Genomic DNA, 115,343 nt, shown 5'->3' with positions numbered 1-115,343 from the left:
TTGCCCAAAAATGGTCTCGTCCTCTTCCTGAATGATTAAATTAATAACAGAAAGCGGCGTTTTCACTTGGTGCACCCACTGGTTCATATAGGTCACTCTGGCTTCCAGCTTCGCTTCTGTTTCATGAAGCTTTTGATTGTGGAGGCGGTTCAGTTCCATTTGTTTTTCATAAAGCTCAGAACAAAACAAAGAAGAACCCAAATCAGGCACTTCCGCATCCTCCTGATGGGAGCTGAGCCACTGATAAACGCCGCGGTGTTGATACCAGCGATAGATCAAATACGCAGCTAACAACAGCAGCTGCACGCCGAGTATATAGAATAAATGGGCAAGGGAACGCTGTCCCGCAAACCAATAGTACGTAAAAACAAAAATGCCTTGAATCAGAAAAAGCAATATCAAGAGAACATGAGTCCGTAAAAACAGTTTCATGACAGCGGCCTCAACTGATATCCTTCACCGCGGACAGATTCGATTGAAAAAGGCACCTCTAAATCACGAAGCTTTTTGCGCAAACGGGTGATATATACATTCAGCGTATTGTCATCAACAAAAAGATCAGTATCCCACGTTTTTTCCATTAACCGGTCTCTTCCCGTTACCTTTTCTCCGCGTTCCAGCAACACCTCAAGAAGCTTGCTTTCTTTCTTTGAGAGCTCGCACTTTTGTTCTTGATAACGCAGTTCAAATCGCTCTACATACAGCTGCACACTCTCGAATTCCACGATTCTTTCTCCCTGCTTTACCGCATACTCTCCATACGCCCTGCGAATTTGGCTTTTGATTTTCGCGAGTACAATATCATAAGAAAAGGGCTTTTCAATATAATCATCGCCGCCGTTTTCAATCGCCATCACCTGATCCATTTCGCCGCTTCTGGCAGAAATAAAGATGATCGGGCTGGTCGAATGCTGGCGGATTTGCCGGCACCAATAATATCCGTCATAGGCCGGCAAGTTGATATCAAGCAGCACCACATCGGGCTTTTCCCGCAAGAACTTATCCAATACAGCTGTGAAATCATTGGTAACCACGGTATTATATCCGTACTTTTCTAAATAATTTTTTAATAATGACCGAATGTCTTCGCTATCTTCCACAATCATGATTTTATTCATGCAATCCATCCTCCAAAAGGATAAGGCCGTTTCAGAGCCATCATTTTTTGATGCCCCCATCATAATGCTTTCATCGGTTCTGCGCAACAAGAGAAAGCGGGCCTTCATAAAAGACCCGCTTCTTACCGTTCTTTGCGAATATGTATATCTTGAATCGATTGTTTCGGTGCATGAAATCTGCTTTCGGCTTCACTTCTTGCCTCAGCAAAGGTCCGTGCCTCCACATTGTCTTTGTAGACATCCAGCTGAATCAGATACAGCGGACGTACTTTAAAACCATGAATAATCGTCACAGCCCACAGCGGGAGCACAATAAAAATTCCTGGTAAATCGGGCAGCACAAAACCAAACGCAAATACGAAAAAATAAATAATTCCATACATGATCCATTTTTTATTTCTAACCTTGATGCCAATCAATAAAAAGGCAAAAAAACTGGTGATGGCAAAAGGCATGAAAATAAACAGCATCCACCAGCTATGCCGCCATTCCCAAGCGGCACCTCTTTTTGTAATTTCCATATTTTTCTCCTCCTATTTACCTATAATAATAGATTAAGCATACCGCGTCACCTGTTAACGAGAAATTTTTCCCCTTTAAAATAGTGATAGACGAAGCACAGGTTTCCTGCTATATTATTAATTGATAATAATAATCATTACCGATTAATTAAAATACATATTGGGGGATTCTTGATGAAAAAGAACACATTGCTCGTGGGCATGCTGGTGCTGCTTCTTATGTTTGTCAGCGCTTGCAGCGGCACGGCTTCTAAAGGAAGCTCAGGTGATTCAGCTTCCGATAAGACAGAAATGAGAACATACAAATCAACAAAAGGAGACGTCAAAATCCCTGCACATCCCAAACGCATCGTCACTGATTTTTATGCTGGAGAATTGCTGTCTGTCGGGGCGAATGTGGTTGGCTCGGGTTCATGGTCATTTGATAATCCGTTTTTAAAATCAAAGCTGAAAGATGTGGAGGATGTCGGTGATCCGATCAGCGTCGAAAAAGTGACGGAGCTTCAGCCTGACTTAATTGTTGTCATGAATGAAGAAAATGTCGATCAATTAAAAAAAATCGCGCCAACTGTTGTCGTTCCTTATAACACAGCGAAAAACATAGAAGACACAGTCAGCATGTTCGGGGATATCGCCGGAGCGAAAGACGAAGCAACATCCTTTATGGCTGACTTTAACAAAAAAGCGGAAGCAGCCAAAAAGAAAATGGCCGGCATCATCGACAAAGATGCGACTTTCGGTATTTATGAAAACACGGACAAGGGCGAATTCTGGGTGTTCAATGACAATGGCGGACGCGGCGGCCAAGCTGTATACAACGCGCTTGGGTTAAAAGCGCCTGAAAAAATTGAACAAGATGTCATCAAAAAAGGAGAGATGAAACAGCTCTCTCAAGAGGTCATTCCTGAGTATGCCGCAGATTATATGTTCATTACGGACTACAATCCGAAAGGCGAAAGCAAAACACTCGACAAGCTGAAGGAATCCGCTATCTGGAAAAACCTCGACGCCGTCAAACATAACCGCGTGTTTATCAATGACTTTGACACATTCTACCCATACGATCCGATTTCCGTCAGCAAACAGGTTGATTTGATTGCTGATATGCTGGTGAAGCGCGTGAAAGAAAATCAAAAATAAATGGCATGACAAAAGCACTCACGATGACGTGAGTGCTATTTCTTCAGCTGACTTGCTGTCTAGCGGCTTTTCCCGCTGAGCCGAATTCTTTCATTTTGCTTTTCACTGTTTCTTTTACCGCGTCAATTCCCGGCGTCATATAGGCGCGGGGTTCGTATAAGTCCCGATTTTCTTCAAACATGACGCGCGTTTTTTCTGCCCATGCCACCATACATTCCGTATTGATGTTGATCTTCGCGTGGCCAAGCTGAATGGTTCTTGCGATTTGATCAGCCGGAATTCCCGATGCGCCGTGAAGAACAAGCGGAATATTCGTGACCTTAGCGATTTCCTCCATCTCTTTGAATCCGAGCTTAGGTTCACCTTGATACTTTCCATGGACTGATCCAAGCGCAGCCGCCAGGGCATCAATATTGGTTTCTTCCGCGAGACGCTGGCACTCATGAAGATCAGCGTATTTGACACCTCCCACAAGGCCGTCCTCCATGCCGCCTACCGTGCCGACTTCAGCCTCCACTGACACACCGTGAAGCTTGGCATAATCCGCTACCTCTTTCGTCATGGCGATATTCTGATCAATCGGCGAATGTGATCCGTCAATCATGACCGAGCTAAACCCTGCGTCAATGGCTTGTTTGCAGCGCTCCGCACTGCTGCCGTGATCAAGGTGAAGGACAACGGGAACGGTGATTGACAATTCTTCCATTAATGCATTGACCATCACGGCTACGGTTTTGAATCCGCCCAAGTAGTCGATCAGCCGATCTGATGCCGCCGCGATGACAGGAGACTGTTCTTCCTCCGCAGCCCGCAAAATCGCTTTTGTCCACTGCAGGCCATTAATATTAAACTGGCCGATTGCGTAATGCTCCCGTTTTGCATCTTCAAGAAGCTCTTTCATCGATACAAAAGCCATGTTCACCCCTCCTTTATCCATTACATGTTGAAGTATTTTGATACAACATCAACCGTTGTTTTTTTCGCTGTTTGAATAGCTTCCTCGGCACTCAGCTTATAGTATTCAGGCCGGAAAAGCTCAACCGATACAACATCAGAGAAACCGATTTCTTTGAGGGCTGATAAATGGGCATCTAAGTCAATCGCCCCTTGGCCAGGCCACACACGATCCTCATCCGTTAAAAAGCCGATTGGGAAATCTTCGGTATCGTCGATGTGGTAGATGAAAATTTTCTTTCCGTCCGCCTGCTTTAAGCTCTCAATATTTGAACCCATCGCATGGAAGTGGAAACTGTCAAGGACAAGCCCGACATTGTCACGGTTGACTGTGTTTACGATGTCGTACGCCTGTTCAAACGTGTTGACCGTACATTGCGGATGCCCGACAAATTCAAGCGCGATTTTTACGCCGTACGGCTCCGCGATATCTGAAAGCTCAGTCAGCATCTCTACACTGCTCTTTTTGATCTCTTTTTTTACAATCTTCTGCTCAGTCACAAGCGGAACGGCCACGACATATTTTACGCCGAGGGTTTTGCACGTTTCCATCATGTCTTTAAATTCAGCGATGATCTCATTTGTGCCCTTTTCATCTCGGTTGTTGAAAAAAACGAGTGCGTTTAAGGCAAGCGGTTTAATGTGATGGGTTTGAAAATACTCCGCAAGATCGTCCAAAGAATGGTCTTTTAAGTACTCCGGCAGCTTATCCAATGTGCGGATTTCAATATAATCATAGCCGTGCTTTTCGCATAGTTCTAAATCCTGTTTAAGATTTGAGTTTTCCAATGTTGTGGCTTCATTAAAACAAAGTTTCATGTCAGACTCCCCCATCTGCGTTTTAGATATGAAGGGAGTTCGGCAGGGAGGCTGTTCGCCATATCCCGCCGAACTCCATGCTCAGCTTATGCCAGACCTAATTCTTCTTTCATTTTTTGAAGCATAAAACGGCTTGATTCATCCGCTCTTTTGTCAACCCAAGCAAATACGGCGTTGGTCGCAATTCCATCGAACTTCATTTCTCTCATCTTTCTGAAAATCGTCTCAAAATCAACCTCGCCTTGGCCAATGTCCAAATGCTGGTGAACCGTTACTTTCGCGTCAGGCGGATTGACGATATAGCGCAGGCCATGAGCCGCTTTATGATTATAGGTATCCGCAAATAAAACATGTGTGAGGCGGTCGCCGGCTTCGTCAAACATTGTCTCGATGTCGCCTTTGCCGTCATCATAGAAGAAGGTATGCGCAGTTGAATAGACAAGATTGATCCAATCCTTGTCAAGCGCGCGGATCATATCCATCGCACCTTTGTGCGTTTCGATAAAATCGTATGGATGGGCTTGAAGATTCAGTTTAACGCCTTCTTTTTCAAAGACTGGCAGAAGCTCATCCATGGATTTGATAAATTTTTCTTCACTTGTTAAAGGATCATATTTTGAACCGCTGAATTCACTGTTCATCAAATCCACTTCAAGTTCAACCGCAATTTCGATCGCCCTTTTCCAATTGCGCACCGCAGCCTGGCGGCGGTCTTCATCAGGACCCGCCCAGTGGTAAAGAGGGAGGAGTGATGAAAGCTTAACACCTGTATCCTTTAAAAGCCGCTTTAATTGTTTAATCTTTGCTGAATCGACCTTCGGATATTTATAGAATGGACAAAAATCCTCGCGCGGCGATAGCTCAATATATTCATAGCCAAGCTCCGCCGTTTTATAAACCATTTCCTCCAACGTTAAATCATCACGATACATCGATGGATCCAATGCTAATTTCATATTTTCACTCCTCTATTTTTTAGTTTTCAACTGTTGTATAAGATTGATAGAATTCAGGTTTTTCCTTCAAATCAACTTTTTCTTTTTGTCCGGATTCCTGGGCTTTTACACACGCGTCAGTCGTAACAGCAGCAATATAGCCGTCCCACGCCGTCGGTCCGCTGACCTCGCCTTTCTTTTGAATCGAATCAATGAAGTCTTGGATTTCTACGTCGTACGCAGCCACAAAGCGTCTCTGCCAATCCATCAGAATATCAGTGCTGAATTTGCCTTCTTTTCTCATGCTGATGCTTGATGGTTCAGGAAGCTTGATGACACCGTCTTCTCCGACGATTTCACATTGAATGTCATAGCCGTATTTACAGTTCACATAGATTTCAGCATTGATGACGATGCCGCCTTTTGTTTCAATGACTACGATTTGCGGATCTTTTAAATGCGGAAGCGCATTTTTCGATTTTTTCGGATAGATGACTTGAACGGACTCGTAGTCATCATTGACGAGCCAGTGCAGCACATCAATTTCATGAACAAGCGTATCAACAACGGCCATATCCGTTGTGTAGTTTTCGGCAACACTTGGGTTGCGGTGCGCGCAGTGAATCATAAGCGGCTCACCAATGACATGGTTATCAAGCGCTTCCTTCAGCTGTACGTAACCGCTGTCATAACGGCGCATGAAGCCGACTTGAACAAGGCGTTTGCCCACTTTGATTTCCTCTTCGACGATGCGCATGCATCCTTCAGCCGTTGTCGCGAGCGGTTTTTCACAGAACACATATTTCTGGGCTTTAATCGCTTTCAGTACGCTCGATTCATGCGCAGGCCCCCAGCTTGTCACTAAGACAGCGTCTACATTTTCGTCGGCAAGAAGACTGTCATCATTCGGATAAACCGCCGCGTTTAATTGGTATTGCTCAACGACCTTTTGTGCGGCTTCTTGATTCACATCCGTTACAGCCACGATTTCTGCGCCGGACAGCTTGTTCGTGATGCGGTTAATATGTTCTTTTCCGATTGCTCCAGTTCCAATTACGCCAATACGTAAACTCATTGACAGCCACTCCTTCTGTTGGTTACATGATTTTGCTTTCTGTTCCTTGCTTTACTTGGCTCCGAGGAGAGCCGTAGAGTTCCTCTTGAATTTCTTCAAGCGACTTGCCAGATGTATTCGGCGCGAAGAGAAGCCCGATGATCATACTGGCCGTCACACATCCGAGAAGAATTGCAGCCATTGTTCCAATGCCGAAATTGGTCATAACCATTGGGACAAACAGACTCCAAACCCCTATTGAAATACGGACAAGGAAAAACATCAGTCCTTGTGCAGAAGCACGATATTGCGTAGGAAAGATTTCACTGGCCCATAACTGATAGTTTGCTTGCTGCCCGGCTCCGTTATTGATGCCGATGACAACAATAAACAGGAGCAGAACCGGCAGGCCTTCAACCGGCAGCAGAAACAGCGTCCATCCGATCACTGCCATAAAGGCAGCGATTCCAAACACGGTTTTTCTATATTTGTCGGCATAGGGCATGAAGATCAAAGCGACCCCCAATCCTGTGAAGATAAACAAACCCATTTGCAAAAGGTTTGCCGTTGTGGCCGATACACCGCCGACCTGCTGATAAATGTATGGCATAAAGAAGCCCATTACGCCGGCTGCTAAATTCCAAACCAGGAACACACCCATTAAAAACAGTATGTTTTTTAGATACATAGGTTTGAGCAAATCAAAATACGATGTTTTGTTCAATACGGCCGGCTTCCCTGCCTGCGAATCTCCCGGCTGTTTTTTTGGCTGCCAGGCGTCTGACTCCGGAAGCCTGATTCTCAGGATGTACGTAATCAGCGCAATGACAAGCAGATGGGCAAAGACGATTTTATTACCCAGGAGGCCTAAATCACCGACCAGTACGGAGAGAAGCAGCACAACCACAGCCCCCGCGGCCCAGGCGACTTGTGCGACACCGCAATGCCGGGCCCGATTTTTCTTTGGCGCATTTTCTGCGATAATTGTCCATGATGCGGTAATGTCGGCTCCTACTGATAAACCGATAATCATGTAACCGCTTAACAACATGGGGAAATTAGCCCCGAACAGAACCAAACAAATCCCTAGCGCATAAACAAGCATGCTATTGGTATAAACAGCCTTCCGTCCGATTTTATCTGCCAGAAACCCGCCTAACAAAGCGCCGACAGCGGCTGAAATTGCATTTGCGCTTAGCGCGCCGAGGAGCCCGATCTGTGTATCAGATAACTTGAGGTAACTGACCCATAACGATAAACCGGCAGATCCAGCTACTATGGAACCCGCGTCAATATAGTTGGCCAATGCCGCTGCGATTGTCCGTTTATTGAAGGCTGAATCCGCTTTGGTATGTCCCATATATTCAGTCCCCATTAAGCCAGATCCAACAACTGCTTATCAATATAGTTTCTTGCGATTAATGCATACTCAAGCGGGTTTGCGACATCGGGGTCCTGTTCAGCTTCAACGACAATCCATCCGGAATAATTGTTCTTTAACAGCAGCTGATATACTTCTCTAAAATCAATGCATCCATCACCGGGAACCGTAAACATGCCTTTTAAAAACGATTGCCGAAACGACTTCCCTTCAAGCCTGCACTGTTCCATGACATTCAGTCTGGCATCTTTAAAATGCACATGCTTAATGCGGGCGAAATGCTTCTCAAGCATTCCCATGTAGTCTCCGTCAGAAATATAAGCATGGCCTGTATCATAGAGGAGGTGTACATGCGCAGGGTCTGTACCCGCCATCAGACGATCCACTTCTTCCGCCGTTTGAACGCCGGTGCCGAGATGATGATGATAGACGAGCTTTAAGCCATGCTGATCGGCAATTTTGCCAAGGTGATCGAGCCCTTCACAAAGCCGTTCCCATTCTTCATCATTAAAGTACGGTTTATCTGTGAACACGTTTTTTTCCAGGCCTTGCACACTGTAGGTTTGTTCAGAGACAACAGCGACATCCGCTTTTACTTGCTGTAAGTACTCACAATACGCTTTAAACGCCTTTGCCGCTTCACCGAGTCCGTCACGCAAGATAAAACTGCTGAACCATTTTCCTGCGATTCTTAAGTTTCGAAGTTTCAGCTCTTTGTTCAGGATGGCAGGTTCGGGGAAAAAGCCCCCGACTTCCGTGCCTTGAAAACGTGCGACAACAATATCACTCAGCAAATGCTGAAGTGTGTTTCCCGCTCCGATTTCAGGAATATCATCATTCCGCCACCCTATTGGAGCAATGCCCCACAGGATCTTATCTTTGCCCATCGATGAGCCTCCCCCCTAATACTGCTTCGCAGAATTCAGCATTTTCTCTTTTGCTTCGTATGCCTTCTGAACACTTTCTTGTTCAGACACTTCTGCCACGCCGACATGCCACCAGCTGTCATAGCCGTCCGTCATTGTTTTTGGCAGAACCTTCATTTCAATTAACGTTGATACGTCCTGTTTCTTCGCATCCTCTAACGCCGCTTTTAACTCCTCTACTGTGTTTGCACGGTAGGTTTTCGCGCCGTATCCCTCCGCAACTTTTGCGTAATCAACATTCAAAATTTGGTTGTCATCTGTGCGGAACTCGCAATAGTAGCTGCCGCTGCCATGATCCATTTGCAAGTTGTTGATACATCCAAAACCAGAGTTATCAAAGAGCAGCACATTGATTTTCTTGTTGTACTGAATCGCCGTGATCAGCTCGGAGTGAAGCATTAGAAAGCTGCCGTCTCCGACAATGGAATACACCTCTCTGTCAGGGTGGGCCAGTTTCAAGCCCAGTGTCCCGGACACTTCATAGCCCATGCAGGAATACCCGTATTCCAGATGATACGTATTCGGAACATTAGAATGCCACAGGCGCTGCAAATCTCCTGGAAGGGAGCCTGCTGAACAGATGATCACGCTGTCCTCTGGAATCGTCTCGTTGATGGTCAGCAATGCCGTTGTTTGCGGAAGCTCTGTATTCAGCGCGTCAGCGTATTCATTTAGAACCTCTTGAGAAAAATGATGTTTGATTTCCGGATCAAACGCATCCCGTTTAAACGTCACTTTGCTGAGGCGTTCGCGTTCAGCGAGCCATTCGTCCTTCAGCTCCTTGATCGTTGAGCCGAATTCACTCTTATAGCCTTCAAGCAGACCGTGCAGTTTGCCAAGCGTCACTTTCGCATCCGCTACCACTTGGAACGCATCGAGTTTATACGCCTGCATTCGGCTGACATTGATGTTCAGGAACTTCGCTTTATCAAAATCAAAAGCGGTCTTAGAGGATGTTGCAAAATCCGTGTATCTTGTGCCGATACCGATAATCAAATCAGATTGGCGGGCCGCTTTATTTGCCGCAAGTGTACCTGTGATGCCCATTCCGCCGAGGTTGTTCGCAAAATCAGCTTCAACGGTCGACTTTCCTGCCTGCGTTTCAACTAACGGAATGTGATACGCTTCAGAAATGGCGACCAATTCATCGCGCGCACCGGAGTATTTTGCGCCTCCGCCGACGAGGATCACAGGATGCTTGCTGGCTTTGATCAGCTCCGCCGCACCTTGAAGCTCGCGCTCGCTCGGCTGCATGCGGTCAATATAGTGAACCCGTTTGACGAAGAAACTTTCATCAAAGTCGTATGCTTCCCCTTCAACATCCTGAGAAATACAAATCGTTGCCGGACCTGCTTTTGCCGGATCAGTCATGACTTCAAACGCGCGCAGCAAACTGCTCATCAGCTGCTCAGGGCGCGTAATGCGGTCCCAGTATCTCGATACAGGTTTCAATGCATCGTTTGTTGTAATCGCCGCACTGTATTCTTGCTCCATTTGCTGCAGTACAGGGTCTGGCTGTCTTGTCGCAAATGTATCTGCCGGAATTAAGAGAACCGGGATATTGTTTGCCAATGCAGTGCCGGCCGCCGCCACTAAGTTGGCCGCTCCCGGTCCGACGGATGTAGAGACCGCATATATTTTTCTTCTCAGCATTTGCTTGCTGTACGCCATTGCGGCATGCGCCATTCCTTGTTCATTTTTCCCTTGATAAACTTTCAAATGGCCTGCATCCTGCTCAAGCGCCTGCCCGATCCCCAGTACGTTTCCATGACCGAAAATCGTGAAAATCCCTTCAACGAAAGGCTCTTCCCTTCCATCTACATGGATGTACTGCTGGTTTAAGAATTTAATCAGCGCTTGTGCTGTTGTTAAGCGAATTTTCTGACCCACAAACGATCCCACCTTTACTCGATCTTTTTCAATTATGACTGTGCTTCAATAAGCTGTACGATTTCTTCCGCAGTCGGCATCGCTTCTGACGAACTGTGCTTGCTCACCACAATGGAGGCTGAAGCGCTGCCGTATTTCAATGCCGTTTCGATATCTTTTCCGCTGACAAGGCCATAGATGAAGGCTGATGCATAAGAATCACCGGCTCCAAAGGTTTTCAGCACGTTTGTCTTGTACGCTTGCGCGCGGAATACCTCGCCGGATTTGCTGTATGCGTAAGAGCCTTCGACGCCGTGTTTGATGACAACGAGGTCGGCTGAATGCTCAAATAAATGGTTGACGGATTCCTCATTGCTTCCGCCTGTGCGGTTTTCCATTACATCAAATTCATCGCGTGTGCCGATGACGACATCAGACTGCTCGGCGACCAAAGAATAGTAAACGGCTGTTTCATCAGCTGACTGCCACGTATACGGGCGGTAATCCAGCTCGAACACCACTTTGACCTGATGCTTTTTCGCGTATTGAACAGCTTTTAACACCGCTTCCCGTGACGGGCTTTTGGCGAGCGCTGTACCGGAAACAAGCAGCATTTTTGCATTTGCGATATAGTTCTCGCTTACCTCTGAAGGCTCAAGATAAAGATCCGCCACATCATCGCGATACATTAAGATGCTGCATTCTTCTGGGCTGAGGATTTCTGTAAATGCAAGGCCCGCTTTATGGCCATCCTGATCCACAATCATTTGTGTTGTATCAACACCGGTATTTCTCATATAGGACTCTATGAATCTTCCATGCTGGTCATCTGGGATTTTGCCGATGAAGCCCGCTTTTAAGCCAAGCTTCGCGCTGCCGATCGCGATATTCGCAGGTGAACCGCCGACGTATTTCGAAAACGTCATCGTTTCTTCCATTGGGCGGTTGTATTCCACTGCGTTCAAATCAATACATGCCCGGCCGATGGCAACAATATCAAAAGCCTTCTCTTCATTGAATATATACTTCATCGTAAACAGCCACTCCTCACTTGTTAGCGTTCTAAAATCCACTCATGCGCCGGGTCGTTATGAAACTTCCATTTCCGCGTCGGCCCTGCCATGACATTTAAATAGTAGGATGTATATCCGTCCGGAACGCCTACCGGGTGGTATCCCGCAGGAACAATGACAACGTTTTCATTTTCCACGGTCATTGTCTCGTCAATGGAGCGGTCATCTGTGTATACACGCTGAAACACAAAGCCCTGTCCCGGATCTAACTCATGGTAGTACGTTTCTTCTAAGAAAGATTCTTCCGGCAAGTTGTCTTGATCATGTTTATGAGGCGGGTAGCTGGACCAGTTGCCGCTTTCTGTATAGACTTCAACTACTAATAGGCTGTTAGCTGAAGGGTTTGAGTCCGGAAGAATGTTGTGAACAGTCCGTTTGTTTGAAAACTTCCCGCGATGCTCAATTCCGGTGTCTTCCGCTTTGATTAGCTTTGTCGGAAGCTGTTTTTCTGATGGAGAATAGCAAAGCGCCACTCTTGCGTCGCTGACCGCTGTAATCTCAAATGCACGGTCATTTGAAATATAGACGCTGTCTGTCGGTTTTCGTTCGAATACGCTTTCACGTGTGCCGATATTCTCAAAAGTCGACTCATGATCGGTCACTGTGATTTTTCCCGTTACTGCCACAATACAGATTTCTTGTTTTTTTAACTCTTCTGCATAGCTGGAACCGGAAGCGAGATCTAACACTTTAAATTCTACATAGGTGAGATCAGAGTTGGATTTCGTTACTTCGTGCACCAGTTTGACCCCATTCGATCCTTCATTCGACTGCGGCTTACGCAACAAATAACTCATAGTGAAGCCCTCCTCTTTCTATTGTAAGAATGAGTCCGAACAGCGCACATGGACGCCGTTCGGCTGTTCGTCGTTTAGTTGAAATCAGGTGCCGGATATCTTGCCGTAACCACTTTTTTACGTGTATAGAAGTCGACGCTGTCTTTTCCGTTCGCGTGCAGCGTTCCAAAGAATGAAGACTTCCAGCCTGAGAATGGGAAGAACGCCATTGGAGCCGGCACACCCAGGTTGATGCCGAGCATTCCCGCATCGATGTTTTCACGGAAGTAGCGGATTGCATTTGAGTTGGATGTGAACAGGCAGGCACCGTTCGCAAACTCAGACTTATTGGCAATTTCAATCGCTTCTTTCAGGTTTTTCACGCGGATAACAGATAAGACCGGCGCGAAAATTTCATCTTTCCAGATCGTCATCTCTGTCGTGACATTGTCAAAGATCGTCGGGCCGACAAAGTAGCCTTCGTCAGACCCATTTTCACGTCCGTCACATACGAGTCTCGCGCCTTCTTCCAAACCTTTTTCGATATAGCTGAGTGTGCGTTTCTTGTTGTCTTCGCGAATAACCGGTCCTAAGAACACGCCGTCATCAAGGCCGTTACCGATTTTAATGTCAGCCACTTTTTCCTGCAGCTTCGCCATAAACTCATCAGCGATTCCTTCTTCAACCGTCACAACTGCACAAGCCATGCAGCGTTCACCGGCAGAACCGAAGGCTGCTCCGATGATGTTTGTGATTGTGTCTTCGAGATTCGCATCGTTCAGGACAATCGTATGGTTCTTCGCTCCTGTCAAAGATTGAACGCGTTTTAAGTTTTCGCTTCCTTTTTTGTAAACGTATTCGCCGACCGGCTTGGAGCCTACGAATGAAATCGCTTTAATTTCTGGATGCTCGAGGATGCCGTTCACAACGTCATGCGCACCGTATACGACGTTGAATACCCCTTTCGGAAGACCCGCTTTTTCAAAAAGCTCAACCAATTTCTCTGTTAACAGTGGCGTCCGCTCAGATGGCTTTAAAATAAATGTGTTTCCGAGTGCGATTGCCATCGGGAACATCCAGCAAGGAACCATCATCGGGAAGTTGAATGGCGCGATTCCGCCGACAACTCCGATTGGGTAGCGGTAGTTGGCCGCTTCAACGTCCGTTGCGATGGAAGCAAGTGAGTCACCCATCATCAGGGAAGGTGCTCCAGCTGCGAATTCCACGTTTTCAATTCCGCGTCCCACTTCTCCAAGCGCTTCTTTTGTGTTTTTTCCATTTTCAATGGTAATCAGATGAGCAAGTTCTTCTTTATGCTGAGAAAGCAGCTGCTGGAAGTTAAATAGAATTCTGGCACGGCGCGGAACCGCCACTTTTGACCAGGTTTGAAATGCCTCAGCCGCTTTTTGCGCAGCGTACTCAATATCCTCTTTTGTAGAGATCGGCACTTGGCACAGCACTTCTTTCGTCGCCGGATTAACAACTTCTTCGTATTGATCTGTTTTGCTTTCAACCCATTCACCGTTGATGTAGTTTTTTAATTTTCTGATTTCTGCCATTCTTATTGCCTCCTTCATTAGTAAACACATACACTTGTATGGATGGTTCAAGATAGATTCATATCAATATCCACTTTTCAGCAAGCCAAGAATTAAACGCTTTCAAAAAAACCAAAAAAATAAATGGCGATGCAATTTGAGATAAGCAACCATTTCATGCACATCAGGTTACTTTTTGGTCATTTCTTGGTTATATTCTAATCGCACAATACCCATAAGTCAATCATAAACACTACATTTTTTCATTATTTTTATTATATTAATCTTTTAACTAATTAAGAGATAAACAAGAAGCCCGTCGATTCTTGCAAAAGATATACACCGGTGTTATCATTTTTTTAGCAACTATTGATCAACTCTTGGTTTTCATTATATATTTATGTTACGTAAAGATTCAAGAAGGAGTTTTTAATATGAAACTGATGCGGATTCAGGAAATGGAGGAGTACATTTTATCGCATGGCACTGTTTCCTTAGATGAGCTGTGCCAGGTGTTCAATGTCTCTAAAAACACAGTCAGACGAGATATCAACAAGCTAACAGAAAAGGGTGCGATTGAAAAAGTATACGGCGGCGTAACATCTATTGAAAAAAACGCATTAGTTCCTTTTGAGAATCGCACCATTCAGCACCAAGATGAAAAAACAAAAATCGCCCATTATGCTTCCCGTTTTATTGAAGATCACGATTTGATCTTTATTGATTCAGGAACGACAACAAAGTCTATTCTCGATACGCTTGACCCGGCCAAAAATGTCACCATTTTAACCAACAGCTTAGACATTATCAATGCGGCGTCAGCTTTGAAGAATATCAACTTAATCATTATCGGAAACAACTATAAGAGAAAAACCCGCTCCTTTGTCGGCATGGACGACCCGGCTATGCTTGATAAGTACAACATCAACAAAGCCTTTATGTCCGCTACCGGAACGACGCTGACACACGGATTGACAAATTCCGATCTGCTGGAGTACGACATTAAAAAAAGGATTTCTGAAAAAGCAAAAGAAGTGTATTTATTGGCTGACCATTCTAAATTCGGAAAATCAACACTTTTGACGTATGCGCCGTTTGACAGGCTGCATTGCATTGTGACATCCCAGCCATTAGATGACGAATACACACAGTACTGCAATGAGCACCAAATCAGCATTCATCTGGCCTAACGGTTACAATAGTGTTGAGAGTCTTTCATCCATTTTATTCTAGGAGGCAGATCATGAAAAAAGCTACACTTGGAAAATCAGACTTGCAGGTCTTCCCTATCGGGTTAGGAACAAATGCTGTCGGAGGACATAACCTCTATCCTAATCTGAATGAAGAAACCGGAAAAGAATTGGTTCGCGAGGCGATCCGTAATGGTGTGACCATGTTAGACACCGCTTATATTTACGGGATCGGCCGTTCCGAAGAGCTAATTGGTGAAGTGCTGAGCGAGTTCAATCGCGAAGATGTCGTCATCGCGACGAAAGCGGCGCACAGAAAAGAAGGAAATGACTTTGTTTTTGATAATTCACCTGAGTTTCTGAAAAAATCAGTAGATGAAAGCCTGAAACGTTTGAATACCGACTATATCGATCTGTTCTACATTCACTTCCCGGACGAACATACGCCGAAGGATGAAGCGGTTAACGCGCTGAATGAGATGAAGCAAGCCGGAAAAATCCGTTCCATCGGTGTATCCAACTTCTCTTTAGAGCAGCTGAAGGAAGCAAACAAAGACGGCTTGGTAGATGTATTGCAAGGCGAATACAACCTGTTAAACCGTGAAGCGGAAAAGACATTTTTCCCGTATACGAAGGAGCATAACATTTCATTTATCCCTTACTTCCCGCTCGTATCAGGATTATTGGCAGGAAAGTATACAGAAGATACAACGTTCCCTGAAGGAGACCTGCGAAACGAACAAGAACACTTCAAGGGCGAGCGTTTTAAAGAAAATATCAGAAAGGTCAACAAGCTTGCGACGATTGCCGAAAAACACAACGTGGACATCCCTCACATCGTATTGGCTTGGTATTTGGCAAGACCGGAAATTGATATTTTAATCCCTGGAGCAAAACGTGCCGATCAGCTGATTGATAACATCAAAACAGCCGACGTAACGCTTTCTCAAGACGATATTTCGTTTATTGATAAGCTGTTCTCATAAGAAGAATAAAACAGCCTTCTCCATTGGGAGGGCTGTTTTTATTTGCGCAAAATTTATCTATCATTCTGTAATTGCATGATGAGAAAGTCCTTTAGCAGCTCCAGTGAATAACTGATTTTGAATTAAAAGCTTACAAAAAGAACCATAAATCCGATAAAATAAAGGTAGATTATCTCAGAAAGAAAGTGATTGAAAAAGCAAAACAAGATATGAAACGTTAGAATCATCTAACAAGAAGAGACGCATATGAATAAAAAAATCTGATTCAGCTTCTTTTATTTGCTGCTCAGAATAACGGGTCGTTTCGGCGGTCTATGGAGGAAACAGAATGAAACTGAAATATGTAAAAGCCTTAGTTGCAGTATTCGTTGCTTTAGGTATACTGCTGCCATCAACCATTTCTCATGCAAAAAGTTTTAGCGGCCGCTCATCATCCAGTTACAGCAGCCGAAGTTCAAGCTCATCATCCAGCGGAAGTTATAAATCCAGCCCAAAATCAAGCTACAGTTCAGGATCAAGCTCTTCAAGCAAAAAATCCAAGACGTCTGACGATTCATCATCATCAATTTCTCTGAAAAAGAAATCTTCGGAAAAATCGAGCTCATCAGGCGCTAAAAAATCGACAGGCACATTTTCTGGCGCCACCTCAAAAGTAAGCGGAAAGACATACAGCGGAAAAACGTCTAAAGCTTATGTTGGCGGACGTTATGTTTCAGTCAATCATTACTACAATGCAGGATTTTCGCCATCAGGATGGTTTGGCTATTATAGCGGATTCACAACAGGCATGTTCATGATCAGCATGATGCACCCTTGGGGTTATACCTATCATCCAGTCGGGGGCCCAGGCTATGTTTCTTATGGCGCTTCGCCCATTGCCTGGATCGTTGATGTCATTGCTCTGATCATTATTTTACTCATTGTCATCGCACTGATTCGCGCATTCAAAACACCGAAGACGTACAGAAGGAGCTTTTAGGCAATGAAATTAGTATTAAATGAGCAAGAAATTGTAGACGGGATTTGTGTGTATATTGCTAATGAAGAAGAGATTTACCCTGAAGACGTTGAAGTAAAAGAGCTGTCTTACAACAAGCGTACAGGATTCTTCGCTGAAGCCAAATATGGCCTGCATCACAAGCAGCTTGTGTCAGATGACATTTCAGAAGGCATTATTCAGTTCTTAGAGGAATACCACAATTTCAATCCAGATGTTACAGTTGTTGAATTGCAGTTTGATAAGAAAAAAGGATTCTCCGCCTTGGTTTTTGTCAACGAGCGAGAATAAAATTAAAAACCTTACTCCGCGGGGACTGACCCCATAAAATGAGACAAATAAAAAACACCTTCAAGTTTGAAAACGGATCGTTGTTATCCGAAATTAGACTTGGAGGTGTTTTTTCTATGGGGACAAGAGTGAGTTATCCGCTTGAAGTGAAACAGAAGGCTGTAGAAATGAGATTGGCAGGCGTACCTATGAAAGAGATCATGCAGGAGTTGAATATCAAAAATAATACGCAGATTAAGACATGGGTCAGATGGTATAAGGCTGGTGATACACATCGATTTGAACAGCCTGTTGGTAAGCAATACACTTATGGAAAAGGTCCGGAGTATTCTTCCGAATTAGAGAAACTGCAGGCAGAGAATCGTTACCTGAGACAACAGAATGAAGTTTTAAAAAAGTACAACGAATTGGAAAGGAAGTTGATAGCCAAACGTCAGTCGAACTTGTAGAAGTATTGCACCGATCAATGACCGTACAAGATATCTGTTTTCATTTAGGTATCTCCCGAGCGTCTTATTATCGTTGGAAGAAGAATCTGACGAAGGATCAACCTAAACAGCATTTAGAAAGACAAATCGGCATGTTGTGCCGAGAGCACAAGTATCGATATGGATATCGAAAAATTACAGCTATATTAAAAAAGGGAATGTGTATTAACCATAAAACGGTTCAGCGTATTATGCAGAAAAATCAGTGGCAGTGCCGGGTTAAGGTGAAAAAGCGCAAGAAGAATGGGCAGCCATATGCCGTGGTCGATAATATATTAGATCGGAACTTTCAGTCTGATCATCCTCTTGAAAAACTAGTAACGGACATCACGTATTTGCCTTATGGACAGAAGCAATTGTACCTTTCCAGTATATTGGATGTATACAATGGAGAAGTGATTGCTTTTACGATTGGAGATAAGCAGGACACAGACTTTGTCTTACACACACTTGATCAACTGCCAACACTGCCTGAGAACTGCGTGTTACATAGTGACCAAGGATCTGTGTATACATCTTACGAGTATCAGAAAGCTGTTAAAACAAAAGGCATTACCATGAGCATGTCCCGCAAAGGGACGCCCGCTGATAATGCCTCCATCGAATCGTTTCATTCCTCACTAAAGTCTGAAACGTTCTATCTTAACAGCATTGATCGAACCACGACCGCCATCGTAGAACGCACTGTCAAAGAATACATTTATTATTATAACAATATTCGAATTCAAACGAAACTAAACAGCCAATCACCGATAAGCTATCGGCAATTGGCTGTTTGAAAGGTGTTTTGATCCCTGTCTCAAAAACGGGGGTCAGTCCCGCGCGAGTAAGGTTTTTAATGATGTTTCCCCTCCGGTACATGAAATGCAGGTACAGAAACAGCCTGTTTTCCGGTAAAGAGGAAGAGCCCCGCCCCTATCATCAGAAGCCCGCCTGACAAGTAAAATGGCAAAACCTCCTTTTATTCATATCCTTGCGTGAAAAAGGTTTTGGCGCTTACAATGATGTTGAAAGGAATGATTACATTGGCAAATACTCAATTCCCTCTTATCACACAAAACCTTTCTCTCGATCTCGTGAATACTGAAATCATAAGCTATGATAAACGGCACGATCTCATCCAGTCAGTAAATCATTTGATGGAATGGTTTGACAAAATGGGAGAAACAGCTCCTTTTCTCCATTCTTTTACGTTACAGCAAGTCCAAGAACATGATTCTCTCGTGCTGCAACGAATTCATCGATTCCGCGTTGAGCTGAGAAAACACTTTGAGCGTATCGCCGAGGGCGGTGAACCCTCTCAAGCTTTCATCTCTTTCCTGCAAGATCAAATTGCCGCCGCTCCCTTTTCTTATCAAATCATAGATGACACACTGGCACGCATACCGAATGGAACACTCGATCAATCCATTTTATCGCTTATCGCTTACGACGCGTTATGGCTGATTCATACAAAAGAAATCCAACAGCTGAAAAGGTGCGCAAACGAAAAGTGCATTTTGCTCTTTCTTGATAAAACAGGAAGGCGAAAATGGTGCTCCATGAAGATATGCGGCAACAGACAAAAGGTCTCGCGCCATCAGAAAAAAATCAACAATGAGTAAAAAACCGTTCCCCAGTGAACGGTTTTTTTACTGTTATCATAAACTAACCATTAAAAATTAAATTGACAGGTTAGTTTATAACTATTATTCTATACATACTGGAGGGATTCATTTGGAAAACAACTTCTTTTTGAAAATGAAAGGAAAAGGGAAAACACCTTTACAGGTAAACGGCAAAGATGCTGTGACAGGGCTTGTAGGAGGGTTTATCACTATACTGGCACTTGCCTCGTTGACGGCTTACACCTCAAGCCTATGGTTAATGGCACCTTTTGGAGCGAGCTGTGTGCTCGTATTCAGCGCTTGGAATGCTCCATTATCACAGCCGAGAAATGTGATTGGCGGCCATTTCATTTCTGCACTTACAGGGATTGTTGTCTTTGAGGTATTCGGGGCCCATCCATGGACCTTTGCATTAGGCACAGGACTTGCCATTTGCTTGATGATGCTGACTAAAACCACTCATCCTCCTGCCGGCGCAGATCCGATTGTTGTCATTCAAGGGGCGTATGCTTGGAGCTATTTAATATTTCCCGTACTTATTGGATCTGTCATCATCGTGATCATCGCTCTCGTTATCAATAACTTGCGCAAAAATCGCCAGTATCCCGCATTTTGGCTTTAATGTTCAAAACAAATGTTTCAAATCAGATAGGGAAAGGGTACTCATTTATTAACTTTGTTAAACATATATGAGGTGCTCATTGGTTCAACAACTGAGGGGGAACATTTGTGAAGAAAGACATAAGGAAATATATGATCTACTTTTTCGGCGCTTTAGGGGGGCTGCTTTACGGTTACGATACGGGCGTTATCTCTGGAGCGCTGCTATTTATCAACAACGATATTCCTCTAACAACATTGACCGAGGGATTGGTCGTCAGCATGCTGCTTCTTGGCGCGATCTTCGGGTCTGCTTTAAGCGGCACATGCTCAGATCGCTGGGGCAGGAGAAAAGTTGTATTTGTCCTCTCCATCATTTTCATTATTGGTGCGCTCGCTTGCGCATTTTCTCAAACGGTCGGCATGCTGATTGCGTCTCGGGTGATTCTCGGATTGGCCGTAGGCGGTTCAACGGCACTGGTGCCTGTATATCTTTCAGAAATGGCGCCGACAAAAATCCGCGGAACACTGGGCACGATGAACAACTTAATGGTTGTTACCGGTATTTTATTAGCCTATATCGTCAACTATCTGTTCACGCCATTTGAAGCGTGGCGCTGGATGGTGGGGCTGGCTGCGGTGCCTGCTGTGCTTTTATTAATCGGGATCGCGTTTATGCCTGAATCACCAAGATGGCTCGTGAAACGCGGGCGTATAGAAGAAGCGAAAAACATTATGAAAATCACTCATGACCAAGAAAATATTGAACAAGAACTTGCCGATATGAAAGAAGCGGAAGCAGGGAAAAAAGAAACAACGCTCGGTTTGCTGAAAGCAAAATGGATTCGCCCCATGCTTCTCATTGGCGTCGGCCTTGCCGTTTTTCAGCAGGCTGTCGGCATTAACACGGTGATCTACTACGCGCCGACCATTTTCACGAAGGCCGGTCTCGGCACATCCGCATCAGTACTCGGCACAATGGGGATCGGCGTCCTCAACGTCATCATGTGTATCACCGCCATGATCTTAATTGACCGTGTCGGCCGCAAAAAGCTCCTGATCTGGGGAAGTGTCGGTATTACACTGAGCTTGGCAGCACTAGCAGCTGTGCTCCTGACACTGGGGCTCTCTACATCAACAGCATGGCTGACCGTCGTTTTTCTCGGTGTCTATATCGTGTTTTACCAAGCAACATGGGGGCCAGTTGTATGGGTTCTGATGCCTGAGCTCTTCCCATCCAAAGTACGCGGAGCCGCAACAGGCTTTACTACTTTGGTATTATCAGCGACCAACCTGATCGTGTCGCTCGTCTTTCCGCTGATGCTCAGCGCGATGGGCATCGCATGGGTCTTTACCCTTTTTTCAGGGATCTGTCTGCTTTCATTTTTCTTCGCTCTCTACGTGGTTCCTGAAACCAAAGGGAAAAGCTTGGAAGACATTGAAGCAAGCCTGAAACAACGGTTTAAAAAGAAGAACAGCAGCCAGAGCCAAGTGCTGAATGAGCGTACATTATAAAAAAGGAATCGTCTCACAGGACGATTCCTTTCTCTGTTACACCATAACCTTGCACATATTGTTCGTAAATTCCACAGGGTCCTGAATGGGCAGGCCTTCGATGAGAAGCGCCTGATTGTACAGGAGATTTGTGTACAGGCTCAATTTCTCTTTATCGTGTTCAAATGCATCCTGCAGCGTATTGAATACCTCGTGATTCGGATTGATTTCCAGCACTTTTTCCGCCTGTACATTTTGGCTGTCCGGCATCGCGTTTAAGATTTTTTCCATCTCAATCGTGACTTCGCCATCAGCAGCAAGGCAGACCGGATGTGATTTGAGTCGTTTTGAGATTTTGACGTTTTTCACTTTATCTGACAAAATGTTTTTCATTTCCTCAAACAGATCCTTGTACTTGCTTTCCTCTTCCTCTGACTGCTTTTGATCCTCATCCGTGTCTATGCCAAGATCCCCGCTTGATACGGATTTAAATTCTTTTTCCTGATAAGATGTCAGCATTTTAATCGCAAACTCATCGATGTCCTCTGTGAAGTAGAGAATTTCATAGCCTTTGTCCGCTACCATTTCCGTTTGCGGCAGTTTCTCAATGCGATCGTATGAATCACCTGTCGCGTAATAAATATATTTCTGCTCCTCAGGCATTCTCGATACGTACTCATCTAGGCTGACCAATTTTTTCTCTTTCGAAGAGTAGAATAATAAGAGGTCCTTCAATTGATCCTTATTCGCGCCATAATCATTGTACACGCCGAATTTCAGCTGTCTGCCGAACGACTTGTAGAACGTCTCGTATTTCTCTCGGTCTTTTTTCAGCAGGCTTTGCAGCTCGCTTTTGATTTTTTTGCTGATGTTTTTCGCGATCAGCTTCAGCTGACGGTCATGCTGCAGCATTTCCCTGGAAATGTTCAGTGACAGATCCTCAGAATCGACCATCCCCTTCACGAAGCTGAAGTGGTCCGGAAGCAGATCCGCGCATTTGTTCATGATCAGAACGCCATTTGAATACAGTTCCAAGCCTTTCTCATATTCTTTGGAATAATAGTCAAACGGCATGTTTTCAGGAATAAATAGAATCGCGTTGTAGCGTACGGCGCCATCCACACTGATATGAACGTGTGAGAGCGGTTTATCAAATCCGTAATGCTTTTCAGCATAGAACTTTTCATAGTCCTCATCTGTCAGCTCGCTTTTGTTTTTTCTCCAGATCGGCACCATACTGTTGACCGTCTGTTCTTCCTGCACCTCTTCAAATTCATTCTCGCTGTCTTCCTTCGGCTTATTAATGGTAGTATCCATTTTGATCGGGTAGCGAATGAAGTCGGAGTACTTTTTGATGATCGCTTTTAAACGATATTCTTCTAAAAACTCATCATAGCTGTCATCTTCTGTGTTCTCTTTGATTGTCAGAATAATGTCTGTACCGATAGCATCCTTTTCACACGGCTCAATCGTATAGCCATCTGCGCCCGCAGACTCCCATTTATACGCCTCTTCGCTGCCGAGCGCCTTACTGATGACCGTCACGACATCGGCAACCATAAACGCCGCGTAAAATCCGACACCGAATTGGCCGATGATGTCATGTCCGTCCTTCTGCTCGTTTTCCTTTTTAAACGCGAGGGAACCGCTTTTTGCAATTGTGCCGAGATGCTGCTCAAGCTCGTCCTTTGTCATCCCGATCCCCGTATCAGAGATCGTTAATGTTCTCGCACTTTTGTCAGCCGCGACCTTTATGTAATAACTGTCTTTATCAAACGTAAGCGCATCGTCCGTCAGCGCTTTGTAATAGATCTTGTCAATCGCATCACTTGAATTGGAGATTAACTCACGAAGGAAAATTTCTTTTTGGGTGTAAATCGAGTTAATCATCATATCCAGCAGGCGTTTGGACTCTGCTTTAAATTCTTTTTTAGCCATTCTAGATCGCCCCTTTTTGATTTGTTATTAGGTTATGTAAACTCTTATCAGCATCTATTTATCACATACGGTGACAATTGTCAATCAGGTTAATAGATGCATATATATGTAAATTTAACATTAGTTGGGTTCGTTTTCACTATTATTTCTCAAAAAAAAGTGTTCGTCACCCTCTCTTTTTTACTGCGCCATTCCAGCGGCCAAACTCTCGCTTCATCCAAATATGCACCGGGTAGAAAAACAACCCGAACGGTATCAAAAATAATATATTATGCCATGAAGCATTTAGAAACGCGCGTGCTGTAACCGGAAACGTAATCTCTTTGAATAGAAAAGAGATGACAGTCAGCACAACAAACGCGGACGGAATCGTGACGAAGCAATAAAACTTGAGCTCCTTCTTATGCTGTACCTTCAAAACACACAAAACCTCCCAACAATTTCTAGTCCATCTTAACATATGTTGGCACTTCTTTTCTCGCATGTTTATCACTGCACATAGCGGGAAGACAAATAGAAAAAGGAGGACTCGTGTTATGAGAAGACTTGAAAACAAAACCGCAGTTATCACAGGCGCCGCGACAGGCATTGGTCAAGCGACGGCAGAGGTTTTTGCCAATGAAGGCGCGCGTATGATGATCGGAGACATCAATGAAGATCAAATGAAAGAAACCGCTGAAGCGATTAGAAAAAACGGGGGACAGGCGGACGCCTTTCACCTCGATGTGTCAGATGAAAACAGTGTGAAAGCATTTGCGGATCAAATCAAGGATGCTTGCGGTACGATTGATATTCTGTTTAATAACGCGGGGGTTGATCAGGAAGGCGGAAAAGTGCACGAATATCCCGTTGACCTGTTTGACCGCATTATTGCCGTCGATCTGCGCGGCACGTTTCTTTGCAGCAAATACTTGATTCCGCTCATGCTCGAAAACGGAGGCTCCATCATCAACACCTCCTCCATGTCAGGCCGGGCCGCGGACCTCGACCGCTCCGGCTACAACGCCGCAAAAGGCGGAATCACCAATCTGACAAGAGCGATGGCGATTGATTACGCAAGAGACGGCATCCGCGTCAATTCCATTTCACCGGGCACGATCGAAACGCCGCTGATTGACAAATTAGCAGGTACCAAGGAACAGGAAATGGGCGAAACATTCCGTGAAGCTAACAAGTGGATCACGCCGCTCGGACGCCTCGGTAAGCCGAAGGAAATGGCAACAGTGGCGCTGTTCCTCGCCTCAGACGACAGCTCGTATGTCACAGGAGAAGACATCACCGCAGACGGCGGCATTATGGCTTATACATGGCCTGGGAAGATGCTGATTGATGAGAAGTGGAAGGAAGAAACGAAATAAACATGGCCTGCGCAATATGATGTATTACGATCCATACATTAATTAACATTCAAAGGGAGCTCAGCCTTGATCACGAGGTTAAGCTCTCTCTTCATTTGCTCCTAATTATTTTTCTCTATCTGTAAAAAAGAGATGAAAACTACTTATTGTATTCATTCATATTTATTTTACATACTGTCAATTCTACCTTACAATATATTTAGCATTTATTAGGAGTTGATAGAATGAAATTGTTATATGCCTATATCATTTTAGGAGGTTTCATCAGCATATCTCTTTCTTGTTTTTTTCAGTTAGGTATTTTTAATCTCGCTTTATATCTTATCTATTTAAACTATGCACTTTTTTTATATAAACGAGCTAAAAGCGCCAAAAGTTCAAATTAATACTTAGTATATCCCTTAACAGATTGTCAAAATAGAGAAAATAACATCTTGAATGACCATGAATCCACTATACACTTATTCCAAAAGTTAGCATAATACTAAAGTCTACATAGAGAAAGGTACGCAATTTATGTCACAAAACAAACTTCTCTTTTTACTCTTTTCACTTTCTTCTATCATTCACTTGCTCTTCAATGCAATTTTAGACCCCACTGTAAGCTGGAAAGCTTGGTTGATGAACGTTGCTCAAATTCTTTTGGCCCTTCTATTTTTAAATCTCACCTTGAAAGAAATTCAAAAGACCAAGTGATATAACGACACAAAGCCCGGACTGAGTATCCGGGCAAATGTATATCGGTTGGAAGCATTAAGGTTTTCTTTTCAAAACCTACTGAAGTTACTCCCCAGCCTTCCATTTCAACCGCAGGCTGGTTTCTCTCGTTTATAGCAAGACAACCTTATACTTCTTCACATCCAAAAACTGCAAAAACTCCCTCGCCAGCACTTCCGGCGCATGCGCTTTTCCTTCATCAAGCCGATACAAAATCAGTCCGATAATCATCGCGGATACATAATAGGCGTAAAGTTTTTTCTCCGCATGAATGTCAGTCTGCTGATGCAGGTAAAACGATTCCAGCGCTTTGAACATATCAGATATCACATGAGGAACACCCCATTCCCGATTGAGAAACGGGACAATGGGCATGTTTGATAAAGCAGAAAGCAGACTGGCTAGCGCCTCCTCCGCATCCTTTAAAGAAAGCTCATTCAAACTTGAGGCAATCGTCAGGTGATCTATAATCTCCGCACATGATTGCTGAATCATGGTCTGCAGCAATTCCTCTTTGCTGGCATAGTGATCATAAAAGGTTGCGCGGCGGATATTGCTTTTCCGGGTCATGTCAGAAATCGTGATGGCCGTGTAGTCTTTTTTTTCTGCCAATACGTCCAGCAAAGCCTTCTGAAGCGCTTCTCTCGTTCGAACCACACGCCTGTCGATTTGCTTGTCCTCCTGCCGCTTCCTTGACGGGGCCTGTCCAAACAGCCAATAAAACCGCTTTTGAGAAACGAGCTCCCATACCTTTTGGCTGATGGCTTCCGGAGAAGCGTCCGCATCCTCATTCAGCCAATAGAGAATAATCGCGTACGTGTACAAAGCCCGGTAATGTCCGTAAATCTCCTGTTCGATCGGCGTCAGATTCACATTGACCGGAGCCAGCAAAACATCCTGCTGAAACACATCCTTAAAAAAACGATGAAACTGTCCTCTATTCATCATCGTGCCAAAAAAGGATCGATGCTCGTGGACAAAGGACAGAGTCGGATGCACGGTGTGCCGTTTTTTATTTAAATGGAGTGTGTCCATATGCTTGAAGGCATCATAGAGCGCTTCACCCAGCCCTTCCTTCATGTCTTCGATCACATCCTCAATAATAGAGAACTTGTCTTCATAATAAAGGTAGAGCGTCCCGCGGCTCACTTTGGCCTTTTCAGCAATTTCTTTCATTGTGATGTGTTGAATGTATCTTTCTTCCAATAAAGCCAGCAGCGCCTGTTTCACTTGAGCTTCAGCAGATTCCGCCACAAAAACACCCCAGTCATTAGACAAATATTCGATATATGTACGGTAACGTATAGATGGTTCACCGTTGTCTTTCTTATAGAAAAGGTACCACTTTATAATAGGTCCGAGAAAAGAAGAAAGCAAATGAGGGGATTTACAATGGAACAGCAAATAAAAGACGACATTCAGCGTGTGTTTCAGCTTCAGAAAAAACAGCAAAAAGCATTACGAGCTTCAACAGCGGAACAGCGCAGAGAAAAGCTTCAGCGCTTTTTAGATTCTGTGATCGCCCATGAGGAAGAAATCACCGAAGCGATCCGCAAAGACGTCCGCAAACCATATCACGAGGTCAAAAAAGCGGAAATCGAAGGAACAAAAAAAGCAATCCGAGATAATATGAACAACCTGGAAAAGTGGATGGCGCCTAAAGAAGTCGGTTCATCGTTAAGCCCCGAGGCAAATGGGATTCTCATGTACGAGCCAAAAGGCGTAACACTTATCCTTGGCCCGTGGAACTATCCGTTTATGCTCACAATGGCGCCGCTTGCCGCTTCTCTCGCAGCCGGAAACAGCGCGATTGTGAAGCTGTCCGATTTTACGATGAACACAAGCAACATTGCCGCTAAAGTAATCCGAGATGCTTTTGATGAAAAAGAAGTCGCGATTTTTGAAGGAGAGGTTGAGGTGGCAACCGAGCTTCTGGATCAGCCATTCGACCATATTTTCTTCACCGGAAGCACAAATGTCGGAAAAATCGTCATGACAGCGGCTGCCAAACACTTGGCATCTGTCACACTTGAGCTTGGCGGCAAGAGCCCGACAATCATTGACAGTGAATACGATCTCATGGACGCAGCGAAAAAGATCGCCGTCGGCAAATTCGTAAACGCCGGCCAAACCTGCATCGCACCTGATTATCTGTTCATTAAAAAAGATGTGCAGGACAAGTTCGCGGGCATTTTACAAACAATCGTCAACGCAGGATTTATGGAGGATGATCGCAATCCGGACCGCAGCAAATTTACGCAGATTGTCAACGACCGCAACTTCAACCGCGTCAAAGACCTGTTCGACGACGCTATCGAAAAAGGTGCGGAAGTCGTGTTCGGCGGCGTATTCGATGCCAGCGACCGCACGATCTCGCCAACCGTTTTGAAAAACGTCACGCCCGACATGAAAATCATGCAGGAGGAAATCTTCGCACCGATCCTGCCGATGATGAATTATGAAGACATCGACGAGGTCATCGATTACGTAAATGACCGCGATAAACCGCTTGCGCTTTATGTATTCAGCCACAACCAAGGCCTGATCGACAACGTCCTTCAGCATACAACATCAGGCAACGCAGCCATTAACGATGTTGTCGTTCACTTCAGTGACGTCAACCTGCCATTCGGCGGCGTCAACACAAGCGGGATCGGCTCCTATCATGGCGTATATGGATTTAAAGAGTTTTCTCACGAAAAAGGTGTATTGATTCAAGCCTCTAAATAATCATAGTTAAGAGAATCTGCATTACTCTGCGGATTCTCTTTTTTATCATCCTATTAACCTAAAGACAAAAAGGAAAATAGAAGAAATGAATAGTAATAAAATACTGTTTTTGCTACGAGACCAAATTCCTCTAGTATATCTCATTGAAACCGCACAACCTCTCACGTATAATATCCCAGAAAACTTCAAAGGAGAGAATTTTATACATGGAAAAACCAGCTGGATTTTGGATTCGGGCAGTTGCCTCTATTATTGATGATTTGATTATCTATTTTTTTGCTTTTATTATGATTTTTATTAACACCTTCATTGTCCTGCCTCTCATTGATGCAGGAAGCCCTTATATGACAGAAGGAGAATATAAATTTTATGTGCTGGTATTCGGAACAATCCCTGTTATAGCCATCATCTATATCTTCGGCATTCTTTATTATAGCTTGCTGACTTCTTCAAAAATGCAAGCAACACTGGGCAAAAAACTCATGGGCATCATCGTTGTCAATCAGTATGGCGAGCGTCTTTCTTTTTGGCACAGCTTTGGCCGTTTCTTCGCTTACATACCATCAGGCATTTTGTATATCGGTTACATTATGGCGGCTTTCCCCTCTAAACTGGCATTACACGATTATATTTGCGGGACAAAGGTTATCTATAAAAGTAAAAATCTCGATTGATTACCAAAAAAAGGCTGACGAGATAACCTCGCCAGCCTTTCTGCTATTTCCCAAAAGCCATTAGCTTCGTATAGCTTCCAATATAAAGCGTTCCGTCCTCAGCAAGCTGAGGAGATGACACGACGTTGCTGTCGGTTTGATAGCTCCATAATTCATTGCCGTTTGAGTCCGCCGCATAAACCTTCATATCATCTGACCCGAAATAAACCGTTCCTTTCGCATCAATTAGCGGCGCCGTTCTGACAGGGCCTCCTGTGTAGAATGACCAGTTCATATCTCCGTTTTTGCTGATGGAAAACAGCTCGCCGCTTCCTGAACCGATGTAGATATTGCCATTATGGTCGATCGCAGGCGATGAACTGGAGAACCCGTTAAGCGGAAATGTCCATTTTAAGCTGCCTGTTGACGTATACGCATACAGCTGTCCGTCTTGGTTACCGGCATAAACGTTGCCATCCTTATCAATCACTGGATATCCTTTAAACGCTTTTGACGTCGTTCTGGACCATTTCACCTGTCCGGTTCCGGAGTTGATCGCATAAAACACGTAATTATATGTGCCTACATATACAGTGCCGTTTTTGGCAAGCACCGGCACAGAGCTGACGACACCATTTGTTTTCAACTTCCAGCGTTCTGTCCAAGTTGATTTTGACGTCGGTTTGATCGCGTGAACATAATTATCAAGTGTTGAGAAGTACAACGTGCCGTCTGAACCGATCACCGTTTCAGAGCTTGGCCCGCCGCTTAATGGGACCGTTGTTAGAATCTCGCCTGTTTCCTTGTCGATAAAATAAATCTTTTTGTCATAGGATGCCAGATAGATAACGCCGTTGGTTCCGAGTACGGGAGATTGCGTGAATGTTTTTCCCAGATTGCCTGTCACCCATTTGACTGAGCCATCCGGATTAAAAGCTTTCATTTCCCCATCTCTGGAATGAAGATATACTGTGCCGTCTTCATCAATCACAGCCCCCGCTCCATTTTGAGGAGTCGTTCTGATGTCGTTTTGCCATTTCAGTGTCCCGTCTGTATCTCCGGCGAACCGGCTTTCGCGTGACCAGTTAAACATGGCAGGCGCCATAGCTTGTACATCATACCTTCCTGTCAAAAAGCCGGATGCTCCATTATTTTGAGAAAACACCGTTTCCGCCGCATAAGCAGCTGTTGGCTGAAGCACTTTGGCAGCGGGCACATCAGAAACAGCGCCGACTGACACAGCAGCCGCCACCGCGGCTCCCGCAATCAAAGCTTTCATGCGAAATGAACTGACCATCATTGAGACCCCCATTATATGTAATTTCTAATTTGTGATCATCATAACATATTCATCCATTTTATAATTCTACTTCACAAAACCATCACAAACTAGAAAACTATGTAAGGCTGTTCGCGGATGTTTTTTCAGCAACAGAACGAAAAGCAGCCACAAACCAAATGATGTTGACAGCAGCCGCGGCGAGACAAACCACAATCACAAAGACCACCTCAGAAAGCAGCTGGTCACTGAACAAACCATACATCAAGATAAAACCGGCCGAAGAGAAATGAATCAGCAACCCAAAACCGCAAAGCATCGCCATTACATACCTCATCGCATCAACTCCAAGCGTGTAAATGACAAAAGGAATGAAATACATCACAAGGATCATACCGATAGCTGACCACATGCCGACTGAGTTAAATTGATTGGCCGCCGCTCCCGTTCCGGCCAGCGGCGAAAGTGAAGCAGCGGCAATCACGGCACAAAAAAGAAACGCAGAAATGATTGTTGCGATCGCCACCCTGTTTTTTCTAGACATCAAACCCCTCCCTAAAATGAAAATATTAACATATATCATTATAATGTAATCCAAATGAGAAATTCATTATATTTTAAAGAAAATGACAGAATGCAGAAAATGAGATTCGCTTAAATGTAGTAGATTTATATAGTAAAGATACAGGGATAAAAGACTCATTTTTCAGGCATATCAGGATTTTATCACCATATCATATTGCGCATATTATTTTTTCAAAGTATACTATTCCAGATTCATTCAAAGGAGAGAGAAAAAGTCATGGAAAAACCAGCAGGATTTTGGATTCGTTTTTTAGCTTATTTTATTGATGGCATTATTGTATCTGTTCCTAGTTATATTATTCTATTTATTATTAATAGTGTGTTTATAGCTGGATCTGTGGCAACAGACCCTTACATGACAGAAGAGGAGTATCTCGTGAAATACATGACGTTCGCATTTTTGCCTACCATGCTGATCATGCTCGTCATCTGTGTGTTATATTACGGTCTGCTCACAGCTTCTAAAATGCAGGGCACACTCGGCAAAAAAATTCTTGGCCTGAAAGTGGTCAATGAACAAGGCGATCGGGTTTCTATCGGACAGGCAATCGGCCGTTACTTCGCCTATATCTTATCTGGAATCATCTTTTATATTGGTTTTATCATGATCGGCTTTGGAGAGAAAAAAGGCCTGCATGACATCATTTGCAAAACACGTGTCGTGTATAAATAACAGAAAAAAGTCTAGACGCCCATAGGCGTCTAGACTCAGCTTGTAGAGAAAACGATGTTTTTTCTACAAGCTTTTTTGTTTTGTAGTATTTCTTTAGATATTCAGCTGATTTCAAAAGCAGAAAAAGAGCTCCCACATACCTAGCCCTGCTTGGCTAGGTATGTGGCAATCTTCTTCATGTTCTGGCATGCGGCTGTGAGGAGAACTTGTTCACTCACATTCCGTTTTCCCCTCAACCTGCAATAGCGAAGCCCATGCAGCTGTTTTGAATCTGCAAAGCTTCGCTCTATTTTTTCTTTTCTTTTTTTATAGAGTGTTTTCCCTGAAACAGACAAACGATTTTGTCTGACCTTTTCTTTGTGGTCCTCCCATACATGCAGGGTGATGACCTTCTGGCGGTTCTTTGATCTTGTGCATTGCTCAAGCAATGGGCATGCGGAACAGGTTTCAGGATTTGATTTATATGACCGGTAGCCTTTTCGGTCAGTTGTTGAGTATGTAAGTACCTGCTGGTTCGGGCAAATGTAACTGTCTTTTTCACTGTCATAATGAAACTTCCATTTTGGAAACAATCCCCTAGTAGGGTGATATCGTCTATGGGCAATAACGCCAAAAATATGGCGGTCGGCTAGTCCTTTACAGATCGGAGTCGTTAAATAACCAGAATCAAGAGCGACGGCTTCTACTTCAAAATTAAATCGTGCCATTTGGTGGTCTAATCGGTCAAGATAAGGCACAGAATCATGGATATTTCCAGGCGTGACATAGGCGTCGGTGATAATGTTATGTTTCATATCCGTTGTTCGGTGATCTAAGTAAAAGAAACCCTCCGGTTTGTTTTCACGTTACATATATCCACTTTCAGGATCAGTGGTACTGTGGCGGATCTCTTTTTCAGCTTTCACCTCCTCTTTGGCCGGTAATGGCTTTTTTCCGTGCTCCTCTCGATCTTCTTGGATGGCTTCATTTAAATCTTTGATATAGTTTTGTGTATCCTGTTCAATCGTTTTTCTTGTATATTTGTGCTTGTTGGCATTGGCTTTCAGATGAGTTGAATCGGTGAAAAGGACACGTCCGCCCACCATATCATGATTGATGGCCTGAAGAACGATCTCATCAAAAATGTCTTGGAAAATAGTTGTATCTTTAAAGCGTGTGCGTCTGTTCCAGCTGATGGTGGAGTGGTGCGGAACTGGGTCATTGATATTCAGTCCCAAAAACCATCTATACGCCATATTGTAGTAAATTTCTTTTTCAAGCTGTCTTTCTGAACGGATGCCGTAGAGGTAGCCGATAAACATCATTTTGAATAAAATCAGCGGATCGAGTGAGGGGCGGCCTTTGTTTTCGCTGTAGTAGGGCTTAACCTTTTCAATGATAAAAGAGAAGTCAATGTGTTTATCAATTTTTCGAAGCAAATGATCCTCTTCGACGAGTTGGTCAAGCAGAACAAATTCGGCAGCGTTTTGAGAAGAGTTTCTTGTATGGAACATGAGAAAGACACCGTCCTTTTAAGTCTTTCTTTTATTTTATTACAGGAGAATGGATATTTTAAGGGAAAATAAAGGCTGTCGAGATTTTCTCGACAGCCTGAGTCTAGACGCCCATAGGCGTCTAGACTTTTGTTTTCTTTACCATAGGCTGCCACGCCAGATACGTAGCGCTCCTCCACAGCCACTCAAACGGCCCCATCCGGAATACCCGAAGCCAAAGGTGGCTGAAGACCATTTGAACGGCACAAACCGCAATCGTAATGAGCACGCCGGCAGCAGGATACACTTTCCCGTACAGCCCCAAGCCGTAATGATAGAATATCCACGTACACACGATAGACTGCATCAGATAATTGGTAAACGCCATCCGTCCAACAGCGGAGAATGATTGCAGCACTGTTTTTACTCTTGTTTTATGATAAAGATAGACAAAAGTTGTGACATAGAAAAACATGAGGAAGGGCGCGCCAATCAGCAAAAATACTTGCCTATCCGTTACACTGTACAGCACTTGGGCGCTGATGCCGATGACCAGCCCAGCCATCCACACTCTTTTCAAGCCTTTGCGATGCTTTCCGGGCTCATGCAAATATCGTGACTTCGCCGCCGCAGCCCCCAGCAAAAACATGCTGAAATAAGGAATGGATGCAAAGAAGAAGCTGATCGGGTTATACGTAAGCATGCCATTCGAAGACATGTAAACAAGACGATCATGGACCCGCTGTTCCGCAATCTCCTTCAAACTGCCGCTTCCGTACGCATGGAGCGCTTGCTGTGCCTGCTGAGTTACCGCTTGAGTCCATTCCTGTCCGTTTGCTTGATAAAAGCTTGTCAAAATGAACGGTATGGTAAACAAAAGATACAAAGAGACCGCCCATATCAACAGTGTTTTCGGCTTTGCTTTTCGAAATAAGAGCAGAACAAAACCGAGCATGGCGTATTCCGTTAAAATGTCCCCGTCCCAAATCAAAAAGGCGTGAATGGTTCCAATCAAGAGGAGCGCCGCTAACCTTCTCGCATAGAGCGGAACAAACCGTTTCCCTTTGCTTACTGCCCTCTCCATCATAACAACCATGCCGAATCCAAATAAAAAGGAAAACAATAAAATACATTTTGTTTGGATGAAGAATGTCAGTATGTCTGTTACTGCAAAATCAACTTCAGACCACTTTTCTGTAAAAAAGTTCTCTTTTCCAAGCATAGACAAATACATATCCGGATAACTGAAATGGGCCAGATTGACAAATAAGATGCCGAAAATCGCTATTCCCCTTAGCACATCAAGCACGCCGATCCGTTCATTTGCCAAAGTCGGCTGTAATGAAGCCATATCTATCACGCTCCTTTTTTCTGTACCTTAAGAGTATGAAAAAAAGGAACGCAGAAACATCGATTTAGGTGTCACACAGGCATGGAAACCTTACAATCTTGTCATTTTTATGGTTTCATGACCTTTAAATCTAATGCTTCGATATTTTGCAAAACGCGGTCAAATCGCAGCGCCTGAGGCTCACTTGGATAGATGTGGCCTTCATACGGCTCACCTAACGTCCGGAAAAACGGTTCAAATAAGCCTGGAACCAATACGCCCACCATCTTTGTATAATGGGAATCCAGACGATAGGAATGAACGGTATTCTTTGGAACATGCAGAAAATCTCCAGGGTTCAGCTGAATTTCCTGTCCATTTGCCCACATCGTCATCTGCCCTTCTAGGCAATAAAATGTTTCTGTATGATGTTCATGGTAGTGATCAACGATCCGTTCGCCTTTAGGGCCATCCGATGATACGACGATAAACTGGCCGTCTGTATTTTTTTGTGCAGCCACAATGCGGTGAAGCTGATCTCCTGTCACCAGGCGGTCGCCTTCTCCAGACTCAAGCACGTATGGAACAGCTCCATCTGGAAGCTCTGTAAGTTCCGCTAACTTTGCCGCACCGGAAGGCTTTTCTTCATCAAGAAATGCAATGTCCGCCACAGTCGCCGCTTCTGCAAATCGCTCGTTTGACACCTCCTCGCTTGCGTACGGAGGATGTTCAGCGTAATCATATGGATTCCCAATAACGGAATACATGTGCGCTACATTTCCCTTCATCGTGTAAGACACCAGTCGCGTTCTGTGGCTCTGCATCTGGTAGCTGTGCGGTGTTCCGGCTGGAATGTTCGCATAATCGCCTGATACTAATAAATAATGTTCTCCATCAAGCGTCAGCTCAAGCTTTCCGTCCAAAACGAGAATCCCTTCATGTGTATCCTTGTGGACGTGAAGCGGAAAGGCATCTCCTTTTCCCCCGGAAAGCAACACGATCTCAAACAGATCGCCTGTACTCTTCCCATTCGCCATCACCGTGGCGACTTGTCTTCCGAACAAATAGCGCTCACCTTCTCCGCTGCGGAGCAAATAAGGCATTTTTTCTTTAGGCAATGAATGTTCACATAATGTTTTCATATATCGTTTCCTCCAATTTAGACCAGTCAATATATTAAAATATACATTACTAGACCGTTCTATATAATTGTAGGAGAAAGGATAACAAAACGCTACCCTTTTTTTCTCACCAGCACTGGAATTTGTTCGGCAATGAGAAGAAGAGGCGTTTTGACTTTATTCGTTAACGAAAGCATGATGCCGCCCTCGATCATCGAATTGATCAGCATTCCAAGCTGATTCGCTTCTTCTTCTGCAAATCCGTTTTCCATTAGTTTTCTGGCAAAAACCGCTTCCCAGCTTTTAAACACCTTCATGCAAACTGTCCGCAGCGGTTCACTGATTAACGCTGTCTCACTCGCCAGCAAACCGACTGGAAGGCCTTGAATGCTTTCTGTATTGTCAAACTGGCTGGCTGTTTTTTTGATAAATTGCTGAATCGCTTCTATTGGATCAGAGAATTCATCCATGCTTTGCTGTATCAGATGTTCAATCAGTTTTCCTGTATATGTAACCGCTTCAACTGCTAATTCTTCTTTGCCGTTCGGGAAAAAGTGATAAAGCGATCCCTTAGGAGCACCGCTTTCTTTCACAATCTGGTTCAAACCCGTCGCGTGATATCCTTGAAGCTGGAACAGACGTGACGCCGTGTGAAGAATTTTTTCGCGTGAATCTCCTCTGCTAGTCATTAAAACATTCCCTCCTAGGTATGGTAGAGCGACTTATATAATATAAAAAAGAACCCTGTGATTGTCAAAAAGGGGTAAGGACCTCCCGGATGGGGTAAATGTAGAAAAACAGCGTCTAGGAGGAATCTCAATGGCAAACGATGATTCAGTCACGAATACGGAAAAGCTTGAACAACAGAACCCAAGCATGAAAAAGAAGCTCAGATTGAAACAACTCAAGGATCAAGTGATCGTGATTACCGGCGCCTCAAGCGGAATCGGACTTGTCACTGCGCGAATGGCAGCTGAAAAAGGCGCGAAGGTTGTGGCAGCAGGGCGAAATGAAGAGGCTTTGAAGGATCTTACTGAAGAATTAAAGGAAAAAGGGCACGACGTCATATGGATGAAAGCGGATGTCGGGAAAGAAGAAGACATCAACCGAATCGCAGAGACCGCGATCAGCACGTTCGGCCGCTTTGACACATGGGTCAACAATGCCGCCGTCTCGATTTTCGGGCACGCCATGGACGTCACCGTCGAAGACATGAAGCGCATGTTTGACACAAACTTCTGGGGACCTGTTTACGGAACAAGAGCGGCCGTCAAACACTACACCAGCAGAGGCGTTCCGGGCGCACTCATCAATGTGGGAAGCCTGTTCGGCGACAGGGGAACCGTCATTCAATCCACATACGCGTCAGCCAAGTTCGCGCTTCACGGCTGGACGGAAAGCATCCGAATGGAGCTCGAGAAAGAACAGGCGCCTGTCTCGGTTACGCTCATCCATCCGGGCAGAATTGACACGCCTTACAACGAGCATGCTCACAGCTACCTCGACAAACAGCCGGCTCATTCCCGCTCCATGATCTATCCGCCGGAAGCGGCCGCCGAAGCCATCCTGTTTGCCGCCGAACACCCAAAGCGCGACATGTACATCGGCTCACAGGCAAAAGCCATCGCCATGCTGGGCGCTCTTTTTCCCCGGCTGACCGACAAACTGATGGAAAAAGCCATGTACTACAGCCAGCATGCCGAAAGACCGTCCAAGCCACGTGAAGAAAGCGCGCTTTATGATGCGGGCTACGGCATGCATGACAGGGGGACAAATAAAGGATGGCTGCGGTCCAGAAGCTATTACACGAAAGCTACGAAGCGCCCGATTGTATCCGCTGCTGTTGTTGCCGGACTGGTGACTTTGGGAATGGCGAAGAGGCGGAAGTAAACCGATCACTAAAATAAACAGGCACTTTGCCTGTTTATTTTCACTCTCCTATATCTCTTAAATACTGTTCACGCTCTTTTTTATCAGGGTAAGCGGTTTTGATGTATTTATCTTTTACTTCTTTGCTGTATTCGCTCCAATCCCTGAAACGATCTGATACATCTTGAGAATAACTTATTCCATCTACTTTATTGGACTCGTATATCAAATCTGCGGAAAAATCGAATTTATCCGGATTGTCATTGATATAACCATTCACTACTATTCTTCCCATCGGATTTATAGCCACTTTATCTTCAAAAGTTACAGACTTTATAAAATGATGAATATCCTCTTTTCTTAACTCTTCTTCTATTTTTGGCTTCATTTCCTCGACGTATGCTTCAGTTTTTTCTTTGCTACCTATGTATTTTTTACTTTTAGAAGTGTCTGACGTTTTTTTGATTTCATAAATAAAGCCAACCATTACGAGTAACAAAACGCTAACAAAAGCTAATAGTTTAAATGGCGCTTGTTTTTTCATAGATTATTTTATTTCCCCTATGTCTTTTAAATATTGTTCTCGTTCTTCTTTCGATAAACTATTTAAAAAGTCTTCTTTGACCTCTTTATCAAAATCATCCCAATTTTCAAATCGGTCCGCTAAGTCTTTATCATAACCTATGGAATCTACTTTATCAGTTCCATATCTCAAAGAGACATCGAATGAGAACTTTTCCGGGTTGTTGTTTACGTACCCTGATAGTTCGATCATTCCCATTGGACTGATTGAGACATCCTTATCGAATGTTATATCATTAACAAAATGATGGATATCATCTTTTTTCAATTTTTCCTTTATTTTCGGTTTCATTTTTTCAGCGTATTCTTCAGCTTTTTCTCGTTCACTTTTTTTCTTGCTTATTATGTGTTGTTTGTCTAAAGAAGTGGTTACCGTGTTTATTATTTGATAATAGAGGATCATCCCTGCGAATAACAACATGACAACAAAAACTATAATCTTGAATATTTTCATATTTTATAACTTCCAATTAGCAAGCTTTACTTTATTTCACGGATGTCTTTTAAATATTGTTTACGTTCTTTTTCAGATAAACTGTCTAGAAACTCTTCTTTTACTTCTATATCAAAATCATTCCAGTTTTCAAATCTATCACCTAAGTCTTTTGAAAAACTCATGCCATCTACTTTGTTGGAATTATAGATTAAATCAGCAGAAAAATGAAACTTTTCTGGCTCCCCGTTCACATAACCATCCACAATGATTCTTCCCATGGGGTTTATTTCTATATTTTTTTCAAAGGTTATGGTGTTTATGAACTTATATATGTCTTCTTTTTTTATTGTCTCTTTTATTTTCGGTTTCATTTTTTCTACATATACTTCGGCATTATATCTATTGCCTTCAGTTGTATCTTTTGTTCTGGCTTTTTCATAGTTGAAATATAGGGTGGCCGCAATTGCGATTAACACAATCACTCCAGTTAATAATAATCTCTTAATGGTTATCATTGGAAATTCACCCTTTTTATTATACAACCTATGTATAAAGATTAGGAGTGGCATAATTGGCTATCGCTAAGCCTCTTAAAATGACGATTGAAGCATACAACCGTATATCTAGTATTGCCTGCGATATTAAAAACGATCACATTGGTGAAATTGTTTATTCTAGCAATGGGCATAAACTGTACATTATCAATTAGTAATAAAGAAAAGGGTCTTTAACGGCTTCAGGCACTTTGCCTGTTTATTTTCATTCTCCTATATCTCTTAAATACTGTTCACGCTCTTTTTTATCGGGGTAAGCGGTTTTGATGTATTCTTCTTTTTCTTTCTTGCTGTATTTGCTCCAGTCGGTAAAACGGTCTCCCACTTCTTGAGAATATCCAATTGAATCTACTTCATTCGATTTATAATATAAAGAGGCATCAAATGAGAACTTTTCCGGCTCATTATTGATGTAACCAGTAACTTCAATCATTCCCATTGGACTTATCGTTACCTTCTCATTAAACTTAATATCTTTTATAAAATGGTGTATGTCTTCTTTCTTTAGTTCTTCTTTTATTTTTGGTTTCATTTTCTCGACGTGTGCTTCAGCTTTTTCTTGTTCACTTTTTTCTTTACTAGTTATGTACTTTTTACCTTTAGAAGTGTCTGACGTTTTTTTGATTTCATAAATGAAACCAACCATTACGATTAACAAGACGCTAACAAAAGCTAGTAGTTTAAATGGCGCTTGTTTCTTCATATTTTTACTTCATTTCGCCTATGTCTTTTAAATACTGTTCACGTTCTTTTTTATCAGGATAAGCTGTTTTGATGTATTTTTCTTTTACTTCTTTGCTGTATTGGCTCCAATCCCTGAAACGATCTGATACATCTTGAGAATAACTTATTCCATCTACTTTATTGGACTCGTATATCAAATCTGCGGAAAAGTCGAATTTATCCGGATTGTCATTGATATAGCCATTCACTATAATTCTTCCCATCGGATTTATAGTCACTTTATCTTCAAAAGTTACAGACTTTATAAAATGATGAATATCCTCTTTTCTTAACTCTTCTTCTATTTTTGGTTTCATTTCGTCGACGTATGCTTCAGCTTTTTCTTGTTCAGTTTTTTCTTGATTACTCATATTTTTTTCCCCTCCGGTAACCTCCGATTTTTCTGGTTTATTTAGTTGGTGATTAATATAAAAAGCACATGTTATTGAGACTAATAAAATCGTCCCTACGATTAGTATTTTTTTGGGATTTTTCATGGCGTTTCATCCTTTTTTATTTTATTATACAAGATAGGTAAAGTTTGGGGGAATAGTGCAATGGCTAAAAGAGAAAGCACTTTAAAAATTAGTGATGAAGATTATAATGATATTTCCAGTTCAGCATATAACCTTGAAAAATACCATATTGGTCAAACTATAAAAATTAGCAACGGTCAAAAGCTATATGTTGTTGATTATAAAAAAACTAAAAAGGGTCTTGATGCCTTAACTCTCGTGAACGAAAGAGATTATACCCTTTCAAATAACGGAAAAGACAAAGAAAAAATCCAAAACGCCATCATCGCGTACCGCGGATCAGAACCCATCGGTTCCGGCCAATTCCAAGACACAATAAAGCCATACCGTGAAGAGCGGGAACAGCTTATTAAAGAATTAGAGAAAAAGGGAATCAACATTCCTAAAGATGAAGATGGTTCTTTCTATGACTACGCACAAGGGGTTCCTGAATATTCAAATGAGATTTTACAGGATTGGCTCCATATGGATACCAGTTATTTGGTTGGCAAAAAACCATTTGATGACGGGACGGAGAACCAAGCCATTCAGGCAGATCAATATGCAAAAAAAATACATAAAGACTTTAAAAACGCTGACATTCAAGTCACCGGTCACTCATTAGGCGGTTCTAATGCAAGCTATGCAGTCGTGATAAATGACTTTATCAAACGCGGCGTTACTTTCGAAAATCCTAACATATATGAAAACCTGCCTGAGGATGTCAAAGCCCGAGCATTAAAAGGGGATTTCCGCAGCCGTTTAACAGAATATATTAATTTAAATGATGGATTATCTTTGTTGAATCGGGATGCTGCTGAAATAGGTAATGTGAAAGTGATGTATGACGAGGCTTTGCCGAACGGTGTACAAAATAATCGCCTTCCTGATGCAGTAAAGATGTTGGGCCTTGCATTTAAACGTTACAACAATCAATCTCTTGATGTATCACTATTTGTCGAAGCCTTGATGGGAAGTCACAATCTGGACCGATATAACTTCAATTCAGATGGCTCTGTCCAAACTGTTGATGATGTGTTAAAAAACAATCCTGACTTTGCATTAACGATGCTTAAGCAAATGAAATCAACCAATGTGAAAGCCAATACAGGTGTTTCAATCCTCATTAAGTCGCATGTATTGATGAATACATGCACGCAGTTAAAACATATCGCTGAATTGGAATGGTCTAGGATTATTCGTGAGATTGAAAGAATTGATGACAAAGTAAAGGATTCTATTGAGGATGTCAGAAACATGCATACACGAATGGTTGGTTTTGGCGCATATGATGAATTAGCCATTTCTGATGTCGATGATCTGATCAATAAACTTAAAATGAACAAACCGCATCACCTTTTTTACTCAAAAGAAAAATATGATCAGGCAGTAGATGCCGCGCTTCATTTACAGCACTTGCTTCAGATGGTTGCAGATGACCTTGGACATATGGGACACGCTTACCATGATGCAGACCGTTTTATGCAAAGAGTGACAAGCCAGCATTCAACCACTTCGCTTTTTTCAAATGCCCATCTAGATACATCTGAAATGACACCAGAACAATTGGCGGCGTACAAAGAGAAGAAAAGACAAGAACAAAAATTGGCGCTGATGAATTCAATCAAAAAACAATTAAGCTATGCTTTTCAAGAAGACCGTAAGAATTTGTCTTCGATCAAAGATAATATCACAGATGCCGAGCTGGCGGTTAAGACAAAGCGGGACATTCTCGACCATCATATGTCAGGAAAAGCGATTGACAGTGTCACGGATAAAATGAAGGATCATCTATCTTTTGATAAAGTTCGTTCTCATGTATCGAGTGTAGTCAATTCCATTGGCTTATAGAATAAAGAACCAAAAGCCGGCAAATTGCCTGCTTTTTTGCTTTTCCGCAGACTGGCAAAGGACTGTTTTACATATGATATGATTACCAATGACAAAATGAGGGTAATTTTTTAGTTACACAATTCATAAAAGGAGGTTCTAATGGAACACTTAGATTTGCATCATATTTTCGAACTAGGTTTTTTGTTGGTCATGATTGCAGCCGGTATTACCGCGATTGCCAAGAAGTGCAGACAGCCTTATCCGATCGCACTCGTGATTGTCGGCACGATCATTGGACTTGTACATATTCCGCTCTTCGAACCGCTGAAAGATTTTATTACTGAAGGAGAAGTCTTTAACTTCGTCATCATTACGCTGTTCTTGCCGGCTTTATTAGGAGAAGCTGCCCTGAAGCTGCCCTTTTCCCATTTGCGGGAAAATAAGCGCCCCGTTCTGGCGCTGGCCTTCGGCGGCACGCTCATCTCGTTTCTGATCGTCGGCTTTTCTTCCATGTGGCTGATGCATTTGGCCATTCCGGCGGCGTTTGTTTTTGCCGCGCTGATGAGTGCGACAGACCCAGTTAGTGTGCTGTCCATTTTCAAAAGCGTCGGTGCGCCGAAAAAGCTTTCGATTGTCGTTGAAGGAGAAAGCCTGTTCAATGACGGGCTGGCGGTAGTGCTGTTCAACATTTCCGCCTTTTACTTAATGACTTATTTAGATCTCGGCATTCAAGGCGCCGGTTTAGGCTTGTGGGAGTTTGTCAAAGTCATTTCCCTCGGCCTCATTATCGGAGGCGCTCTAGGATTTGTCTTTTCCCAGCTCACCAAGTATTTTGATGATTATCCTTTAGAAATTATTTTTAGTATCATTCTGTTTTACAGCTCATTTCTATTGGCGGAAATGGCAGGTGCCTCCGGCGTAATCGCTGTCGTAGTCGCCGCGCTTATATTCGGCAATTACGGCGCCAAAATCGGCATGAGCCCGACGACCAAGCTGAATATCAATAACTTCTGGGACGTCGCCGCCTTGCTCGCGAACTCCCTTGTCTTTTTGATGGTCGGACTTGAGATCACGAGAATTGACCTGACTGACAAATGGGGTTTGGCGATTATGGCGATTGTCATTGTGCTTATCGCCCGAAGTGCCGCCGTCTATATCAGTCTGGCCTTTATTAAGAAATTTCCGGCGACATGGAAACATACCATCAATTGGGGCGGGCTGAAGGGCTCTCTGTCCATTGCCCTCGTACTGAGCCTGCCGAGAGACTTCCCGGGGCGTGAAGACATTCTGATTTTCGCCTTCAGTGTCGTTTTATTCTCCCTTGTTGTTCAGGGGCTTACCATTAAGCCGCTTCTGGAACGGTTAGGCGTGAATCAAAAGGAAGAGGGCAATCAGGAATATGAGGAATTGCTTGCAAAAGGACACCGGCTAGAAACCGCTATCCACGAAGTCCAGCAAGTCAAACACAATTTGCTGATACACGAAGCTGTCTCTAGCGAACTGACAGACCAATACAAAGAAGAAGTCAGCCAGCTGCATCAACAAACAAACCAATTGTTCGAAACATACCCGGAACTCAAAAACAAACAGCAAACCATCTTGAAAAAACACTCGTTATACGCCCAGTACCAAGCGATCGAGAACTTATCAAAGGAAGATATCATCTCAAACGAAGTGGCTGAGAAAGAGCAAGCGCGGATCATTGATGAAATCGTTTCTTTGGAAAACGATCATTAACGCAAAAAAGCAGACTGCCATCAGTCTGCTTTTTCTTTTATGATTTGAAAAAATCAACCAGCGGCTGAAAATCCCTGGATAAATCAACTTCATTCGGTTCTGCTTGAAGCAGGCGGTCAATCATGCGCTCCAGTTCCTTCATATCATGTTGATCTGTGTATTCAATGAAGTTTAAGCTTTCGAGCCAATCCCGGTACGAATGTTTAGCTTTGCCGTAACTGTTTCCAAAGACAAGGCAAGGTGTTTTGGTAATAATCGAGAAAATCATCGCGTGAAGACGGTCGGTGATCACCAATTTACTGGAACCGATGCGGTCAAGCATCTCCATAAAATGTTTTTCACGATCGGCGTAATCAATGGTGTCTACCGTGTCCAACACCGTATCGGTACGTTCCGTATAGGTTGTTTTTTCTGCCCATTTTCTCATCTGTGAAATAAAATCTTCGTCGGTCACTTTCTCCTTATCCGCTCTTAAAATAAAGAGAACGCCGTCCCGCTCAAGCTCTCTCGGCACAATATCCAAGGAGAGCACCATATCCGGTGTAAAAATCACATTAGAATTGAAGGTCTCTTTCACAACATCCAGCGTCTGTGTCTCACGCGCGGCAATCGTTAAATTAGAATTTTGATGGTACGCGTCCTGTGTTTTTTTCTTTTCTTTATTTCCAGCGTCTGTGTCTTCAAAATAAACGGATTGCGGCAGAGAAATCGATTTATAGTCCTTAAACGCCGAGAAGACCTTCCTTCTGTCTTCCTCAATATCGAGATAAAGGTTTCCTAAATTTCCTCCGCCGGTAAAGCAGACAATATCGTCTTCACGGATGATCTCCTTCACCAGTTCAATCCCCTCACCTGTCGCATAATCCATAATTTCAATATATTCATAATACGGAAAATGATTTTTTATAAATTTCTCTTCCGCATACGCAATCGCTTGGTCACCAATGTTTGTGTAACTCGGGGAACCAAACAAAAATACTTTTCGTTTATCATGTAACAGGGCATCTGGCTCGACATTTGGCGCAATGCCTTTTACGAGTTTTTTGCCTTTGATTTCTTGTACAGTCATATCTTTGTCCTCCTTCTGGGATGATTGCCTCATTGTGTAGTTAACTGTCTCTACCCAAAAAGGAGGATGGCTATGCATGGGCATGTGCGCCGGCTATATCAGAAACATCGTTTTCGCCAATTTGATGGATGCGGCAATGTCCCGCGCCGTTCTTTCCATGTATTCTGCGGCATGTTCAAACGCGTCTTCAAGAGGCACGGCGCCTGGAACGATGCTGAAAAGCGCATCAATTCCGTGCTGATAGACGGCATCACTGTCTCGTGAGACTGATCCCGCTATGCCGATGACGGGCACATCGTATGATTTAGCCGCTTTGGCCACGCCGATCGGTGTTTTCCCATAAATCGTTTGGCTGTCAATCCGCCCTTCACCGGTAATCACAAGATCCGCATCCTGAACTTCATCTTCAAAATCAACTGCTGCAAGCACTATATCAACGCCTCTTTTCAAATCAGCATGAAGAAAAGCCAGCAGACTCCACCCAAGACCGCCCGCTGCGCCGGCGCCCTTTATTTCCCTGCAGGCTGTTCCGAGCGCTTTTTCTGCCACATCCGCGAAATGGGTTAGGTTCTGGTCTAGCACTTCCACCATGTCGTCTGTCGCGCCTTTTTGCGGCCCGAAGACAGCCGAAGCTCCTTTTGGCCCGATTAACGGATTGTCCACGTCGCAGGCGACCTCCAGTTTGACATTCTCCAATCTAGAATCAAGCTCGCTGATATCTATTGATGCGAGCTGAGATAACGAGCCTCCTCCGAACCCGATCTCACGGCCTGATTCATCTAGAAGCCTTCCGCCCAATGCTTGAATCATTCCGGCTCCTCCGTCATTCGTTGCGCTTCCGCCGATCCCGATAATCAAATGCTCTGCGCCCGCGTCAAGAGCGGCTGCCATTAATTCTCCCGTCCCCCTTGTTGTCGTGACGAGCGGATTGCGCCTTTCAACAGGCACGAGATGAAGCCCTGAAGCGGCTGCCATTTCAATCACAGCTGTTTTCCCATCTCCCATCATGCCAAAAAACGCTTTCACCGGTTCTCCCAGCGGCCCCGTGACAACCTGTTCTTTGATCCATCCGTTTGTGGCATCAACCAGAGACTGAACGGCGCCCTCACCGCCATCCGCCATCGGCATTTTTCTGTAATCGGCATTCGGAAAAACCGATTTGAAACCTCTTTCTATCGCGTCAGCGGCATCCAAAGCTGATAAGCTTTCCTTAAAAGAATCAGGTGCAATGATGATTTTCATCCAAATCGCCTCTTTCAAAACATGATTCACTTACACGATCTATCTCCAATGTATCATATAGCGTTTGGAAATACATACCATCAGTTATGGTAAAATTTTAATAAAAATTAGAAATGAAAGTGTTTGCATAAATGAAAAAATCGGGTTATCATACTTGTATACAAGTATACTCCTTGAGTGAGGAAGGTGAGTGTATGCTAGACTCCAAAGACCTGTTGTATCCCGCAAAGTGGCTCTCAAAAGCATCAACCGGTGTTCGTGTCGCATACGAGCTGAGGATGCGGATCATTTCAGGCATGATTGAAAGCGGTACCATTCTATCAGAAAATACGATCGCCGCCGAGTTTTCCGTAAGCCGTTCACCGGTTCGCGAAGCGTTAAAAATACTCGCATCCGAAAAAATCATCCGCTTAGAACGAATGGGGGCGGTCGCAATTGGGTTAACTGAGAAGGAAATCACGGAAATTTATGATGTGCGTTTACTATTAGAAACATTTGTCTTTGAACGGCTTGTCAAAATCGACATTGAGCCCTTAGTCAAGGACCTCAGCAAAATACTTGAAATGATGAAAGTCTCCATCAAATACGAGGACGTAGATGAATTTTCATTTCAAGACGTACTGTTTCATGAAACGATTATTCGAGCTATCGATCATTCATACATTCAGATGATCTGGAACAATCTAAAACCCGTTATGGAAAGCTTTATTCTTTTATCAATGCGGGCACGATTAAAAGAAAAACACGAGGATTTCACAAGGATTTTAGATAACCATGAGCTTTATATTCAGGCCATTAAAGCAAAAGACAGGGCACTGATGATTCAGTCTCTTCACCAAAATTTTGATGATGTGCAAGAAAAGGTAGAAGACCTGTGGCTCTCACAACAAATGCTGGCAAAAGGAGCTGAACACAATAATGACTAGTTATATGTTAGGAATCGATATCGGCACGACAAGCACAAAAGCTGTGTTGTTCAGTAAAAACGGAGACGTGGTTCAAAAAGAAAGCATCGGCTACCCGCTCTATACACCGGACATCTCAACGGCTGAACAAGACCCTGTAGCGATTTTTCAGGCCGTCATCCAAACAACCGCGAGAATCACAAAACAGCATCCGCAAAAACAGATTTCATTCATATCATTCAGCAGCGCCATGCACAGCGTCATCGCAATCGATGAAAATGACCAGCCGCTGACGCCATGCATCACGTGGGCCGACAACCGGAGCGAAGGCTGGGCGCATAAGATCAAAGATGAATTGAATGGGCATGAGGTGTACAAGCGGACAGGAACACCGATCCATCCGATGTCGCCGTTAAGCAAAATAGCCTGGATCACGAACGAACAAAAAGAAATCGCTTCCAAAGCAAAAAAATATATCGGCATCAAAGAGTACATTTTCAAACAGCTGTTCAATGAATATGTCATTGATTACTCCTTGGCATCAGCGACAGGCATGATGAACCTGAAAAGCTTGGATTGGGACGAAGAAGCACTGCGCATCGCAGGCATCACGCCGGACCACTTATCAAAACTCGTGCCAACGACTGAAATCTTTCAGCATTGCAGCCCGAAATTAGCGATACAGATGGGAATCGATCCGGAAACACCTTTTGTCATCGGCGCCAGCGACGGCGTGCTGTCCAATCTCGGCGTCAACGCCGTTAAAAAGGGCGAAATTGCCGTCACCATCGGGACAAGCGGTGCTATCCGGACAATTATTGATCAGCCGCAAACTGATGAAAAGGGCCGGATTTTCTGCTACGCCTTAACGGACAAGCACTGGGTCATCGGCGGACCGGTAAACAATGGGGGCATCGTGCTTCGCTGGATCAGAGACGAATTTGCCTCTTCCGAAATCGAGACAGCGACACGGCTGGGGATTGATCCATATGACGTGCTGACGAAGATCGCCCAACGCGTCAGACCCGGTTCCGACGGTTTGCTGTTCCACCCGTATCTCGCCGGAGAACGCGCTCCGCTGTGGAATCCGGATGTACGCGGCTCATTTTTCGGCCTGACCATGTCGCATAAGAAAGAGCATATGATACGGGCTGCATTAGAGGGTGTGATTTACAACCTGTACACGGTGTTCCTGGCGTTAACCGAATGCATGGATAGCCCGGTAACCCGCATCCAGGCGACAGGGGGATTTGCAAGGTCGGAGGTTTGGCGCCAAATGATGGCGGATATCTTCGAATCACAGGTTGTCGTTCCGGAAAGCTACGAAAGCTCATGTCTCGGCGCCTGCATTTTAGGCCTGTATGCGACAGGAAAAATTGATTCATTCGACGCCGTGTCCGACATGGTCGGCAGCACGCACAGACACACGCCGATCGAAGACTCAGCCAAAGAATATAGAAAATTAATGCCGATTTTCATTAATCTCTCAAGATCATTAGAGAATCAATATACACAAATTGCAGATTATCAGAGAGGCTTAATCACACACAACTAGTACATGACACGAAGGGGAGGGCACTACCATGCCATTAATCATCGTTGCAATTGGGATCTTAGCTTTACTGCTTTTGATTATGGGCTTAAAATTAAACACATTTATTTCCTTGCTGATCGTATCGTTCGGCGTGGCATTGGCACTCGGGATGCCGTTCGATAAAGTTGTCAGCTCTATTGAACAAGGAATAGGGGGAACTCTTGGCCACATCGCACTCATCTTCGGGCTCGGTGCGATGCTGGGCAAGCTGATCGCGGATTCTGGAGGCGCACAGCGCATCGCGATGACGCTCGTCAACAAATTCGGCGAGAAAAACATTCAATGGGCCGTTGTCATTGCCTCATTCATTATTGGCATTGCTTTATTTTTTGAAGTAGGATTGGTTCTATTAATTCCGATTGTATTTGCGATTTCAAGAGAATTGAAGATTTCTATTTTATATCTCGGAATTCCGATGGTCGCGGCGCTGTCCGTCACGCACGGTTTCCTGCCGCCGCACCCGGGGCCTACGGCGATTGCCGGTGAGTACGGCGCAAACATCGGGGAAGTGCTGCTGTACGGCTTTATGGTTGCTGTTCCGACAGTGCTCATCGCAGGGCCTTTGTTTACAAAGATCGCGAAAAAAATCGTGCCTGCATCATTTGCGAAAAGCGGCAATATCGCATCACTCGGCACGCAAAAAACGTTCAAGCTTGAGGAGACACCCGGCTTCGGAATCAGCGTCTTTACTGCAATGCTTCCGATTATCATCATGTCGATCGCTACCATTATCGATCTGCTTCAAGAAACAATCGGATTTGCGGATAACGGTGTTTTAGCTTTTATCCGATTGATTGGAAACGCATCGACTGCTATGATTATTTCGTTATTGGTCGCGGTCTACACAATGGGCATCGCACGCAACATTCCGATCAAAACCGTAATGGACTCTTGTTCAGCAGCCATTTCACAAATCGGCATGATGCTTCTGATCATCGGGGGAGGCGGCGCCTTCAAACAAGTGCTGATCAACGGCGGTGTCGGCGATTACGTGGCGGACTTATTCAAAGGTACAGCATTATCGCCAATCGTCTTGGCATGGCTCATCGCAGCGATCCTGCGCATTTCTCTAGGATCAGCCACTGTTGCCGCGCTAAGCACAACCGGACTTGTCATTCCGTTGCTGGGACAATCTGATGTCAACCTGGCATTAGTCGTGCTTGCAACAGGCGCCGGAAGTGTCATCGCTTCCCACGTCAATGACGCCGGCTTCTGGATGTTCAAGGAGTACTTCGGATTAAGCATGAAAGAAACATTTGCCACATGGACGTTGCTGGAAACGATTATTTCCGTTGCTGGACTTGGATTCATATTATTGTTAAGTTTAGTTGTATGAAATTGATGAAGGAGCTGTAACACATGTTCAATACGATTGGTGTCATAGGCTTAGGCGTAATGGGAAGCAATATCGCCTTAAACATGGCAAATAAAGGTGAAAACGTCGCCGTCTATAATTACACCAGAGATTTAACGGACCAGCTCGTCCAAAAGCTGGATGGACAATCTCTCAGCCCGTACTACGAGCTGCAGGATTTTGTTCAATCGTTAGAGAAACCAAGAAAAATCTTTCTGATGGTCACAGCGGGAAAACCCGTAGATTCCGTCATCCAATCATTAATGCCTTTGATTGAAGAAGGCGACGTCATCATGGACGGGGGCAACTCCCACTATGAAGATACAGAAAGAAGATATGACGAGCTGAAGGAAAAAGGCATCGGCTATCTGGGAGTCGGCATTTCCGGCGGCGAAGTCGGCGCGCTGACAGGGCCTTCCATCATGCCGGGCGGAGATCGCGACGTCTATGACAAAGCCGCTCCTATCCTGACGAAAATCGCAGCTCAAGTTGGAGAAGATCCGTGCTGTGTCTACATCGGCCCAAAAGGCGCAGGGCACTTTACAAAAATGGTGCACAATGGCATTGAATATGCTGACATGCAGCTGATTGCAGAAGCGTATACGTTTCTAAGAGAAACACTGCGCCTGCCGCTCGATGAGATTGCATCTATTTTTGAAACCTGGAACCAAGGTGAGCTGAAAAGCTATTTAATAGAAATTACAGCTGAGATTTTACGCAAAAAAGACGAACAAACAGGACAGCCTCTGATTGATGTCATCCTTGATAAAACCGGCCAAAAAGGCACCGGAAAATGGACGAGCATGCAGGCGATTGATAACGGCATTCCGTCCACAATCATCACAGAGTCCTTGTTCGCCCGCTACTTGTCTTCCTTAAAAGAAGAACGGGTGGCAGCTCAAGACGTGTTAGCAGGTCCGGAAGCTGAAGAAAAACATTTCGATAAAGACACTTGGGTTGAATACGTCAGACAGGCTCTTTACATGGGGAAAGTATGCGCCTACGCACAAGGCTTTGCCCAATACAAAATGTCATCTGAGCTTTACGGCTGGAACCTGCCGCTTAAAGACATCGCTTTGATATTCCGTGGCGGCTGCATCATCCGCGCAGATTTCCTAAACGTGATCAGCGACGCATTCAGCGAGCGGCCTAACCTATCAAACCTGCTGATCGCGCCTTATTTCTCAGATAAGCTCCAAGGCTATCAAACAGGCCTGCGAAAAGTTGTTTGCGAGGGCATCAGCACAGGAATCTCATTCCCATGCTTAACCACCGCGCTCACTTATTACGACGGCTACCGCACAGGACGGTCCAATGCGAACCTCTTGCAGGCGCAGCGCGATTACTTCGGCGCCCATACGTACGAACGGACAGATATGGACGGCGTTTTCCATACCAATTGGCAGTAATCAAAAAACCTCGCTCATTTTGAGCGAGGTTTTTGATTATGCCTCTAATTCTACAAGCTTTTTTGCTTTCTTTTTGTCCCGCTTTTCTTTTTTTGTCATCGTCAATCCAGTGATTCCGTAGAAAAGAGAAACCAATGGCGTGATGAATGCCAAGAAACAGAACGGAAGATAAGCGACTGTCGCAATCCCTAACGCTCCAGCTGTATATAGACCGCCGCCAGTCCATGGAATAAGCGGTGCAGCTTGTGTTCCTGAATCCTCTAACACGCGCGACAGGTTTTCAGGTTTTAAGTTTAAGCGTTCATAAATCGGTCTCATCAATGTACCGCCCATAACCGTTGAGAAGTATACAGATCCGCCGATTGCAAGTGTAAGATAACTCACAATGATAGTCACAAAAACAGCCGTCCCTGTATGCTTAATTTTATGGGCAAAAGAAGCAATCAGCGCTTCTAATACTTGTGACTCCGCAAGCATCCCGCCTAAACCAAGCGCAAATAAGAACAAGGCAATTAAGCTCAACATACTGGAAAGTCCGCCTCGTTGAAGCAAGCTATCAACCATGTCAATGCCTGATTCAACTGTATACCCCCCATAGAACGTATTCATGACATCTTGAAAACTCAAGCCTTGATAGAACATCGCGATAACGCCGCCAACAGCCGCCCCAATGAAAATGGAAGGAATCGCTGGTTTCTTTAACATTAACAGCGCAATGAGAACAACAATCGGAATCATTGGTACAAGTCCGAGATGGAACGTTTCGTTCAAATAAGATGTCAGTTGATTGACACTTTCTGAATTTACAGATGCGGAATTGTATCGCAAACCAACAATCGTATAAATGATCGCTGCAATGATATATGCAGGAATTGTCGTCCAAAGCATGTGTTTAATATGGCTGAAGATTTCTCCGCCGGAAACAGTAGGGGCTAAGTTCGTCGTATCCGATAGCGGAGACATTTTATCTCCGAAATACGCTCCGCTGACAATAGCGCCGGCAGTCAGCCCTGCCGGTATCCCCATCGTGGCTCCAACACCCATCATTGCAACCCCGGCAGTTCCGACTGTTCCCCATGACGTACCTGTTGCGACAGATACTAATGAACAAAAAACTAAAGTTGTGACTAAAAAGAATTGTGGTGAAATCGCGTGTATACCGTAATAAATTAATGTAGGTACTGTCCCTGACGCGATCCATGCGCCGATTAAAATCCCGACGGTTAGCAGTATCAGCCCAGGCTGCAGTGCCCTGCTCATCGATTTCATCATCGATTTTTCTACTTGTTTATAGGTAAACCCCAATCCCATCATAAACGGGATCAATACAAGCATGCTGATAAACATCAGAATTTGAATCGGTGCATCCAATACAAGAATTCCAATTGATATCACACTAACCGCTGCAATCAGCATCGATAGTGCATACATAAACGAAGGCCTTTTTATCTTATCGGTTTCCAACAAACCACTCCTTTGAATAAGTTGATCTTACATCTAAATCTGGAATACATATTGACTGGCACTTTCATAAGATCAAGTGAATTTTTAAAACGGGGACTCATTTTGATTGAATGGAGAATACTTTATACGCCGGGCGAATGATTAGGTCCATTCACCCATAAATAAATGATGGGGTATAACGTTTTACCACATGGGAAATGGTATGTGAACATCTTACTACAAAACAAAATGTTCAGTAAAATTGTATATCCTCTGATATTTCATCATTATCTCAGTTGATCCGGTCTGAAAGTCATTATCCTGCTATATCTATAAAAATGCTCCGTTATCGTGCCAAATCGTTCAGAAAACAGGATCGTACGTTCGCAATCGGCTTTTTATTCCGGCCATTTTCCTAAAAAGCGCCAACGAAATGATAAAAATCAGCAAAAACCCATCTTTTACAGAAGTACTGTATTATTATATTATCGAAATAATCAACAAGCCGAAATATCGTCCGGTTTTCCGACCTCCATGTTTCACCGCACGATCCATTTCAGTAATTGGCATTTTCTTCTTTTCGCCATACCCCTTATCTTTTTAGTCTAAACCTTTTAACTGGCCTATTTATTGAGAAAACGCAGCATTCACATTGATAATGAGAATCAAGTCAGCAATCGGGCAAGTAGTTTTAGCATCTGCTTCAAAAAAGAAAAACACCCGTATGTGACTTTAATTGTGATATTTTGAGCTGTAGGAATCCATACTATATAATAGAAAGTTGAAACCTCTCCCGAGAAGCTTCATGTTTTTTATCCGAATCTCTCCTTTTCACTTGACAAGAGAAAAGGTATTATATAATAATTTATACAGAATTATAATTATTATAGATAGCGGGAGCATGGCTTCACATCATCTATAATGTCCATTTATCACTATTAGGAGGAAGATATTATGTCTTTAATTGGAAAAGAAGTACAACCATTCGAAGCGAAAGCATTCAAAAACGGTGAATTCATCGATGTAACAAACGAGTCTCTGAAAGGCCAATGGAGCGTATTCTGCTTCTACCCAGCAGATTTCTCTTTCGTATGTCCAACTGAGCTTGAAGATCTTCAAAACCAATACGCTGCACTTAAAGAATTAGGTGTTGAAGTATACTCTATCTCTACAGATACTCACTTCGTACACAAAGGCTGGCATGACAGCTCTGAAAAAATCGGCAAAATCACTTACGCAATGATCGGTGATCCTTCTCAAACGATCTCTCGCAATTTTGACGTATTAGATGAAGAATCTGGTCTAGCTGACCGCGGAACATTCATCATCGATCCAGACGGCGTTATCCAAACTGTTGAAATCAATGCAGGCGGTATCGGCCGTGATGCAAGCAACCTGATCAGCAAAGTAAAAGCAGCACAATACGTTCGTCAAAATCCAGGTGAAGTTTGCCCGGCTAAATGGGAAGAAGGCGGCGAAACTCTTACACCTAGCCTTGACCTAGTAGGTAAAATCTAAGGAGTGCATTCCATTGGTACTTGATGCAAATATCAAAGCACAATTAAATCAATACATGCAGCTTATTGAGAATGACATTGTTCTCAAAGTGAGCGCAGGTGAAGATGACATTTCTAAGGACATGCTGGCTCTCGTTGATGAGCTGGCTTCCATGTCATCTAAAATCACAGTTGAAAAAGCTGAATTAAACAGAACGCCGAGCTTCAGTGTCAATCGTGTTGGAGAAGATACTGGCGTTACATTCGCCGGTATCCCTCTGGGCCACGAATTTACATCATTGGTTTTGGCGCTGCTCCAAGTAAGCGGCAGACCGCCTAAGGTAGACCAAAAAGTCATTGATCAGGTGAAGAAGATCAGCGGTGAATACCACTTTGAATCTTATATCAGCCTGACATGCCACAACTGTCCTGACGTTGTACAAGCCTTAAACATGATGAGTGTGCTCAATCCGAACATTACGCACACGATGATCGACGGTGCAGCATACAAAGCAGAAGTAGAAAGCAAAAACATCATGGCAGTGCCGACCGTTTACCTGAATGGCGAATCCTTCGGAAGCGGCCGTATGACGCTTGAAGAGATTCTTGCGAAAATGGGCAGCGGCGCAGACGCATCCGAGTTTGCTGACAAAGAGCCGTTTGACGTTCTTGTTGTCGGAGGCGGACCAGCTGGGGCAAGTGCAGCAATCTACACTGCCCGTAAAGGCATCCGCACTGGTGTTGTGGCTGAGCGCTTCGGCGGACAGGTTCTCGACACAATGAGCATCGAAAACTTCATCAGCGTCAAAGCGACGGAAGGACCGAAGCTTGCGGCAAGCCTTGAAGAGCACGTGAAGGAATATGATATTGATGTCATGAACCTTCAGCGCGCAAAACGCCTTGAAAAGAAAGACCTGTTCGAACTTGAACTCGAAAACGGCGCTGTCCTGAAAAGTAAAACAGTCATCCTCTCAACAGGTGCCCGCTGGCGCAATGTCAACGTACCTGGTGAACAAGAGTTCAAAAACAAAGGTGTCGCATACTGCCCGCACTGTGATGGGCCATTGTTTGAAGGCAAAGACATAGCGGTCATTGGCGGAGGAAACTCTGGAATCGAGGCTGCTATCGATCTTGCAGGCATCGTCAAGCACGTCACTGTGCTTGAATTCGCGCCAGAACTGAAAGCAGACGAAGTCCTGCAAAAACGCCTCTACAGCCTGCCTAACGTCACTGTCGTGAAAAACGCACAAACGAAAGAAATCACAGGCGATCAAAGCGTAAACGGCATCACATACGTTGACCGTGAAACAGGCGAAGAAAAACACGTTGAACTCCAAGGTGTATTCGTGCAAATCGGTCTCGTGCCAAACACAGATTGGTTAGATGAAACGGTTGAACGCAACCGCATCGGCGAAATCATCGTCGACAAGCACGGCGCGACAAGCGTTCCAGGCTTATTCGCTGCCGGCGACTGCACAGACAGCGCGTTTAATCAAATCATTATTTCGATGGGATCAGGTGCAACTGCCGCTCTCGGCGCGTTTGATTACCTTATCCGCAACTAATACAACAAAGCCGCAATATTGCCAGATTGGCAGCATTGCGGCTTCTTTTTTAGTAGTCTTTTTATAATAGCTAAACATAAATAAAAAGACTTTACATATATATTGCTTTAAGTTATTCTTAAAGCAATATATATGTTTCTTTAATAGGCAAAAGATACTTTTAACAGGGATAATGGTTTGCTCTCTACAAACCATTATCTATCCTGTTCTAAAAACTACTTGAATAGTTTTTCAAGACCATAAATTGTGCCGCCAGCTGCAGCGCCACCTCCGATTACTTTTAAAGCTCCTTTTACAATAGCACCCATTTTCTCACCTTCTTTCTAGATCCGATTATAAATCATCCGAAAATTTTCTTAAGCCCAGCGTATGTAGCTCCTCCGGATACTCCACCAACAAATGCTTTCCCTAAAAATTTTGCAACCGCTCCCATATTTCCACCTCTTTTCCATAATTGATAAAGTTTACTTTCCAACAATTCTGCTGCCAGCTTCCCAACCTAGCCAGTTAGCAGCTCCTGCACCAATAATTTTTAAGCCACCTCTTACAATAGCACCCATTTTCTCACCTTCTTTCTAAATCATTTGAATTATTAGGATAAACAATGTTAATATTATCCGCATGAAGAGATTAATATAATTTCAAGAAATAGTCAATACTTTTGTCCTAAAAATTTGAAAGGAGTTATTGAAAATGAAAAAGGAAAAATCTTTTATGGATTCAACTATTTTCTTTATAATCGTTTGTATTTTAGGTGGCTTACTTTTTCTTCTAACAAAATGAGATTGTATTTATGAGTAGTTATTTAAATCTTTCCTCCCCCATATAAGTGTATAGGGGAGGATTTTTTTACACTAAAATCCTGAATTACCTATTTCTCTTAGAATATATGGTTTGACTCACTGGTAAATATAAGTATAATTAATCATGATTAATTAATTATATTCCCAAAAGGAGTCAATTTCGTGGAAAACAAAAGTAGTTTAAGTACTCTTTGGAAAAAAACATCCCCTCCAAAAACACCTTTAGTTATAGGTATATTTTTAAGTCTTATTAATACAGCTTGTTCTTTAATTATTCCGTTAATAATTAAAGAACAGATCGAAGTGTTAACTAGTGGATTTTCTGTTAGTTTATTGACCATAATAATCATTTTATTCTTACTAGAGTTAACTTCAATGTCTATTTCCCTTTATCTTTTAGCTTTTGTAGGACAAAAAATTGTTGCAAGACTTAGAGAGAAAATTTGGGGTAAATTATTAAGACTTGATGTTGAGTTTTACAATAGTAATCAAACAGGGGAAATAATAAGCCGTGTAACTAATGATACTTCTGTAACAATGAATCTTCTATCAACAGATATTGCAGATTTATTTTCTGGAATATTATCAATAATCGGATCATTAGTTATTCTATTTATATTAGATATTCCTATGACCTTAGCTTTACTTTCTCTAATCCCTTTAATACTTTTTATAGTATTACCTATTGCAAAAAAGATTTATAAAGTTTCATACGAACAACAAGAAAAAACTTCGAAGTTTTCAGGTTTCTTGTCTAATGTTCTTAGTAATATTCGACTAGTAAAAGCTTATAATGCGGAAACAATTGAAATTGATTATGGAAAAAAGCATATTGATTCCTTATACAAGAATGGTCTCAAAAGAGCTAAAATCGAAGCAATTCTAATTCCATTGTTGACTAGTATTATTACACTGATGATAGTTGGCGTTGTTGGATTAGGTTCATATCGTGTTAATTCAGGATATTTAACTTCTGGTGAGTTAATGGCCTTTATTCTTTATTTGTTTCAAATAGTTGCTCCTGTAGGAACCTTTAGTCGATTTATTACAAATGTACAGTCAGCTTCTGGAGCTACTCAAAGAATATTTGACATTCTAGAAAAAAAGGAAGAGAACACACAAATAAAAGCAACACCTATACAATCAAAACCGGAAATGGGCATCTTAAAATTTGATAATATTAGCTTTAAATATAATGAAAAGCCGGTATTAAAGAACATATCTATTGAAATAATGCCTAATACTACAACAGCAATTGTAGGAGCTAGCGGGGTCGGAAAATCCACCTTATTCTACCTATTAGAGAGATTTTATGCTCCTGATCAAGGTGATATAGTTTTGAATGGAGTTTCGTATACTGCTATTGATTTGAATCAATGGAGAGGACTGTTTAGTTACGTATCTCAAGATTCAGATATAGTTTCTGGAACAATTCGCGAAAATATTTTGTATGGGAATTCCAATATTCTAGCCGAGAAGGATATCATAGATGCCTGTATTTTAGCTAATTGTCATGATTTTATTATGGAGCTTCCAGATGGATATGATACTCAAGTTGGTGAAAGAGGCGCTAACCTTTCTGGAGGACAAAAACAAAGAATCACAATTGCAAGAGCTTTGCTAAGAAACTCTCCATTCTTGTTATTAGATGAAGCAACAGCAAATTTAGATTCGGAATCGGAAAATGCTATTAGAAATTCATTAAATACCCTTTTAACAGGAAGAACTACGATTATAATTGCTCATCGGATCTCTACAATACAAAATGCAGATCAAATAGTAGTACTAAATAAAGGCGAAATTTGCGGAATTGGAACTCACAAAGAACTCATGCAAAAGAATGAAACATATATAAATTTAGTGAGACATTCTAAGTCTAATGAGATTAAAAAGGTAATGAGTTGAGTGAGATTCTAAATTTTATTTACATTGTTAAGTAGAGGTGTAAGTCAAGTTGTGTAACACTAACCTCAAAAGGGCAAGATTAGAACAAGGGTTAACACAAAAAGAATTAGCGGCAATTGTGAACGTCACTCGTCAAACTATAGGCCTTATAGAGTTAGGAAAATATAACCCTACGTTAAAGCTTTGTACTGATATTTGCTTAGCTCTAGGTAAGACCCTAAATGATTTGTTTTGGAAAGTTCAATGAATTGAACGTTTAAATTATTATGAACTGTTATTTTTAAAATACTTTTATCCATTAGCAAAATATAGAGGAGATCACTCTCATTCATCTAATATCCTCTATATTTTCATCTTGGAAAAATTTCTTACACAATAGCATTCCATATTATTATTTCAATGGGATCAGGTGCAACTGCCGCTCTCGGCGCGTTTGATTACCTTATCCGCAATTAATATAAGAAAGCCGCAATATTGCCAGATTGGCAGCATTGCGGCTTCTTTTTTATTCCAAATATATTGCATGTTTTATACGTTTGTAATATAGTTGTAATGTTAGTGAAATATCATTTACCGCTCAGCATATTTGCTGTTTTTAAAGCGAAACGCACTGATTTTCTATTTAAAGTGCCCTGATACTTTTTGACCTTGTTCTTTAGGTCTTTAATGGTTTTTTCCTTTTTGGCATTTTCTAATGCCATAAGCGCTTCCCAGCGTTTCGCTGTTTCTGTGGAGCTGCAGCCGCTAACTGTAGTCACAGGCGTAAGAAGCTTCGTGTTAGATAGTTTTTCGTCAAAAGGAACGGTATCAGGAATCGCTTTCTCTTTATAAATATGATCCAATTCATTTTGATTCAGAAAACTGATGAAATGGTCAAAGTTTTGCGCTTGCTGTTTCTCAGGCTGTTGAAAATCAACTGTTTCAATTAATTCTGACAGTTTTGTTTGCTCCGTAATCTCATTTGCCATGATATGTGTTAACTGGTGGTACTCAGCTAATTCCCGCATTCTGGCGTCTTTCGGAAGCAGAAGGCTCGGTGTTCCAGCAATCGTCGCCGCGATATTCCCATGCAGCCTTGCGCCAAAGCTCAAATCAGCTTGTATCAGAAAATCCAGCCAAGTCGGCACATTTAAAAAGAACCGGACTCTATCATTCTGATAAGCCGGGTCTTCCATGCTTACCGGATAATTATTGGCAGGCTTCGCTATCGCAGGCGCCCCGGCATACGTCAGAATCATCTCTTTTCGCCATTGGGGGATAAAGTAATGATTCGGGAACTCTTTCATGCTTCTCGTAATGAAGTCCAGCACATGCTTAGGAGACAGCCTTGATGAGTTAACCGTCACCATTGATTCAGGTGTGATAGTGGTGTCTCTAATCTTCAGCTCTCTTCCAAACGCATACATAGAAGGACAGCCAATTACCGTATGGTCAATGCCTTCACGAAATCCTAATCTGGAAAGGTATTTCGCTGTAATCTCACCGCGGACACCGATCATATTTGATCTCTCCAGCACGGCACTCACAAACGCCTTTACATCCTCGTCAAAAGGAAAACCTTCATTTAACTTTGGTTCAAACGGAGCCCGCAAACCAACCCCAATCACAACAACCGGAATGGTTAGTTTCTTAATTAATTGGGTATATTTCCGTAAAGAAGGTACAAAATCCTCGCGGAAGGCATCTGCCAGCGGAATAATATACATATCATATTTTTCATTGATTTGCTCCGCATCCGCCGCATTAATCCGATAATAATCAGGAGTGATCGTCGTTCCTTCTGTCATCAGCGTACGAAACACACTGTAGGCATATACTAAGTTTCCTACGTTGCCGCCAATGGAGTTGCGAACAATCATTTCAGCTGCATCAAATGTATCAAATGGTGATATGCCAGCTCTTATTAAAATGTTTTTCAATGTGATGTTGCCCCTTCCTATCCAAATTTTAATTAGGAGATTTGCTAAGGGAACTCTATCATGTTCTTATAACCAAGCCAGACACCCGCTTTCATCCCTTTTTACTCACAAACTCTCTCCCTTTCTTCCGTTCTAATAGTCAATTATACAAAAAAGGATCTTACAGGTGAAATCATAACATAACGTTCAGCGCTGGTAATCTATTCCCATCACTGGATGTTCGTTCACATCACACAAAAAAACCGAACCAGGCACTTCAGTAAAAGTGCTCGATTCGGGCCAGCTGCTTATAAATCCTCGCCATTCGTTTGAATGACGTTTTTATACCACTCAAACGAATCTTTCTTATACCGTTTCATGGATCCGTTTCCTTCATTGTCACGATCAACATAGATCATGCCATAGCGTTTTTTCATTTCGCCTGTTGTGAAGGAGACGATATCAATAATGCCCCACGGCGTGTAGCCAATCAAATCTACACCGTCATAAGTGACCGCTTTTTCCAATGCTTCAATATGTGATTTCAAATATTGGATTCGTTCCGGATCATGAATCTTGCCGTCTTCCTCCACCGTATCTACCGCGCCAAAGCCGTTTTCCACGATGAATAGCGGGATTTGATACCTGTCATAAAATCGGTTTAACGTATATCTCAGCCCGGTTGGATCAATCGCCCAGCCCCAGTCACTAGAGGTGATATACGGATTTTCGACACCATTCGGCAATCCGCCGTTGACGATATCGCCCGTATTATCATTTTCCACACCGCTTTTCACAGTGGTCGACATGTAATAGCTGAAGCCTAAGTAATCGACGGTTCCCTTTCGTAAAACCTCATCATCGCCGTCTTCGAAAGTGATGTCATAGCCTTCTCGTTCAAATTCCTTTAACGCGTAGCTTGGATAGTACCCGCGAACCTGCACATCCGGGAAGAAATACCGCTGCCTCATTTCTTCCTCAGCCAGCATCACATCTTCAGGATTGGATGAGAAAGGATAGATCGGCACGTGTGACACCATGGCACCAATCTGGAAGTCTGGATTGATGTCTTTTCCTTTTGCCACCGCTAATGCGCTCGCCACTAATTCATGGTGCGCCGTTTGATACATGACTTCCTTGGCATTTTCGTTTTCGCCGACCGTAACACCTGAATTCGTCCATAGGAACAGCGGGTTATTCACATCCATTTGGTTGTTGATCTCGTTAAAGGTCATCCAGTACTTCACTTTATCTTTGTAACGACTGAAGCAGGCCTCTGCGAAATTGACGAAGAAGTCCACGACTTTCCGATTTCTGAAGCCGCCATATTCTCTTGCCAGATGCAGCGGCATTTCAAAATGGGACAGGGTAATGACCGGCTCGATCCCATGCTTCAGCAATTCATCAAACACATCATCATAGAACTGCAAGCCCGCTTCGTTCGGTTCAGCCTCATCACCTTTCGGGAAAATCCGGCTCCAGCCAATGGACGTCCGCAAGCATTTTAAGCCCATTTCCGCAAACAAAGCGATATCTTCCTTGTATCTGTGATAGAAATCAATGGCTTCATGGTTCGGATAAAATTCGTTCTCTTCAATGGTGTCCGTGATTTTTCTCGGCACGCCGTGCGCACCCGCAGTCATCACATCAACGACACTCGGCCCTTTACCGCCTTGATTCCATCCGCCTTCAAATTGGTGGGCAGCCAATGCGCCGCCCCATAAAAAATCCTTCGGCATGTGTCCCATGTTTTATTCCTCCTCAGCTTACGACTGTAAATAATTTTTGGTCTAACGTACTTTCTTCAATATCTTCGATGAGAATTTCCTGATACGCATGTGAATTCGTGATGATGACTGGGGTAATCGTTGTTAACCCTTTCTCTTCAATGAAAGCTTTATCAAATTCAACAAGCACTTCGCCTTTTTTGACTGTATCGCCCTCTCCCACCTTCAAGGAAAAAGGAGTTCCGTCTAATGTCACTGTATCCAGTCCGATATGCACCAGCAACTCGACGCCAGACGCCGAACGAAGGCCGATCGCATGCTTTGTAGGCGCAACCATGACAACGGTGCCGTCAAACGGAGCATAAAGCTTATTTTCGGATGGCTCAATCGCCAACCCTTGTCCCATTGCGCCTGAACTGAATACCTCATCAGGCACCTTAGAAAGCGGGATGACCTTGCCGCTAAACGGTGCATATACTGTTTCTTCATTTTCCTGTGCCGTTTGAACATTTTCCTTTTCCGCCTGTTTAGCTGTATCTTCACCATAGCCAAAGATTTGAATCAGCACAACAGGGAGAATAATCGCGATCGCCGCTCCGATCAAAATGCCCCAAATGGACGTCGGGAATTGTTCATTGATGCCATTCACAATCGTCAGCGGTCCCGGAAGCCCCGCATACGCAAAGTAATACGGATTGAAAAAGCTTGCCACAACTGCCCCAACCGCACCAGATATACAGCCAAAAATAAACGGTTTCTTAAATCTCAAGGTCACACCGTAAATCGCCGGCTCTGTAATGCCAAACAGACCTGTGACCCCAGCTGAAACGCTGACTTTTCTCGTTTCCTTGTTTCTCGCTTTAAGGATGACCCCAAGCACCGCCCCAACCTGCGCAATGACCGCAATCGTTTGATACGCCTGGAATGAATCCCGTCCGTATAAATCATAGTTCGCCAATACCATCGGCGTGATGCCCCAATGTACCCCAAAGATGACGATGACCTGCCAGAAGGCGCCGATGATCGCTCCAGCCAAAGCCGGCACGCTTTCCGCCAAGAAGTTGTAACCGTTTGCAATTCCGTTTGCGCCTAATGTTGTCATAGGGCCAATGAGGACAATCGTTAACGGCACCATCACCACCATGCACAGAAACGGAACAAATAACGGCCTGACCACTTCGTTCATTCTCTTATTCAAAAATCGCTCGAGATAAGACAATATCCACACTAAAAATAATGGCGGCAGTACGGAGGATGTGTATGTCGTTTCCGATAAAGCAATCCCTAAGAAAGAAATACTCTTTCCGTCTGCGATTTGAACGGCCATCTCCGCCCATGTCGGACTGACTAACGCGGCACAGCACGCTACAGCGATATACATGTTGGCCTTAAAATGCTTTGATGCCGTAATCGCGATAAAAATAGGCAAAAACGTAAACGGCGCCCAAGATATGAAACTGAAAACCTGATATGCTCCTGTTTTCTCAAAGCCATCAAACAATAAATTAATGATAATTAATGCCCCTTGCAAAATACCAGCAGCGGCCAGAATGTATACAAACGGCGCAAACACCGCTGACATCGTCGCAATAATCCGGTTCAGAACCGTCCCTTTATTCTCGCTCTGTTCCTCAGACAAATCAATTTTGACCAGTTTTGAAAATTCCTCGTACACTTCCCCGACGTGCTGTCCAATGACAACTTGAAATTGGCCGCTGTTCTCTACAACCGTAATGACACCGGGCATCGACTTCACGATATCCTTCGCTTTAGGGTTAGACCGCTTCAGCACCAACCGAAGCCTCGTCGCGCAGCGAGAAGCTCCAATGACATTCTCTTCCCCGCCTACGGCCTCCAAAATGTCTTTTGCTAGTCTGCTATAATCTCTCACTTTCCCCGACATTTTCACCCACCCCTTCGTTTTGGTTACGCTTTCATTATAATTGTACCGGTATAATTTATCAATACCCAAACAAAATATTTATACATTAACTATAATTGTAAGCGGTTTATGCTATAATTTTGACAAGTGAAACTAAACGAAAAAATGAGGAATGCGTATGTTAAAGTACCAGCAAATTGCAGAAGAAATTGAAAGATATATAGAAGAACACCAGCTTCAGCAGGGAGACAAACTGCCAGTGCTAGAAACCCTCATGGCAAAGTTTGAAGTCAGCAAAAGCACAATCACAAAATCCTTAGATCTATTAGAACAAAAAGGCGCGATTTTTCAGCTCAGAGGAAGCGGCATCTTCGTCAGAAAACATAAACGAAAAGGCTACATCAGCCTCCTGTCGAATCAAGGATTTAAAAAAGACCTTGAGGATTTCAATATCACCTCAAAAGTCATTGAACTAGACGTGAGAAAGCCGACACAAGAAGCGGCGGACAACCTCAACATCGGACTTGAGGAGGACGTATACTTTGTCAAAAGAGTCCGCTACATCAACGGCCAAACCCTGTGCTACGAAGAATCCTATTACAACAAATCCATCGTCACATATTTGAACAACGAAATTGTCTCCCACTCGATCTTCCATTACATCCGGGAAGGACTGGGATTAAAAATTGGTTTTTCTGACTTGTTTCTGCACGTGGGACAGCTTAATGAGGAAGAAGCGGAATATTTAGGGTTGAAGGCTGGACTGCCGAAGCTGTATATAGAGAGTATTTTTCACCTGACGAATGGCGTTCCGTTTGATTTCTCGAAGATTTCTTATAATTATGAGCAGTCGCAGTTTGTAGTGCAGGCGAATAGTTTTTTGTTGTAGGGCTGCTTTGCTATGGAAGGTGGTCGACATGTACAAAATCATCATTCCTGCCATACTAGCCATCTTCGTGCTCTGGATACTCTTACAGATTTCACTGGAGATGAGCATCTTTAAGATTCCAATGAATTACTTTATTGTATTCATTATCTTTTTCCTCTTTATGAAGATGATGAAAGAAAAACAATAATAGATTGGGTGATGCAAGCAGGAGCCCCCCTCCTTAACAAAATCAACAGGCCACATGGATTTATCTCAGAGTTTAACGACAATATAGATGCACACAAAAAGCTACTTCACTGAGAGAAGTAGCTTCCTTTATCATATGCCCATTTTGATCCATCTTGTTTTAGAAAAGCGAAGTATAATCGCATTGATGATCATGATTGAAACTAAATATAAAATAATATATAAAATGTCATTATTCCCAAGTGTCATGTTATCAGATTGTAATACTCTTTCTATTCGGGGATACATCGTGTTACCTGCCTCAAATGGAGCAATAAAACCAAACACTTTATTGCTTACAGCTACTAAAATAACAGAAGTCATCCAATAAACGATACTTACACCTATGCTAATTAATATATTTGGACATAGCATGCTTATCGTTCCAATGATGAAAATATACTGTAATATAACTGCGGAAAATAAAAACAGTAATAATGTAAAATGCGAAAAATCACCGTACATCAACGATATAATGAGCAGGCCTAGCGCGATAAACGCAAAACATTCCAAAAACAAAACAGCTATCTTTTTATAAAAGAAGGTATAGATGTTGTCCCCTATTAATTTGTAAAAGAGAATATTTTTGTTTGAATACTCTCTATTAATAAAAAAAGCTATAACAAATGAAAATAACATCAAACCAAACTGAGTCGCAACGGTATAGGAGCTAAAGAAAAACATCTCAGGTGTAACATGGCTGACTTTGTCGATTCCAACAAGTAAAAAATATCCCAGTAAAAATAAAAATACAAACATAGATCCTAAAATAATAAAAACTTTGTTGCTAATACTCTTTTTAAACTCTAATTTCATCTTAAGCCCCCACTGTTTAATTACTCATTTATATACACTTCAATTAATTGTTCCACTGAATGATATTGTTGAATTTCCTGGTGATTAAATATGTAATAATCCCCTTCTATCGCCTTTAAATCAGACAAATCATGTGTAATATTAATGATAATCTTCTCTAGGTTCTCCTGAATATACTTGTTTAAGAAGCCATGAATCTCTATAACCGTTTTTTTGTCTAATGAATTCGTTATTTCGTCTAAAACAATAATATTTTTATCCTCTAGTAAGAAGCTAAGCAGTTTTAATTTTTGCTTTTGGCCATCACTCAAATTCTTAATAAGAACTTTACCGTCGATATTATCAAGATTAAGTAAATGTGCAATCTTATTTATCTTTTCGGAATCAAACTTTTCGCTCAAAAAGTGTAATAAAAAATCCTTAGAAACATCATGAGGTATATTCGACGAGCTAGATATTAAAGATACATTTTGACGAATATCTCTGCCGATTCGTTTGCTATTATTCAACAAAAAGTCTTTAGCAAGCTGTGATTTGCCTACCCCATTTTTTCCAACTACATGGTTGATTTTCCCACTCGAAAAATGTAAGTCAGTGTCCTGAAGTAACGTTTTGCCTTTCACTTTTAAAGTATAATTCGCTATGTTCATATGTATACTCCCTACCCTAAAAAATATTGATATCATCATTAGGTCTTTCTGCTCTTAAATTCGGTATTCATGTTTGGATAAGCGATAAAAATCTAGCGTAAAGAGCGGTTCGGAATCTTTTTCTTCATTTTACAATATATAGTACTAAAAGTTCAACGAAAGACTATTCCCATTAACTAACCAAATCTGCAAAACCTTCTAACTCTAGCTTCCTTACGCTTTCACTCCTGTTTTTCGCTTTTCTTGATCCACGCTTACCTCATGTGTCTCTTCCCTTTCATTTTCATTGTCTCTAAAAGGCGTTATGCGGTACTATCATATAAAGGTCCAATGATGAAAAACAATGTCACACTTTTAAATTCAACTGATCATGCAAAAGCTTATAAATAGGGATAGCTTTATTCTATAAAGGGGATGGACGATTTTGGAAAGCAAATACTTAGATTTACTCGCGCAAAAATACGATTGCGAAGAAAAAGTGGTAACGGAAATCATTAATTTGAAAGCGATTCTGAACCTGCCAAAAGGCACCGAGCATTTTGTCAGTGATTTGCACGGGGAATATCAGGCATTCCAGCACGTGCTGCGTAATGGTTCAGGACGAGTCAAAGAGAAGATACGCGACATCATCAGCGGTGTCATTTACGATAGAGAAATTGATGAATTAGCGGCATTGGTCTATTATCCGGAAGACAAACTGAAGTTAATCAAACATGACTTTGATGCGAAAGAAGCATTAAACGAGTGGTATAAAGAAACGATTAACCGAATGATTAAGCTCGTTTCTTATTGCTCCTCCAAGTATACCCGCTCCAAACTGCGCAAAGCCCTGCCTGCCCAGTTTGCTTATATTACGGAGGAGCTGCTGTACAAAACAGAAGAAGCTGCCAACAAAGAGCGATATTACTCTGAAATCATAGATCAGATTATTGAACTTGGCCAGGCTGATAAGCTGATCACCGGCCTTGCTTACAGCGTTCAGCGATTGGTGGTCGACCATCTGCATGTTGTCGGCGATATTTACGACCGCGGACCGCAGCCGGACAGGATTATGGAAGAACTGATCAACTATCATTCTGTCGATATTCAGTGGGGAAATCACGATGTGCTTTGGATAGGCGCCTACGCCGGTTCCAAAGTATGCCTGGCCAATATTATCCGTATCTGTGCCCGCTATGACAACTTGGATATTATTGAAGACGTGTACGGCATCAACCTGAGACCGCTGCTGAATCTGGCGGAAAAATATTATGACGATAATCCAGCGTTCCGTCCAAAAGCAGACGAAAACAGGCCAGAGGCTGAGATAAAGCAAATTACAAAAATCCATCAAGCGATTGCGATGATCCAATTCAAGCTTGAGAGCCCGATCATCAAGAGACGGCCGAACTTTAATATGGAGGAACGGCTATTATTAGAGAAAATAGATTATGACAAAAACGAAATCACGCTAAACGGAAAAACATATCAACTGGAAAACACCTGCTTTGCGACGATTAATCCGGAACAGCCTGATGAGCTATTAGAGGAAGAAGCCGAAGTGCTGGACAAGCTGCTATTCTCTGTCCAGCATTCCGAAAAGCTGGGCCGCCATATGAAATTTATGATGAAAAAAGGCAGCCTTTATTTAAAATATAACGGCAACCTGTTAATTCACGGCTGTATTCCTGTCGATGAAAACGGCAATATGGAAACAATGATGATTGAGGACAAAGCCTATGCAGGCCGCGAGCTGCTCGATGTATTTGAACGATTCTTACGGGAAGCGTTTGCCCATCCGGACAAAACCGATGACCTAGCCACAGATATGGTCTGGTATTTATGGACAGGCGAATCCTCCTCTCTCTTCGGAAAACGCGCCATGACGACATTTGAGCGCTATTTCATTAAAGAGAAGGAAACGCATAAAGAGAAGAAAAACCCGTATTACTATTTACGTGAAGACGAGGCAACCTGCCGAAACATCCTGGCAGAATTCGGCCTCAATCCAGATCATGGCCATATCATCAACGGCCATACACCCGTAAAAGAAATCGAAGGAGAAGACCCAATCAAAGCAAACGGAAAAATGATCGTCATCGACGGCGGCTTCTCCAAAGCCTACCAATCCACAACAGGCATCGCCGGCTACACGCTGCTATACAACTCCTACGGCATGCAACTCGTCGCCCATAAACACTTCAACTCCAAGGCAGAAGTCCTAAGCACCGGAACCGACGTCTTAACGGTGAAACGATTAGTGGACAAAGAGCTCGAGCGGAAGAAAGTAAAGGAAACGAATGTGGGTGAGGAATTGCTACAGGAAGTTGCGATATTGGAGAGTTTGCGGGAGTATCGGTATATGAAGTGAGGGATGTTTAGGGTTCAGAGATGGCATTCTCTGGGCTCTTTTTTATGGTTATTCACGATCTATTTTCACACTGCAAATTGCTAACAAGTCTGGTTATCTGTATTTTCAAATACGTAAATACCAATACAAAAATATAGGTTGTGTTGCACGAAAATCAAAGTATGAAACCCAGTACAGACGCTATATTTGAAGGGCAGAGCATATTTATCCATTCGCTTGGTGCATATTCGAGCCAACATCTACCTTTTTCTTCTAGTTTTAGACCTTCGATAGATAAAAACAATATCATTAAGTAGAAAATCTTAATTAATTAAGTCATAAATATTTAAGGTTTCTTCAAGAAATGATAATAAATGTTTCATCTCTTCGTTATTATAATCTCAGCAAACTATAGTGTTCCTGGAGTGAAAATTTAATTTAGTTACAAAAGTGAATATATCCAAACCTCAAGCTATATCGGAAACGGATGACAACAATTTTTAACAGCCATCACCCGCTCCGAATAATAAAATATATTACAATCAGATATTTTTTCTTTGTTTATAATAGGTACAACGTAATGTCAGCAACTGCTCTTCAGATGCCAATCAGGCATTATCCGTAACCATTATCTATTCCGAATATTTCAAATGATATAGTAAATTCGATATCTCTTGTTTTCTAGTTCCAATAATTAGAAAGTAGTTAATCCGGTTCTATATCTGGATTTTAAATATCATTAAATACCAAAGTAAGAATCGGGTAAAATATCATATAAAATATAACAGAGAAAATTCAAAAACGGAAGGTTCTTATCTATGTGCTGATTACTGAATTTAAAATATTTCTGTACTTATATGAAATAATAATTTTTATACAGAGAATCTTTATTATTTTGTCACCCTTAATTTTTTTAATAATCCTAATTACAACTTTCCTTATATCTAATTAGTTTTTCTATATTTTTAATACCATTGCTGTCTGCTACTTCTAAAACAAAATCGTAGTATCCTTTATCATCAATGAACATAATAAACTTTTCTTTTGCCCGTGTAATACATACATAGTGATTTTGCAAATTTTCATCTTTATAAATTTTATAATAGCGTGAAAAGCTTATTACTTGCTCAAATTCTAATCCCTTTGAAGCAAAAACCGTCATTACTTTATGTTTTGACTCTATTAATCTGAAAGCCATATCATATTTACTATCACAAATACTTTCACAGAACTTTTCGATTTCATCTTCCTCTATTGATATTTCCAAATAATTGGCTAAGCCAGAAACTACTTCTTCAACTATGTCTGGATTTGTATTCTTCTTTAGTTTCCCAATAATATTATTAACTTCATATCTCGTGCGAACTCTTTCATCAATATGGGTTTTTTCTAAAAAATCATAGATTGTGTATGTTGAATTCTTTGAAAATAATGCAAGTTCTTTTAATAAGTATCCATTAGGAATGCCTTCATCAATTGGGGTCTTAGGAATAAAAACAAAATCAAACCCTTCTAGATTTAATAGCTCCGTTATCTTCTTAGCATCATCATTATAATTGGCGATTATTGTTACTTCTTTATCTAGCTCAAGAGTTTTTTCTAAAATAAGTCCTTTGAATTCATCTATAAAACCAACAAAATCCTTTCGCTCATAATAATTATTAAAATTGTTGTATTCCTTAAAAACTACATTCTCTACGCTCTCAGATAGGTGTACATAATACTGCGAATTATGAAATAGGTTTGCATAGTTTTCAATTTCTTTATCACAACGAAAATTGGTTACGAGTTCATAAGAGCTAAAACTTTCTTTCTCTAATAATTTAAATATGTTACTCATTGCCCCACGCCATAAATAAATTGCCTGTTTTGAATCGCCAACAATAAATAACTTTATATTTAGCTTATTTTTTAACTTCATAAAAAAACGGTGCATGTCTCTATCAGAATCTTGGTATTCATCTATAAAGATCCATGAATACTTTGCTTTAATATATTCTTGTGCAGCTAATGATTTTTCTAAAATATCTATAGCAACTTTAAAATTGAAATTGCGTTTATTATCTTCAAAACTACCTAAAATATTATTATTTCTCAACTGGTTTAGTCCAGATGAATAATTGTCAAATTTAAATTCATTTCCATATTCAACAGAATAATCATTTCCATAATCTTTACCAAATGCATCTTTAATAAAAGGTCTAATTATCTCATTCTCAATAAAAGAATCATTTGTCATAACAACAAAGGGTTTCTTAATATTTTTTACTGCTTTTTTTTTAATTTCATCAGTTGCTTTCACAGTAAATGTAATAGCTGCTATCGTTCGGTGATCTGTTATTTTTTCAAGCTCTATTCCCATTTTCTTTATCATAATTGTAGTTTTTCCAGAGCCTGCACTAGCTGAAACAACTATATCATCGTTATTTTCTAAAATTGCAGTTCTATCTTCCTGATCAATCAACTTCATTTGGCACCAACTTTCTTAAAGATTCAAATAAAGGATGATTAATTATGTTGTTACAATCTGTTCTCGTTAATTCATTAGTTAATTCAATCATATTAAGTAGCTTATGATCTTGAAGGTAGTTTATTGGGTTTGAACCTAAAATCTCTTCCATTCTGTCTCTAATAACTTCATAGAGGTCGTGTTCTAAATCTATTTTTGACAAATATATATTATTTTCTTTAAAATGCTCTATAGTGTCTTGAAATAACACATATAATTCTAACTTTTTATCTTTTATCTTTTGTTTTTTCACTTTATTATTCGGAACCCTTTTTCCTTGCGCATCATTTTCAAAATATTCAATCTCAACTGGCTCAATAGATTTCTCTTCATCATTAATAAGGTTTAAGCATCTTTTAATTCCTATTAAATCCAAAAGTGTTTTATTATCCCTTTTGGATTTCAAGTCATTATCGGTTTTTACTATAGGAGTAATATTTAAACCTTTCAATACATCTACATATGGTTTAAATTTTATCCCGCCTACATCTAATATGTAACCGCCATCTAACTCATATGTGGGATATACATTTTCTAAAATTTTTTCAAATAATACTTTTTCTGAAGGACCTTCTACTAAAAGTACTTTTTCAGCAAAAAGAGCTGTTGACAATGCTCTATTAAGTTCTTTTTTTACATTTTTATATTCTTCACTAACATTATAAATATATGAATCACAGTTTATCCGATCTTCTGAATAAATCCTTATTAACGATGTGTTGTCCATCTCGTACAATAGTTCAGAAGAATGTGTTGATAGAAAGAAGTATTTATATACTTTAGAGTTAAATAATTGTTTGGATAAAGCAATTTGCATAGATCTATGTAAACTATTTTCTGGTTCCTCAACTAAATGAATAATAATTTTATTTCCTTCTTGTGCTTGAATAAGATGGTTTATCAAGGAGTAAGCTAAAATCTTCTTTCTTCCGTCTCCTGAAGTTGGATAAATATTATCATCATTTTCTTTTTTTATATATGGAATAAGGTTGCTGAAATATCCATTAATGGTTATTTCTGATTTCATTTCAATATTTATTTTTTCCTTTTTCAATTTTCTATACTCTTCTGTTATAGTATCTTGAAAAGACTGAATAACCCCCATACTACTAATTTTTTTGTTCATTTCTATTCCTAAAGTCTTAATCTCATTGGAAATTGTAATATCATTCTCATCCAATTTGTTTTGATCAAATAGCTGTCTTCTATTTTTTGAGAAAGTTTTTTCTAAATCTATTGTTGGATCTACGTATACGATCTTAAATAAATTATCCAAATTGCTATATATTCCATTTTGGGTTATTTCGTCCAAATCCTTTAAATTACTTCCCCAATAAATTTTAGGTATTCCAACTTCTTCACTAATATCATAAGTACCTTCTACCTGAAAAAAAAAGTTATCTAATTCATTACTTGACCTTGCCCCTCCCACTTTGGCTATTATATGCTGGGAATCTTCATCTTTTAGACGATCAGATAAATCAACACCTAATGTTATTCTTATTACTCTGTCTCTTTCATTTCTAAAATAATCTGATTCTTTAAAGCCATTTTTACGAATATCTCTATCTAATAAGAATCTGATAGCATAAAGCAAATTTGTTTTACCCACATCATTCATTCCAAAACAAACATTTTGATTTGTTAAATCTATATTTACTTTTTCAAAGTTTCGAAAATTCTCTATAGTTAGGCTTTTAAGCTGCATTAGTATCCCCTCTTAATAGTGTTTTTTTTGTATTTTTTGAAAAAGTTACCACCGTTATTATAACATTAAAAAATTAACAGAGGTAATAACTCTTTGATGATTATTAGAGTTATTACTTCTATCATTTAATCGTTATTCTATTTTTGTCCGAATCCCGTACCATAAAGTTTGCGATTACTTATGATAAGGCTCCCCACGATTAATCCGAAAAGCCCGATAAATCTGCTCAACTAGTATGAGACGCATCAACTGATGAGGAAACGTCATCTTCGAAAACGACAGCTTCTCATCCGCTCGCTTCATCACTGCGTCACTCAATCCGAGTGATCCGCCGATGACGAAGGTGACTTTGCTTTTTCCATAAGTAGCCAGCTTATCTATTGTATCGGCTAGTTCTTCGGATGTTTTCATTTTTCCTTCGATGGCGAGGGCGATGACGTGGGAGTCGGGGCTGATTTTGGATAGGATGCGGTCGCCTTCTTTGTCTTTTATGATTTTCATGTCCTGGTCACTTAGGTTTTCCGGCGCTTTTTCGTCCGGGAGTTCGATAATGTCGATTTTTGCGTAGGCCGAAAGTCGTTTTGTGTATTCTTCAATGCCTTGCTTGAGGTATTTTTCTTTTAGTTTTCCGATGGTCACAATATTAATATTCACAGGTCATCCCCACTTTAAGAACAAGTTATTCATATATATTGCCCACAATTGTGGATATCTTTTCTGTATTTTGTGTAAGATCATTCGTTCCCCACTATATATATTGCGGGGTCTCCACATAATTCACAGGCTGTGGATAAACTGTTAGTATGTTCGATTTTTCTGATTTCGGGCGGCAGCTCGTGGTCGTCTATGTACATATCCAGCACCGTTTCGATGTGTTCTTCACAGGAATAATACGTTTGTTTCATGTTCAAATCCTCCGATGGTTTCTTGCATTTTTGCAAATATTCTCTTCCCAATATAACCTATTTATTCACATGTTAGTAGTGCTTCGGGCTGAGTTTTATCCACAATTCGACAAACAAGCTGTTGATGACTCTATTTCGCTCGTATGTTAGGTTGGATGTAACCGATGTGTGGGGAGGTTTGCATTTGCGCTTTAGATGGGTTTGGCTTTTTGTGATCATGTTGCTGCTTGCTGGGTGTCAGCCGTCTTATTGGGTGTTAGAGAAGGATCGAATCGGTGAAGGGAGTCCAGACTTAGAAATATACGCTAATTACCTTCAAATGCATGAGGACGTAAAAGGATATCAAATCTTCACCATTTCAGAAGGCAAAAAAATGGTTGTTGTGTCTCTTGGAAGCAGAGAGAAGGATAAGAAGCTTGAGGTGTCAGGCGTCAAATTCTCGCCTAAAGAAACGATTGTAACTGTGAAGCGAAAACCTGCGCCCAATGCGAATGAGAAAAACCCTTATATTCTGATTGGACTGGACAAAATCGAAGGGGATTTAATCGTCCAAGACGAATCAGGAGATCGCTTTGAAGAAACAGATGACCAGCAATAAAGCCGGCGTTCAGTTGAACAACCGGCTTTTTCTTTTTACTTCAATGTCCCATGCGGGTCGATGACGAATTTTTTGGCTGCGCCTTTGTCGAAGTCGCTGTAGCCTTTTGGCGCGTCGTCCAGAGAAATGACGGTGGCGTTGACGGCTTTTGCGATTTGCGCTCTGCCGCTCAGGATCGCTTTCATCAAATTGCGGTTGTATGTCATGGCCGGCGTTTGTCCGGTGACAAAGGTGTGGGCTTTGGCCCAGCCGAGTCCGAAGCGGATTTTTAGTGAGCCTGTTTTGGCGTCCGCATCCTTTGCACCGGGATCTTCGGTCACATATAAGCCCGGAATGCCAAGGCTTCCGCCGACCTGGGTGACGTCCATGATCGAGTTCAGCACGGCGGCAGGCGCTTCCCCTTGATTGCCGTGTCCGGATGCTTCAAATCCGACACAGTCCACGGCGGCATCAACGGTCGGTTCACCTAGTATTTGTTCAATTTGCTCGCCGAGGCGATCGTGTTTTTGCACGTTGACCGTTTCGCAGCCGAAGCTTTTCGCCTGTGCCAGTCTGTCTTCGTTCAGATCGCCGACAATCACCGTCGAGGCGCCAAGGAGCTGGGCGGAGTGTGCGGCGGCTAATCCGACAGGTCCCGCTCCAGCGATATAAACGGTTGAACCTGTTTGCACGCCCGCTGTGTACGCCCCGTGGAAGCCGGTCGGAAAAATGTCGGATAGCATCGTCAAATCGAGAATCTTTTCTAACGCCTGTTCTTTATCCGGGAACACCAATAGCTGAAAATCGGCGTACGGCACCATGACGTATTCCGACTGGCCGCCGACCCAGCCGCCCATATCGACGTAGCCGTAAGCCGATCCCGGCCGTTCCGGGTTGACATTCAAGCACACGTGCGTTTTCTGCGTTCTGCACATCACACAGCGCCCGCAGGCAATATTGAAAGGAACGGATACGATGTCACCTTTTTTGATAAATTCAACATCCCGCCCCGTTTCAATGACTTCTCCGGTGATTTCATGCCCGAGCACCAAGCCTTCCGGCGCCGTCGTGCGGCCTCGCACCATGTGCTGATCGCTTCCGCAGATGTTTGTGGTAAGCACCTTCAAAATCACCCCGTGCTCACATTTACGATTCACATTCGCCTTCGGAACGCCGGGCCCGTCCTTCAAGATTAACTCCGGATACCCGATATCCTCCACCGCTACAGTTCCTTCGCCTTTGTACACAACCGCTTTGTTTCCTGTCAACGCCATTCCTCCCATTCATGTTTTTGGACTTTTCGTCCTTGAACATGACTTCGGTTCGGCATGACCCTTTCCCTTTTTCACGCCTGTTTTTTCTGCATCTTAACGACAATAAAAATGCCAAGCCAGCACCCGACAATGGTTCCGACGATGTCCAACCAGCCCGCTTTTCCCCCATTCAGCAGGAACACAGTAACCGCCGAAGTCAGACCAATAATCGCTGCTTGCAGCATGACACGTTTGGTGCCCATTTGATCCCTCCTTTACATTCTTTTCTATACCATACCTAAAATCACTGCAATATTGGATTCAACAAAAAAAGAGACTTCACCCAGTCTCTTCATAAACAGTGATCAGTTGAAGAATCATTTCCTGAGAAATAATGTGACAACGCTGGTTGCTAACGCAATTGCAGTATAGAGTACAACCCAAAACATGAAAGAACTGTTACCAGAGGCTAACGTAAACAACAATATCAAACTCCCGATAAAGACGATGAGCGGACCAATCCAAACTTTCTTCCATAGGAGATAACCCACTGCACCGATTACGCCTGACATCATCGGAAAAACAAAAACGACGAGCAGTATAACGGCTCCCAAACCGGAACCCCCTTCACCTTAAAACTCCTTCATCACCTCAACATCATACAGCTTCAAATGACTCTTCGGCGTCACGACATCCTTTACCTTCCCGATCTCTTTTTCCTTCACTTTCTTTCTGGTTTTCAAGCTGTACTGTTCAATGTATGCAGGCTGATTGTAGGTGTATGTGAAGAAATAAAGACTGCTGCCTTTTCGGGTGATTTCTTTGAAATCGGCTTTCATTTTTTCTGGTGAAAGGGTGAAGGCAATGCTTGATTTTCCTGTCTTTGCATCGATTTTGTACACCTTTCCGAAGCCGTCAATGAAGTACAGGTACCCCTCATAAGAGAAAAAGCTGTTTTTAAAGCTGAAGGGCATGGAGCTGTATATCGTTTGTTCGTCGTTTTTGTATTTGGCGATGTCGTGCAGTTCCACTTTGCCGCTTTTCTTGTTGATTTTGACCATTTGATATAGATTGCTCGCCTTTTGGCCGCGGATCATGACATAAACAGCTTGATCGTCCACAGCAAGCTGGGATTCGATTGAGGCTCCTTCCCGGTATTGCCATTTCGTTATCGTGTAATAGGTGAGCTTCTTCTGATCTGCATGAATTTGGAGGAGCTGATAGCCTTTTTCGTCAGCTGTCGGGACAAGTGCGTAAATGGCGCCGTCATGAAAACCGGAGGCTCGGATGTAGTAGGGGATGACGTCTTTTTTCCACTCTCCGTCCATCTGGCGGTACAGCTCTGAGCGGTACCCGTCTCCCTTTTTATCGTAGCCGGAGTTGTAGAGGGTGTAAAAACCGTCCGTCTGTTGTAAAAAGCCCGCGCTGTCACCGGTGTGCTGATAGGCTCTTTTATGGGAGCGCAGGCCGTTTTTGATTGTGAAAATCGTGTTTTTGTCCTCCAGCATCACACTGTCGCCGTGAACCTTGGCTGAGCCCAGCTCAAGACCCTTCATCTTAAAAGAAGACAGCGATCCGTCTTGGCTGATGAACAGGGCGTAGCTTTTCCCGCCGCCGAATGCATCTTGATCCGCAGAGGTTGAGAGATACAGCAGGATGTCTTTGTCGTCCAGAAAATCGGTGTCGCTGAGATCCTGCTGACTCACGGCTTTATGGCTTGTGAGAGGAGAAGCGAAGACAAATAGTGCGATCCCTGCGAGAATCAGCATGGCGATGGTAATCATCCACTTCTTCATATCTTTCTCCTTAGTAAATGGTCATGATGGTTGACGTATAGGAAGAGCTTGTAATGTCGCGTGGATATACGCCTAAGCCTCCGTTGCCATCTATATCAATGCCTGCTTTCAGCAAAAAGGCGGACCATAGGAGCTTTGAACAGTTTTTGGCGCCATCATGGCCGGTATTTCTGTTATTAACGAAGTTAAATGAGTATGCGTCGCCGACTCTTGAGACCGCCCAGTCGGCAGCGGATGTTTTTTGAGATGAGGTTACGCTGACTGTTTGCACGATGGAGTTGTCTTCCACGTCTCTGGCATTGTAAGCGATCTGCCTGACCCCGTCGCTCGGGACAGATTCAACAATTTTGTCAGCCGCGGAGTACATGCCGACGTGGCCGTGGTTGTAGAAGGCTGTGTAGGAGTTGGTGTAATAGATATTCCCTTTCGCGCTTGTCGGGAGTTTTTTCGTGCCGGACGAGCCGCCCATGATGGACATGCCGCTTTCCTTGGCGAGCCTGTCGCCTTCTGCTTTATCCGCAGTGATTTCCTCATAGAACTGTTTGAGAATGACGTCTTGCTTGACCTGCTGCTGTTTGGCAATCTGGCTGGCGGACTTCATGATTTCTTCCGGTGTCGTGCCTGGCTGCAGTGTGGCGATTTCTTCTGCATAGTTTGTGGTGTTTACGGCTTTGGCGGGAGAAACATACAGTCCGCCACACATCATTGTAAGCGCTACCATAAACAATACCATCCGTTTCTTGAACTTCATTACATCTCCTCTTTTCTTTTGAATGTAGGAAAGGTGACTTCCTTCACCCACATTATATTAGGAAAATAAGGAAAGTAACTAGGTCATTTACAGAATTTTTAGAAATCATTTACAGAAGGCTGTCAGCAAAAAAAGGCCTTTATCAGGCCCTTTACGTTTAAAGCTTCTTGCTCATCACCACGTCTGTTTCTTGAAATCCGGTTCGCTCGTATAGCTTCCGCGCTGTTTGATTATGGGCAAATACATGGAGGGACAGCTTCCGGATTCCCATGCTACGTGCTGTCTGATCTAATGCCGCCAATGCTTGCTTTGCATAACCCTTGCCCCGGTATGGTTCATATAACCCGAAATCGTAAATAAACGCTTCCTGTTGCGCATGCTCCGGTTCTGCATGTATCCAGAGCCAGCCAACGATTTCCTTTTCATTCAGCGTGAGGCTCCATAAATGATGATGGGGGGTTTCCAGCCCTTTCGGAAGCAAATTAGAAAAGGTCTGCTTAGACAATAGCTGTGCGTCTTCAGGCAGCCATGTCCCCGCCTCTACCTTTTCTTTCGCGTAATGTTTGGCCGTGTACGTAAGATAAGACCGAAATTCTTCTGTCTGCATGGGAGTCAGCATCATTGTCATATCATCGCTCCTTCATATATTGACTATAGGATTTTACATAAAATAGAAAGAGGTGTTACTATCAGAATAAACAACTGAGATTGATAAGTCACGAGAGAAAGGAGTTTCAAATGAATAAGATTGCACCCGCAGAAATCGCTAACATGCTCAATGACTGGTACCTTGCGATCAAGAAACATGAAGTTGAAGAGTCCGCCCGTTTGTTTGAAGAAGTGAAGCCTTTATTGGATGACATGGAAGAGGATCAGGAGGTGCTTGCCTACTTCTCCTTATTGGAACTGCGCCACAAGGTTTTGCTTCACGAGGCGAGAGGACAGGGTTTTCAGCATGAGGAGCCTTCTCATATGAATGCTACGTCAGACATGCTGAAATATTACTTTTTTCTGTTTGAAGGCATGTACGAAGCCTATAAAAATAATTACGATATTGCCATTGGGCTGTATAAAGAGGCCGAGCAGTATCTTGACAACGTTCCCGACCCGATTGAGAAAGCCGAATTTCACCTGAAGGTCGGTAAGCTCTATTATAAGCTGGGACAAAATATTGTGTCCCTCAATCATACACGGCAAGCAGTCAAAACGTTCAGGGAAGAGACCGATTATAAAAAGAAACTGGCCTCGGCGCTGATCACCATGTCAGGCAATTTTACCGAGATGAGCCAGTTTGAAGAAGCTGAAACATATTTGGACGAAGCGATTCGGATGACGAGAGAATTAGAGGATTATTTTTTTGAAGCCCAGCTTTTGCATAACTTCGGACTTCTTCATGCGCAAAGCGGCAAATCAGAAGAAGCGGTCTCCAAATTAGAAGAGGCCTTACAACACGAAGAATACGCCCGCTCCGCCTATTACTATCATTCTGTCTATTTGCTGATACGTGAGCTGTTTAAGATTCAAAAGAAAGAACAGGCTCTATCTTATTACCAAGAAGTGAAGGAAAAATTGACAGCCGAGCCGAATAGAATATGTGAGGCAAAAATAGATATTTTATATGCCATTTATGCAGAAGGAGGTCATGCGGAAACGTTTCACTTATGCAAACAACATATGGATGATTTGGTGTCCGGGAAAGAGTTTGACAGTGTAAGAGAACTTTCCATTTTGGCTGGCGAAAAGTATAGAGAGCATGAGCTTTACAAAGAAGCTGCCCACTTTTTTTATGAAGCATTACAAATTGAAGAACTCATCAAACGAACGGAGGTTATATAAATGAAAAAATGTCTGATTGGCATAGGCGTCGCAGCGGTGATTTTATCAGGATGGTTTATTACGGACCACCAAACCCATTCACAGGAGATGAAAGTCGCTGAGAAAATGATTGGGTAAATGAAAAACCCCCGCGGGATGCGGGGGTTTTCTTATTACAGCAGCTTCTTACCGAGCAGAGATTCTACGAGCTCCACTGCTGTTTGTCCAGTCTTGTTTTCGTGGTCAAGAATCGGATTGACCTCCACGAATTCAGCTGAGGTGATGATACCCGCGTCATACAGCATTTCCATAGCCAAATGGCTCTCCCTGTAGCTGATGCCGCCGATAACAGGGGTTCCGACACCCGGTGCGTCGTTCGGATCAAGTCCGTCCAGATCGAGGCTGAGATGGACGCCGTCACATGCTGATAAATAATCAAGGGTTTCTTCGATCACCTTTGTCATGCCAAGACGGTCGATTTCATGCATCGTGTACACCTTCATGCCGCTTTCCCTAATATACTTGCGCTCCCCTTCATCAAGTGACCGGGCGCCGATGATGACGACGTTTTCCGGTTTGATTTTAGGCGCGTAGCCTTCAAGGTTAACCAGTGACTCGTGGCCGATGCCGAGGCTGACGGCAAGCGGCATACCGTGAATATTGCCTGACGGTGATGTTTCAAGCGTATTCAGGTCGCCGTGCGCGTCATACCAGATGACGCCGAGATGATCGTAATGCTTCGCTGTACCTGCCAGCGTGCCGATCGCAATACTGTGGTCTCCGCCCAGGACAAGCGGGAATTTTTTCTCTTCAATGACTTTGTTGACCTTTTGAGCGAGTTTTTCATTTCCCGCCAAAACGGAATTCAGGTTCTTCAGTTCTTCGTCATTTTTGATCTTTTCGCGGTTGATCGGAATGTCACCGAGATCTTCAACCGTATAACCCATGTCTGACAGCCTCTCAATCAGATGGGCGTACCGGATGGCACTCGGGCCCATGTCCACTCCGCGTCGTGCTTGCCCTAAATCCATTGGCATTCCAATAACCGAAATCGTTTTATCCATCTGTGATTCCACCTCAACATATAAGATAATGTCCTATGCGGGTTATAACAAAGATGACTTGCGGACAATGTGTTTAAAGCTCTAGCTGACGATTTGCCTGCTGGCGTTTTTTAATGACGACATGATAAATGATGTAGCAAATGATCATAAACGGGATGCCGCAATACAGCGCGATACGCTGCTCCGGATCAAATGCAAGGCTGATGAGAACGACCGTATTTAACGTCAGGCCGATCAGCGGAAGCACCGGATACAGCGGTGTTTTGAATTTCAAATCTTCCTTCTTGCCGCCTTCACGGATAAATTTGCGTCTAAACATAATTTGAGAAAGCGTAATCGTGATCCAGCCGACCTGGGCGCTCATGCCCGCCAAAGATAGAAGCACCATATACACGGTTTCAGCCGCCGCCACTTTTGATAGGAGCGATAGGCAGGCCACAGCCATCGTTACGATTAACGCGTTCAGCGGCACACCTCGTTTGTTTGTTTTGCCCAGCGCTTGGAAGGCCTGTCCTTCATTCGCCATCGCGTACAGGATACGTGTTGATGCGTATAAACCTGAATTCGCAACAGATAATAGCGCGATTAAAATAACAAAGTTCATGATATCAGCGGCATACGGGATTCCGATTTGTTCAAATACCGCAACAAACGGACTTTCCACAACTCCAGCCTGTTTCCACGGAATCATGCCGGCAATGACAATGATGGATAGAACAAAGAAGACAAGCGTTCTCCATACTGTCTGTTTGATAGACCGCGGAATCGTTTTTTCAGGATCTTCACTTTCTCCGGCTGCAACCCCGATCAGCTCAGTCCCCTGGAATGCGAAGTTTACGGCAATCATCGTTATCAATATTGCCTTTATCCCGTTCGGGAATAACCCGTCTTCATAAAAATGTGTCAAAAACGGTGCCTGCTCTCCGCCTTTCAAATCAATCAGGCCAAACATGGCAGCTCCGCCGAGAATAATAAATAAAAGGATAATCAAAATTTTAATGCCTGAGAACCAGAATTCCGATTCTGCAAAGGCTTTGGCTGTAATTGCATTTAATATAAACATCAGTGCCGCAAATACCAGACACCAGATCCACACGTCTACGTGCGGAAACCAGCGGAGCATCAGCTGCCCCGCTGATAAGAATTCAATGGCGCATGTAACCGCCCAGCCGAGCCAGTACAGCCAGCCGAACGCAAATCCAAAGGCCGGGCTGATAAATTTTGTCGCATAGGTCTGGAAGGACCCCGACACAGGAAAGGCGACTGCCAGCTCCCCTAAGCAGAGCATCGTCAAAAACATGATAAAGCCGCCTACTAAATAGGACAGAACCGCGCCGAGCGGCCCCGCTTGGTTAATGGTAAACCCGGTTCCAAGGAAGAAACCGGTTCCGATCACTCCGCCCAATGAAATCATGAACAAGTGGCGTGATTTCATTGTCCGCTGGAGCTGATTTCCGTTATCTTGGTTTGTATTCACATTCTGCACCCCTTCAGCAACTTGTATTGGATCTAAGCTGGAACGACTACACGGTGCATATCCCAGTTTGCTGTCCAAAGAGCCTTTATCTATTTAATATAAAATTCACTTCTTCTCATAAAGATACATTATACTAAAATACTGTAGCTGAGCAAATAGGGAGTGCTTAATTTTCTATTGTAAATTTATACAAACGAAGTGAATATCCCTCCATGGTGCGGATTTATGCGTTTTGCAGCACGTGCTTAATTTTCTCTATTGCCCAATCCAAATCTTTTTTCGAAATGATTAATGGCGGTGCAAAACGAATAACTGTATCATGCGTTTCCTTGCATAAAAGCCCTTCTTTCTTCAAGCGCTCACAATACGGACGTGCGGCTTCCGTCAATTCCACACCGATAAACAGCCCTCTGCCGCGGACTTCTTTAATGACAGGGTTATCAATGCTCTCAAGTTCTCTTTTAAAGTATTCGCCAAGCTCAAGAGAACGTTCCGCCAGCTTTTCATCCTCCATCACTTCCAACGAAGCGATAGACACCGCACATGCAAGCGGGTTTCCGCCAAATGTCGAGCCGTGTGAACCCGGGTTAAACACACCTAAGATCTCGCGGTCCGCCGCAATGCATGAGATCGGGAACACACCGCCGCCAAGCGCTTTACCCAAGATATACATATCGGGAACAATGCCGTCCCAGTCACACGCAAACGTCTTGCCTGTACGTCCAAGACCCGTCTGAATCTCATCGGCAATAAACAGGACATTCTCTTCCTTACAAATCGCCGCCGCTTCCTGCAAAAATCCTTCAGGCGGAATGACAATCCCCGCTTCGCCTTGAATCGGTTCGAATAAAAATGCCGCTGTATTCGGCGTAATGGCCTGACGAAGCGCTTCCGCATCGCCGTAAGGGATTAACTTGATTCCCGGAAGCATCGGGCCAAATCCTCTTTTATATTCCTCTTCAGAAGACAGAGATACCGCCAGCATCGTCCGGCCGTGGAAGTTCCCGACACATGCGATAATTTCAGCTTGATTGTCTGCCACGCCTTTTACTTCATAAGCCCAGCGTCTCGCCGCTTTCACCGCAGATTCAACCGCTTCAGCTCCTGTATTCATCGGTAAAATCATCTCTTTGCCCGTCAGCTTAGCTGTTTTTTCGTAAAACGGTCCCAGCTGATCGTTGTGAAACGCGCGTGACGTGAGGGTAATTTTATCAGCCTGATCCTTCAATGCCTGAATGATTTTCGGATGTCTGTGACCTTGGTTTACCGCAGAATAAGCACTCAGCATATCCATATATTCATTGCCTTCCGGGTCCTTTACCCAAGCACCCAGCGCTTCAGAAATGACAATCGGGAGCGGATGGTAATTGTTGGCTCCATAATGAGACGTCTGATCAATAATTTCTTTGGATTTAGATAAAGCTGGCATATTTGAATTCCCCCTTGTTTTCTGTTTCAACATGTTATCCTGCTTTCCCTTTATATAAATGCAAGTTCTGTGCCAAATCAAGATTTCGTGTGTTTTCTACAATTTTCGAGGATAAGGTGCAAAAACATTCTGATATTTGAAGCAAAAATTTCAGCAAGTGCAAAATTCTTTTGCATATCCTCTCCATTCTTTTATAAAATAGAGGCAATATTAAGAAAATAATTGAGGGAGGTTTATACAATGGTCAAAGACAGCGAATTCCTCACATTGGTTTTTCAAAGCATTTTGGATGAAATCGATGTTGGCCTGCACGTGGTAGACGAGCATGGAAACACGATCGTTTATAACAACAAAATGATGCAGATTGAAGATATGGAGAAGCATGACGTCCTCAATAAAAACCTGATGGATGTGTTTATGTTTTCTAAACAGCAGGATAGCACCCTGGTACAGGCCCTTCAGGAAGGCACAACGATTAAAAATGTGAAGCAGAGCTACTTCAATAATAAAGGCCAGGAAATCACGACGATCAATCATACATATCCCATCGTCCAAGACGGCAAAATCAGGGGCGCAGTCGAAATTGCCAAGGATGTGACAAAGCTTGAACGGCTGATCAGGGAGAATATGAACAAAAAAGGCAGCACAACTTATACATTTGACAGCATTCTCGGCACCAGCCCTGCCATTCAAGACGTCATCGAAAACGCGAAGCGGGCAACGAGAACGTCATCATCGGTCCTTCTCGCAGGCGAAACCGGCACGGGAAAAGAGCTGTTCGCGCAAAGCATTCATAACGGCAGCGACCGCTCAGGCGGCCCGTTTATTTCGCAAAACTGCGCGGCGCTGCCAGACAGCCTTGTAGAAAGCATTTTGTTTGGAACGAAAAAAGGCGCGTTTACAGGCGCTGTCGACCAGCCCGGACTGTTTGAACAAGCACACGGCGGCACGCTACTGTTAGATGAAATCAACTCGCTGAATCTGAGTCTTCAGGCGAAGCTGCTGCGCGCTCTTCAGGAACGGAAAATCAGGCGCATCGGTTCGACAAAGGATACGCCGATTGACGTGCGTATAATTGCCACAATGAACGAAGACCCGATTGACGCGATTGCGGGCGAACGAATGCGGAAGGACTTGTATTACAGGCTGAGCGTCGTGACACTGATCATCCCGCCGCTTCGGGAACGGAAAGAAGACATTTTGCTTCTCGCGTCAGAATTCATCCAAAAAAACAACCACCTGTTTCAAATGAATGTCGAACACATCAGCGAAGACGTGAAGCAATTTTTTCTATCTTATGACTGGCCGGGAAATATTCGTGAGCTTGAGCATATGATCGAAGGCGCAATGAATTTCATGACGGATGAGCAAACGATTACGGCTTCCCATCTGCCCTATCAATACCGCATGAAAATCAAACCGGCTGATACCCCAGAGCCTGAAGCACCAAGATACCAGCCGGCCGCGGACTTAAAAGAAAAAATGGAAAGCTTCGAAAAATATGTGATTGAGAATGTGTTAAGAAAGCACGGCCATAACATCTCACAAGCTGCTCAGGAGCTTGGCATCAGCAGACAAAGCCTTCAATACCGGCTGAAGAAATTTTCCCACCCGCCTGCCGAGTAACGGCCCTATTCCGGCGCAGGAAGCCAGATGAGAAAAACAGTGCCTCTGCCGATTTCACTTTTCACGTCAATCGTCCCATTATGGCTGTCGATAATCGACTTTGTAATGGCAAGCCCCAGTCCCGAACCTCCATATTTTCGGGAGCGGGATGGGTCTGCCCTGTAAAACCGGTCAAATAAATGCGGCAGGTGCTCCTGTGCGATGCCTGTGCCGTTGTCCGCTATCATCAGCATGACGCCGTCATCGTTTTTTTGCAGTGAGATGGTGATGGCACCGGTTTTCTGATCTGTATACTGCACCGCGTTGTAAACCAAATTTAAAATGACTTGTTTCATTTTATCCCCGTCAAACACCGCTTCAGCATGATCTTCAAGCAGCAGCTGCAGTTTTCTTTTTTTCACAAGCAGACTGAGCTGCGGCTCCATTTCCCTTATGAGCGAATCGAGATCGCCTCTCTTCATTTCAAAGCCCGGCACCCGATCGATTTTTGCCAGAAACAGCAGATCTTCTATCAGCCGAGTGGCTCTCTTCGATTCTTCATACATACTATTCAGCGCTCTTTCTCTCTGCTCCGGCTGAAGCGCTGCGCCCCGCAGCAGCACTTCGATAAAGCCGTGTATGGACGTTAAAGGCGTTCTCAGTTCATGCGAAGCGTCTGATATAAATCTCCGAATGCGCTCCTTCGCTTCTTTTTCTGCTTTGAATGATGTTTCAATCCGCTCCAGCATGCGATTAAACGAAATGGCAAGCGTATCGATTTCCATTTGTTTTCGATAAACAGGAAGTCTTTTATTCAAATTTCCCGCATTGATTTTCCCCATCATATGTACCATTTGTGATAACGGTTTAAGCGTATGTCTGACCACGGGCAGGAATGTAAAAAGCCCGAGCAGGAGCGCGACAAGCGAGAGCGTGGAGTAAATGCTGATTTGCCGGAGCAGCACATCCTTCAGCGGTGCTGTTAAAGCACTCATTTGGATCACGCCTGCTTCTTTTCCATCAATATTAATAGCCTGAAACACAACCAGCACTTCCTCGCCTGATTCATTTTTCGTCATTCTGTAATGCAAGGCCATCGTATCTTTCAATGCCTCGTCATATACACTTTTTTTGAATGTTGGCGGTGCTCCCGCATATGGGTCCGTCGACAATACCGTGCTGGCTTTTGTTTTTTTATCAATAAAAACAATTGTCACACCCGGATAAATAAAGGCGGGACGGACAGCACCATCTGACTTGTGCGAGCCGTCGGGATTGCTTTTGTATCTTTCAATGTTTTTCCATATGGTCGGCTCCGTCGAGTTGATATAACTTTGAATGCTGACAGCGCGGTTTTCATATAAGAGGCGTTTTCCAAACACATATTGCATGGCGCCGACAAAAACCAATAGAAGAACAAGAATGCATAACGAGCGGAATAAAAGCTGAAAGCGCAGCGTTTTGAATCGTTTTTTCATTCAATATCCACCCGATAGCCCGCGCCGCGTACCGTTCGGATGACTTCATGCTTTTTGTCATTCAATTTTTCCCGCAAGGAACGGATGTACACTTCGACAATATTTTCTTCCCCGTAAAAGTCATAGCCCCATACTTTATCCAGAATCCTCGCTTTACTGAGCACAAGGCCGTGATTCAACACCAACAATTTCAGCAGCTCGTATTCTGTCACCGAAAGCTTCAGCACCTCTTCCTGATAACGGATTTCTCTGCGCCGGTCATCAATCCGAAACGGACCGAGCGCCACTTCTTCGAACAGGTTTGGGAAGTGATCCCGAATTCTTGCATAAATACGCGCCAGCAGCTCTTCAAAGCTGAACGGTTTGATCATATAGTCATCAGCGCCTTCTGTCAGCGCTTTTACCCTGACCCCCACCTCATCCTTTGCCGTGAGCATAATAACGGCGGTATGGCCGGTTTTTTTCATCATTTTCGATACTTCCAGTCCATCCATTCCGGGCATCATCACATCCAGGATGGCCACATGCGGCTGAAATGTTTTTGCGATGTTCATTGCTGTCATTCCGTCAGGCGCGGTCTTGACTTCAAAGTCTTCATTTTCAAGTCCCATTGTCAAAAAATCTAATATCGCCGGTTCATCGTCCACGAGCAAAATCTTGATGCCTTTCATCCTATTCATGCTGTGCTCTCTCCTTAGTTGGCATAAACCTCTGATTAGTTTTTTCCCTCCCCCTCCTATTATTCGTTTTTATCTGAAAACCAACTGAATCTTCCCTAAAAATCAGCTGAATTCAGCAAGTTTTCAGCCAGCCCTCATTTGATTTTCAGCTTCGGCCTATACAATAGCCTTAGTTGGTTCAGCCAACAATAAAATTAAGGAGGAACATCATATGAATATCACTAAAATTTTATCAGGAGCCGCGCTGGGAACGATTCTCTCAATCAGTTCTTTAACTTCCGCCCATGCCGCTGTCATTCAAAAGGATGATACATCAGCGAAAGTCGAGACGAAGCAGCAGGCTTCCATCACAATAGCAAAAGCAAAACAAGTTGCTTTGAACAAATGCAAAGGTACTGTTCAATCTGCCCAAATGAAGAAAGTAAACAGCACTTACGTATATGTTGTCAAAGTTCTCGGTGAGGACGGCAAACAGCATACGATGAACGTCAACTGCGACAGCGGTAAAGTGGTCAAACATGACGTTCAAAAGAAACAAAGCTACATCAGCAAATCAAAAGCGCATTCTATTGCTTTGAAAAACTGCAAAGGTTCGGTTCAATCGTCTGAGCTGAAGAAAGAAAACGGTAAATACGTTTATGTCGTGAAAGTAATGGGTGAAGACGGCAGCCTTCACACGTTCCATGTCAATGGAGAAAACGGCAAAGTCGCAAAACACGAGCAAAAGAAACAAGCCCATATTTCAAAAACAAAAGCGCATCACATCGCACTGAACAAATACAAAGGCGCAGTTCAATCTTCTGAACTGAAGAAAGAAAACAGCGTTTACATCTACGTTGTAAAAGTGCTGGGCGAAGATGGAAACACTCATACAATCCATGTCAACTGTGACAGCGGTAAAATCGTAAAACAAAAAGTTCAAAAGAAAAACGCAGCCATTACGAAAACAAAAGCACATCACATCGCGCTAAACAAATGCAAAGGTACAGTCAAATCTTCTGCTTTGAAGAAAGAAAACGGTAAATACGTTTACGTGATTAAAATCACTGCCCATAACCACACTGAGCAAACAGTGAAAGTGAACGCTGAAAACGGAAGCATTTGCAAATAAAAATTGATACTTGCCAGCAGTGAAACAACTGCAATTCAACGTGTAACACCAGTCTTGTTTTAAATATGAAGTTCTAAGTTCATGTCTACCTTTTTCTAAATACTCTTTTAAACTGAACGTGTGTGACCCGCGTTCAGTTCTTTTTACATCATCATCTAAGGAGGACGTACAAAATGAATGCGAAAATATTATCTGCAGCTGCTTTAGGCGCAGTCATCTCAATCGGTTCTTTATCTTCCGCGCACGCGGCTGTTCTTCATAAAGAGGACACCGCTAAAGTCCAAACACAGCAGCAGGCTTCATTTACTCTTTCTAAAGCGAAAACAATTGCATTGCACAACTGCAAAGGCACGGTTCAATCAGCACAAATGAAGAAAGCAGACGGCGTTTACGTCTATGTCATTAAAGTGCTCGGTGAGGACGGCAAAGTTCACACCTTCAACGTCAACTGCAGCAGCGGAAAAGTCGTCAAGCATCACATTGAAAACAAACAAGCCGCAGCCACAAAAGCAAAAGCACAAAGCATTGCGCTGAACAAATGCAAAGGTACAGTCAAATCTTCTGCATTGAAGAAAGAAAATGGCATCTATGTGTACATCATTAAAATCACAGCCAGCAACCACACGGAACAAACCATTAAAGTCAATGCTGAAAACGGTAGTATTTGCAGCTGACAGGCCTTGCCTGCTGTTTCACGTGTAACACCCATCTTGTATGTTTCTTCATATTCGATAGATCCTTTTTCAACTGAACGGGCGTGACCCTCGTTCAGTTTTTTTTGCATAAAAAAACAGTCTGGCACGGTGCCAGACTGTTTCTGTTAACTTCCTAATTGGTCTGCGGAGGAGAGCTGAATGTCAACGGATTTTTCTTTTCCGGCGCGGTAAAACTTCACTTTCACCCGGTCACCGACTTTTTTCTGATAAAGCCGTTTCCGCAGATCAACAATGTCATTTACTTTGTGACCGTCAAATTCTGTGATGACATCCAGTTCCTTAAGCCCTGCTTTTCCGGCAGGTGAGAAGGCATCTACCCCCATCACAACCGCTCCATTGGTGACATCCTTAGGAAGCTTCAAAGTTTCGTCCCAATGATAGCTGGCGATGTCGCTTAGCGATTTCATCTCAATGCCAAGGAACGGACGTTTAACCTCGCCGTATTTCTCCAAATCCTCTATCACCGGGATCACAAGCTTAGACGGAATTGACAGGCCAATTCCTTCAACCGCCGACTCCGCAATTTTCATTGAATTGATGCCAATGACTTTTCCGTCCATATTTAACAAAGCGCCGCCGCTGTTCCCAGGGTTAATGGCCGCATCTGTTTGCAGGACTTCTGCGTTCCAGTCAGGCTGCCCATCACCGTTCGAATCCACTGGGATGGCTCTCTCCGTTCCCGAGATGACGCCCTGTGTGACAGAGCCTGCAAATTCAAGGCCTAACGGGTTCCCGATCGCAATAACCGGCTCCCCTGATTTCACTTTATCTGAATTACCGAAATCAGCGACTGCTTTAATTTTATCGCTTTTCACTCGTAAAACAGCAAGATCCATCAGCTGGTCGCTGCCGATCAGTTCAGCCGATACACGCGAGCCGTCTTTCAGGCTGATTTCAATTTGGGAAGCGCCCTCGATGACATGATGGTTGGTCACGACATAAGCGGAGTTGTCATTTTTCTTATAGATGACGCCAGAGCCGCTCCCAGCCTCACCGCTCTCTCCCCAAATATCTGATTTTTGAATGTTCACAACACCGACAACGGCGGGCGACACATTGCTGACAATCTTGGTGACTGCGTTGTTGACACTGACATTCACCGTCCTGATTGATTCCCGATTATTGTTGTTCTGCTGCTCTTCTAAGACGCCCGTATCTATCCCTTCATTTGAAAAGTACGGCATGATAAATGCCATTAATACGGCACCGACAATCACCCCAATCAGACTAGAAAGGAAATATCCTTTTTTGCTTCTCTTTGGCTGTTCAGGAGCAGTATGTTCTTCCTCACGATCGTAATCCACCATATTCCATCCTTTCCAAGAACGTTAATATGGTTATATTGTGGGTTAGAAACTCCTATAATAGTCATGAATTACATAGAAAAATTATACAGCGCAAAGCGGTGTTGCCTTCTTCGGATCGGTGTCAAACAAATCAAATGTTTCCCCCGTCACAAACCCTTTAGAAGCCAATGTCTGCTGTACAGACATTCTCGCCAAATCCTTCATGTTGTTGTCCTGGCTCAAATGCGCCAAATAAATACGAGACGTCTCGTCGCCAATGACATCGGTCATCGCTAAGGCAGCATCTTCATTTGAAACGTGCCCGACGTCACTTAAAATCCGCCGCTTAATGCTCCATGGATATCTCCCCATTTGCAGCATGCCGACATCGTGATTGCTTTCAAACACAAACATATTCGCTGAGCGGATGATCCCTTTCATCCGGTCGCTGACGTACCCCGTATCTGTCATTAAAGCAAGCTTTCGGCCGTTATAATGGAACACATAAAACATGGGCTCCGCCGCGTCGTGTGAGACGCCAAACGATTCCACATCAAGTCCGCCGAACGACTTCACCGTCTCCATCGGAAACACAAATTTTTGATCGGTATCAATTTTGCCAATTTGGTTCTCCATCGCTTTCCATGTCTTCTCATTCGCATAGATCGGAAGCTTGTACTTTCTGGCGACCACGCCAAGGCCCTTAATATGGTCACTATGTTCATGCGTCACAAAAATGCCGTCTACATCATCCAGCTTACGCCCGATTTGCGCCATCAATCCATCCATGGCTTTCCCGCTCAAACCGGCGTCTACCAAAAATGCGTGATCCTCAGTTTCAAGGTAAAACGCATTTCCCGTACTCCCGCTCGCAAGTACGCTAAATTGCAAGCTCATGTGTCTCACTCCATTATTTTCATTGATCTGTATCTAAAATCGTACTCTCCAAAGCATTCACTGTAAAATACTCTTGCACTGTCTTTTTCTCACCGTTCACTTTTTTATCGTACTCGACTGTAATTCTCCATACCGGTGCCAGCACCTGTGTACTAGTCAGCGGATATTGCGCGACGTAGCCGAATTTGACACTTTTTATCGTACTGTTCTCTTTTAATTGATTTTGATAGTACAATAACTCAACCGCATCCATTTCAGTGATTAGGCTTTCCTTCTGAATTTGCTTAAAGGTCTCAAGCGTCGTCTGGTCGTATGACACAACCTCGTTTTTATCGTTTAAACGCAAAATCACTTGCCCGATCATATTAGAAGAAGTGTCGGTCTGCTGATAAATATAATGGCCCTCATATGTTTGGAAGAAAATAATTTCTTTTTGCGATTTATCAACCTTCCAAAGCTCATATTTTTCACCATCTTGGATTTTCGAAGAAACAAGCGCCTGAGCATCGTCCTCAATCTTCTTCTTTGACAGGGCGATCGGATTCGTAAATTTCATTTTTAGGGTCGTTACTTTACGATCATCACTAGGCATGTCCATCAACGGCTTTTGATCCTTGAGCGCCTCAATTTCGTCCTTGGTGAAGGCCTTTTGATTCGCTGTGATTCTGTAGCCTTCTGTTGCTTCCTTATTCAGCCCTTCATACGTAATATGATCGGCCTTCATGTCATGCTCGACATCATTTTTAATGACTTCATAATCTTTGCTGGTAGACTGCCATTTTTGAAAAAACTGATAGCCTAAAAAAATATCTAAAATGAGGAAGGCAACGATGAAGATTGATTTTGTCTTATTCCACTCCACTGTTTGCCCCCTCCTTCGTTAATAGGTCCTTCGTGATCGGCACAATTTTCCCGTTTATTTTCATCCCCCAAACCGGTTCCAGTTCAACAAGAGGGTCATTATTGGATGATGTTGATACTAATTGATACGCAAGGAAGATCTGATCAATTTTATCCGTATTATATGCCGTTTGTTTAGAAAGCAGCATCTTCACTTCGCTCCCGCTCATCAGCTCAGTCTCTGTCGTTTTAATCGGATTCGTTCCGAGACTGTAATTCGGCCGCTTATAGCTGAGAATTTCATCGTTGGCCCATTGCACCGTAATCGCGGATGTCGCTCCGAATGGTTTGGCGGTACTGTTAATGACCGGCATCTGGTCCATAAAGATATAGAAGCTTAACTGCTGGCTGTCATTGATATTGAAAAATTGATAGTGATCTGTCCAGCTGCCCGTATCCTCAAGGTATTTTTGGCTCTTTTTAATTAATTCACCTGTTTGATAGGAAGTGCTCTGCACCAAATTGCGCTGTTGGAATTGTACCTGGCGCTGGCTTAGATTCACATCTAAACGGCTGATTCCATCTGTCAGCACATTTCTGTTGTTGTAATTCGAATCTTCCCTTACAATACTTGGATCGCTGAACAAGGCCTGCTTAAAGGTGTTTGTTTTAATCGATTCTGTGACAAATTCTTTTTTGTCCATCGTAAGCGTTTTGTTCGGCAGCAGAAACTCTTTCTTTGAACCGATAGAGAACAGACTGAATGCCGGCATGTTTGATTGACTGTTTTTCAAGTCATTCATCATGTTCCGGTAGTTAGCCGATTCAACGGTCACTTCCAGAATCAGCTGCTTGCTGAAAGATACCAAATAGATTTTCTTGTTCGCTTTTGTTTCATTAATCGGAATCAAAATGTGGTCAAACGAACTGTACTCAAATGACTGGTTAGACCATTTAAACAGCGTTTGGAAGATATCAATAGGAATCGTGTCATTGAATTGCAAGTCAAGCTTCGCATCATAACCGCTTATCCCGTAAAACCAGCTCTTAAATGAAGTCTTGTCATACTGATCAGAAATATCTTTGATCCCTTTTACATCCCAATGCGGCAAGTCAGACCAGACTTCATTATAAAGTGAATCATCATTCACTTTATAATGAGCGCCGCCATCATGGATAAACATGTCCCTCGGCCTTACCGTTTCAGACAGCTTTTGGGTGTTTTTTTCGATTTTATGCTTCTCACGCACAGTAGACGCTGTTGATGATGAGCCTCCGGAAAAGTTTGGCTGGAACGTCCATATCCCCCACGTAAACACAAGGCTGATGACGACGAGTATCGTAAGTAATATCGTTTTTATATTTTCACGCTTCATCCCAATCATCCTCTTGTTCCTCTTTATATGGAAGAGTAAATGTAATCGTCGTGCCTTTTCCTTCTATGCTGTCCGCCCAAATATCCCCGCCATGCGCCTGAACCATTTCTCTGGCAATCGCCAGTCCCAGACCGGTGCCGCCGAGCTTTCTCGTTCTTGCTTTATCCACCCTGTAGAAGCGGTCAAAGACTTTTTCGACATCTTTTTTCGGAATACCGATCCCTTCATCCTTGACGCTGATATAGAGAAGCTCTTCCTCTTCGTTTACGTCAATTGAGAATGTCACATGTCCGCCTTCCGGTGAGTACTTTAAAGCGTTGGAAATAATATTATCAAGCACCTGTGTAATTTTATCCTGGTCAATCTCAACGTACAGATTTCTGTCCGGCAGATTACGAATAAATTCCACATGCTGTTCTTTTGTCATTTCAAAACGGTCAATAATCAGAGACATAAACCGGACAATTTGAATCCATTCCCGGTTAAATTGATAATCCTTGCTGTCGAATTTCGAAAGCTGAAGCAAATCATTGACAAGCCGGATCATGCGCTCTGTTTCATTTTGCGTCACCATTAAGAAACGCGGGGCAATGTCTTTATTTTCCCACGCACCTTCAGCTAACGCTTCTAAATAACTGCGCATTGTCGTAAGCGGCGTCCGCAGCTCGTGTGATACATTCGCCACGAATTCTCTGCGTTCCTGATCCATTTTCTCTTGCTCGGTTACATCGTAAAGAACAGCAATTAAACCATCAATTTTGCCATGTTCCCTTTGAATCACAGAGAAATTCACGCGAAGCACTGTTAGTTGATCATCTCGCTCAATTTCAAGCAGCAAAGAATCCTGCTGCTCCACTAAATCTTCAAACGTATAATTCTCTTGAATCCCCAACAAACTCGTAATCGGCATTTCTAAAGCTGTTTCACGTGAAACGTTCAACAGCTCCAGCGCCGGGCTGTTTAAAAGAATAATCGCTCCGTTTCGGTTTGTAGCGATAACGCCGTCTGTCATATAAGCAATAACAGAGGCAAGCTTTCTGCGCTCTCCTTCTGTCATCGCCTGGGCATCTTCAAGCTCTTTCGTTAAGTGATTAAACGTGGTGGCGAGCTGCCCGATTTCATCATGCCCATACTTTTTAACCTTCCTCGAGAAATTCCCTTTTGCGAGCTCCATGGCCTGCTTTCTCATATCTGAAAGCGGATGGGTGATGGTTCGTGCCAGAAAAATACCGAGAAGGGCCGTCAAAACGAGCGCCAAACCAGTGCCGGACGCCAGTATCGTGTTGATAGTCTTCATTTGATTAAAGACATCTTCCATACTCGCGACAACATAGATCGCGCCGACAACCTCTTGGTTTTCAGTCATCACAGGCTTTGCGGAAATGAGAACTCTGATTTTGCTTTTCGGGTCATAGTACTTTCTTAAATACGATTGTTTAGTAGAAAAAATCCTTTTAAATATCAGATCGGTCGTTTGTTTCCCAGCCACTTCCTCACCATACGGCTTTGAAGAACCGACCACTTCATAGCTTTTATCTACAAAACTAATTTCCCGGACCTCATCACTTTTCGTGAAATCATTCAATATACGGCTGACGTCATCCTTTATGACGGTGCTGTCGTTATCGCTTTTATATTCTTGTTCGATATAGTAAGAAAGGTTGTCGATTCGCTGATTGAGCGATTGTTCATAAGAGCTCATCAGCGATTTCTCGACCTGATTGACAAAATACACCCCAATGATTTGCATGGCAATGATGATCAAAAGCACATATATCAAGGTAATCTTAAATTGGATCGACCGAAAAAAACCAACCTTATTCATAAGGGCATTAGTCCTGTTCTGGATTTCTCAAGTAATAACCTACGCCGCGGCGTGTGACAATCCAATTTGGGTGGCTTGGGTTGTCCTCAATTTTTTCACGAAGCCGGCGGACTGTTACGTCAACCGTTCTGACGTCACCAAAGTAATCATAACCCCAAACGGTTTGAAGCAAATGTTCACGGGTCATCACTTGTCCAATATGTTTTGCTAAATAATGAAGCAATTCGAATTCACGATGAGTCAATTCGATTGTTTCATCTCGTTTTGATACGACGTACGCGTCAGGGAAGATGACGAGAGAGCCGATATGAATTTCATTAGAGGATGACTCTTCCTCCGCAGGCGCTGTTGTCAGCTGGCGGCGCAAGTTCGCTTTCACACGAGCCAGAAGCTCACGTGTGCTGAATGGTTTTGTGACATAGTCATCAGCACCGATTTCAAGCCCGATGACCTTGTCAATTTCTGAATCCTTAGCCGTCAGCATAATGATCGGCATATCGTATTTCTTTCTGACTTCACGGCACACTTCAACGCCGTCTTTATTAGGAAGCATAATATCTAAAAGAATTAAATCAGGCTGAAGCTCTTCTACCATTTCAACCGCTTCATTTCCGTCGTGGGCACAGTGCACTTCATAGCCTTCTTTTCTTAAGTTAAATTCCAATATATCTGCAATCGGTTTTTCATCATCTACTACAAGGATCTTCTTATCCATCATTTTGATTTCCTCCTGCCGAATAACTTCTTTTCATCTAAATAACATTCGTTTCATCACTTATGGCCCGTGTAAACATTGGGTCCTTGTCTATTATAACGGTTAAAGGTCAAAAGATAAAAAAAATAAAGGTTTAGAAAAAAACACATGTTTCACCTTTATCCGCCAATTGTTTCTCTTTTGTCATGCTAGTCAATTTTTTTAAAAAAAGATAACTTAACTGAAACCTCCCGACATCGGAGTGCGTCTTTATCGATGACGTCTTCTTCTTTGAGCCGGCCGCAGGGCCGGTTCTCCCTTTTTCTTCTATTATAACACTTCTCATGTTCGCCTTTTCCTAAAAGAAAAAACGCACCTACAATTGCAGATGCGTTTGGTAAGTGGCTCGGGACGGAATCGAACCGCCGACACACGGATTTTCAGTCCGTTGCTCTACCAACTGAGCTACCGAGCCAAATGTTTTATTTTTCTCTACTAAGTAAAGTAAAATGGCGGTCCGGACGGGACTCGAACCCGCGACCTCCTGCGTGACAGGCAGGCATTCTAACCAACTGAACTACCGGACCTTACAGTAATTGCCTGGAGAGCTGTCGTGTCAGCCCTCGCAGACAAATAAGGAATTTAGCAATAACGCTAAAGTAAATCAATGACCCGTACGGGATTCGAACCCGTGTTACCGCCGTGAAAGGGCGGTGTCTTAACCGCTTGACCAACGGGCCTTCACGAAATGGTGAGCCATGAAGGACTCGAACCTTCGACCCTCTGATTAAAAGTCAGATGCTCTACCAACTGAGCTAATGGCTCTTAAGATGTCGGAGTTTCCATAGAGCAAACAACTTTGACCAAGTTCTTATCTAGTACTCTATTGAAGCAGTTTCCGTAACAACGAGATTTATAATATCACGAACAAATAGAAGTGGCAATAACTTTTTTGGTTTTTTTTCATATTTTTTTCTTAGACCAACTTAGATGCGGCTTTCAAACAAAAAACAAGCCCCTGGATTCAGGGGCCTGAAGCATAATCTATTTAGTTCGCACGGTACACGCTGCGAAGGACATTTGTCTGTGAACGGTCTGGGCCGACAGAGAAAATAGAAAGCGGAATGCCTGTCAGCTGAGACACACGCTCAAGATAGTGACGCGCGTTTTCCGGAAGCTCGCTCAAGCTTTTCGCACCTGTGATATCCTCAGTCCATCCCGGCATTTCTTCATATACCGGCTCACAATCAGCAAGTGCTTTAAGGCTTGCCGGGAATTCTTCAATGATTTCGCCTTTGTAGCGGTACGCCACACAGATTTTCAGCGTTTCAATTCCTGTTAAAACGTCGATTGAGTTCAGAGAAAGATCTGTAATTCCGCTCACACGGCGGGCGTGGCGGACAACGACGCTGTCAAACCAGCCGACACGGCGCGGACGGCCTGTTGTTGTTCCATACTCCCGCCCGACTTCACGGATTTGATCGCCGATTTCATCTTTCAGCTCAGTCGGGAAAGGACCGTCGCCGACACGAGTCGTATATGCTTTTGATACACCGACAACGTGCTGAATTTTGGTCGGGCCGACGCCAGATCCAATCGTGACACCGCCGGCAACCGGGTTAGATGATGTAACAAACGGGTATGTTCCTTGGTCGATATCAAGCATTACCCCTTGCGCGCCTTCAAATAACACGCGGCGCCCATCATCAAGAGCATCATTTAAAACAACAGATGTATCGCAGACATATTTTTTAATCTGCTGGCCGTACTCATAATATTCGTCTAAGATATCCTCAATTTTAAACCCTTCTGTCTCGTACATTTTCTCGAGCAGGCGGTTTTTTTCTTCAAGATTGCGTTCAAGCTTCTCCGCAAACGCGTCACGGTCTAACAGATCCGCGATGCGAATTCCGATGCGGGCTGCTTTATCCATATAAGCAGGGCCGATTCCTTTTTTCGTTGTGCCGATCTTGTTAGCCCCTTTTCGCTCTTCTTCCACTTCATCCAATTTCAAGTGATACGGCAGAATGACGTGAGCTCTGTTGCTGATTCTCAGGTTGTCTGTACTGACGTTGCGCTCATGAAGATACGCAAGCTCTGTGACTAATGCTTTCGGATCTACAACCATTCCGTTTCCGATCACACACGTTTTATCCTTATAGAAAATTCCAGACGGGATTAAGTGAAGCTTGTATGTGACTCCGTCAAACTTGATTGTATGCCCTGCGTTATTTCCGCCTTGATAACGGGCGATCACTTCTGCATTTTCTGAGAGGAAATCTGTAATTTTACCTTTTCCTTCATCGCCCCATTGCGTACCTACTACAACTACTGAAGACATGTCCGTGCACCTCCGTTAACCTTTCAAAACGATTCTATTCAAACAAATCAAGTTTATCAGTGAAGAAACAGAAAGTCAATCTCAAATCCGAACATTAAATTAATATAAAACTATATTCGTTCGCTTCCATTCTTTTTAGAAGCGTTTTCTAACGGCTTCGTCATAAAAAGCTTGTGAAACTTTTGCCCTTTAGCACAAAAAAGCATTACTTGCCTGAAATCCCTTTGGTATTCATAAAAACGACTCGCCAGCCGTCCGGATCCTCTATCGTCACGCCTCCATGACTCCAGTACGGGTTCTCTGATTCGACCTCTTGATAGCCCATGTGTTTTAGCCTTGAAGTGATCGATGCCAGTTCATTCACATTCGGCACATAAAAAACAAGGAGGCTGTCGGGATGTGGAACGGGAGCAGTGCTTTCCCCATCCTCATACTGGGTGAATTCCAAATGATAATCGGCATGAGGAAGGCCGAACATGACACCTCCATACCCGTTATGCTGCGAAAATCCGCCGATTCGTTTCAAGTCCAGTCCCTCTTCGTAAAAACGAATGATCTCATCAAGCTGGCCTGTAGGCCGCGCAATCCGGATTTGCGCTGCGTGAAAAGATGAAAAACAGTATCCCATGTTACCATCTCCTTTACGCCTTATTTTATTAAACCGCTTTCAAATTCACATCCGCTGTGCGTCCGGTTTTTCTTCCATCTTTCGAATGAAAAAAACCCCAAGATCAGCTCTTGGGGTTTATGCGCCGGGCGGAACACCTGCGTCATCAAAACGCCGTTCCAGGTTGACGAATTTATTGTATTCTTTTACGAACGCAAGAGACACGGTTCCTACCGGGCCGTTACGCTGTTTGGCAATAATGATTTCGATAATATTTTTATTCTCAGATTCTTTGTCATAGTAGTCGTCACGATAAAGGAACGCGACAATATCCGCGTCCTGCTCGATACTTCCAGATTCCCGGATATCGGACATCATTGGACGTTTATCCTGACGTTGCTCAACGCCCCGGGAAAGCTGAGAAAGCGCGATAACAGGGACTTGCAGCTCTCTGGCGATCGACTTCAGTTCACGGGAAATTTCTGATACTTCCTGCTGACGGTTATCCTTTGAACGTCCGCTTCCCTGAATCAATTGCAGATAGTCGATCAAAATCATGCCTAGTCCGCTTTCCTGCTTCAAGCGGCGGCATTTGGCGCGGATTTCACTCACACGGATACCGGGTGTATCATCAATGTAAATCCCGCTGTTCGACAGGCTTCCCATCGCCATTGTCAGTTTGCCCCAATCCTCTTCCGTCAGGTTGCCGGTACGAAGATTTTGGGCATTGATGTTTCCTTCGGCACAAAGCATACGCATAACGAGCTGCTCTGCACCCATCTCAAGACTGAAAATCGCTACGCTCTCGTCGGTTTTGGTCGCCACGTTTTGTGCGATGTTCAGGGCAAAGGCCGTTTTCCCCACTGACGGACGGGCGGCGACAATGATCAAATCGTTGCGCTGGAACCCGGCAGTCATCCGGTCAAGCTCCGTAAATCCTGTCGGAATTCCGGTTATATCGCCTTTACGATTGTGAAGCTGTTCGATATTGTCATAGGTCTGGACAAGGACGTCCTTAATGTTTTGGAAGGCACTCGTGTTTTTGCGCTGCGCCACTTCCATAATCGTTTTTTCCGCTTCACTGAGTAAATCCTCGACCTCATCCTCACGGGTATATCCGTCTTGAGCGATGGTTGTCGCAGTTCTGATTAATCGGCGAAGAATCGATTTTTCCTCAACGATTTTCGCATAATATTCTATGTTAGCCGCTGTCGGCACTGAGTTTGCGATATCTGTCAGATACGAAATGCCACCCACTTCTTCCAGCAGTTCTGTGTTCGCAAGCTCTGACGTAACCGTCACTAGATCAACCGGTTCACCTCGGTCACCGAGCACCAGCATCGCATTATAGATTTTTTGGTGGGACATTCTATAGAAATCATCTGGAATCAATACTTCTGAAGCCAGTGTTAAAGCAGACGGCTGTAAAAAAATAGCGCCTAACACGGCTTGTTCGGCTTCTATATTTTGCGGAGGAAGCCGATCATTTAGAAGGTCTGTCATGCTAAGCACCGTCCTCTCATTAAAAAATCTCCAAACTCCATTCTACCATTTCTACAGAAAAAAAATAGAAAAATTGTCTGTTTCCTGTTTTTTTCAGGTAGCCGATTGGATCGTTTCGGACAGTAACAGGTCGGGAAAGACGAAATAAAACGTGAGGGAGGAATGAAAGATGATGAAAGAATATGCCGTTACACCCAATGTCGATGCGGATGGCTGGTTTATTAAGGTGGAGAATGTGGCGCCGACAGCTTTGTATACATCTAAAGACGCCGCAATTGAAAAAGCCAAACAGGTGGCAAAAGAAAACAGTCCGGCAAAGCTTGTGATTTATGACAAGTTTAAAAATGTAGAAGAGGAATACTCATATTAATGAATGAAACCCTTCGCGGCAGCGGGGGTTTTTTAGCGGTATCCCCTTATTTCATCCATTGGAAGCTCCTCGAACGAAGCACATTTCCCCATCAGTTCTTGAAGCTTTAGCCTCACTGCTAAATATTCTTCAAAGGTGACAGCTTTCTCAGTGTCTTTTTGTCGTTCATTCAGCATTTGTTTTAATAATGGCAACTGCGTGTACATAGGAACCCTCCTTACCTCTTTTATAACGGGCATTTTCGGATTGCTCTACTCCTTTGTGACATCTTCTTACGTTTCCCATCTGATTCTTGTACAATGGACAGAAGAGAGGAGGAATCTTTTGTGAGACCTTTGCAAATTTCTGCTGAAACTGCACAAAAGCTTGCAGAGTCCTTGAATCTGCCGCTTGAACAGATCATGCATATGCCTCAGCATATCCTGCTTGCCAAATTGGCCGAATTGCAGAAACAAGAAGACCAATCGTAGCATTCGTTCGCATACTTGCTGATATCTTATGGAATTATATTTAGTATATGTTAGAAAGAAGGAGTAACTGCTTTGCCAAAACATAAAAACATCCAATCTTTTTGGCTGATCATCGGCATTATCTTTATCGCCTTTAACTTGAGACCAGCGATCACTTCAGTTGGTCCGGTCATCAGCTCAATCAGGGCAGATCTTCATATGTCGAATGGGACAGCCGGATTTTTAACAGCGCTGCCGCTGCTTTCGTTTGCGGTTCTTTCTCCGCTTGCGCCTAAGTTTGGACAGCGGCTTGGAAATGAACGGACCTTATGGCTCGGCCTTCTGATGTTATTGATCGGGATTTTGCTTCGTTCTGCCGGCTTGATCTCGGCCTTATTTGCCGGAACGGCTTTAATCGGCATCGGCATTGCCATCGGAAACGTTCTGCTCCCAAGCTTAATTAAGCATAAATACCCTGAAAAATCAGGAATCATGATCAGCTTATATACCACCTCAATGTGTATATTCGCCGCTTTAGCGTCAGGTGTCAGTGTACCTCTGGCAGCACAAATGGAGGGCGGATGGAAACAGGCCTTTCTCTTATGGGGCGGTTTGGCTTTCCTTGCATTGCTAATCTGGATTCCTCAGCTGCGCCACCGGGATACGGCAAACAAGGCGGTAAAGCTACAAACCAGTTCCATTTGGGCTTCCAAAATGGCATGGCATGTCACCATTTTTATGGGACTGCAATCCTTTTTATTTTACAGCAGCATCGCATGGTTTCCCGAAATTCTCCGTTCACACGGGATTGATACGTCAACAGCCGGATGGATGGTGTCACTCATGCAATTTGCGAGTCTGCCTTCCACGTTTCTGACACCTGTTTTCGCAGATCGCTTGAAACACCAGCGCGGCATTGTTGCGGGGCTGACTGCCGTTTATCTCATCGGGCTATGCGGATTGCTGGCGGGCGGCAGCCATATCCTGCTTGCCGTCTGGATGATCATCATCGGTATCGGACAAGGCTCCAGCATTAGTCTGGCGCTCACTTTGATTGGTCTCCGCAGTGAAAATGCCCAGCAGGCCGCCGCGCTGTCAGGCATGTCTCAGTCGTTCGGCTACCTGCTTGCAGCCGTCGGGCCAATCTTTGTCGGCTATCTCTTTGACCAGACGCATTCATGGACAATGCCGCTTGTCCTTCTCATTGCCGCCCTGATCGCAATGGGAGCAGCCGGGCTGGGAGCCGGTCGGGATCAATACATTCTTCAGCCAGAGAAACAAAGAAATTCAGCCTAAAAAGCGGGGAAGATCTCTCCGCTTTTTTCCATGAAATTCTTTGAATAGTTATGGTTTATTCATAAGTTTTTCATATTTGTTTTTTACAATTAGACACCATAAAGAGGTGAAAAACGATGAAAAACAAACGATTCGACTTTATCCTTATTCTCATTTTGCTTGCAGCGGCTTTTCTAAATACGTATAACATTTGGCAGGATGACACAGCGAACCAATACTATTTGGCGGCTGTGAAAAGCATGACGCTAAGCTTCCACAATTTCTTCTATGCGTCTTTTGACCCTTCCGGATTTGTAACAGTGGATAAGCCGCCTGTTGTTTTATGGATTCAAACGATTTTTGCACTGATTTTCGGCGTTCACACGTGGAGTGTAATCATGCCTCAGGCTCTCGCCGGAGTTGGATCTGTATACCTTATCTACAGAATGATCAAACCGGCCTTTGGAATTGGAGCGGCCCGCATTGCCGCACTTGCCATGGCACTGACGCCTATCGCAGCAGCCGTCAGCCGAACAAACAACATTGACAGCATGCTTGTCTTTACCTTATTGCTCGGTTCAGCTTGCCTGCTTCGGGCAGTAAAGCAAGGCAAACTGCTTTGGCTGTTGACGGCATTTGCCCTGATTGGACTCGCCTTTAATATGAAAATGATGCAAGCGTTTATGGTATTGCCTGCATTTGTGTTATTCTACCTGATTGCATCTCGGGTTTCTCTGAAGAAAAAAATCGGCTCTCTGATTCTGTCTCTCATCCTTCTGACAAGCCTTTCACTCTCATGGGCAGTTGTGGTCGATTCAGCCTCATCCTCCAGCCGCCCGTATGTCGGAAGCAGCCAGACCAACTCAGTGTTAGAACTGGCCTTCGGTTACAACGGCACAGAGCGTCTGTTAGGACAAACCACCGGTCTTGCAAAGGGTGATACAAATGCCGCCGGCGGTAACACGCAGAATCATAACACCATGCAAACGCCAAACGGAAGCGGATCATCTTCCTCTCAGGACGGAACCAGCAAGACTGACGGAAGTGCCAGCAATCAAAACGATAACCAATCATTCCAGAACCACTCACAGGCGCCTCAGCCGCCCAGCGGACAGACCGGCGCTTCCAATGGAGGCGGTGGCACACCTCCAACAAGAGGTAACGGACCTGGAAACGGCGGGCCCGCCAATGGAAATGGAGGACCTGGCGGTGGCGGCGGAACAAGCATGAATATGTTCGGCACGGGCGATGCAGGACCGCTTCGCCTCTTCCAATCGGCGCTTTCCGGCCAAATCAGCTGGATGCTTCCATTTGCATTGATCGGATTGCTGGGCAGAATCGTCAGCTGGTACCGTGATCGCCGCGGACAAGCAGCTGAAATGAAAGAAACGATCTTCTGGACGGCTTGGCTCGTTCCTGTGGCTGGTTTCTTCAGCGTCGCAGGATTCTTCCACCAGTATTATTTGATCATGCTGGCACCGCCGATTGCCGCACTTTCCGGTATTGGCTGGTATACGATGTACCGTTTATACAAAAACAATAAAGACTGGGCCAGCTGCCTGCTGCCCGCAGCCGTTCTGATCACAGCCGCGTTTCAGGTTTATATTCTGAGCGCTTATACAAGCCAAATCGGCAGTGTATGGATGTATGTACTGGGACTATTAGGACTTGGCGTCACGCTTGCGCTTCTGATGCTTAAACGCAGCCATCCGTTCAGCAAGCAGCTGACCATCATCAGCCTATGCGTTCTGCTGCTCGCACCGGTCTACTGGTCAGCAACACCGCTTCTATACGGAGGCAACAGCGTTCTTCCGGAATCGGGTCCGCAGCTCAAAAGTTCAGCAAACGGCGGGAGCATGTTCTCCTCAGAGGTCGACACCGCACTCCTGTCCTATCTGAGAAAGCATAATACCGGTGAAGAGTATTTATTCGCTACTTTGACAACCGTAACAGCTGCGCCATACATCATTAATGAAAATGAATCTGTTATGGCAATGGGCGGATTTAACGGCACAGATCCTATTCTGACTGTTTCCGAACTGAAAAAACTGGTCAAAGAAGGCAAAGTGAAATACTTCCTTCTGTCAGGAAATAACTCAGGCAACAGCGATCTTGTTTCCTGGATTAAGAAAACCGGAAAAGAAATATCATCTGACGAGTACAGCAGTTCCTCCAGCAGCACAAACAGCACTCAGCAAGGCACGAGAGGAGGACCTGGCGGTGAAAGCCAGCAAACTCTTTATCTTGTGGAATAAAAAAAGAGGCTTGGATTGCTCCAAGCCTTCTTTTCTATTTCTATTAAGCTTCTTCTTTCACATGTACCTTCAACACAGCCTGCACCTCAGGATGCAGCTTCACAGGCACGTTTGTATATCCTAACGCACGAATGCCGTCCGGCAAGTCAAGCTTCCGCTTATCTACTTTAATCTTATGATCTTTTTGGAGCTGTGCAGTAATTTGTTTACTTGTTACAGAACCGAATAATCGGCCGCCTTCACCTGATTTCGCGCTGAGCTCAACAGTCAGTTTTTCTAAAGTCTCTTTTAAGTTCTTTGCCTGCTCAAGCTCGGCGATGGCTTCTTTTTTCTCTTTCTGCTTTTGTCCGTTCAGCACGCTGATATTTGACGCGTTCGCTTCCACCGCGAGGCCTTTTTTAATCAGAAAGTTTTGCGCATATCCGTCTGCTACGTTTTTGACTTCGCCTTTTTTCCCTTTTCCTTTTACATCTTGTAAGAAAATAACCTTCATCTCTGTACGCCTCCCTCAAAATACTCATCTATGGCGTGCTTCAGCCGTTCCAGCGCTTCTGTTACTGAAATGCCGGACAACTGAGTCGCCGCATTTGTTAAATGTCCTCCGCCTTCCAGCGCCTCCATGATGATCTGAACATTGACCTCGCCAAGTGACCGCGCACTGATACAAACGGTTTGTTCATCCCGTCTCGCCACCGCAAATGAAGCCTCAACCTCACTCATAGAGAGCAGCGAATCAGCCGCCTGCGCAACCAGCACTTGATCGAAGTATTCCTCCTCATTTTCAGGAAGAGAAGCAATCGCAATGTTCTCTTTATAAAGGACCGTATGCTGGATCAGCTTCGCCCGTTTAATATAGGAATCAACGGTTTCTTTCAGGAACTTCTGCACAAGCACCGTATCGGCGCCTTTTGCCCTTAAATAAGAAGCAGCATCAAAAGTCCGCGATCCTGTGCGGAGAGAAAAGCTCTTTGTATCCACTATTATACCAGCTAATAGGGCTGTTGCTTCAATCATATTGATTTTTAAGCGCTTCGGCTGATATTCAAGCAGCTCTGTCACCAATTCAGCTGTCGAAGAAGCGTACGGCTCCATATAAACGAGCAGCGGATCTCTAATAAACTCCTCACCCCTGCGGTGATGGTCGATGACCACGACATGTTCAATTTTATTGACCAGCCGTTCCTCCATGACAAGTGACGGCTTATGTGTATCAACGATCACAAGCAGCGTGTCATCATTGGAAATCTCCATCGCTTCTTCAGGGGTAATAAACCTTGACCACAGCTCTTCATATTTTTTGATTTCTTCAATCAAACGCTGGACACTTGATCCGATTTGGTTTGGATCAATGACGATAAAACCATCTTTGTTATTTGCCTGAGCCACCTTTAAAATTCCGATCGCTGCGCCGATAGAATCCATGTCAGGGAATTTATGACCCATGATAATCACATTGCTGCTTTCAGAGACGATTTCCTTTAAGGCATGGGAAATGACACGGGCCCGCACCCTTGTTCGTTTCTCCATCGGGTTTGTTTTACCTCCGTAAAACTTCACCTTGCCGTTCGGCAGCTTAATGGCTACTTGGTCTCCGCCGCGTCCCAGCGCTAAATCCAAGCTGGATTGCGCCAAATCGCCAAGTTCTTTCAGCGAGGAGACTGAAGCCCCGACACCAACACTTAACGTCAGCGCAACGCCGTCGAATGAGGTTTTTTCCCGTACCTCATCAAGAATTGAAAACTTCGAATTTTCGAGTTCAGTTAAGATGTGTTCATTAAGTACAGCAATAAAGCGTTCTGAAGACGTCCTTTTCAGGAAGATCCCGTACTCCTGCGCCCAAGCGTTCAGCAAAGATGTCACCTGGCTGTTCATTGTGCTTCTCGTCTGGTCATCCAACCCTTGTGTCACATCATCATAATTATCAAGGAAAATATACGCCAGCACGGTTCTTTCGTTTTCATAAAGCTTTTCAATCTGGATTTGTTCCGTTACATCAAAGAAATACAACAGGCGCTCATCCCGTTTGATGACAACCTTAAACTTACGGTCATTCAATGTAACCGTTTCCGATTCCACCTCTTGTTTGATGAGCGGCACAACCGATTCACAGGTATCGTAAAGTGATCTCCCCACTAATGTGCTTTCATTAAAGCAAGAAGAAAGGAACGGATTTGCCCATTCTATATAATATTGATCATTAAAAAGCATGATGCCGATCGGCATTTCCATCAATGCCTCTTCACCGACTTTTTTCAACCTGTAGGATAACGTAGAAATATAATCATCAATCTCTTGTCGAATAAGAGAATCAGCGCGTTTAATAAAAAACAAAATAACTGCAAGCAACAGCACTTCGACGGTTCCTAATATCCAGTTAAAATAAAAGCTGATGAGGATTGCAATGATTGACAGAGCAATCATTGCATAGATGGGATACCGAAACAGCGGTTTTTCATAAAAGCTTGGCATTTCTATCACTCCCCACCATGTGAGTAAAACTCATGTTCATTTCACCTTATTCCTTATATTAAAGCCTATATCTATAACGCCTAAAATGCGAATCGCTGCCATAAAAATCGGATGCACGAGCCCAAGAACCACTGCAATCACAGCCACAGCCTTCGGATATTGTTTTTTATGGCAATAGAAAAAGATAAATGATAAACCTTGGATGAAAATCAGAAACCCGAGTATAAACTCCCCATTTAAAGCGATAGAGTACAGCATTTGGCCCTTTTCTAAAGGCAAAAATGAAAGCAACACAATCATTAAATACAGCACTACAACACTTTGCGGAAACTTCAACTCTCTAAAAGGCTTTAGATTAGGAATATCGGGGGAGAATCGCCTTAAGAGCGGCTTAGCGATAAGGTAACTGAGGAAAGAAAAAAGAGCTCCTACCATCACAATAGCTGTTGGAAAAAGATATTGAACGATACCCAATTGTTCTTCCATCAGTTTCAATTGCTTGTCAAGCTGTTCAGCATTGCCCGACTGCTTCACTACCGTTTCTACCATATCAAGAGACTGCCGGTATTGTGTCATTGCTTCATCAATGATATTGATACCCAAAAACTGAATGCTTATCACAAAATAGAAGACAATACAAAGCATATAAATAAGGGCGCCCGAAATGATCGCGTTCCCGGGTTCTTTCTTTTTGAAAAAGTGCCCCATGGCAATGCCGGCGCAAGCTGACATAAAAGCTAAAATAAGTCCGTTAAAGGACCCGACAATAAAAACAACCGGAAGACTGACAGCTCCCATCCATATTCCCAATTTGAATCCATGTCTAATCGTATACAGGATCATGGGCAGCGGCAGTGCAAAAAACAAAATTGTTCCGATCACAGGTACATATACGACCAAAAGCGTGATGATCGCAAACAGACTGATTAAAACAGCGCCTTCCATTAAAGCTCTCGTTTGTTTCACTTAGTCACCTCGTATCATCCTTAAAACACGAATAGAAAAGAGCAGCATAAACGACTGCTCTTTTTTCATCGTTGCAACATGCTTTGCATTGAATGTTTTAATATCTTCTCTACATTTTACTTTTATATTTTAACATAAGTCCAAATCGCAAGTAAAATGACGCTGATGTTTCATGTGAAACATTGCAAATGAAAAGACATTCTTTGAAAAGAATGCCCATCACGATTAATGTTTATCATCCATAAAGCCAGAAGATTCCTTGTTTTTCTTTTTCGTTTTTCTGACATACATAAAGATCAAGATCACCAGTAAAAGGGTTGTTGCCTGCAGAACGCCGCTGCTAAACAAGAAAAAATTCCTTATCATGTCCCACATGTGTTTCACCTCATTTGCATGTTCTCAACCCGTATCCTATATAAGGTGAATTTCCCGTTTTAAAAACTTCAAAACATCATGAACAACATTGAGCGTTAGGCATATGCTGATATGGAATCTCATTGATAAAGGAGAATTGTTACATGGATGAACGCAGAACATTGGCTTGGCATGAAACATTAGAGTTGCATGAGCTGGTCGCTTTTCAGGCAATCGGACTCATTAAACTGAAGAAAATGATAAAAGAAGTAAAAGACCCTCAGCTTAAACAGCTTTATGCCGTATCCATACAAGCCATTGAGCAAAATTTAAGAGAGCTTCTCCAGTTCTTCCCTCAGGCACCGATGCCTCGTGAAGATGAAGAGGAACGCGCAGATAACCCATTCTACAGCGGCGACTTGCTTGTTCTTGCCAAAACATCTGTCCGCAACTACGCCATTGCCATCACTGAAACAGCGACACCTCAATTAAGAAACGTGCTTGTCAAACAGCTGAATGCAGCCATTAAATGGCATGCGCAAATATTCCAATACATGTATCAGCGCGGATACTATCCAGCTTACAACCTTTCTGAACTATTGAAAAATGATGTCAGAAACGCCAACAAAGCCCTTTCAATGAAATAAAACAAGCAGCAAAGGAGTTCCCTTTGCTGCTATTTCTGCTGATCCTTCAGCAAGCCGTTCGAACGATAAGATTCCAGCACATCTCTGTTGGATTCTCCCCATTCCTTCATTTGCAAAACAATCGGTTCAAGCGTTCGCCCAAATTCCGTCAGAGAATATTCAACCTTGGGCGGCACCTGATGGTAAACCTCGCGATGCACGATGCCATCCGCTTCCAGCTCCCGCAGCTGAAGAGTGAGCATTCTTTGGGTGATACTCGGGCAGATTCGGCGAAACTCATTAAACCGTTTCTTGCCATCTATCATGTGATAAAAAAGAATTCCTTTCCACTTTCCGCCAATGACATCTAGCGTAAATTCAACTGGACAGCCTTCTTTGTTCGGGTATTTATTCTTTTTTTCACTCATACTTGACCTCCCATAGTACCTTTTTTGATACTACATCACATTTCGCAACTTAGCTACCCAGTATTTTACACGCCCTTTCTCTTCAGCTCAAAGAAAATGCTTCTTATTCACATCAATTTTTAAGGGTTTGTATGATTACACTCGCAACAAGACGTGTTAAACTATATAAAGATTACACTATTTAAAAAGGATAAGGAGCTATCATGGAAAAGATACTTATTTTCGGACACCAAAACCCAGACACAGATACGATTTGTTCTGCGATTGCTTATGCTGATTTGAAAAACAAACTCGGCTTCAATGCTGAGCCAGTCCGTCTTGGACAGGTCAACGGCGAAACACAATACGCGCTTGACTACTTCAAACAAGAAAGCCCTCGTCTTGTAGAAACAGCTGCAAACGAAGTGAACGGCGTTATCCTTGTTGACCACAACGAACGCCAGCAAAGCATCAAGGACATTGAAAACGTTCAGGTTCTCGAAGTCATCGACCACCACCGTATCGCAAACTTCGAAACAGCTGAGCCGCTTTACTATCGTGCTGAGCCTGTAGGCTGTACGGCTACAATCTTAAACAAAATGTACAAAGAAAATAACGTGATGATCGAGAAAGAAATTGCCGGCCTTATGCTGTCTGCGATCATTTCTGACTCACTGTTATTCAAATCTCCAACTTGCACAGACCAAGACGTAGCGGCAGCAAAAGAACTTGCGGAAATCGCCGGCGTAGATGCTGAAGAATACGGCTTGAACATGCTGAAAGCTGGCGCTGATTTAAGCAAAAAAACAGTGGAAGATTTGATTTCTCTTGATGCGAAAGAATTTACACTCGGCAGCAAAAAAGTCGAAATCGCACAAGTGAACACAGTAGACATTGAAGATGTGAAAAAACGCCAAGCTGAATTAGAAGCTGCGATTTCTAAGGTTGTGGCTGAGAAGAAGCTTGACCTATTCCTTCTTGTCATCACAGACATCTTAGAAAATGATTCACTTGCCCTTGCGATCGGTAACGAAGCAGCGAACGTGGAAAAAGCGTTCAACGTTACATTAGAAAACAACACAGCCCTCTTAAAAGGCGTTGTTTCCCGTAAAAAACAAGTCGTCCCTGTCTTAACAGACGCAATGGCTGAATAATGAAAAAGCATCCCGCGCAGGGATGCTTCTTTCTTATTCGCCCAGCTTTTCAATCTGCCCCATCACATCAGTGATTTGATTTGCGTTTTGGACAATGTCCGACTGCTCCAATGTTTCAAGCGATACCTTGCCTTCTTCCACTTGTTTTAACACATCTTCAGCGCTTTTCTGCAAGGTTTCGTTATGCTCCTGAATGGTTTGATGAATCTTCGCTGCGGCATCAGGCGGTGTTAATTCATTAAAATCAGCGGCAGCCTGCTGAACCGTTTCAAGCTGTGCTTCAAGTTTTTCTTTCGCCTCCGCGTCATTTACAGCTTGCTCAGCCAATTCAGGTGCCTCCTCTGCAAATGTCTTCACTTTCTCCACATAGCCTGCGGCTTCACTTGTATAATTCAATCCGTCATTCACCTGGTCCAACATGCCACATCCGCCTGCACTCAAAAGCCCCACACCGGCAAGAACAGTCAAAATGATTTTCATCGTTAGCCTCCTCATCGCTTCTTCTTCATTTTTTCCTTTAAGATCGGGATCAATTTCTCTTTTGCTAACGGCAGCCCTTTCCTCACCATTTCACGCTTCAGCCACTTTTTCAGCTTAGACATACCGACGCTCCTCTCCATTTTTGATAAAAATGAAAAAACTCCACCGATTTGGTGAAGTTCCGAAACAAAAAGACCTTCACCAAATAGATTTGGCAAAGGTCTCGCTAACAATGAGATTGCCAGCAAAGCCGAGGACATCTTGTCCCGTAATGACGACTTTACTGTAAAAGCTACTCCCCTTTGGAGTGTTCATTTTTATTACTTTCATTCTAAAGCACCGGGCATATTCAGTCAAATTCCTGCTGTCCGTTTACGCAAAAGCACGCTGTGGTATTTAAAATTTGAATGGTATTTACATCAGGAGATCATGCTATGACAGAGGAGGTTTTCATCATGAGTCAAGAGCGCGTGAAACGGCCTGGGCATACCAGATGGTACATATCTTCGTTACTCAGCGGCATTATTATTCTTAATTATTTTGACCGAGTGGCCATCTCTGTAGCGGCCCCCGCCATACAAGATTCATTTCACCTTACAGCAACAGAACTCGGCATCGTGTTTTCCATTTACACCTATTCCTATACACTGATGCAGCTGCCTGTCGGGAGTTTGCTGGACCGGTTTGGCGTGGCATGGGTCACAAGGATCGGAATGACAATATGGAGCTTTTTAACAATCCTTCTTGCTTTTTTGCAAGGAAAATTGCTGTTATATTTGTTCCGTTTTCTCATTGGGCTGACGAGCGCCTCTGCGTTCCCTGCCGCTTCCAAGGCAACCGCTCTATGGTTTCCTCCAAGCGAGCGGGGGTTGGCCAACTCACTGTTCGACTCGGCCGCCAAGTTTTCAAACGTAATCGGCGCGCCATTGGTCGCCTTTCTTGTCACCGCGTTTGACTGGCGTGTCGCTTTTTTAACGATTGGGTGCATCAATGTGCTGTTTACGATCTTTTTCTGGCATTATTATGAGCAGCCTGAACGGCACAAACGCATTTCCAAAAACGAGCTAAACTATATTCAAAGACACAATTCAATGACAACAGAGCAAATCCCTTACAAAACGGGTCCGCTTTTAAAAAAGCTTTTCTCCAACCGTAAAGTATGGGGCTTGATGATTGGATTTACTGGGTACGGCTATACATTCAACCTGCTGCTCACCTGGCTTCCGACTTTCTTTAAACATACATACGGAATGGATATCATGTCGTCCGGTTTATTTACAGCCGTGCCCTGGCTGATCTCAACCATTTCCGGAATTGTCGTCGGCGGCTGGCTCGTCGATTACTTCATTAAGAAAGGTTATCCTAACACCAAGGTGTACCGAACGGTAATCATTGTCGGAATGAGCTTTGGCTTTTTCTTTTTAGGCTCGATTCTGACGAACAATATCACCGTCGCGATTATCTGTATTTCAATCGGACTCGCCGGTATTTCCGCAACCGCTCCAGTCGGCTGGTCCATTTCAGCAGAACTGGCACCGATCGGTTCCGTGTCCATGCTGAGCTCCATGGTGAATCTGGCAAACAACTTGTTCGGAGGCATTATCGCTGCTTCACTGACGGGATATTTGGTTGATGTGACAGGATCCTTTACGCTCAGCTTTCTGGTAGCCGGTTTTGTACTGCTGCTCGGGCTGGTTTTTTATGTGTTTGTATTAGGGGATGTAAAACGAATTACGTTGGAATAAAGAGTGCGTGTTGAAAGCACTCTTTTTCTTTGGCAAAAAAAGCCATCTCTCATGAGACGACTTCCCCTATTTGTCATGAAATGAAAATTTGGGAGCAGAAATCTCCTTTTTTTCTATACCTAAAGCCATTTCCAATCAATGGCATGCTCTTGCAATTCTTCGGCAACCGCAAAATAGGCGGCTCCCTTCAGGAGACTGGCATGCTGCGCATATCGTATCCCCGCAGCATACTCCCAAGCTAAATCCAAATTCAGGCCGTACACAATTTGCTCAATCGCCTCTTGATTACTCAAACAGAATCTTTCCTCATTTGCAATGTGCTATATCCTATTCCGTCTGGGCGATAGTGATACAAATAAATCATAGGCCGACCGTTTTATACTTACGATAAGTGACTCCCAACAATCGATACATTCTGGCGGTCAAGCATAAATCTCCGCCCGTTCCATTTCAACACGGTTTGGACATATCCCAGTGAGTCAGCATTATACCTCCCGGCGATCCGCTGATACGCCAGCAATTCGTATACGCCATCTCTGTCAAAATCAACCGGATACAAGCCAGACAAAGGATTGACCCAGCCTTCTATCGGCATTTTCAATACCCCCTGCTGGGTATAAATCTCATTCAAATATTCCCTGCCCTTGTAAGTAAGGTCGAGGATATACGTTTCGTTCTGATGATGGCTGATGACATTTGCCTTGTATTGATTTTGATAGCTCACACTGTACTTCCATTCAGCATTGAACACATCCGAATTAAAAATCTGTCGGAACTGCCGGTTTAGATAGGCAAAAACATACGCATATATCGTGCCGCCGCTTCCCCCAGTGTCTATTACCACTGCCACATCATCCATCTTGTCGCCTGTCATATCCCCGAGAAAAAGAGACGGATTGTAGCCCATATTGTTTTGGAGCTGGATTCGCTGTTCCTGATGGGTTCTGCCGTCACGGATCACCAATGTGATATTTCTCCATAAAGGGCTGCCAGGCATTTGGATGCCAGTGAGAAAGACCTCATCAATAACGCCGTCTCCCGTTACATTTCCGCGGGCTGATGTAATGACTGCGCTGGAGGATGCAATGGGCTGCCGAAATACGTATGGATATTGAACAAACCCTCTGTGCCTGCCTGCATAAAACCAATAAGGATTCATTCTGAAATCATACAGATTCAATGAAGTCACCTTCCCTCATCAGCTGAATGAATCATTATATGCGCAAATAGCATGTCAAAGACATATCCGGACGCTAAACACCAATTAAATCCATTCCATATGAATTATCGATGGCACAAAGCCACTCGCCTTGCGCATTCTTCTTAAACACATAGGGGCCTGTATCTGGCCGTACAGTTTGAATGAGGAAATGTCTTGTTCTTTTACAATACGTTCTAACGCATCGACGATCTCTTTGCCCAGCCCGAAGTTGCGATAGGGTTCAGAATGCAGATCCGAACCCGCCTCCACATCTTCTTTCACTGTG

The 115,343-nt window shown here is 43.4% G+C and carries 110 protein-coding genes, 4 tRNA genes and 6 pseudogenes (2 of these 120 running past the window's edge); 41 read left to right on the top strand and 79 right to left on the bottom strand.

Translation table 11 applies throughout. The features are described 5' to 3' along the window. The 3 genes from ACMX2I_RS01365 to ACMX2I_RS01355 form a co-directional block, all read right to left on the bottom strand. On the bottom strand, window positions 1-432 hold the 5' end (the start) of the coding sequence (locus ACMX2I_RS01365; protein WP_414955939.1) for a sensor histidine kinase. The gene continues 546 nt to the left of window position 1, outside the view; only the first 432 of its 978 coding nucleotides appear in the window; its start codon is at window positions 430-432; the stop codon falls past the left edge of the window. Further along, window positions 429-1,118: a response regulator gene (locus ACMX2I_RS01360; protein WP_414955938.1), complete on the bottom strand. Its 690-nt coding sequence runs from the start codon at window positions 1,116-1,118 to the stop codon at window positions 429-431. The genes ACMX2I_RS01365 and ACMX2I_RS01360 overlap by 4 nt, the downstream gene beginning before the upstream one ends. Before the next feature lie 122 nt (window positions 1,119-1,240). Next, window positions 1,241-1,639 carry a hypothetical protein gene (locus tag ACMX2I_RS01355; protein WP_148963263.1) on the bottom strand — a complete coding sequence of 133 codons (399 nt, stop codon included), beginning with the start codon at window positions 1,637-1,639 and terminating at the stop codon, window positions 1,241-1,243. A gap of 174 nt (window positions 1,640-1,813) precedes the next feature. Here ACMX2I_RS01355 and ACMX2I_RS01350 point away from each other — a divergent pair, with 174 nt between their 5' ends. Then, window positions 1,814-2,779: an iron-hydroxamate ABC transporter substrate-binding protein gene (locus ACMX2I_RS01350; RefSeq protein WP_414955937.1), complete on the top strand. Its 966-nt coding sequence runs from the start codon at window positions 1,814-1,816 to the stop codon at window positions 2,777-2,779. Window positions 2,780-2,822: 43 nt separating this feature from the next. Here the strand turns inward: ACMX2I_RS01350 and fba are convergent, their stop codons facing one another. The 10 genes from fba to iolA form a co-directional block, all read right to left on the bottom strand. Then, window positions 2,823-3,695: a class II fructose-1,6-bisphosphate aldolase gene (gene fba / locus ACMX2I_RS01345; protein ID WP_414955936.1), complete on the bottom strand. Its 873-nt coding sequence runs from the start codon at window positions 3,693-3,695 to the stop codon at window positions 2,823-2,825. Between the two features lie 20 nt (window positions 3,696-3,715). Then, complete coding sequence (gene iolI / locus ACMX2I_RS01340) at window positions 3,716-4,552, bottom strand: 2-keto-myo-inositol isomerase (protein ID WP_414955935.1); 837 nt, start codon at window positions 4,550-4,552, stop codon at window positions 3,716-3,718. Window positions 4,553-4,638: 86 nt separating this feature from the next. Then, complete coding sequence (locus tag ACMX2I_RS01335) at window positions 4,639-5,508, bottom strand: sugar phosphate isomerase/epimerase family protein (RefSeq protein ID WP_087991945.1); 870 nt, start codon at window positions 5,506-5,508, stop codon at window positions 4,639-4,641. 19 nt (window positions 5,509-5,527) lie between these two features. Then, complete coding sequence (gene iolG, locus ACMX2I_RS01330; RefSeq protein WP_414955934.1) at window positions 5,528-6,562, bottom strand: bifunctional inositol 2-dehydrogenase/D-chiro-inositol 1-dehydrogenase; 1,035 nt, start codon at window positions 6,560-6,562, stop codon at window positions 5,528-5,530. 22 nt (window positions 6,563-6,584) lie between these two features. Then, the gene (gene iolF / locus ACMX2I_RS01325; protein ID WP_414955933.1) at window positions 6,585-7,901 is read right to left on the bottom strand and encodes a myo-inositol transporter IolF; all 1,317 of its coding nucleotides are present in this window, start codon (window positions 7,899-7,901) and stop codon (window positions 6,585-6,587) included. A gap of 14 nt (window positions 7,902-7,915) precedes the next feature. Then, window positions 7,916-8,809 (bottom strand): myo-inosose-2 dehydratase, encoded by an 894-nt coding sequence (gene iolE, locus ACMX2I_RS01320; RefSeq protein WP_414955932.1) that lies wholly within the window; start codon window positions 8,807-8,809, stop codon window positions 7,916-7,918. Window positions 8,810-8,824: 15 nt separating this feature from the next. Continuing rightward, window positions 8,825-10,738 carry a 3D-(3,5/4)-trihydroxycyclohexane-1,2-dione acylhydrolase (decyclizing) gene (gene iolD / locus ACMX2I_RS01315; protein WP_414955931.1) on the bottom strand — a complete coding sequence of 638 codons (1,914 nt, stop codon included), beginning with the start codon at window positions 10,736-10,738 and terminating at the stop codon, window positions 8,825-8,827. A gap of 32 nt (window positions 10,739-10,770) precedes the next feature. Further along, window positions 10,771-11,748, bottom strand: coding sequence for a 5-dehydro-2-deoxygluconokinase (gene iolC / locus ACMX2I_RS01310; protein ID WP_414955930.1), 978 nt, complete (start codon window positions 11,746-11,748; stop codon window positions 10,771-10,773). Window positions 11,749-11,771: 23 nt separating this feature from the next. After that, window positions 11,772-12,587 (bottom strand): 5-deoxy-glucuronate isomerase, encoded by an 816-nt coding sequence (gene iolB, locus ACMX2I_RS01305; protein ID WP_087991950.1) that lies wholly within the window; start codon window positions 12,585-12,587, stop codon window positions 11,772-11,774. A 74-nt stretch (window positions 12,588-12,661) separates the two neighbouring features. Further along, window positions 12,662-14,125, bottom strand: coding sequence for a methylmalonate-semialdehyde dehydrogenase (gene iolA / locus ACMX2I_RS01300; protein WP_202327818.1), 1,464 nt, complete (start codon window positions 14,123-14,125; stop codon window positions 12,662-12,664). Between the two features lie 413 nt (window positions 14,126-14,538). Between iolA and iolR the strand changes: the two genes are divergently transcribed. The 8 genes from iolR (at window position 14,539) to ACMX2I_RS01260 (ending at window position 21,778) form a co-directional block, all read left to right on the top strand. After that, the gene (iolR, locus tag ACMX2I_RS01295; protein ID WP_414955929.1) at window positions 14,539-15,294 is read left to right on the top strand and encodes a myo-inositol utilization transcriptional regulator IolR; all 756 of its coding nucleotides are present in this window, start codon (window positions 14,539-14,541) and stop codon (window positions 15,292-15,294) included. Between the two features lie 53 nt (window positions 15,295-15,347). After that, window positions 15,348-16,280 (top strand): aldo/keto reductase, encoded by a 933-nt coding sequence (locus ACMX2I_RS01290; RefSeq protein WP_414955928.1) that lies wholly within the window; start codon window positions 15,348-15,350, stop codon window positions 16,278-16,280. Between the two features lie 328 nt (window positions 16,281-16,608). Then, the gene (locus ACMX2I_RS01285; RefSeq protein ID WP_414955927.1) at window positions 16,609-17,259 is read left to right on the top strand and encodes a hypothetical protein; all 651 of its coding nucleotides are present in this window, start codon (window positions 16,609-16,611) and stop codon (window positions 17,257-17,259) included. A gap of 3 nt (window positions 17,260-17,262) precedes the next feature. Beyond that, entirely contained in the window at window positions 17,263-17,568 is a 306-nt protein-coding gene (locus tag ACMX2I_RS01280) for a DUF2653 family protein (RefSeq protein ID WP_414955926.1), read from the top strand. 116 nt (window positions 17,569-17,684) lie between these two features. Then, window positions 17,685-18,835, top strand: a protein-coding gene (locus ACMX2I_RS01275) for an IS3 family transposase (protein ID WP_414955925.1) whose coding sequence is annotated in 2 segments (ribosomal slippage) — window positions 17,685-17,958 and window positions 17,958-18,835 — 1,152 coding nt in all. Because the reading frame shifts where the segments join, the coding sequence is not laid out codon by codon here. Window positions 18,836-19,072: 237 nt separating this feature from the next. Then, entirely contained in the window at window positions 19,073-19,660 is a 588-nt protein-coding gene (locus tag ACMX2I_RS01270) for a CGNR zinc finger domain-containing protein (protein WP_414958278.1), read from the top strand. Between the two features lie 136 nt (window positions 19,661-19,796). Next, window positions 19,797-20,285, top strand: a complete 489-nt coding sequence (locus ACMX2I_RS01265) for an HPP family protein (RefSeq protein WP_253269176.1) — start codon at window positions 19,797-19,799, stop codon at window positions 20,283-20,285. Between the two features lie 107 nt (window positions 20,286-20,392). Beyond that, complete coding sequence (locus ACMX2I_RS01260; RefSeq protein ID WP_414955924.1) at window positions 20,393-21,778, top strand: sugar porter family MFS transporter; 1,386 nt, start codon at window positions 20,393-20,395, stop codon at window positions 21,776-21,778. 36 nt (window positions 21,779-21,814) lie between these two features. Here ACMX2I_RS01260 and htpG read toward each other — a convergent pair whose 3' ends face one another. Both htpG and ACMX2I_RS01250 read right to left on the bottom strand, forming a co-directional pair. Then, window positions 21,815-23,695 carry a molecular chaperone HtpG gene (gene htpG / locus ACMX2I_RS01255; protein ID WP_414955923.1) on the bottom strand — a complete coding sequence of 627 codons (1,881 nt, stop codon included), beginning with the start codon at window positions 23,693-23,695 and terminating at the stop codon, window positions 21,815-21,817. A 166-nt stretch (window positions 23,696-23,861) separates the two neighbouring features. Further along, window positions 23,862-24,113, bottom strand: coding sequence for a hypothetical protein (locus tag ACMX2I_RS01250; protein ID WP_087991847.1), 252 nt, complete (start codon window positions 24,111-24,113; stop codon window positions 23,862-23,864). Window positions 24,114-24,231: 118 nt separating this feature from the next. On the opposite strand from ACMX2I_RS01250, the gene ACMX2I_RS01245 reads away from it, so the two are divergent. Then, the gene (locus tag ACMX2I_RS01245; protein ID WP_414955922.1) at window positions 24,232-25,053 is read left to right on the top strand and encodes an SDR family oxidoreductase; all 822 of its coding nucleotides are present in this window, start codon (window positions 24,232-24,234) and stop codon (window positions 25,051-25,053) included. Window positions 25,054-25,881: 828 nt separating this feature from the next. Here the strand turns inward: ACMX2I_RS01245 and ACMX2I_RS01240 are convergent. Then, on the bottom strand, window positions 25,882-27,024 hold the full coding sequence (locus tag ACMX2I_RS01240; protein WP_414955921.1) for a TetR/AcrR family transcriptional regulator: 1,143 nt from the start codon (window positions 27,022-27,024) through the stop codon (window positions 25,882-25,884). A gap of 138 nt (window positions 27,025-27,162) precedes the next feature. Here ACMX2I_RS01240 and ACMX2I_RS01235 point away from each other — a divergent pair, with 138 nt between their 5' ends. After that, window positions 27,163-28,500, top strand: a complete 1,338-nt coding sequence (locus ACMX2I_RS01235) for an aldehyde dehydrogenase family protein (RefSeq protein WP_087991838.1) — start codon at window positions 27,163-27,165, stop codon at window positions 28,498-28,500. Window positions 28,501-28,706: 206 nt separating this feature from the next. Then, window positions 28,707-29,174, top strand: a complete 468-nt coding sequence (locus ACMX2I_RS01230; protein ID WP_148963237.1) for an RDD family protein — start codon at window positions 28,707-28,709, stop codon at window positions 29,172-29,174. 43 nt (window positions 29,175-29,217) lie between these two features. Here the strand turns inward: ACMX2I_RS01230 and ACMX2I_RS01225 are convergent, their stop codons facing one another. Both ACMX2I_RS01225 and ACMX2I_RS01220 read right to left on the bottom strand, forming a co-directional pair. Continuing rightward, window positions 29,218-30,450, bottom strand: a complete 1,233-nt coding sequence (locus ACMX2I_RS01225) for a PQQ-binding-like beta-propeller repeat protein (RefSeq protein ID WP_414955920.1) — start codon at window positions 30,448-30,450, stop codon at window positions 29,218-29,220. A gap of 100 nt (window positions 30,451-30,550) precedes the next feature. Then, a complete protein-coding gene (locus ACMX2I_RS01220) occupies window positions 30,551-30,976 on the bottom strand; it encodes a DUF5391 family protein (protein WP_414955919.1) in 426 nt (141 codons plus the stop codon). 258 nt (window positions 30,977-31,234) lie between these two features. Between ACMX2I_RS01220 and ACMX2I_RS01215 the strand changes: the two genes are divergently transcribed. Then, the gene (locus ACMX2I_RS01215) at window positions 31,235-31,690 is read left to right on the top strand and encodes an RDD family protein (RefSeq protein WP_148963236.1); all 456 of its coding nucleotides are present in this window, start codon (window positions 31,235-31,237) and stop codon (window positions 31,688-31,690) included. Window positions 31,691-31,830: 140 nt separating this feature from the next. On the opposite strand, the pseudogene ACMX2I_RS01210 reads toward ACMX2I_RS01215, so the two are convergent. From ACMX2I_RS01210 to yxaF, 4 genes and pseudogenes are all read right to left on the bottom strand, one after another. After that, window positions 31,831-33,183: pseudogene (locus ACMX2I_RS01210) on the bottom strand (IS1182 family transposase). Between the two features lie 121 nt (window positions 33,184-33,304). Then, complete coding sequence (locus ACMX2I_RS01205; RefSeq protein WP_414955918.1) at window positions 33,305-34,513, bottom strand: DUF418 domain-containing protein; 1,209 nt, start codon at window positions 34,511-34,513, stop codon at window positions 33,305-33,307. Between the two features lie 107 nt (window positions 34,514-34,620). Beyond that, window positions 34,621-35,634, bottom strand: coding sequence for a quercetin 2,3-dioxygenase (locus tag ACMX2I_RS01200; protein WP_087991832.1), 1,014 nt, complete (start codon window positions 35,632-35,634; stop codon window positions 34,621-34,623). Between the two features lie 92 nt (window positions 35,635-35,726). Beyond that, complete coding sequence (yxaF, locus tag ACMX2I_RS01195) at window positions 35,727-36,302, bottom strand: transcriptional regulator YxaF (RefSeq protein WP_087991831.1); 576 nt, start codon at window positions 36,300-36,302, stop codon at window positions 35,727-35,729. Between the two features lie 130 nt (window positions 36,303-36,432). Here yxaF and ACMX2I_RS01190 point away from each other — a divergent pair, with 130 nt between their 5' ends. After that, the gene (locus ACMX2I_RS01190) at window positions 36,433-37,503 is read left to right on the top strand and encodes an SDR family oxidoreductase (RefSeq protein ID WP_414955917.1); all 1,071 of its coding nucleotides are present in this window, start codon (window positions 36,433-36,435) and stop codon (window positions 37,501-37,503) included. A gap of 40 nt (window positions 37,504-37,543) precedes the next feature. On the opposite strand, the gene ACMX2I_RS01185 is transcribed toward ACMX2I_RS01190, so the two are convergent. The 5 genes from ACMX2I_RS01185 to ACMX2I_RS01165 all read right to left on the bottom strand — a co-directional run bounded on the left by ACMX2I_RS01185 (window position 37,544) and on the right by ACMX2I_RS01165 (window position 40,274). Beyond that, entirely contained in the window at window positions 37,544-38,026 is a 483-nt protein-coding gene (locus tag ACMX2I_RS01185) for a DUF1433 domain-containing protein (protein ID WP_414955916.1), read from the bottom strand. Window positions 38,027-38,029: 3 nt separating this feature from the next. After that, window positions 38,030-38,518 carry a DUF1433 domain-containing protein gene (locus ACMX2I_RS01180; protein ID WP_394715521.1) on the bottom strand — a complete coding sequence of 163 codons (489 nt, stop codon included), beginning with the start codon at window positions 38,516-38,518 and terminating at the stop codon, window positions 38,030-38,032. Window positions 38,519-38,544: 26 nt separating this feature from the next. After that, entirely contained in the window at window positions 38,545-39,015 is a 471-nt protein-coding gene (locus ACMX2I_RS01175; RefSeq protein WP_414955915.1) for a DUF1433 domain-containing protein, read from the bottom strand. A gap of 244 nt (window positions 39,016-39,259) precedes the next feature. Then, window positions 39,260-39,757 carry a DUF1433 domain-containing protein gene (locus ACMX2I_RS01170; protein ID WP_414955914.1) on the bottom strand — a complete coding sequence of 166 codons (498 nt, stop codon included), beginning with the start codon at window positions 39,755-39,757 and terminating at the stop codon, window positions 39,260-39,262. A 4-nt stretch (window positions 39,758-39,761) separates the two neighbouring features. Then, complete coding sequence (locus tag ACMX2I_RS01165; protein ID WP_414955913.1) at window positions 39,762-40,274, bottom strand: DUF1433 domain-containing protein; 513 nt, start codon at window positions 40,272-40,274, stop codon at window positions 39,762-39,764. Window positions 40,275-40,334: 60 nt separating this feature from the next. On the opposite strand from ACMX2I_RS01165, the gene ACMX2I_RS01160 reads away from it, so the two are divergent. Both ACMX2I_RS01160 and ACMX2I_RS01155 read left to right on the top strand, forming a co-directional pair. After that, on the top strand, window positions 40,335-42,143 hold the full coding sequence (locus ACMX2I_RS01160; protein WP_414955912.1) for a lipase: 1,809 nt from the start codon (window positions 40,335-40,337) through the stop codon (window positions 42,141-42,143). A gap of 141 nt (window positions 42,144-42,284) precedes the next feature. Continuing rightward, window positions 42,285-43,862 carry a Na+/H+ antiporter gene (locus ACMX2I_RS01155; protein ID WP_414955911.1) on the top strand — a complete coding sequence of 526 codons (1,578 nt, stop codon included), beginning with the start codon at window positions 42,285-42,287 and terminating at the stop codon, window positions 43,860-43,862. 37 nt (window positions 43,863-43,899) lie between these two features. Here the strand turns inward: ACMX2I_RS01155 and ACMX2I_RS01150 are convergent, their stop codons facing one another. Beyond that, window positions 43,900-44,931, bottom strand: a complete 1,032-nt coding sequence (locus ACMX2I_RS01150; protein ID WP_414955910.1) for a polysaccharide pyruvyl transferase family protein — start codon at window positions 44,929-44,931, stop codon at window positions 43,900-43,902. 93 nt (window positions 44,932-45,024) lie between these two features. After that, window positions 45,025-46,173 carry a glycerate kinase gene (locus ACMX2I_RS01145; protein WP_414955909.1) on the bottom strand — a complete coding sequence of 383 codons (1,149 nt, stop codon included), beginning with the start codon at window positions 46,171-46,173 and terminating at the stop codon, window positions 45,025-45,027. Between the two features lie 194 nt (window positions 46,174-46,367). On the opposite strand from ACMX2I_RS01145, the gene gntR reads away from it, so the two are divergent. Genes gntR through gnd form a run of 4 tightly spaced genes read left to right on the top strand, consistent with a single transcriptional unit; the run spans window position 46,368 to window position 51,435 of the window. Continuing rightward, entirely contained in the window at window positions 46,368-47,099 is a 732-nt protein-coding gene (gntR, locus tag ACMX2I_RS01140) for a gluconate operon transcriptional repressor GntR (RefSeq protein ID WP_087991823.1), read from the top strand. Next, window positions 47,092-48,633: a gluconokinase gene (gene gntK, locus ACMX2I_RS01135; protein ID WP_414955908.1), complete on the top strand. Its 1,542-nt coding sequence runs from the start codon at window positions 47,092-47,094 to the stop codon at window positions 48,631-48,633. The genes gntR and gntK overlap by 8 nt, the downstream gene beginning before the upstream one ends. Window positions 48,634-48,661: 28 nt before the next feature. Continuing rightward, window positions 48,662-50,008, top strand: coding sequence for a gluconate permease GntP (gene gntP / locus ACMX2I_RS01130; RefSeq protein ID WP_087991821.1), 1,347 nt, complete (start codon window positions 48,662-48,664; stop codon window positions 50,006-50,008). Between the two features lie 23 nt (window positions 50,009-50,031). Then, the gene (gene gnd / locus ACMX2I_RS01125; RefSeq protein WP_414955907.1) at window positions 50,032-51,435 is read left to right on the top strand and encodes a decarboxylating NADP(+)-dependent phosphogluconate dehydrogenase; all 1,404 of its coding nucleotides are present in this window, start codon (window positions 50,032-50,034) and stop codon (window positions 51,433-51,435) included. A gap of 36 nt (window positions 51,436-51,471) precedes the next feature. Here gnd and nhaC read toward each other — a convergent pair whose 3' ends face one another. Continuing rightward, window positions 51,472-52,899: a Na+/H+ antiporter NhaC gene (gene nhaC, locus ACMX2I_RS01120; RefSeq protein ID WP_414955906.1), complete on the bottom strand. Its 1,428-nt coding sequence runs from the start codon at window positions 52,897-52,899 to the stop codon at window positions 51,472-51,474. 933 nt (window positions 52,900-53,832) lie between these two features. Between nhaC and ahpC the strand changes: the two genes are divergently transcribed. Further along, window positions 53,833-54,396, top strand: coding sequence for an alkyl hydroperoxide reductase subunit C (ahpC, locus tag ACMX2I_RS01115; RefSeq protein ID WP_024123485.1), 564 nt, complete (start codon window positions 53,833-53,835; stop codon window positions 54,394-54,396). 13 nt (window positions 54,397-54,409) lie between these two features. Continuing rightward, window positions 54,410-55,939, top strand: coding sequence for an alkyl hydroperoxide reductase subunit F (gene ahpF / locus ACMX2I_RS01110; protein ID WP_414955905.1), 1,530 nt, complete (start codon window positions 54,410-54,412; stop codon window positions 55,937-55,939). A gap of 215 nt (window positions 55,940-56,154) precedes the next feature. Here ahpF and ACMX2I_RS01105 read toward each other — a convergent pair whose 3' ends face one another. Genes ACMX2I_RS01105 through ACMX2I_RS01095 form a run of 3 tightly spaced genes read right to left on the bottom strand, consistent with a single transcriptional unit; the run spans window position 56,155 to window position 56,499 of the window. After that, entirely contained in the window at window positions 56,155-56,247 is a 93-nt protein-coding gene (locus ACMX2I_RS01105) for a GatB family leaderless bacteriocin (protein ID WP_414955904.1), read from the bottom strand. A gap of 32 nt (window positions 56,248-56,279) precedes the next feature. Then, complete coding sequence (locus tag ACMX2I_RS01100) at window positions 56,280-56,372, bottom strand: GatB family leaderless bacteriocin (RefSeq protein ID WP_414958277.1); 93 nt, start codon at window positions 56,370-56,372, stop codon at window positions 56,280-56,282. 31 nt (window positions 56,373-56,403) lie between these two features. After that, complete coding sequence (locus ACMX2I_RS01095; protein ID WP_414955903.1) at window positions 56,404-56,499, bottom strand: GatA family leaderless bacteriocin; 96 nt, start codon at window positions 56,497-56,499, stop codon at window positions 56,404-56,406. Between the two features lie 405 nt (window positions 56,500-56,904). Between ACMX2I_RS01095 and ACMX2I_RS01090 the strand changes: the two genes are divergently transcribed. The 3 genes and pseudogenes from ACMX2I_RS01090 to ACMX2I_RS01080 all read left to right on the top strand — a co-directional run. Continuing rightward, complete coding sequence (locus tag ACMX2I_RS01090) at window positions 56,905-58,647, top strand: ABC transporter ATP-binding protein (protein WP_414955902.1); 1,743 nt, start codon at window positions 56,905-56,907, stop codon at window positions 58,645-58,647. A gap of 49 nt (window positions 58,648-58,696) precedes the next feature. Further along, the gene (locus ACMX2I_RS01085) at window positions 58,697-58,894 is read left to right on the top strand and encodes a helix-turn-helix transcriptional regulator (RefSeq protein WP_061187042.1); all 198 of its coding nucleotides are present in this window, start codon (window positions 58,697-58,699) and stop codon (window positions 58,892-58,894) included. Window positions 58,895-59,031: 137 nt separating this feature from the next. Further along, window positions 59,032-59,103 (top strand): annotated as a pseudogene (locus tag ACMX2I_RS01080) (hypothetical protein); the annotation flags it as partial. Between the two features lie 110 nt (window positions 59,104-59,213). Here ACMX2I_RS01080 and ACMX2I_RS01075 read toward each other — a convergent pair. The 3 genes from ACMX2I_RS01075 to ACMX2I_RS01065 all read right to left on the bottom strand — a co-directional run bounded on the left by ACMX2I_RS01075 (window position 59,214) and on the right by ACMX2I_RS01065 (window position 64,175). Then, window positions 59,214-60,566, bottom strand: coding sequence for a polysaccharide pyruvyl transferase family protein (locus ACMX2I_RS01075; protein ID WP_414955901.1), 1,353 nt, complete (start codon window positions 60,564-60,566; stop codon window positions 59,214-59,216). A gap of 287 nt (window positions 60,567-60,853) precedes the next feature. Continuing rightward, the gene (gene bglA, locus ACMX2I_RS01070; protein ID WP_414955900.1) at window positions 60,854-62,293 is read right to left on the bottom strand and encodes a 6-phospho-beta-glucosidase BglA; all 1,440 of its coding nucleotides are present in this window, start codon (window positions 62,291-62,293) and stop codon (window positions 60,854-60,856) included. A 13-nt stretch (window positions 62,294-62,306) separates the two neighbouring features. Then, entirely contained in the window at window positions 62,307-64,175 is a 1,869-nt protein-coding gene (locus ACMX2I_RS01065) for a beta-glucoside-specific PTS transporter subunit IIABC (RefSeq protein ID WP_414955899.1), read from the bottom strand. Between the two features lie 157 nt (window positions 64,176-64,332). Here ACMX2I_RS01065 and ACMX2I_RS01060 point away from each other — a divergent pair, with 157 nt between their 5' ends. Further along, window positions 64,333-65,043 carry a GntR family transcriptional regulator gene (locus ACMX2I_RS01060; protein ID WP_414955898.1) on the top strand — a complete coding sequence of 237 codons (711 nt, stop codon included), beginning with the start codon at window positions 64,333-64,335 and terminating at the stop codon, window positions 65,041-65,043. Between the two features lie 28 nt (window positions 65,044-65,071). Then, entirely contained in the window at window positions 65,072-65,230 is a 159-nt protein-coding gene (locus ACMX2I_RS01055; RefSeq protein ID WP_414955897.1) for a hypothetical protein, read from the top strand. Between the two features lie 131 nt (window positions 65,231-65,361). Here the strand turns inward: ACMX2I_RS01055 and ACMX2I_RS01050 are convergent, their stop codons facing one another. After that, window positions 65,362-66,084: a peptide ABC transporter permease gene (locus tag ACMX2I_RS01050; protein ID WP_253268726.1), complete on the bottom strand. Its 723-nt coding sequence runs from the start codon at window positions 66,082-66,084 to the stop codon at window positions 65,362-65,364. A gap of 20 nt (window positions 66,085-66,104) precedes the next feature. Beyond that, window positions 66,105-66,734, bottom strand: coding sequence for an ATP-binding cassette domain-containing protein (locus ACMX2I_RS01045; protein ID WP_414955896.1), 630 nt, complete (start codon window positions 66,732-66,734; stop codon window positions 66,105-66,107). A gap of 424 nt (window positions 66,735-67,158) precedes the next feature. On the opposite strand from ACMX2I_RS01045, the gene fbp reads away from it, so the two are divergent. Further along, window positions 67,159-69,084, top strand: a complete 1,926-nt coding sequence (gene fbp, locus ACMX2I_RS01040) for a fructose-1,6-bisphosphatase (protein WP_414955895.1) — start codon at window positions 67,159-67,161, stop codon at window positions 69,082-69,084. Window positions 69,085-69,985: 901 nt separating this feature from the next. On the opposite strand, the gene ACMX2I_RS01035 is transcribed toward fbp, so the two are convergent. The 4 genes from ACMX2I_RS01035 to ACMX2I_RS01020 form a co-directional block, all read right to left on the bottom strand. Further along, a complete protein-coding gene (locus tag ACMX2I_RS01035; RefSeq protein ID WP_414955894.1) occupies window positions 69,986-71,533 on the bottom strand; it encodes a UvrD-helicase domain-containing protein in 1,548 nt (515 codons plus the stop codon). Then, window positions 71,520-73,280: an ATP-dependent nuclease gene (locus ACMX2I_RS01030; protein ID WP_414955893.1), complete on the bottom strand. Its 1,761-nt coding sequence runs from the start codon at window positions 73,278-73,280 to the stop codon at window positions 71,520-71,522. The genes ACMX2I_RS01035 and ACMX2I_RS01030 overlap by 14 nt, the downstream gene beginning before the upstream one ends. 174 nt (window positions 73,281-73,454) lie before the next feature. Then, complete coding sequence (rlmH, locus tag ACMX2I_RS01025) at window positions 73,455-73,934, bottom strand: 23S rRNA (pseudouridine(1915)-N(3))-methyltransferase RlmH (protein ID WP_289348893.1); 480 nt, start codon at window positions 73,932-73,934, stop codon at window positions 73,455-73,457. An 80-nt stretch (window positions 73,935-74,014) separates the two neighbouring features. After that, complete coding sequence (locus ACMX2I_RS01020) at window positions 74,015-74,185, bottom strand: CxxH/CxxC protein (protein WP_333513661.1); 171 nt, start codon at window positions 74,183-74,185, stop codon at window positions 74,015-74,017. Between the two features lie 184 nt (window positions 74,186-74,369). Here ACMX2I_RS01020 and ACMX2I_RS01015 point away from each other — a divergent pair, with 184 nt between their 5' ends. After that, window positions 74,370-74,783, top strand: coding sequence for a hypothetical protein (locus ACMX2I_RS01015; RefSeq protein ID WP_414955892.1), 414 nt, complete (start codon window positions 74,370-74,372; stop codon window positions 74,781-74,783). Window positions 74,784-74,818: 35 nt separating this feature from the next. Here the strand turns inward: ACMX2I_RS01015 and fdhA are convergent, their stop codons facing one another. The 6 genes from fdhA to ACMX2I_RS00985 form a co-directional block, all read right to left on the bottom strand. Next, the gene (fdhA, locus tag ACMX2I_RS01010; RefSeq protein WP_414955891.1) at window positions 74,819-76,045 is read right to left on the bottom strand and encodes a formaldehyde dehydrogenase, glutathione-independent; all 1,227 of its coding nucleotides are present in this window, start codon (window positions 76,043-76,045) and stop codon (window positions 74,819-74,821) included. 62 nt (window positions 76,046-76,107) lie between these two features. After that, the gene (locus ACMX2I_RS01005; protein ID WP_414955890.1) at window positions 76,108-76,278 is read right to left on the bottom strand and encodes a hypothetical protein; all 171 of its coding nucleotides are present in this window, start codon (window positions 76,276-76,278) and stop codon (window positions 76,108-76,110) included. A gap of 114 nt (window positions 76,279-76,392) precedes the next feature. Further along, window positions 76,393-76,629: a DUF2651 family protein gene (locus ACMX2I_RS01000; RefSeq protein ID WP_414955889.1), complete on the bottom strand. Its 237-nt coding sequence runs from the start codon at window positions 76,627-76,629 to the stop codon at window positions 76,393-76,395. 18 nt (window positions 76,630-76,647) lie between these two features. After that, window positions 76,648-77,811, bottom strand: a complete 1,164-nt coding sequence (locus ACMX2I_RS00995; protein ID WP_414955888.1) for a hypothetical protein — start codon at window positions 77,809-77,811, stop codon at window positions 76,648-76,650. A gap of 10 nt (window positions 77,812-77,821) precedes the next feature. Next, window positions 77,822-78,562, bottom strand: coding sequence for a hypothetical protein (locus ACMX2I_RS00990; RefSeq protein ID WP_414955887.1), 741 nt, complete (start codon window positions 78,560-78,562; stop codon window positions 77,822-77,824). A 157-nt stretch (window positions 78,563-78,719) separates the two neighbouring features. After that, window positions 78,720-79,190: a GNAT family N-acetyltransferase gene (locus ACMX2I_RS00985; RefSeq protein ID WP_414955886.1), complete on the bottom strand. Its 471-nt coding sequence runs from the start codon at window positions 79,188-79,190 to the stop codon at window positions 78,720-78,722. Between the two features lie 110 nt (window positions 79,191-79,300). Between ACMX2I_RS00985 and rapG the strand changes: the two genes are divergently transcribed. Together rapG and ACMX2I_RS00975 are read left to right on the top strand one after the other, a co-directional pair. Next, window positions 79,301-80,398, top strand: a complete 1,098-nt coding sequence (rapG, locus tag ACMX2I_RS00980) for a response regulator aspartate phosphatase RapG (protein WP_414955885.1) — start codon at window positions 79,301-79,303, stop codon at window positions 80,396-80,398. Next, on the top strand, window positions 80,399-80,515 hold the full coding sequence (locus ACMX2I_RS00975) for a Phr family secreted Rap phosphatase inhibitor (RefSeq protein ID WP_394715549.1): 117 nt from the start codon (window positions 80,399-80,401) through the stop codon (window positions 80,513-80,515). A 35-nt stretch (window positions 80,516-80,550) separates the two neighbouring features. Here the strand turns inward: ACMX2I_RS00975 and rocF are convergent, their stop codons facing one another. The 3 genes from rocF to rocD form a co-directional block, all read right to left on the bottom strand. Continuing rightward, window positions 80,551-81,441, bottom strand: a complete 891-nt coding sequence (gene rocF, locus ACMX2I_RS00970) for an arginase (RefSeq protein ID WP_087993685.1) — start codon at window positions 81,439-81,441, stop codon at window positions 80,551-80,553. A gap of 73 nt (window positions 81,442-81,514) precedes the next feature. Then, on the bottom strand, window positions 81,515-82,918 hold the full coding sequence (locus ACMX2I_RS00965) for an amino acid permease (protein ID WP_148963194.1): 1,404 nt from the start codon (window positions 82,916-82,918) through the stop codon (window positions 81,515-81,517). A 223-nt stretch (window positions 82,919-83,141) separates the two neighbouring features. Further along, window positions 83,142-84,347 (bottom strand): ornithine aminotransferase, encoded by a 1,206-nt coding sequence (rocD, locus tag ACMX2I_RS00960; RefSeq protein WP_289348907.1) that lies wholly within the window; start codon window positions 84,345-84,347, stop codon window positions 83,142-83,144. 240 nt (window positions 84,348-84,587) lie between these two features. Here rocD and rocR point away from each other — a divergent pair, with 240 nt between their 5' ends. Beyond that, window positions 84,588-85,973 carry an arginine utilization regulatory protein RocR gene (rocR, locus tag ACMX2I_RS00955; protein WP_289348908.1) on the top strand — a complete coding sequence of 462 codons (1,386 nt, stop codon included), beginning with the start codon at window positions 84,588-84,590 and terminating at the stop codon, window positions 85,971-85,973. Between the two features lie 5 nt (window positions 85,974-85,978). Here rocR and ACMX2I_RS00950 read toward each other — a convergent pair whose 3' ends face one another. Both ACMX2I_RS00950 and ACMX2I_RS00945 read right to left on the bottom strand, forming a co-directional pair. Next, window positions 85,979-87,430 (bottom strand): sensor histidine kinase, encoded by a 1,452-nt coding sequence (locus ACMX2I_RS00950; RefSeq protein ID WP_414955884.1) that lies wholly within the window; start codon window positions 87,428-87,430, stop codon window positions 85,979-85,981. Continuing rightward, entirely contained in the window at window positions 87,427-88,110 is a 684-nt protein-coding gene (locus ACMX2I_RS00945) for a response regulator transcription factor (protein WP_414955883.1), read from the bottom strand. Before ACMX2I_RS00945 ends, ACMX2I_RS00950 begins: the two co-directional genes overlap by 4 nt. Window positions 88,111-88,321: 211 nt before the next feature. Here ACMX2I_RS00945 and ACMX2I_RS00940 point away from each other — a divergent pair, with 211 nt between their 5' ends. Together ACMX2I_RS00940 and ACMX2I_RS00935 are read left to right on the top strand one after the other, a co-directional pair. Continuing rightward, entirely contained in the window at window positions 88,322-89,221 is a 900-nt protein-coding gene (locus ACMX2I_RS00940; RefSeq protein WP_414955882.1) for a PepSY domain-containing protein, read from the top strand. Between the two features lie 173 nt (window positions 89,222-89,394). Further along, window positions 89,395-89,895 (top strand): PepSY domain-containing protein, encoded by a 501-nt coding sequence (locus ACMX2I_RS00935; protein WP_414955881.1) that lies wholly within the window; start codon window positions 89,395-89,397, stop codon window positions 89,893-89,895. A gap of 11 nt (window positions 89,896-89,906) precedes the next feature. On the opposite strand, the pseudogene ACMX2I_RS00930 reads toward ACMX2I_RS00935, so the two are convergent. The 14 genes and pseudogenes from ACMX2I_RS00930 to dnaB all read right to left on the bottom strand — a co-directional run. Then, window positions 89,907-90,023, bottom strand: a pseudogene (locus ACMX2I_RS00930) (hypothetical protein); the annotation flags it as partial. A gap of 18 nt (window positions 90,024-90,041) precedes the next feature. Next, window positions 90,042-91,244: a serine protease HtrC gene (gene htrC, locus ACMX2I_RS00925; protein ID WP_414955880.1), complete on the bottom strand. Its 1,203-nt coding sequence runs from the start codon at window positions 91,242-91,244 to the stop codon at window positions 90,042-90,044. A gap of 81 nt (window positions 91,245-91,325) precedes the next feature. Next, complete coding sequence (locus ACMX2I_RS00920; RefSeq protein ID WP_087993681.1) at window positions 91,326-92,120, bottom strand: MBL fold metallo-hydrolase; 795 nt, start codon at window positions 92,118-92,120, stop codon at window positions 91,326-91,328. 19 nt (window positions 92,121-92,139) lie between these two features. Further along, entirely contained in the window at window positions 92,140-92,982 is an 843-nt protein-coding gene (locus tag ACMX2I_RS00915; RefSeq protein ID WP_087993680.1) for a two-component system regulatory protein YycI, read from the bottom strand. Next, a complete protein-coding gene (gene yycH / locus ACMX2I_RS00910) occupies window positions 92,969-94,336 on the bottom strand; it encodes a two-component system activity regulator YycH (RefSeq protein WP_289348910.1) in 1,368 nt (455 codons plus the stop codon). The genes ACMX2I_RS00915 and yycH overlap by 14 nt, the downstream gene beginning before the upstream one ends. Beyond that, entirely contained in the window at window positions 94,326-96,161 is a 1,836-nt protein-coding gene (gene walK / locus ACMX2I_RS00905) for a cell wall metabolism sensor histidine kinase WalK (protein ID WP_087993679.1), read from the bottom strand. Before walK ends, yycH begins: the two co-directional genes overlap by 11 nt. Window positions 96,162-96,168: 7 nt before the next feature. Further along, a complete protein-coding gene (gene walR / locus ACMX2I_RS00900) occupies window positions 96,169-96,876 on the bottom strand; it encodes a cell wall metabolism DNA-binding response regulator WalR (RefSeq protein WP_032731843.1) in 708 nt (235 codons plus the stop codon). Window positions 96,877-97,257: 381 nt separating this feature from the next. Further along, window positions 97,258-97,330 (bottom strand) — tRNA-Phe (locus tag ACMX2I_RS00895). A gap of 35 nt (window positions 97,331-97,365) precedes the next feature. Beyond that, window positions 97,366-97,442 (bottom strand) — tRNA-Asp (locus ACMX2I_RS00890). Window positions 97,443-97,523: 81 nt separating this feature from the next. Beyond that, window positions 97,524-97,595: transfer RNA gene (locus ACMX2I_RS00885), tRNA-Glu, on the bottom strand. A 9-nt stretch (window positions 97,596-97,604) separates the two neighbouring features. Next, window positions 97,605-97,680: transfer RNA gene (locus ACMX2I_RS00880), tRNA-Lys, on the bottom strand. Window positions 97,681-97,903: 223 nt separating this feature from the next. Continuing rightward, window positions 97,904-99,196 (bottom strand): adenylosuccinate synthase, encoded by a 1,293-nt coding sequence (purA, locus tag ACMX2I_RS00875; RefSeq protein WP_087993677.1) that lies wholly within the window; start codon window positions 99,194-99,196, stop codon window positions 97,904-97,906. Between the two features lie 205 nt (window positions 99,197-99,401). Continuing rightward, a complete protein-coding gene (locus tag ACMX2I_RS00870) occupies window positions 99,402-99,824 on the bottom strand; it encodes a VOC family protein (protein ID WP_087993676.1) in 423 nt (140 codons plus the stop codon). A 117-nt stretch (window positions 99,825-99,941) separates the two neighbouring features. Beyond that, complete coding sequence (gene dnaB, locus ACMX2I_RS00865; RefSeq protein ID WP_039074908.1) at window positions 99,942-101,306, bottom strand: replicative DNA helicase; 1,365 nt, start codon at window positions 101,304-101,306, stop codon at window positions 99,942-99,944. 169 nt (window positions 101,307-101,475) lie between these two features. Between dnaB and ACMX2I_RS00860 the strand changes: the two genes are divergently transcribed. Then, complete coding sequence (locus tag ACMX2I_RS00860; protein ID WP_148963182.1) at window positions 101,476-101,676, top strand: DUF2188 domain-containing protein; 201 nt, start codon at window positions 101,476-101,478, stop codon at window positions 101,674-101,676. 32 nt (window positions 101,677-101,708) lie between these two features. Here ACMX2I_RS00860 and ACMX2I_RS00855 read toward each other — a convergent pair whose 3' ends face one another. After that, window positions 101,709-101,882 carry a hypothetical protein gene (locus ACMX2I_RS00855; protein ID WP_414955879.1) on the bottom strand — a complete coding sequence of 58 codons (174 nt, stop codon included), beginning with the start codon at window positions 101,880-101,882 and terminating at the stop codon, window positions 101,709-101,711. Window positions 101,883-102,002: 120 nt separating this feature from the next. Between ACMX2I_RS00855 and ACMX2I_RS00850 the strand changes: the two genes are divergently transcribed. The 3 genes from ACMX2I_RS00850 (at window position 102,003) to ACMX2I_RS00840 (ending at window position 105,655) form a co-directional block, all read left to right on the top strand. Then, complete coding sequence (locus ACMX2I_RS00850) at window positions 102,003-102,146, top strand: YycC family protein (protein ID WP_414955878.1); 144 nt, start codon at window positions 102,003-102,005, stop codon at window positions 102,144-102,146. A gap of 72 nt (window positions 102,147-102,218) precedes the next feature. Continuing rightward, window positions 102,219-103,421, top strand: coding sequence for a CynX/NimT family MFS transporter (locus ACMX2I_RS00845; protein WP_414955877.1), 1,203 nt, complete (start codon window positions 102,219-102,221; stop codon window positions 103,419-103,421). A 116-nt stretch (window positions 103,422-103,537) separates the two neighbouring features. After that, window positions 103,538-105,655 (top strand): glycosyltransferase family 39 protein, encoded by a 2,118-nt coding sequence (locus ACMX2I_RS00840; RefSeq protein WP_414955876.1) that lies wholly within the window; start codon window positions 103,538-103,540, stop codon window positions 105,653-105,655. A 43-nt stretch (window positions 105,656-105,698) separates the two neighbouring features. On the opposite strand, the gene rplI is transcribed toward ACMX2I_RS00840, so the two are convergent. From rplI to ACMX2I_RS00820, 4 genes are all read right to left on the bottom strand, one after another. Beyond that, complete coding sequence (gene rplI / locus ACMX2I_RS00835; protein WP_087993671.1) at window positions 105,699-106,148, bottom strand: 50S ribosomal protein L9; 450 nt, start codon at window positions 106,146-106,148, stop codon at window positions 105,699-105,701. Continuing rightward, on the bottom strand, window positions 106,145-108,124 hold the full coding sequence (gdpP, locus tag ACMX2I_RS00830; RefSeq protein ID WP_087993670.1) for a cyclic-di-AMP phosphodiesterase GdpP: 1,980 nt from the start codon (window positions 108,122-108,124) through the stop codon (window positions 106,145-106,147). The genes rplI and gdpP overlap by 4 nt, the downstream gene beginning before the upstream one ends. A gap of 36 nt (window positions 108,125-108,160) precedes the next feature. Next, a complete protein-coding gene (locus tag ACMX2I_RS00825; RefSeq protein ID WP_414955875.1) occupies window positions 108,161-109,090 on the bottom strand; it encodes a YybS family protein in 930 nt (309 codons plus the stop codon). A 225-nt stretch (window positions 109,091-109,315) separates the two neighbouring features. Continuing rightward, the gene (locus tag ACMX2I_RS00820; RefSeq protein WP_087993668.1) at window positions 109,316-109,465 is read right to left on the bottom strand and encodes a hypothetical protein; all 150 of its coding nucleotides are present in this window, start codon (window positions 109,463-109,465) and stop codon (window positions 109,316-109,318) included. Window positions 109,466-109,608: 143 nt separating this feature from the next. Between ACMX2I_RS00820 and ACMX2I_RS00815 the strand changes: the two genes are divergently transcribed. Continuing rightward, complete coding sequence (locus ACMX2I_RS00815; RefSeq protein WP_202327761.1) at window positions 109,609-110,091, top strand: spore coat protein; 483 nt, start codon at window positions 109,609-109,611, stop codon at window positions 110,089-110,091. Between the two features lie 29 nt (window positions 110,092-110,120). Here the strand turns inward: ACMX2I_RS00815 and hypR are convergent, their stop codons facing one another. Next, window positions 110,121-110,498, bottom strand: coding sequence for a transcriptional regulator HypR (gene hypR, locus ACMX2I_RS00810; RefSeq protein ID WP_202327760.1), 378 nt, complete (start codon window positions 110,496-110,498; stop codon window positions 110,121-110,123). A 203-nt stretch (window positions 110,499-110,701) separates the two neighbouring features. On the opposite strand from hypR, the gene ACMX2I_RS00805 reads away from it, so the two are divergent. Beyond that, on the top strand, window positions 110,702-111,631 hold the full coding sequence (locus tag ACMX2I_RS00805) for a manganese-dependent inorganic pyrophosphatase (RefSeq protein ID WP_414955874.1): 930 nt from the start codon (window positions 110,702-110,704) through the stop codon (window positions 111,629-111,631). A 33-nt stretch (window positions 111,632-111,664) separates the two neighbouring features. On the opposite strand, the gene ACMX2I_RS00800 is transcribed toward ACMX2I_RS00805, so the two are convergent. After that, window positions 111,665-112,111, bottom strand: a complete 447-nt coding sequence (locus tag ACMX2I_RS00800) for a DUF6376 family protein (RefSeq protein ID WP_414955873.1) — start codon at window positions 112,109-112,111, stop codon at window positions 111,665-111,667. Between the two features lie 434 nt (window positions 112,112-112,545). Between ACMX2I_RS00800 and ACMX2I_RS00795 the strand changes: the two genes are divergently transcribed. Then, complete coding sequence (locus ACMX2I_RS00795; RefSeq protein ID WP_414955872.1) at window positions 112,546-113,856, top strand: MFS transporter; 1,311 nt, start codon at window positions 112,546-112,548, stop codon at window positions 113,854-113,856. 119 nt (window positions 113,857-113,975) lie between these two features. On the opposite strand, the gene ACMX2I_RS00790 is transcribed toward ACMX2I_RS00795, so the two are convergent. The 5 genes and pseudogenes from ACMX2I_RS00790 to ACMX2I_RS00770 form a co-directional block, all read right to left on the bottom strand. Continuing rightward, entirely contained in the window at window positions 113,976-114,149 is a 174-nt protein-coding gene (locus tag ACMX2I_RS00790; RefSeq protein WP_414955871.1) for a hypothetical protein, read from the bottom strand. A gap of 89 nt (window positions 114,150-114,238) precedes the next feature. Beyond that, window positions 114,239-115,036: a hypothetical protein gene (locus ACMX2I_RS00785; protein ID WP_414955870.1), complete on the bottom strand. Its 798-nt coding sequence runs from the start codon at window positions 115,034-115,036 to the stop codon at window positions 114,239-114,241. Window positions 115,037-115,109: 73 nt separating this feature from the next. Beyond that, window positions 115,110-115,190 (bottom strand): annotated as a pseudogene (locus ACMX2I_RS00780) (DUF4440 domain-containing protein); the annotation flags it as partial. 2 nt (window positions 115,191-115,192) lie between these two features. Continuing rightward, window positions 115,193-115,314: pseudogene (locus ACMX2I_RS00775) on the bottom strand (GNAT family N-acetyltransferase); the annotation flags it as partial. Window position 115,315: 1 nt separating this feature from the next. Continuing rightward, a pseudogene (locus tag ACMX2I_RS00770) lies at window positions 115,316-115,343 on the bottom strand (LysR family transcriptional regulator) (its annotated part continues 98 nt past the right edge of the window); the annotation flags it as partial.

It is taken from the genome of Bacillus sp. SW14, from assembly GCF_047608225.1.
Classification (GTDB): domain Bacteria; phylum Bacillota; class Bacilli; order Bacillales; family Bacillaceae; genus Bacillus; species Bacillus subtilis_G.
Note: the sequence above shows the minus strand (reverse complement) of the source record. Positions and strands in the feature narration are given on the sequence as shown.

Bases quoted from the DNA above. Each gene is read 5' to 3' on its own strand.
- ACMX2I_RS01360 (WP_414955938.1), bottom strand. From the start codon at position 1,118: ATGAATAAAATCATGATTGTGGAAGATAGCGAAGACATTCGGTCATTA.
- ACMX2I_RS01355 (WP_148963263.1), bottom strand. From the start codon at position 1,639: ATGGAAATTACAAAAAGAGGTGCCGCTTGGGAATGGCGGCATAGCTGG.
- ACMX2I_RS01350 (WP_414955937.1), top strand. From the start codon at position 1,814: ATGAAAAAGAACACATTGCTCGTGGGCATGCTGGTGCTGCTTCTTATG.
- fba (WP_414955936.1), bottom strand. From the start codon at position 3,695: ATGGCTTTTGTATCGATGAAAGAGCTTCTTGAAGATGCAAAACGGGAG.
- iolI (WP_414955935.1), bottom strand. From the start codon at position 4,552: ATGAAACTTTGTTTTAATGAAGCCACAACATTGGAAAACTCAAATCTT.
- ACMX2I_RS01335 (WP_087991945.1), bottom strand. From the start codon at position 5,508: ATGAAATTAGCATTGGATCCATCGATGTATCGTGATGATTTAACGTTG.
- iolG (WP_414955934.1), bottom strand. From the start codon at position 6,562: ATGAGTTTACGTATTGGCGTAATTGGAACTGGAGCAATCGGAAAAGAA.
- iolF (WP_414955933.1), bottom strand. From the start codon at position 7,901: ATGGGACATACCAAAGCGGATTCAGCCTTCAATAAACGGACAATCGCA.
- iolE (WP_414955932.1), bottom strand. From the start codon at position 8,809: ATGGGCAAAGATAAGATCCTGTGGGGCATTGCTCCAATAGGGTGGCGG.
- iolC (WP_414955930.1), bottom strand. From the start codon at position 11,748: ATGAAGTATATATTCAATGAAGAGAAGGCTTTTGATATTGTTGCCATC.
- iolB (WP_087991950.1), bottom strand. From the start codon at position 12,587: ATGAGTTATTTGTTGCGTAAGCCGCAGTCGAATGAAGGATCGAATGGG.
- iolA (WP_202327818.1), bottom strand. From the start codon at position 14,125: ATGGCAGAAATCAGAAAATTAAAAAACTACATCAACGGTGAATGGGTT.
- iolR (WP_414955929.1), top strand. From the start codon at position 14,539: ATGAAACTGATGCGGATTCAGGAAATGGAGGAGTACATTTTATCGCAT.
- ACMX2I_RS01290 (WP_414955928.1), top strand. From the start codon at position 15,348: ATGAAAAAAGCTACACTTGGAAAATCAGACTTGCAGGTCTTCCCTATC.
- ACMX2I_RS01285 (WP_414955927.1), top strand. From the start codon at position 16,609: ATGAAACTGAAATATGTAAAAGCCTTAGTTGCAGTATTCGTTGCTTTA.
- ACMX2I_RS01280 (WP_414955926.1), top strand. From the start codon at position 17,263: ATGAAATTAGTATTAAATGAGCAAGAAATTGTAGACGGGATTTGTGTG.
- ACMX2I_RS01270 (WP_414958278.1), top strand. From the start codon at position 19,073: ATGATTACATTGGCAAATACTCAATTCCCTCTTATCACACAAAACCTT.
- ACMX2I_RS01265 (WP_253269176.1), top strand. From the start codon at position 19,797: ATGAAAGGAAAAGGGAAAACACCTTTACAGGTAAACGGCAAAGATGCT.
- htpG (WP_414955923.1), bottom strand. From the start codon at position 23,695: ATGGCTAAAAAAGAATTTAAAGCAGAGTCCAAACGCCTGCTGGATATG.
- ACMX2I_RS01245 (WP_414955922.1), top strand. From the start codon at position 24,232: ATGAGAAGACTTGAAAACAAAACCGCAGTTATCACAGGCGCCGCGACA.
- ACMX2I_RS01235 (WP_087991838.1), top strand. From the start codon at position 27,163: ATGGAACAGCAAATAAAAGACGACATTCAGCGTGTGTTTCAGCTTCAG.
- ACMX2I_RS01230 (WP_148963237.1), top strand. From the start codon at position 28,707: ATGGAAAAACCAGCTGGATTTTGGATTCGGGCAGTTGCCTCTATTATT.
- ACMX2I_RS01225 (WP_414955920.1), bottom strand. From the start codon at position 30,450: ATGGTCAGTTCATTTCGCATGAAAGCTTTGATTGCGGGAGCCGCGGTG.
- ACMX2I_RS01220 (WP_414955919.1), bottom strand. From the start codon at position 30,976: ATGTCTAGAAAAAACAGGGTGGCGATCGCAACAATCATTTCTGCGTTT.
- ACMX2I_RS01215 (WP_148963236.1), top strand. From the start codon at position 31,235: ATGGAAAAACCAGCAGGATTTTGGATTCGTTTTTTAGCTTATTTTATT.
- ACMX2I_RS01205 (WP_414955918.1), bottom strand. From the start codon at position 34,513: ATGGCTTCATTACAGCCGACTTTGGCAAATGAACGGATCGGCGTGCTT.
- ACMX2I_RS01200 (WP_087991832.1), bottom strand. From the start codon at position 35,634: ATGAAAACATTATGTGAACATTCATTGCCTAAAGAAAAAATGCCTTAT.
- yxaF (WP_087991831.1), bottom strand. From the start codon at position 36,302: ATGACTAGCAGAGGAGATTCACGCGAAAAAATTCTTCACACGGCGTCA.
- ACMX2I_RS01190 (WP_414955917.1), top strand. From the start codon at position 36,433: ATGGCAAACGATGATTCAGTCACGAATACGGAAAAGCTTGAACAACAG.
- ACMX2I_RS01185 (WP_414955916.1), bottom strand. From the start codon at position 38,026: ATGAAAAAACAAGCGCCATTTAAACTATTAGCTTTTGTTAGCGTTTTG.
- ACMX2I_RS01180 (WP_394715521.1), bottom strand. From the start codon at position 38,518: ATGAAAATATTCAAGATTATAGTTTTTGTTGTCATGTTGTTATTCGCA.
- ACMX2I_RS01175 (WP_414955915.1), bottom strand. From the start codon at position 39,015: ATGATAACCATTAAGAGATTATTATTAACTGGAGTGATTGTGTTAATC.
- ACMX2I_RS01170 (WP_414955914.1), bottom strand. From the start codon at position 39,757: ATGAAGAAACAAGCGCCATTTAAACTACTAGCTTTTGTTAGCGTCTTG.
- ACMX2I_RS01165 (WP_414955913.1), bottom strand. From the start codon at position 40,274: ATGAAAAATCCCAAAAAAATACTAATCGTAGGGACGATTTTATTAGTC.
- ACMX2I_RS01160 (WP_414955912.1), top strand. From the start codon at position 40,335: ATGGCTAAAAGAGAAAGCACTTTAAAAATTAGTGATGAAGATTATAAT.
- ACMX2I_RS01155 (WP_414955911.1), top strand. From the start codon at position 42,285: ATGGAACACTTAGATTTGCATCATATTTTCGAACTAGGTTTTTTGTTG.
- ACMX2I_RS01150 (WP_414955910.1), bottom strand. From the start codon at position 44,931: ATGACTGTACAAGAAATCAAAGGCAAAAAACTCGTAAAAGGCATTGCG.
- ACMX2I_RS01145 (WP_414955909.1), bottom strand. From the start codon at position 46,173: ATGAAAATCATCATTGCACCTGATTCTTTTAAGGAAAGCTTATCAGCT.
- gntR (WP_087991823.1), top strand. From the start codon at position 46,368: ATGCTAGACTCCAAAGACCTGTTGTATCCCGCAAAGTGGCTCTCAAAA.
- gntK (WP_414955908.1), top strand. From the start codon at position 47,092: ATGACTAGTTATATGTTAGGAATCGATATCGGCACGACAAGCACAAAA.
- gntP (WP_087991821.1), top strand. From the start codon at position 48,662: ATGCCATTAATCATCGTTGCAATTGGGATCTTAGCTTTACTGCTTTTG.
- gnd (WP_414955907.1), top strand. From the start codon at position 50,032: ATGTTCAATACGATTGGTGTCATAGGCTTAGGCGTAATGGGAAGCAAT.
- ahpC (WP_024123485.1), top strand. From the start codon at position 53,833: ATGTCTTTAATTGGAAAAGAAGTACAACCATTCGAAGCGAAAGCATTC.
- ACMX2I_RS01105 (WP_414955904.1), bottom strand. From the start codon at position 56,247: ATGGGTGCTATTGTAAAAGGAGCTTTAAAAGTAATCGGAGGTGGCGCT.
- ACMX2I_RS01100 (WP_414958277.1), bottom strand. From the start codon at position 56,372: ATGGGAGCGGTTGCAAAATTTTTAGGGAAAGCATTTGTTGGTGGAGTA.
- ACMX2I_RS01095 (WP_414955903.1), bottom strand. From the start codon at position 56,499: ATGGGTGCTATTGTAAGAGGTGGCTTAAAAATTATTGGTGCAGGAGCT.
- bglA (WP_414955900.1), bottom strand. From the start codon at position 62,293: ATGGGACACATGCCGAAGGATTTTTTATGGGGCGGCGCATTGGCTGCC.
- ACMX2I_RS01065 (WP_414955899.1), bottom strand. From the start codon at position 64,175: ATGTCGGGGAAAGTGAGAGATTATAGCAGACTAGCAAAAGACATTTTG.
- ACMX2I_RS01060 (WP_414955898.1), top strand. From the start codon at position 64,333: ATGTTAAAGTACCAGCAAATTGCAGAAGAAATTGAAAGATATATAGAA.
- ACMX2I_RS01055 (WP_414955897.1), top strand. From the start codon at position 65,072: ATGTACAAAATCATCATTCCTGCCATACTAGCCATCTTCGTGCTCTGG.
- ACMX2I_RS01050 (WP_253268726.1), bottom strand. From the start codon at position 66,084: ATGAAATTAGAGTTTAAAAAGAGTATTAGCAACAAAGTTTTTATTATT.
- ACMX2I_RS01045 (WP_414955896.1), bottom strand. From the start codon at position 66,734: ATGAACATAGCGAATTATACTTTAAAAGTGAAAGGCAAAACGTTACTT.
- ACMX2I_RS01035 (WP_414955894.1), bottom strand. From the start codon at position 71,533: ATGAAGTTGATTGATCAGGAAGATAGAACTGCAATTTTAGAAAATAAC.
- ACMX2I_RS01030 (WP_414955893.1), bottom strand. From the start codon at position 73,280: ATGCAGCTTAAAAGCCTAACTATAGAGAATTTTCGAAACTTTGAAAAA.
- ACMX2I_RS01020 (WP_333513661.1), bottom strand. From the start codon at position 74,185: ATGAAACAAACGTATTATTCCTGTGAAGAACACATCGAAACGGTGCTG.
- fdhA (WP_414955891.1), bottom strand. From the start codon at position 76,045: ATGGGAGGAATGGCGTTGACAGGAAACAAAGCGGTTGTGTACAAAGGC.
- ACMX2I_RS01005 (WP_414955890.1), bottom strand. From the start codon at position 76,278: ATGGGCACCAAACGTGTCATGCTGCAAGCAGCGATTATTGGTCTGACT.
- ACMX2I_RS00995 (WP_414955888.1), bottom strand. From the start codon at position 77,811: ATGAAGAAGTGGATGATTACCATCGCCATGCTGATTCTCGCAGGGATC.
- ACMX2I_RS00990 (WP_414955887.1), bottom strand. From the start codon at position 78,562: ATGAAGTTCAAGAAACGGATGGTATTGTTTATGGTAGCGCTTACAATG.
- ACMX2I_RS00985 (WP_414955886.1), bottom strand. From the start codon at position 79,190: ATGACAATGATGCTGACTCCCATGCAGACAGAAGAATTTCGGTCTTAT.
- rapG (WP_414955885.1), top strand. From the start codon at position 79,301: ATGAATAAGATTGCACCCGCAGAAATCGCTAACATGCTCAATGACTGG.
- ACMX2I_RS00975 (WP_394715549.1), top strand. From the start codon at position 80,399: ATGAAAAAATGTCTGATTGGCATAGGCGTCGCAGCGGTGATTTTATCA.
- rocF (WP_087993685.1), bottom strand. From the start codon at position 81,441: ATGGATAAAACGATTTCGGTTATTGGAATGCCAATGGATTTAGGGCAA.
- rocD (WP_289348907.1), bottom strand. From the start codon at position 84,347: ATGCCAGCTTTATCTAAATCCAAAGAAATTATTGATCAGACGTCTCAT.
- rocR (WP_289348908.1), top strand. From the start codon at position 84,588: ATGGTCAAAGACAGCGAATTCCTCACATTGGTTTTTCAAAGCATTTTG.
- ACMX2I_RS00950 (WP_414955884.1), bottom strand. From the start codon at position 87,430: ATGAAAAAACGATTCAAAACGCTGCGCTTTCAGCTTTTATTCCGCTCG.
- ACMX2I_RS00945 (WP_414955883.1), bottom strand. From the start codon at position 88,110: ATGAATAGGATGAAAGGCATCAAGATTTTGCTCGTGGACGATGAACCG.
- ACMX2I_RS00940 (WP_414955882.1), top strand. From the start codon at position 88,322: ATGAATATCACTAAAATTTTATCAGGAGCCGCGCTGGGAACGATTCTC.
- ACMX2I_RS00935 (WP_414955881.1), top strand. From the start codon at position 89,395: ATGAATGCGAAAATATTATCTGCAGCTGCTTTAGGCGCAGTCATCTCA.
- htrC (WP_414955880.1), bottom strand. From the start codon at position 91,244: ATGGTGGATTACGATCGTGAGGAAGAACATACTGCTCCTGAACAGCCA.
- ACMX2I_RS00920 (WP_087993681.1), bottom strand. From the start codon at position 92,120: ATGAGCTTGCAATTTAGCGTACTTGCGAGCGGGAGTACGGGAAATGCG.
- yycH (WP_289348910.1), bottom strand. From the start codon at position 94,336: ATGAAGCGTGAAAATATAAAAACGATATTACTTACGATACTCGTCGTC.
- walK (WP_087993679.1), bottom strand. From the start codon at position 96,161: ATGAATAAGGTTGGTTTTTTTCGGTCGATCCAATTTAAGATTACCTTG.
- walR (WP_032731843.1), bottom strand. From the start codon at position 96,876: ATGGATAAGAAGATCCTTGTAGTAGATGATGAAAAACCGATTGCAGAT.
- purA (WP_087993677.1), bottom strand. From the start codon at position 99,196: ATGTCTTCAGTAGTTGTAGTAGGTACGCAATGGGGCGATGAAGGAAAA.
- ACMX2I_RS00870 (WP_087993676.1), bottom strand. From the start codon at position 99,824: ATGGGATACTGTTTTTCATCTTTTCACGCAGCGCAAATCCGGATTGCG.
- dnaB (WP_039074908.1), bottom strand. From the start codon at position 101,306: ATGACAGACCTTCTAAATGATCGGCTTCCTCCGCAAAATATAGAAGCC.
- ACMX2I_RS00860 (WP_148963182.1), top strand. From the start codon at position 101,476: ATGATGAAAGAATATGCCGTTACACCCAATGTCGATGCGGATGGCTGG.
- ACMX2I_RS00855 (WP_414955879.1), bottom strand. From the start codon at position 101,882: ATGTACACGCAGTTGCCATTATTAAAACAAATGCTGAATGAACGACAA.
- ACMX2I_RS00840 (WP_414955876.1), top strand. From the start codon at position 103,538: ATGAAAAACAAACGATTCGACTTTATCCTTATTCTCATTTTGCTTGCA.
- rplI (WP_087993671.1), bottom strand. From the start codon at position 106,148: ATGAAGGTTATTTTCTTACAAGATGTAAAAGGAAAAGGGAAAAAAGGC.
- gdpP (WP_087993670.1), bottom strand. From the start codon at position 108,124: ATGCCAAGCTTTTATGAAAAACCGCTGTTTCGGTATCCCATCTATGCA.
- ACMX2I_RS00820 (WP_087993668.1), bottom strand. From the start codon at position 109,465: ATGTGGGACATGATAAGGAATTTTTTCTTGTTTAGCAGCGGCGTTCTG.
- ACMX2I_RS00815 (WP_202327761.1), top strand. From the start codon at position 109,609: ATGGATGAACGCAGAACATTGGCTTGGCATGAAACATTAGAGTTGCAT.
- hypR (WP_202327760.1), bottom strand. From the start codon at position 110,498: ATGAGTGAAAAAAAGAATAAATACCCGAACAAAGAAGGCTGTCCAGTT.
- ACMX2I_RS00805 (WP_414955874.1), top strand. From the start codon at position 110,702: ATGGAAAAGATACTTATTTTCGGACACCAAAACCCAGACACAGATACG.
- ACMX2I_RS00800 (WP_414955873.1), bottom strand. From the start codon at position 112,111: ATGAAAATCATTTTGACTGTTCTTGCCGGTGTGGGGCTTTTGAGTGCA.
- ACMX2I_RS00795 (WP_414955872.1), top strand. From the start codon at position 112,546: ATGACAGAGGAGGTTTTCATCATGAGTCAAGAGCGCGTGAAACGGCCT.